The organism is Serratia inhibens (assembly GCF_003591175.1).
GTDB lineage: Bacteria > Pseudomonadota > Gammaproteobacteria > Enterobacterales > Enterobacteriaceae > Serratia > Serratia inhibens.
The window spans coordinates 286387-401729 of sequence record NZ_QYYG01000002.1 but is presented as its reverse complement, the minus strand read 5'-3'; the positions used below and the strand labels follow the sequence as shown (position 1 = coordinate 401729).

Here is a 115343-nt window from a genome sequence, read left to right as displayed (position 1 = left end):
ACAGCGGCACCGAGGGCATTGCCGGCGCGCAGCGGCTGGCACCGGGCGGTACACACTGGCTGGGCACCGACCAACTGGGGCGCGATTTGTACGCCCGCATGGTTTATGGCGCTTCGCAAACGCTGTCCGCCGCGCTGGTGGCGGTGGCGTTGGGCCTGTTGCTGGGCACCGCGCTCGGGCTGATTGCCGGTGCGGTGGGCGGCGTGGCGGACGATGCGGTCATGCGCCTGGTCGATGTGCTGCTGTCGATCCCCGGTCTGCTGTTGTCGCTAAGCGTGATTATCCTGCTGGGGTTTGGCACGGTGAATGCCGCCATCGCCGTCGGGATCACCTCGGTCGCCAACTTCGCCCGCCTGGCGCGCGCGGAGGTGGTGCGGGTGCGGCACAGCGATTACGTCGAAGCGGGCTATGGCAGCGGCGGCACCTTTTGGGCGGTGCTGTGGCGGCACATTCTGCCGAACTCGCTGACCTCGGTGATCGCCTTCTCGGCGCTGCAATTCGGCAGCGCCATTCTGGCGATCGCCACCCTGAGCTTCCTCGGCTACGGCACGCCACCGCCAACGCCGGAATGGGGGCTGTTGATCGCCGAAGGGCGCAACTACATTTCCACCGCCTGGTGGCTGACCACTTTCCCCGGTTTGGCGGTGGTGGCGGTGGTGCTGGCGGCTAACCGCATCAGCCGCGCACTGGCGAGGACGCATTGATGAGCATTCAAACCGCATTGCAACGCGCCGCCGCTACGCCGCTGCTGGAGCTGGACAAGGTTTCCATCGCCTATCAGGAGGCAACCGGCAGCCGCCGGGTGGTGCACGACGTCTCGTTCTCGATCCAACCGGGTGAGGTGGTAGCGCTGGTCGGTGAGTCCGGCTCGGGCAAAACCACCACCGCGCAGGCGATCATTGGCCTGCTGACGGAAAACGGCCGCCTGGAGCAGGGGGCAATCCGCCTCAACGGCACCGACATTGCCCATTGGTCGTCACGCCGACTGGATGCGGTGCGCGGCGCGCAAATCAGCCTGATCCCGCAAGACCCTTCCAGCTCGCTTAACCCGGTAAAAACCATCGGTGAGCAGGTGGCGGAGATCGTCAACATTCACCGCCGCTTGCCGCGCAAGCAGGTGCAGCGGCGGGTGCTGGAGCTGTTGACCCGGGTTGGCCTGACGCACCCGGAGCTGCGGGCGCGGCAGTATCCGCACGAGCTTTCCGGCGGCATGAAACAACGGGTGCTGATCGCTATCGCCATTGCGTTGCAGCCGGCGTTGATTATCGCCGATGAACCCACCAGCGCGCTGGACGTCACGGTGCAGAAACGCATTCTTGATTTGATTGACGAGCTGCGGCAGGAATTCGGTACGGCGGTATTACTGGTGACCCACGATCTGGCGGTGGCGGCGGAGCGCGCCGATCGGCTGCTGGTGTTCCGCCACGGCCGGGTGCAGGAGCAGGGCGTGACCGCCGAGGTGCTGCGCGCTCCCGCCAGCGACTATACCCGCCGGCTGTTTGCCGATGTGCCTTCGTTGGCCGGTGCCGCTGCGCCGCGGCTAAACCTTGGCACGCAAGCGCCGGCGATCCAGGTCAACGGGTTGGTGAAAGACTTTCGCCTGGCCGGCTCCGGCGGCAAAAGCTACCGTGCGCTGGATCAGGTGTCCTTCAGCGTGCAGAGCGGCACTACCCATGCGTTGGTGGGGGAATCCGGCTCCGGCAAGACCACGCTGGCGCGCTGCCTGCTCGGTTTTCAGCGGCCGGACGCCGGGCAAATCATTATCGACGGCACCGATTTCACCCGCCTGAAGGGGGAAGCGTTGCGTCAGTTCCGTCGCCGTATTCAGTTGGTGTACCAAAACCCCTTCGGTTCGCTCGATCCTTCGCAGACGCTGTATCAGGTCATTGAAGAGCCGTTGCTGAACTTCGAACCCCTGGGCAAAGCCGAGCGCTATCGCCGTGTGCGCGAGCTGTTTGAACGGGTGGCGTTGCCGGACGATTTGCTTGGTCGCAAGCCGCGCGAGCTGTCCGGCGGCCAACGCCAGCGGGTGGCCATCGCCCGCGCACTGGTGTTGCAGCCACGGGTACTGGTGCTGGACGAAGCCACTTCGGCGCTGGACGTGACGGTGCAGGCGCAGATCCTGCGCTTGTTGCAGGATTTGCAGCAAGCGTTGGGGCTGACCTATTTGTTTATCTCGCATGACCTGGCGACGGTGCGGCAGATTTCGCACAGCGTATCGGTGTTGCACCGTGGCCAGCAGGTGGACGGTGGCACGACCCGTGACCTGTTCGCCATGCCGGGCAGCGATTACACCCGTCAGCTGATTGAGGCCATTCCCGGCCGCCATTGGCATGCCGCACAGCCAAAGAGTGAGGACGCGTTCCATGAGCAGTAAGAGACTTGGTTTTTTCACCCGGTTGTTGGATCAGGGCAGCGCGCAACAGCGTTACCGGCTGGCGACCGAACAGATCGTGCATGCCGAACGGGCCGGATTTGATACCGCCTGGGTGGCGCAGCACCATTTCCATGAGGATGAGGGCGGCCTGCCTTCGCCGCTGGTGTTTCTGGCGCAGGTGGCGGCGCGCACCCGCCATATTCGGCTGGGTACCGGGGTTATCACGCTGCCGATGGAGTCGGCAATTCGCGTGGCGGAAGACACCGCGGTGCTGGATCTGCTGTCCGACGGCCGGCTGGAGATTGGCATTGCCGCCGGCGGCACCCCGTCCTCGTTCAGCGCCTTCGGGTTCGATGCCCAACAGCGCAACGCGGTGTTTGCCGACAACTTCAACACCCTGCTGCGGGCCTGGCGCGGCGAAGCGCTGGGCGGTGAGGATAACCGCTTGTATCCGGCAGCGCCGCAGTTGGCGCAGCGCGTCTGGCAAGCCACTTTCTCGGTGGAAGGCGGCGAGCGCGCAGGGCGGGCCGGTGATGGCCTGATGCTGTCGCGCACTCAACCGCGCCCGGCGGATGCGCCGGATTTGCCGCTGGACGCGTTGCAGAACCCGATTATCGACGCCTATCTGGCGGCGCTGCCGCCCGGCATCGCGCCGCGCATCATGGGTTCGCGCACGGCGTTCGTCACCGACCACAGCCAGCAGGCGCGGGACTTCGCCGCGCAGGGGCTTGGCCGGGGGCTGGAACGCCTGCGCGCCAGTGGCCACCGGCCGTCCGATGAATCACTCGACGGATTGATCCGCGCCTTTGACGTGCACCTGGGCACGCCGGAACAGGTGATTGCCTCGCTGCAAAAAGACAGCGCGCTGGCACGGGTGACCGATCTGGCGTTTCAGGTGCATTCGATCGACCCGCCGCACGCCCATGTGCTGCGCTCGATCGAGCTGATCGCCCGCCATGTTGCTCCGGAGCTGGGCTGGCAACGCCGCAACCCCGCTTCCATCTCCCACGAACATCCCGCTGAGGAAAAGGTATGACAGCCACATTGAACACTGAAGATCTGCTGGCGGCGCTGGCAGAGATCGCACCCGGTTCGGCCCTGGCGCAGGCCAGAGCGACGCGTCAGGCGGCGACAGACGCCATTCAGGCCAGCTATCTGGCGCTGTTTGCTCCCGCCGACGTCGGGGATTTCCCGCTGGCGCAGCGGCTGCTGATCGCGCAGCGCATCAGCGAATGGCAGGCCGGGCAACCATTGGCCGCACACTACGCGGCGTTGTTGCAACGGCAAGGTGGCGCACCGGCCGGCCCGCGTTGGCAGGCGGCGCTGGATCATGCCGAACGGCTGGCGTTCAAGCCCGCCAGCGCCGACGCACAGCATTTGCAGGTGTTGCGGCAGGCCGGTTGGTCGCTGGACGACATCGTCACCTTGTCGCAACTTATCGCTTTTGTCAGCTTCCAAAGCCGCCTGCTGACCGGTTACCGGCTGCTGGGCGATAAACCGGTTGAGGTGACCGGCACCCCGGTGAGGGCCGGCGCCTGGCGCACCGCACCTGCCACGTTGAGCGGCCGCCATGCGCCGCCGGCGTTTACCCGCCAGGAATTGGGGTGGGAGCCGTGGATCGCCGCCAAACCGCTGGCGGCGTTCGATGAGCCGGGCCAGGCGTTGTTGACGCGTTTCGGCCATAGCGATTCGGATTATTTCCGCCTGCTGGCGCGCAATCATCCGGTGCTGGAACAGCGCACGCTGGCGGACAGGGCGATTTTCTACACCCCCGGCGGGCTGGAGCGTAAAGATCGCGAACTGGCGGCGACGGTAGCCAGCAAGGTCAACGGCTGTATCTATTGCGCCTCGGTACACGCACGCAAGGCGGCGCAACTGTCGAAACAAACGGAAGAGGTGCAGCGTCTGCTGGAGGTTGCGCCGGGCGGCGTACTGAGTGAGGGGCAAGGGGAGCGCTGGCGGGCGCAGATTGATTTTGCCGCCGCGCTGTCCGCCACGCCGCCGCAGGCTAACGCTCAGCATCTGGCAGCACTGCGCGAGCAGGGGCTGGACGAACTGGCGCTGTTGGATCTGGTGCAGTCGACGGCGTTCTTTGCCTGGGCCAACCGGCTGATGCTGACGCTGGGCGAACCCTTCGACGACTAAGGCGGACGCCCGCCTTATATCGACCGCACCGCCACTCGCGCGCATGAACACAGACGGCAGTTTTGCCGTCTTATTATGGGTTTAATTTTGCCAAACCTGCGAGCTGCGCGGGGTGTCCATCCGGTAATCCGAATAGGGCCGCGTGAAAATCTCGCGGCCCAGATCGCGGGCGGCCAACAGCGGATTGCGCGGATCGCGGCTGATTTCGCCCCGGCTGTTGCCCGCGCCGTGCACCACCCCGACAAACTCGGAATGCGAGTAGCGGCTGAACTCCTGGATCTGATGCGCGATACCCATTGCGGCTCCGGGGTAGGTTTCTTCCGAGGCGACCGCCAGCCCGATGCGTTTGCCGCTCATGCGCTGATGCACCTGCTTCGCCTCCGGGTAGGCGTCGGCGTAATAGCTGAAAGAGCGATCGAAAAAGGCTTTGGTCTGCGCCGACATGCCGTACCAGTAAATGGGGGTGCAAAACACCGCCGCATCGGCCGGCAGAAAATGCTCCAGGAACAGTTCGCCATAGCGATCGGCCGGCGGTGGGCTGTGGCGCTCATCCGTCAGAAATCCGCCGATATAATCATCCAGAAAATGCAGGCTGGCCCCGGTACCCGCCTCGGCGGCACCCGCCATGACGGCTTGCGCCAAAGCGGCGCTGTTGCCGTCGCGGCGCGGGCTGCCGACCAGCACGATAAGGCGTTTGGGTTGATGAGTTGAATTCATGTGATTCTCCGTTTTCCGAGCGTGAAATTGTCAACCCCACTCTATGGGGAGCAAGGTGCAGGCGACAAATGACGCTTTCTCTGCCAGGATGAATTGAATTCATCTCTACGGATTGCTTACCATGTTTGCCACGCTTCCGGTTACCGCACTGCGTACCTTTGAATCCGCCGCCCGTTTGCGCAGTTTTAAACAGGCTGCGCTGGAACTGGCGGTTACGCCGACCGCAGTTTCGCACCAGATCAAGGCGCTGGAGCAGCAGTTGGGTTTTGCACTGTTCGACCGGGTGCCGCGCGGCGTGCGGCTGACGGAGAAAGGGGAGCGTTTGTTCGCCGGGGTACACACCGCGCTACTCGATGTGGCAAATACGCTGGATGCACTGCGGCCGGTGCCCAGTGCCGGCTCGCTGTGCGTTTCCGTTACCCATTCTTTCGCGGCGCTGTGGCTGGTGCCGCGCCTGGGCCGTTTTTATCAGGCCTATCCGCATTATCTGGTTCGTCTGGAGGCTTGCGCTGAGGTGATTGACCTGCAGCAGGACGCCAGCGTGGACATTGCAATACGCTACAGCAGCGCCAGCTACCCCCAGTTGCACCAGGCCGCGCGGATGGAAGAGCGTTTTGGCGTTTACGGCGCGCCGGGGTTGCCTGCCGCACAGTTGCAAACGCCTGCGCTGATCACCGTTCGCTGGCGCGATTCAACGCTGTATGAAAACGGCTGGCGTGACTGGTGCCAGGCCGCCGGGGTCGACTGGTGGCAGCGGCACACATCGCTGCGGGATTATGACGAAGAGCATTATGCCCTGCAGGCGGCGGTGGCCGGGCAGGGGATGGTGCTGGCCAGTTCGGTGATGGTGTCCGATCTGGTGCGTAACGGCCTGTTGGTGGCATACCGGCCGGATATCTGCGTGCCGGGCGCCGCTTATACCGCGCTTTGCGTGCCTGGGCGCGAACGACACCCGCCGGTGCGGGCGTTTCTGGGCTGGTTGCAGCAGGAATTGCGCTAGCGAATAAAGCACAAAATAAAAATTTTTCTGGTGTGGGGCGTGGGAATATTGGGTAAATTTGGTCTTCCATTCCCATGAGAGAGATGTCCATGAGCCAGCCAAGAACTTCTGATTACCCGATTGATGCGCAGTTTATTGAACGCTGGTCGCCGCGCGCGCTGGCCAATGATCCTATCGACGACGAAACCCTGCTGAGCTTCTTTGAAGCGGCGCGTTGGTCACCTTCGGCGTATAACATCCAGCCCTGGCGTTTCGCTTACAGCAAGCACGGCTCGGCCAGCTGGGACAACTATCTGGATTTCCTGATTGAGTTCAACCGCGGTTGGGCGCAGCACGCTTCGGCGCTGGTGGTGGTGATCTCCAAAACCACCAGCCTGAACGGCGAGAAGGAAGTCGCTAACCCGAGCCATGCGTTTGATGCCGGTGCCGCCTGGGCGAACCTGGCGTTGCAGGCGCACTTGAAAGGCTGGCTGACCCACTGCATGGGCGGCGTCCACCACGACAAAATCAAGGCGGCGCTGAACCTGCCGGATAACTATGTGGTGCACGGCATGGTGGCGATCGGCAAAGCGGGGGATAAATCCCTGTTGCCGGAGTTCCTGCAGCAAAAAGAGATCCCTTCAGGGCGCTTGCCGCTGGAGCAGACGGTGGTCGAAGGGCTGAACTTCACCCTGTAGTACCTGGAGTAATAGTGCCGTTTGACGTGGAAAAGCCCGCAGAGGATAACTCTGCGGGCTTTTTGTTTTATTCAGGCTTTGCTCATCACCACAACCAGGTAAATGCAGGTCTCGCCGCTCTCGTTTTTGAACACGCAGTCCGCCGGTGGGCCAAGTTCCAGGCAATCCCCTGCGGCCATTTCATGGCGATTTTCCCCTTCCTGGAACACCAGCTCGCCGGACAGCAGCCAGATTAACTGGCGTTTGAACGCGTAGACGGAGGCCGGCATCGGGATCTCCGCCCCGGCGGGCAGTTCGACGCGCACCAGATCGAGCGGAATGTCTGAGCGCGGGGATACATGACGGCGAACGTAACCGCTTTCGGGATCGACCCAAATCGGTTGATCCTCCCGGCGCAACAGCCGGCCTTCCTGCGTTTCCGCACGGGCAATCAGTTTGGACATGCTCAGGCCGAAGGCACCCGAGAGCCTGGCCAGCAGCATGGCGGTAGGGCTGCTGTCGCCGCGTTCAATTTTATGCACCATGGCCCGCGAAACGCCGGCCCGCTCGGCCAGATCGGACAAGGACCAATGGCGGGCTTCGCGTTCGATGCGGATACGTGCGCCGATGCGCTGATTTAGATTGTCTAATTTATTATTCATATCGTAGTATGATAGTGGACAGTCAACCAGGGGGTCAACATGCTTATCCGTAACGCGACTATAACCGATAGCGAAGGTATTGCCGCTATCTATAACGATGCCGTGCTTAACACCACGGCGATCTGGAATGAACTCACCGTCGATGCGGCGAACCGTGCGGCATGGATGGCGGAACGCCAGGCGGCGGGGTATCCGGTGCTGGTGGCCAACAATGAGGCGGGCGAGGTGATTGGCTATGCCTCGTTCGGCGACTGGCGGGCGTGGGACGGCTATCGTCACACCGTTGAACATTCGGTGTATGTGCGGCACGACAGCCGCGGCGGCGGGGTGGGGAAAACCCTGCTGACAGCCCTGATTGAACAGGCGAGAGTGATTGGCAAACATGTGATGGTGGCGGGCATCGAATCCGGCAATACCGCGTCGATACAACTGCACCTTAATCTGGGGTTCCAGAACGTGGGGCGGATGAGCGAAGTGGGCGCCAAATTCGGCAAATGGCTGGATTTGACCTTTTTGCAGTTGCAGCTTGATCACGAAAAATCACCACCGGCCCGCTAATCCTATGAATATCATGCTATTGCTGCTGGTGGCGGCAGGCGTCAGCCTGGTTGCCCAGAACCTGCTGATGGTGCGCATCAGCGAAAGCGCATCGACGATCCTGATCGCCCTGGTGATCAACTCCAGCGTCGGCCTGCTGCTGTTGATGGCGTTGCTGTTCGCCAAAAACGGCGCCAGCGCCCTGGCGGAGGTGACCGGCAACTTCAGGATCTGGATGCTGTTGCCCGGCCTGCTGGGATCGTTCTTTGTCTTTTCCGGCATTTTTGGCTACCAAAAGCTGGGGGCAGCGACCACTATTTCGGTGCTGGTCGCCAGCCAACTGGTGGCGGGGTTGGCGGTGGATATTTACAAGGCCGGGCCGGTGGCGCTGCGCGAAAATCTGCCTGCGCTACTCGGCGCCGTTTTGTTGGTGGTGGGTGCTTTTCTGGTGGCCAGAAGAAGTTTTTAAAACCGAGAAAAGCTCGCCGGAGTTTCTGCGTAAAGGCTTTCCGGCGCTTCATTGAGTTACCCGATAACAGTACGGAGTTCAGCGCATCACCTCACCCCGGACTGCGATCGGATTGCCTTGCCGCAGGTTGAGCCGTCGCTAACCTGCCAAGACAAGATGCCGGTTAAAAATCATAGACTAACGCCAGGCGATTCTGCCAGAAGCTTTTGTCTGACGTTGAGGTGGTTTGAACGCCGACGAAATCGGTCAGGCTAAGCCCTTTGAGCATGCCGTCGAAACGGTAGGTGCCATAAACCAGATATTCAGACTGATTGCTGCTGGAGGCTGCCGAACTGGCGGTTAAATCCATGAAGGAATAACGGCCGCCAACGGAGATGCTGTCGGTTGCCGTCCAGTTCAGGTCGGTTGAGTAGGCGTTGCCACTGCCCAGGTCCTGGGTACTGGTGAAAAACGGCTGCGCAAAGTAGGGGCCGGAAGAGGTATTGTGCGCGTAAGGGGTGACCAGCGCACCATTGCCATAGGCATTGTCGTGAGAGGCGATATGGTCGTAGTTCAGAGACCATTTCAGTGACGGCGTAAAGTTCATGGCGAACTGCACGCCGTAGCTGGTGCTGTTGACGTCACCCGCCAGCGCCTTGCCTTCGCTCAGGCCGCGAATGAACTGGACGCCGATTTTGGGCTGGTAAGGGGTTTCTGACCACGACAGGAAGCTGTCGGCATACACCATTTTGGTGTAATCGTCGTAATCCTGGTACCACAACTGGCCGTTAAGCTTTTTATTATCGAACGTGATGGCGCGCCCGCCGCCAATGCCCCACATGCCGTTAGTGCGGCCTTCGGCGCCGGTGTAGGCGGTGGTGTCGAGGAATCGGTCATTTCCCCATGGCTTGTAGCGAGTGATTTTGGTCGCGTGCACAAAATTGTCGCCGTCGCCGTAGTTTGCATCAATGCCACGGAACAGAATCGGGGTGATGCGCCAGTCGTAGTCGCCGATAAACGGGATATTAATGCGCTGGTCACCGGCGGTAATGCGGAAGTCCTGATAGTGCCAGCTTAGATAGGCCTCGCCGATGCCGGTCTGGTTCGGCCCCAGCTCGGTGACAAGGTGATCGTCATTGTGCGAGATCCCGCGCTGGAAGATGCCGCTGACGCCGAGGCTCAGGCCGTAATATTCTGCGGAGGCATAGTTAACGCTGCCGCCGTAGCTGAGAGTATCTTGCGAGTAGCCCGGAGAGAAATAAGCGTTATGCGTGGAATAATACAGAGTCCGCAGGCTGCCGTGCACCGAACCGCAAGTGAACATCTCGCTCAGTGAATCCGCCATGCCTGCGGCGCAGCCGGAAGCGGGCGGTGTCGCCGCCAGTGCGCTCTTCATAACCGGAGCCTGTGATACCACGAGTGCACCCAATGTCAGTGCAACCTTGAAGGGGGATCTTTTCATTCATCTCATCCTGTCGAAAAATCAGTGTTGGCCACCGGCAGCAAAGAACCGCCGATAATGTTTTGTCGGGTTACAGGCAAAGGGCTGCCGCCCCGCCGGTTAATCGGCAGGGGGCGCTCATCGTTATTTTTATCGGTCAGTCAATAAAAGAGGGTCGTTATCTAACGCCAGCGTGTCGCGAACGTCCCAGCCACGAAGCTTGCCGGGATTCATTAACCCATTGGGATCAAGGCATTGTTTGACGGAAACCACCTCGGGTTTAATCTCACCCTGCTTACCGTCTTCAATGTGAAAAACGTGCGGGTTATTTATTTTTACGTCATGGTCCCGGAATATTTGCATTATTTCATTCAGTCTTTCTGCGGTGGAATAACGGACTAATTGCAAACCGCTGGCGGTTATATTTCCATCATTGTCGCGCAGGAACTCGATATGCGAAATAACCTCATCACCGAACAGTGCGGCCATAGCGATAATTTGCCGGCGGTAATTCGCGGGATCAAACGCCGTCTGTAAATAGGTGAGGGAGCTGTCAACTTTCAGCGCGTGCAGCGTGGTGTGATTCCAACAATATTCCATCAGCGAAGCATTGGCCTCCCGCGCCTCATCGGCCGCCTGGCGCACCGCGCCGTGCCCCCGGTGCTTCATCAACAGGCCGGCGCACAGCCCTTCGCTTTCCTGTGCAATCACGCTGATGACCGCGTGCTGACTGGCCCGATAATGCCCGTTTAAATGACTAAAATAGCTCGGTATCGGGGCGGCTAGCAGCGCCAGCTGGCGTTTGACCAGGCCCGGAGAGCGGGCAAAGGCATTGGCATAATCCAGCGCGTCGGTAAAGTCGTCGAAGACATCCAGCCGCTCTACCCAGCGGTGCGTGGGCGCCAGCGCCAGCTCAACCTCGAGCACGATCCCGTTGCTGCCGTAAGCATGGTGCAGCAGTAGCGCCTGAGGGGCGGGAACCTCAAGAATGCGCGGCTCGGCTTCCATGGTCATCACTTTTATGCCGAGCACATTTCCCGGTGCGGCCAGTGGACCATAGTTGATCGAACCGATGCCGCCAAAGCCGCCGCCGTAAAGCCCGCCCAGGCTGGCCAGACGATAGGTCGACGGCATGCAGCGCAGCTCCCAGCCGGCAGGGCGAGTCACCGTTTCTATGTCTGCCAGGCGGATCCCCGCCTGCGCGCGCACCACGCCTTCACCCAGCTGTAGAACCTGGTTGAAGCCGGTCATGTCGACCAGGATACCGCCCTGCAGCGGCACCAATTGCCCGTAGTTGCCGGTTGCGCCACCGCGCAAGATCAGCGGCAGCCGGTGCTGAACGCAGGCTTTGACCAACACCTTCAGCTCTTCTTCGCTGCGCGGGCGCACTACCGCATCGGCCTGCTTATGTTCCAGTTGCTGTTTCAGCACCGGGCTGAACCAGTGAAAATCGCGCGAAAGGCGTTTGACCTTTGGCGCTTGCAAGGTCCACTCCAGATCGGGAAGCGCCTGCTGTATCAAGGCCAGCGCGCGCTTACGTTGTTCACTATCCATATTCTTCCTGCCCGCAAAAATGAATGATTTAATGAGACTGCACGGCTTCGCTTTCATGCCAGGCACTGAGGGCGCGGTGAGAGATCCACGACATCGCCCCGAACAGCGCAATGCCGGTCAGCGAAATTAACAGCAGGGCGGCGAACATCAGCGGAATGTCGAGCTGGTACCCCGCCTGCAATATCTGATAAGCCAGGCCGGTGTTATTGCCGCCGGCACCCGCCACAAACTCGGCCACCACGGCGCCGATCAACGACAGACCGCTGGAAATACGCAACGCGCCGAAAAAGTAGGGCAGCGCGGAAGGAATACGCAGGCGAACAAGAATTTGCAGGCGGCTGGCATGGCTCAGTTGGAAGTAGCTCAGCAGCCCCGGCGACACGCTGCGCAGCCCCTGCGTGGTATTGGAAATGATCGGGAATACCGCCATCAGCGTCGAGCAGACCACCAAAGAGAGCGTGGTGTCCTTGACCCAAATGATGATCAGCGGCGCGATGGCCACAATGGGCGTGACCTGCAGAAACACGATGTAGGGAAACAGCGCGGTTTCAACAAAGCGGTTTTGTACCAGCACAAACGCCACTGCCGCACCGATGACAATCGACAGCAAAAACGAAATCAGGGTAATTTTCAGCGTAAACAGCAGCGCCATCGTCAGCGAACCCAGATTGGTCCACAGACTTTGCAGCATCACCATCGGCGAAGGCACCAGAAACTGGGGGATATGGAAATAGCTGACCCAGCCCTGCCACAGCAAAACCGCCACAATCGCCACCAGTGTCGGGTAAAGGATCTTGCGAAACGTGGGATTATTGATCCACGGAGAAGATTTTTGAGTTTGCATACCGTTACTCCATACCTGATTGGCTGGCTTGCAGCAGGCTGTCCTGCAACTGCTTCGCATAACGTGAGAAAGCCGGGCTGACGCGGAAATCCTCGTTGCGCGGGAAGGGTTCGGTAATGGCGATATCTTCCACCACGCGCCCCGGCCGCGCCGCCATCATAATCACCCGCTGCGACAGAAATACCGCTTCATGAATCGAGTGGGTGACGAATACCACCGTCAACCCTTGCTCGCGCCACAGGCGCAGCAGATCGCTGTCGAGCTTGTTGCGGGTTATCTCGTCGAGGGCGCCGAAGGGTTCGTCCATCAACAAGAGTTTGGGACGCGTCACCAGCCCGCGCGCGATAGACACGCGCATTTGCATGCCGCCCGAAAGCTCGCGCGGCAGCACCTTGGCGAACTTGCCCAGGCCGACCAGCTCCAGCGCTTCGCTGACGCGGGTGTTGGCTTCGGCACGCGGCACGCCAGCCAGATCGAGCGGGAGACGAACGTTGCTGTGCACATTGCTCCAGGGCATCAACGTCGCTTCCTGAAACACGAAGGAGAGCGGCACCTGCGTTTTTTCGCGACTGTCGCGGCGCCACAGCACCAGCTTGCCGTCGCTGGGTTCGACCAGGCCGGCAACCATTTTCAGCAGCGTGCTTTTACCGCAACCCGACGGGCCCAGCAGGGTAACGAACTCACCCTGGTTAACGGTGAGATTGACCGGCAACAGCGCGCGGGTGCCGTTGCTGTAAATTTTCTCAGCCGACAGCACCTCGATGGCCGGTATCGCCGGGGGCGTGGGGGAGCGGACATCGCTCATCACGGTCAGTTTGGCGACGGCATTCATGGCATGACCTTCGCGTCTTTGATCATATCGAGGGTGTAAGTCTGCTCGAGCGGCACCTTGTCGGCATCAATCAGCTTGTTCTTCACCAGCATGTCCCAGGTCTTTTTCAGCCGAGGTTCGGTAATGATCCCGATGCCGCCGGTCTGCGCATCGCCGCCGGTCACCAACTGGTATTTCTTCATCTGCGCGATGCCAAACTCAATCTGATCGGCACCCATGCGTGGGTTGTCCTTGCGGATCAGCGCATTGCCTGCGGTAGGATCCTGCAAATAGTCTTTCCAACCCTGCATTGACGCTTTCACGAAGGCCGCCACCGCAGCCGGGCGTTTTTTGACCGTGTCGACCATGCAGATGATCGAATTGCCGTACGGCGGATAGCCCCAGTCGCTGAGCGGATAGACGTAGAAAGGCTTGCCGCCTTTCGCGACCGAGAAAGGTTCAGACGTGACGTAACCCTGCTGCACCAGATTATTGTCTGCCAGGAACGGTTGCACGCTGAAGGTATAAGGGCGGACCTTGGCGTCGGCCAGACCCAGCTCGCTCTTGGCCCACGGCCAGAAGGAGGTGTAAGCCTCGGTCGCGAGCAGGAAGGTTTTGTCCTTCAATACCTGCGGCTTATCAATCTTGTCATGGCTGATAAAGACCGTGGGCGAATGCTGGAACACCGTGGCGACCGTCATCGCGTGCACCCCGGCCTGCCAGGTTTCTAGCGCCTGGCCGTTGTCGCCGAGCGTGCAGTCAGCCTGGCCGGCGGCCATCAATTGCATCACGTTAACCTGTGGGCCGCCCATTTTGATGCTGACATCAAGGCCGGCATTTTTGTACAACCCCTTGGCTTGCGCCTCGTAAAAACCGCCGTGCTCCGCCTGGGCGTACCAGTTAGTGAGGAAGGTGAATTTCTCTTCTGCCATACCGGCAGTGGAAACCCCGGCCAGCAGCAGGACAAGCAGGGGGGACGTCGGTGTGCGCAGTGTTTTCATCGCGGCAGTTCCTTATTCGGAGGCAAAAGAAGACGGTGGCGTCAAAGTGGTTTGCACAAAGCCGTTCCAGTGGTGTTTTCCCCAGGTTGGTTCGCTGCGTATTGTCCATTCCATGAGGTGGATCTCCGTGATGGCTTGTGCCCAACTGGCCGCCAGGGAATCGAGAATGGCGTGCCCCTGTTCCGCGGTGGCCTCGGTCGGATCGCCTATCACGCCGCTGGGGCCAAAGTCGTAAGAGACCCAGGCGGCAGCGGGACGGCCGCCTGACAGCGTCGGGCAGGGAAACTCCGGCGGATAATTGGCGACCGCGTGTTCCATATGGACGCATTCAGGGGCCAGCGCCAGCATCACGGCGGTTTCGCTATGGCCGGCGTGCATCGCCATTTTTTGCTCCTGGGCGCTGAGGAACCGGTTTTCAACGTTTGGCACGCGGAACACATCGTGGGGGATCATGATCATGTCGCCGTGGCGCAGACGCATTTCGCGCGATGCCATCTGCAAAACCTGCGGCTGTCCGCCGTGGCCGTTAATCATCAACAGCTTACGGAACCCGGCGCGATACAGCGATTCGGCAATCTCAAGCAGCGTCTGCAACAAGGTGTCGCCGGTTAAGGTCAGCGTCCCCGGAAAATTCAGATGTTCGTCCGACTTGCCGTAGGTCACCGGTGGAATACCGTAAGCCGGGATATCTTTCGGCAGGCGAGCCAGCGCGTGGCCGGCGACGCCGGAAGAAATCACGCTGTCGACCGAGCAAGGCAGGTGCGGGCCGTGCTGTTCGATAGCACCGGTCGGCAACACGATAACGGTATTGGCTTTGTCAGGCAGGGCAGCAATCGCTGTCCAACTGAGGAAAGGCAGGAACCGCGCTGCGGGAATATAGCCGTTAATCATAGAGGGCCTCGTCGTCGGACATTATGGGGTTAAGCGGGATTGCGGTAGCCAGGCGGTGGCCTCAACTTCAATCAGTACCTCGGCGCTGGGTAGCATTTCACTGACTTGCACTACGGTAGATACCGGCGGTTGCCCGGGGTAAAACAGTTTTCTGACCTGGCTGTAATACGGAAAATGATCGAGGTTGCGGAAGTACTGCACCAGTTTGAACACATCGCTCATTTGGCCACCGGCCTCTTCAATGGTGTGGCGAATGCTCTCGAGCACATACCAGCTTTGAGCAAGAATCGGCCCTTGCTTGGCGTCGGTAGAGAACTCGCCGGTTTCGCCCAGCAGCCGCCGCGCTTCGGCGGGGATATCCTGAAAACCGCGCACGATAGTCGCGCTGTGCGGGTTGACGGGAATAATGCCGGAGAGAAAGATAAAATCGCCTGCGCGGCGCCAGGCGGCATATTTGGCGAGCGGTTTGCCCGCCCCGGCCTCAAGACTCATGGGATAACTCCTGATTCCACGTGCGTTGATAGATCAGTTTGCCGTGCCGGATAACCAGCCGAGCGGCGCTGTTTAAAGGCCAGGTAACGCTGTCGCTGCCGGGGAAGATGACCAGGTTGGCGGCACTGTTCACTGCCAGCGGTACGGCGGCGTTTGCAGCGCCGCTCAGCGCGGCGACGTTGCAGATAAGCTGCGACTGCCGGTCAAAAACGTCTTCCAGCTGAAGAGAGAACAGGCCGCAGCTCAGCGTATCAAGCGGGTCATAGCTGCCTGCCGGACAAAAGGCGTCCTGCACGTTGTCGCAGCCGAGCAGCACGGGAACGCCCGCCGCTTGCGCTTCTTTCACCAGGGTGATTCCGCGCCGGCGCGGCGTGCGGCCGACCACGGCGTCCTGCAACAGCAAATTGGTCATCGGCAGCGCGATCAGCGTGACGCGCCGCGCCGCCAGCATGGCCAGCACTTCCTGCGCCTGTTGTTCGCTGCCGCAGGCCAGTGCGCAGCCGTGGCTGCAGCAGATGTGGCCGCTAAAATCGTTTTCTGACAAATAGTGGGCCAGCCAGACCAACCCGTTGGCGGTGGCGGTCAGCTCTTCGTCGATATGCAAGTCCAGATCCAGATGCCAGTGCGATGCGCTACGCAGCAGGTTCGTCATCGCGGCCGGATCCCAGTTCGATGAGTGAATAAACCCACCCAGCAAGCAGCGTTCGCCGCTTTGCGCCACGGCGCGAGCAATGCTGTCCGCCGCAACTGCGTCGGCGAAAAAGCCCAGCGGCACCAGTGCCACCCGCTCCAGCGTTACGCCGGGGGATGCAATCTTTGCCAGTTCCAGCCAGGCGGCCGGCGGTGTGGGATCGAACCAGTCAATGTGGGTGCGTAAATGGGTAACGCCGTTGGCGGCCGCCCACGCCAGCCCTTGCTTTGCACGCTGGTGGAGGTCCTGAGCCGTCCAGTGTCGGCGATCTTGATGCAGGGTTTCTATTGCGGCCAGCAGGCCCGGCCGCGACGGGCGGCTGCGCCCAATCGTGAAGGTTTTGTCCAGATGCGCGTGGGGTTCAATCAGTCCCGGCAACGCCAATGCGCCGTGAACATCCCACAAGTCACCCTGTGGCGGCTGACTGGGCGTCAGCGACGATATTTTTCCTGCGTTAAAGCGCACATCCGCTGTCACCGGTTCGCCGGCCAACTGCGGCCACCCTTGGGGGAGTAGCCACGCCGGGAGGCGGACGTTGGCAATACCCTTCAGCGGCGAGGCGGGATTTGCGATGTTCATCTTGAGGCTCCGCGTTGACATTACAGATCGAGGACCAAAACCGGGCTTTTGGAACGCGAACAACACAGGGTAATTTGCGTGTTCTCGGCTCTTTCTTCTTCGGTAAGCACGCAGTCCCGGTGATCGGGAATACCGTCGATAACCTCGGTAATGCAGGAACCACAAATACCTTGTTCGCACGACAGCGTAATATCGACCCTGGCGCTCAATAATACTTCCGCAATGCTTTGGTTGGGGTTCACAAAATAACGCTTCCCGGTGGAATTCACCTCGATGTAAAAAACCCGATCGTCGGATAGGCTAATGGGCTGCGTATTGCTAAAACGCTCAAAAGATAATTGATCCGCTTGCCACTGATGTTTTTGCATGGCGTCCCGCAGGCATTCAATAAAACCGTCAGGCCCACAGGCCATAACCTGGGTTTCTTTGTCCGCCTGGCACAGGCTGACGGGGGTTTTCTGCCGCAGGGAATCGTTTGCGTCGCTGCAATGCACAAAAGTGTGCTTCGCCAGCGCAGGGGCGTTTAAACGGGGCAAAAATGCCGCTTGCCGGTGGTTGGAAACATAGTAATGCAGTTCAAATTCAATCTGTTGACTGGTAAGTTGCTCAGCCATCGCCAGCAGTGGGGTAATGCCGATACCGCCTGCCAGCAGCAGGTAACGCCGCGCGTCAGGCAACAAGAAATGATTGCGCGGCGCCGAGATGGTCAGGTTGTCGCCGGGCTTGACGTGGTGATGAATAAAATGCGAGCCGCCGGAGGAGGCCGCCGATAACTTGATGCAGATTTCATAATAGTCGCCGTTGCCGGTTTCGCTGCAAAGCGAATATTGCCGAGGGCCGATTTCGGGAATGAAAATGTCAATATGAGCACCGGGAGAATACGTCGGTAATGCGTGGCCCTGCTGCGCAATAAGCTGCAATGAAATATTCCCAAAACCATTTTTATCGATCGTCTTGACCGTAACAGGAATTAATTTGGCGTCTTTCATTATCGTTTACCGTATTTATCGGGATGAATAAGTCATAAAAAGGGTGTTTCAATCTATTGACCGCACAATCCGCCGTCGCAAAGCCAGTAAAGGCGACCCGGCCGCTTTTGAAGCGGTGAAACGATTGTTCCCGTTGCACTGAAAGCTACGTTATTGTTATAAAACTGTTGCGTCCAGCGCTTTGATTCGAACATCCCGTTGCATAAAAGAGAGCACCCCAGACTATGTTCGCATTCTCCCGTTTTCTGTTGTATTTCACCGAGGTCGCCCGGCAGGGGTCATTTCGCAAGGCGTCCGAAACCTTGCACGTTGCCGCATCGTCTATCGATCGGCAGATATTGCGGGTTGAAAAAGAGTTGGCGATGCCGTTGTTTGAACGCCACCCCACCGGGCTGCGGCTGACCGCTGCGGGAGAGCTGTTGTTGCATGCCGCCAACAACTGGAAGAAAGATTTTTACCGCGTCTGCGAGCAGCTCGACGACCTGCGCGGGTTGCGCCGAGGGCATGTGCGTATTGCGACTATCGATGCGATAAATCGGCACTTTTTTTCGGCGATGCTCAAAAAAGTGCATCAGGAATACCCGAACATCTCATTCACGCTGACGACGATGAACAATATCGATATCCAGCAGGCGCTGATATCGGGCGATGCCGACTTCGGGATTATGTTGAATCCGCAGAGTTCCAAAGAGCTGCAGGTACGGGCTTTTGCCGAAATCAATCTGGGGATTGTGGTGCCGAAAGGGCATCCGCTGGCGGGCCGGCGCGGCGTTCGTTTCAATCAATGCCTTGAATACCCGTTTATCATTCCCTCTGCGCCGCTGATGCTGTCCGAGCCGGTCGAGGCGTTGATCAACATTAACGGCGGCAGCGTCAATGAAGTGGCGGTATCGAACAACATTCATATGATCCGCTCTCTGATCAAAGAGAAAATCGGCATCGGCATTTTGTGCTGGCTGGATATCATGGATGAGGTGCTGGCCGATGAGTTGCTGTTTATCCCCCTCACCGATCCCCAGTTAAAATCTTTTACGCTGTCTCTGTGCGTCGCCCCTTCAAGGCAGCTCTCTTTAGCGGCGTCGATGATGCTTAAACAGCTGGAGATGCTGTTTAGCCAGATTCAGGCGCCGGGCAGCGAACCGAGTTAGTGCGCACTGATTTGGTGCTCTGTGCCCCTCTTTGAATCAAAGGTTGCAAGAGAAAGCTGGTTCGATGCATCGGCATGCCGCGGGGCCGGGCCTCGCTCAAGTTGGCATCGTTCTTGTATAGCTTAACCTGAGTAGAAGCGGTCAGCGCAGATGCGTGCGCGGGACATTGCTCAGCAACCATTTTGCGGTTCATTCAGGGCCGGATAGGGGGCTGAGCCGCTATTGCTTGCCCCTCTCGCCGGCGACGATAAGGAGAGGAGCAATGAAGATAACATTCCGCATTCCCCTGTCTTGCTGCGTGTTGAGCACGCTGATACTGGGGACGTTTTCTCAGGCGACCCGCGCCGACGATAAACTTGTTCTGTTGACTTCCTGGTACGCCCAGGCCGAGCAGGGCGGTTATTATCAGGCTCTGGCGACGGGGATTTACTCGCGTTACGGCCTGGACGTCAGCATTCAGTCCGGTGGCCCGCAGATCAACGGCATGCAGTTGCTGTTGTCCCGGCGCGCCGACGTGATCATCGGCTATGACCTCCAACTGCTGGAGGCGGTGCAGCGCGGTTTTCAGGCCAAAGCCATCGCCGCCCCCTTTCAGTTCGACCCGCAGGGTTTGCTGACTCACGCCTCGGTCACATCGCTCGACGGTCTTAAAGATAAAACCATTCTGGTTTCCAGCTCCGGCCAATCAACCTGGTGGCCGTGGCTGAAAGAGCGTTACCACCTGAACGATTCGCAGGTTCGCCCTTACACATTCAACATCCAACCCTTTGTGGCCGACGATAACGTGGCGCAGCAGGCTTATGTCAGCTCTGAAGTCTTTCAGGCGCAAAAAGCCGGGGTGAAATCCAACTTTTTCCTCTTCTCTGAACACGGCTATCCCCCTTATGGCGGCATTTTGATTACCCGCCCCGAACTGACCCAGAGCCGCAACGCCGCCATGGCCAGGTTCGTGCGCGCCTCAATGGAGGGTTGGGTGAGTTATCTGCAAAACCCGGCGCCCGGTAATGCATTGATTAAAAAAGACAACCCCAAAATGACCGATGACCTGTTGGCCTGGGGCGTCCAGCAAATCAAACAACACCACCTGATTGACGGCGGCGACGCCGCTACGCAAGGCTGGGGCACCATGACCGAAGCCCGCTGGCAGAAGACCCGCGATTTTATGGTTAACGCCAAATTGCTAAACGCGGACACCGACTGGAAGCAGGCTTATACCACCGAGTTCGTCGAGTCTATGCGGGTCAAACCCTGAGGAGCGTTGCGATGTCATCCCACTCATTACTGATTAAAAATGCGCACGCGATTCTGACCGGTTTGCCGGGTGAGGCGGCGCGCCACGCCGGGCCGGATATTCGCGTCCGGGAAGGCGTTATCGAGGCGATAGGCGCGTTGACCCGACAGCCTGATGAGCCGCTGATTGACGCTCGCGACTGCGTGGTCTATCCGGCCTGGGTCAATACTCATCACCATCTGTTTCAGTCGTTGCTCAAAGCGGAGCCTCTGGGGCTGAACAAAAGCCTTACCGAGTGGTTAAGCGCCACGCCTTACCGTTTTCGCGCCGCTTTTGATGAGCAGACGTTTCGGCTGTCGGTGCGTATTGGGCTGGTTGAGCTGCTGCGTTCGGGCTGCGCCAGCGTTGCCGACCATAACTACCTCTACTGGCCGGGAATGCCGTTCGATCCCTCCGAGATTGTGTTTAGCGAGGGGGAAGCCCTGGGCATGCGCATTGTGCTGTGCCGGGGAGGTGCGACGCAGGGGCGGGCGATTGAGCAAGATTTGCCGCAGGCGCTGCGCCCGGAAAACGTCGAACATTATCTGGCGGATATCGAACGTTTGGTCGGCCGCTATCACGACCCGCGCCCGGCGTCGTTGCGTCGCGTGGTGATGGCGCCGACAACGCTGCTGCATTCGGCGCCGGGGCCACAGCTGCGCGAGATGGCCGGGGTGGCGCGCCGTTTAGGCATTCGTCTGCACAGCCATCTGTCAGAAACGGTGGATTATCTGGATGCGGCGCGGGCCCGATTTGGCATGACGCCGGTACAGTATTGCGCCGAGCACGATTGGCTGGGCGACGACGTTTGGTTTGCGCATCTGGTCAAACTTTTGCCGCAGGAGATAACGATGCTGGGCCAGAGCCGCACCGGGATCGCGCACTGCCCGCAGAGTAACGGGCGTTTAGGCAGTGGTATCGCCGACTTGCCGGCATTGGAAAAAGCCGGGGTGCCCATTTCGTTGGGCGTCGACGGTGCCGCGTCGAACGAGGCGGCCGATATGCAGAGCGAGACGCATGCCGCATGGCTTTTGCAGCGCGCCAGAAAGGGAATGCAGGCTCAGCCGCGCTACGACGGCGGTACCTTCGAAGGTGGCGGCGACGCGGCGACCATCGAAGACGTGGTGCGTTGGGGCAGCAGGGGTGGGGCGCAGATCCTTGGCCTGCAGCAAAGCGGGGCTTTGCAGGTGGGCATGCTGGCGGATATCGCGATTTATCGGCTGGACGACCCGCGTTATTTCGGCCTGCATGATATGGCGGTGGGGCCGGTGGCCTGCGGCGGCCGGGCATCGCTCAAGGCGCTCATGATTAACGGCCGCGTTATCGTCGAAGACGACGTGATACCGGGCCTCGATTTGGCGCAGATGCGTCATCAGGCCATGTCCGCCGTCCGTACTTTGCAGCAACGCGTAGTCGGTTAATTCTATCGATTCAGAAGGAAAATTATTATGACGCAGTCAATTCAACCTCAAGGCTATGCCCTGCAAGAACTGGAAAAGGAAGCGCAAATGGGCGCGATGGGTGAAGAGACTTTTGCCCGCGAGGTTCGCTGCATTGACCTGTCGGACTTTGAGCGGCGCAAAAGCGAGATCGCCGATGAGCTTTGGCAGGCGGCGGTTGAAATCGGTTTCTTTCAGGTGAGCCACCACGGCATTGCGCTGAACGATATCCGCCAGGCATTCAGCATGACCGAGAGGTTCTTCTCGCTGCCCGAGGCGGTGAAAGCGCAGTATCCGCTGGCGCGAAACGCCGGTTGGGAAAATAAGTCCCAGGTGCGCCCTTCGACCAAAATGCCCGACCAGAAGGAGTCTTATCAGATAACTCGCCCGCTGATGGCGGCGCTGTGGCCGAGCGAGCAGGAACTGCCCGGGTTTAAAAACACGCTGTTGGCCTTTGAGTCTCAATGTTGGCAACTGGGGATGAAGCTGCTTTCATGCTTTGCGCTCAAACTCGGTTTCCCCGAGCACTTTTTCGAGCAGGCGCATAACCCCAACCGGCAAACTTACCAGAGCACCCTGCGCATGCTGCATTACTACGCCACTGAACAGTCGCAGCAGGGGATGTGGCGCGCCGGTGCCCATACCGACTTTGACTGCCTGACGCTGTTATTCCAACGCCCCGGTCAGGGCGGGCTGCAGGTTTGCCCGGGGAAAGATCGCGAAAGCCAGTTGTGGACCAGCATCGAACCGCGTGAAGAGGTGATTACCTGCAATATCGGTGACATGCTGATGCGCTGGAGTGACGACCAGTTACCCTCGAATTTCCACCGGGTAAGGAATCCGCTGCCCGGCGAGTATCAGGGCGCGCGCTACAGCCTGGCGTTTTTCTGCCAGGCCAATAAAGACGTCGTTATTCTGGGGCCACAGGCAAAGTACCCGGCGATTAGCGCCGAAGACTATCTGCAACAGCGTATTCAGGCCAATTTTGCGCAGGGATGAGGTTCTAACCTGCGCAACATTGCCATAGGAAAGGGGCCAGTCATGCCGAAATTCTGCTTCCGGGCGGGGCAGGATTTCGGGGGAATATTACAACTGCTGCACCAGCGCTTTCAGTTGCCTGACGAGGGCGCTCTCCGAACCTGCGGCGTCCGGTTTGCCGGTGGACTGCCGGATAACCAGGGTGGTCGGTAACAGGTCGTTAAACGCCTCTTGCGGCTGATTTTCCATGTTCAACAAATGGGTGACCGCACGTTTTCCTATCAGATCAAAGTCCTGCCTCACCGTGGTCAGGGCCGGGTGGAAATACTGGCTGTCGGGGGTATCGTCATAGCCAATCACGGACACATCCTGCGGTATGCGCTTGTTGAGTTGCCGCAAGGCGCTGATGACCCCTAACGCCATCTGGTCGCTGGCGACCAGCATCGCCGTGATATCCGGGTGCCGGCTGAATAATTCCACGGTTTTTACCCAGCCGCTGTTGGCGCTCCAGTCGCCGTACTCGGTATCTGTCTCCGCAATGCCCGCCTGATACAGGGTGTCGCGCCAACAGGCCAGACGCAGCCGTGCCGAAATGGAGCTTTCCGGGCCGGCCAGCAAGCCGAATTTCCGGTGCCCCAGCTCCAGAAGCAGGTTAACGCTGCTGGCGGTGCCGTCGCTGTGAAGAAAGCCAAGGTGACAGACCTCTGCGGCGGGCGGCACGTCCAGAAACAGTTGCCGTATGTCCGGGTTATCCCGCGCCAGGGTTTCCGCATCGGCTTTTTCCAGCGGCAGGCTCATGACCACGCTGTTGATCTTCTGCGCCCGAAACTCATTCAGCGCCGATTGCAGGACGTTCAGCTGCCCGGTTTTCAACATCGATATCGCCACCTGATACCCCACCGATTCCGCATGGTGCTTGAACGCTGAGGCGATTTGCGAAGGGGCATGCAGCGCAAGGGAAGTGGTGAGCAAGCCAAACGTCGGCAAGGTTTTGCCGGCCAGGATCTGTGCGGAGCGGTTAGGCACATAATTGAGCGTATTCATCGCGCCCAGCACGTTATTGCGCGTGCGTTCGGAGACGATATCCGGGTTGTTCAACACCCGTGACACGGTCTGCTGGGAGACTCCCGCCTGTTTTGCCACGTCTTCCAGCGTTGCCTGCCGTTTATTCATCCATTCAATCTCGCAATGAAAGTGCAGCGTTAAATAGTGCTACAGGTGAGGAACATGCAGAGCGCCGATACGCCGTGAATCCGTCCATGGAGGCTCGTATCGCGCGTCCATGCGCTCAACGGTCGGCTAACCCGCATGTTCCCCACCCGTCTCAAGTTTGGGTGTCGCGGTATTAAACGCCGTTATTTAGCCTGCAAGGCGCCGTCTTGTCTGAAAATGTATTAAAAAAACATTTAATGTCATGCGCAATACATTATAGGAAACAATCAACAAATAGCGTGATTGACCTCAAAGATAACCACCAAATTCATTGCCCGCCAATATGTATCTCGTATTTACTCGACTGAAAATGTATAGCGCTATACATCCCTATGACAGCAGGTAAGGATTGTTATGAAGCAGCCTCTTTATTCGGTAAACGATAACCCGCCGGACAGCGTTCTCCATCAGGTACTGGCCCGGCAGGACTGGCAGAACCCGGCCGTCACCCACCTCAACAGATTACCCGCCCACCCGCAATTTCGCAGTTGGCGTGCGGTGGAAGAGGCCTGGGATAACCGGCGCTCCGATCGGTGCGTTTCGCTGGATGGCGAATGGCAGTTTGTTTATCTGGCGCAGCCCGAAGCGGCGGACCCGCGCTGGTTAGTGGCGGATGGCCCGGATAGCCGGCCGGTAACTGTACCTTCCAACTGGCAGATGGACGGCTATGATGCGCCGATCTACACCAACGTCCGCTACCCGATCTCGACCGAACCGCCTTTTGTGCCGCAGGAGAACCCGACGGGGTGCTATTCGCGCGAGATTGACATCCCGGAAGCCTGGCTGAAGGCAGGCAAAACCCGAATCATCTTCAACGGGGTGAACTCGGCGTTCCACCTTTTTTGCAATGGGGTGTGGATTGGCTATTCACAGGACAGCCGCTTACCGGCCGAGTTCGATTTAACCGACGCGCTGCATGCCGGCGGCAACCGTATCTGCGCGATGGTGATGCGCTGGAGCTCGGGCACCTGGCTTGAGGATCAGGACATGTGGCGCATGAGCGGCATTTACCGCTCGGTGTCATTGCTGCACAAGCCGGACGCCCACCTTACCGATTTTCAACTGACCGCCGGGCTGGATACGGAGTATCGGCACGGCACCTTGCAGGCTTCGGTGCAGGTCGCAGCGGGGAAAGCCCAGCCGGCGGGGCTGCAGGTGGATTTATCCCTGTGGCGAGGCGATGAAAAAATCGCCGGCCAACGCAAGCCGCTGGGCACCGAGCCGATTGACGAGCGGGGGGCTTATGCCGATCGGGTGACCTTTGCGTTGCCGGTGCAGGCGCCGGATTTATGGAGCGCCGAGTTACCTCATTGTTATCGCGCCGTCATTGCGCTTTACGGCGCCGATGGTGAGCTGATTGAAGCCGAGGCGGCGGACACCGGTTTTCGCCGCGTAGAGATAACGGACGGATTGCTGAAAGTGAACGGCAAGCCGCTGCTGATCCGTGGCGTCAACCGGCATGAGCACCACCCGGAGCGCGGCCAGGCGATCAACGAAGAGGACATGATTCAGGATATTCTGCTGATGAAGCAGAACAACTTTAATGCCGTGCGCTGTTCGCATTACCCCAATAATCCGCGTTGGTACGAGCTGTGTGACCGCTACGGCCTTTACGTGGTGGATGAGGCCAATATCGAAACTCACGGCATGGTGCCGATGGCGCGGCTGAGTGACGATCCGAGCTGGTTCCCGGCTTACAGCGCCCGCGTGACCCGCATGGTGCAGTGTAACCGCAATCATCCTTCCATCATTATCTGGTCGCTGGGCAATGAGTCCGGGCATGGCAGTTTGCATGATGCGCTTTACCGCTGGATCAAAAGCAGTGATCCCACACGGCCGGTTCAGTACGAAGGCGGCGGGGCCAACAGCGCGGCAACGGATATCCTTTGCCCGATGTATGCCAGGGTGGATGACGATCAACTCATCCCCGGGGTGCCAAAATGGTCGATAAAAAAATGGGTCGGCATGCCGGGCGAAAACCGCCCGCTGATACTGTGCGAATACGCCCACGCGATGGGCAACAGCCTGGGGAATTTTGACGAGTACTGGCGGGCATTTCGTCAGTATCCGCGGCTTCAGGGCGGGTTTGTCTGGGACTGGGCCGATCAATCGCTGCTTAAAAACGATGAGAATGGCTCGCCCGCACCGGCCTATGGCGGCGACTTCAACGACACGCCCAATGACCGGCAGTTCTGCATGAACGGCCTGGTGTTTGCCGACCGCACGCCACACCCTTCGCTCCATGAAGCCAAACATGCGCAGCAGTTCTTCCAGTTTTCATTGGTGAGCCATGCGCCGCTCGAGGTGGCTGTCGGCAGTGAATATCTGTTCCGCCGTACCGACAATGAAACACTGCACTGGCGCATTGAACAGGATGGGCGCGAATGGCGCTCTGGCGAGGTGGCGTTGGACCTCCCGCCGCAGGGCAATGCCGTCGTCACCCTGGCGGAACGCATCGATTTGCCGGCGAATACCCGCAATGTCACTCTGATCCTTGAAGTTATCCAGCCGGAGGCTACCGCCTGGTCATCGGCCGGGCACCGCGTTGCATGGCAGCAATTCCGCTTGCCGACGGCGCTGGCGTTGCCGGATGCGCCAAAACCCGGCGTTCGCCCTGAACTGCAGATTGATGAAGACGCTTATCGGGTGCTGCATGGCGAACAGCAATGGTTTATCGACCGCAAGAGCGGTTTGTTGACGCAGTGGACGGTGGCGGGTGAAAACACACTGATTAGCCCGTTCACCGACCAGTTTGTTCGCGCGCCGCTGGATAACGACATTGGGGTCAGTGAAGTTGAACGATGCGACCCTAACGCCTGGGTGGAACGTTGGAAAAAAGCCGGGCTTTATGACATGGAGAGAGCCTGCGCCCAGTGCACGGCGGCGGCTTACGAAGACCGGGTGGAGATCCGCAGCACCTTCCATTACCGCTATGGCGATGAGGTGCTGATCGTCAGCCACTGGCAGATGACGATTGATGGCCACGGCGCGCTGAAGATCAACGTCGAAGGGGAGCGCGCAAGCCATTTGCCGCCACTGGCGCGTATCGGCATGGTTTTCCAGGCCACACCGGCTTCCGCAGAAGTCGAGTGGTTAGGGTTGGGGCCGCATGAGAACTACCCCGATCGCCAAAAAAGCGCCTGTTTCTCACGCTGGCGCCTGCCGTTGAGTGAGATGGCCACCCCGTACGTCTTCCCCACGGAAAATGGCTTGCGTTGCAACACCCATGAGCTCAATTGGGGAGCCTGGCGCGTCGACGGATTATTCCATTTCTCCATCATGCCTTACGGCAGCAAGCAGTTGATGGACGTCGATCATTGGCATCTGTTGCGCGCCGAACCCGGTATCTGGATCACCCTGGACGCGCAGCACATGGGCGTGGGGGGCGATGACTCCTGGACGCCGAGCGTGCATGAAGAGTGGTTGTTAAAGGAAACGCAGTGGCGTTATCAGGTCAGTATTAAGCATCAGTAAGCGTGGAGGGGGGAATCTTCCCCCCATTAAAAAATAATAATCCAGGTGACACTATGAAATTGACTCAGCTCTCGGCACAGGAACGGCATAACTTTATTTATTTTATGCTCTTCTTCTTTTTCTACTATTTCATCATGTCGGCGTATTTCCCTTTTTTCCCGATATGGCTTTCGGATGTCAATCACCTCACCAAAACTGAAACCGGGATGGTTTTTTCATTTATTGCCTTGTTTGCCATTATTTTTCAGGTGGCTTTCGGTTTAATCTCCGACAAGCTGGGCCTGCGCAAACATCTGCTGTGGGCGATTGTCATTCTTTTGATTTTATTCGCACCGTTCTTTATCTACGTGCTGGCGCCTTTGCTGCAATACAATATTTATGCCGGCGCGCTGGCGGGGGGCCTTTACCTGGGGTTTGTGTTCTCCGGCGGCGCGGGGGCTGTGGAAGCTTATATTGAACGCGTCAGCCGCACCAACCGTTTTGAATACGGCAAGGTTCGCGTTTCCGGCTGTGTGGGCTGGGCCATTTGCGCGTCGATAACCGGGCTGCTATTCAGCATTAACCCCAACATTACCTTCTGGATCGCCTCAGGGTTCGGGGTGGTGCTGGCCGTCTTGTTGATTGTATCCCGCCCGCAACCGAACCAGACGGCGCAGGTGATGGACAAGCTGGGGGCGAATCAGCGCGAGTTCTCGCTGGCCATGGCGCTGGAGCTGTTAAAAATGCCGCGCTTCTGGGCCTTCTTGTTATACGTGATTGGCGTCGCCAGTATTTACGACGTGTTCGACCAGCAATTCGCCAACTTTTTCAAAGGCTTCTTTTCATCGCCGCAAAGGGGCACCGAGATCTTCGGTTTCGTCACCACCGGCGGGGAGTTATTGAACGCCTGCATCATGTTCTGCGCCCCGTTTATCATTAACCGCATCGGCGCCAAAAATGCGCTGCTGGTGGCCGGTGCCATCATGTCGGTGAGGATTATCGGATCGTCCTTCGCCAGCAGCGGCATTGAAGTTATTGTGCTGAAAACGCTGCATATGTTTGAGCTGCCTTTCCTGCTGGTGGGCACCTTTAAATATATTTCCTCGGTGTTTGATCCCCGGGTGTCGGCAACCTTGTTCCTGATCGGTTTTAATTTGTCCAAACAGCTTTCGGGCGTGGTGCTTTCCGCCTGGGTGGGAAGAATGTATGACTCGGTGGGTTTCCATCAGGCCTATCTGATCCTTGGCTTGATCACCACCACCTTTACCGTCATTTCCTATTTCACGCTGACGGGGCGCGGCCTGCGTACACCGGTGGAGGCTGACACCGCCACGCCGTAACGCCTTATCGCCAACAATAGAGGGAGCCAGGGAACGGCCCCGACAAAAAGCCCGCTCAGGTTTACCCCGAGCGGGCTTTTTCTTCGGTCAGGCTAAAGGGGACGGAACGGCTTAGAACTCCACGCTCGCCTGTACCATCAGATTACGTGTTTCCCCTTCGCGCACGCGCAGATTGCCGCCGCTGGAGGTGTAGTAGTGCTCATTAAACAGGTTGTTCAGGTTCAGCTTCAACTGCGTTTTCTCGCCAAACAGGCGGTTGTTCCACGCGATGAAACTGTCGGCCACCACATAATTCGGCAGGGTGAAACTGTTCTCCGGATCGCCCGCCCGCGTGCCGACGTAGCGCGCGCCGCCACCGACACGGAAATCGCCCGGAATGCCGCTGATCACCAAATTATGGCTCAGGTAGAGCGCGCCTGAATGGCGTGGCGCATTCTGCAGACGGTTGCCGTTATTCGCGGAATTCTCGCCGTCGTCAATGATCTTGGCGTTGGTGTAGCTGTAATTGGCGCTCAGCTCCCAGTCCGGCAAGATCTCGCCATTCAGTTCGAATTCCGCACCGCGTGAGCGTGCTTTATTGATAGCGCGCGTTGTGCCGTTGATGCTGAGCGACATGTCGCGTTCGTCAATATTAAACAGTGCCACGCTGGCGAACAGGCGCGGCGAGACCTGCCACTTGCTGCCCATCTCCCAGGTGGTGCCCTGTTCAGGCTTGCCGACGTCACCGTCATCGTCGACGTTGGTGGACGGCGTAAAGGATTTGCTGACGCTGCCGTAAAGCGAGACATCCGGCGTCAGTTTATAAATCAGCCCAGCCTGCGGCAGGAACTTGTTGCCTTCGTCATCCAGCGTTTCCACCACCGGATTGAAGCCTTTGGAGGCGCGCTGCTCGTAATGCTGATAGCGCCCGCCCAACACGGCGATCCAGTCCGGCGTCAGCGAAATGCTGTCTTTGGCGTACACCGAACGGCTGTGAATGCGGTTCAGGTTATTGCTGTTGGCGACGTTTTCCGTGCTGCCGTTGGTCACGGGCGACAGGATGTCGTATTGCGGATCGTTGAGGTTAAAGCTGCTGTTGGCTTTGCCCTGGTATTGATGCGCACGATAGGTCTGGTTCATCTCATAATCGGTACCCAGAACGATATCGTGCGTCATGCCGAAGATGTTCTGCGAGCCGATCAGGTCCCAGGAGAGGTATTTGGTTTTATGGTTGAAGCCACGGTTGGCATCTGCGCGGCGCGTGACGGCGCCGGTGGTGGTGTTGATGCCGGTCACCCGGACTTCGTTGTTGTCGTAGCGGCGCTGGTTCCAGCCCAGCGTCAGGCGGGTGCTCCAGTCTTCGTTGAACTGCCAGCCATACTGGGCATTCAGCGTTTTGTTGTGGCCCCAGGCATGGTTGGCCTTGTCGTCCAGGCGGTTTTTATAGCCGATGTCGACCGGTTTGCCGTCGATAAAGGCGGTGCCGCGATCGTAAGGAATGTCGTAGCGATATTCGGAGTAGCTGATCAAGAAGTTGGCTTTTTCGCCGAACCATTGCAGCGACGGGGCGATCAGGGTGTGTTCGTCACTGCCGAAATTGCGCCAATAATCCTGATTTTGTTTCTCGGCAATCAGCCGGAAGGCAAAACCGTTACCGAGCGGGCCGGTGACATCTACCGTGCCTGCACCGCCGCCTTCGCTGGCGTAGCGGCCGCTGACCCGGGTGTGCCAGTCGTATTGCGGTTTTTTGCTGACGACGTTGATCACACCACCCGGATTTTGGATGCCGTACAGCAGCGAAGCCGAGCCTTTCAGCACTTCAACGCGTTCGGTGGTGGCATCGAAATTCAGCCCCTGGCTGCTGCGCACGCCGTCGCGGTAAATGGAGCCGTCCGAGTTGGAACCGAAACCGCGGCGCACAAAGCCATCTTCGGTACCCGCCAGCGTGTTGCCTTCGGCTACGCCGCTGACAAAACGCATCGCATCGGCCAGGCTTTCGGCCTGATAGTCTTCTAACTGCTGTTGGGTAACTACGCTGACGGATTGCGCTTCATTCAGCCTGGCGGTTGGCGTTTTGCCGGCAACGGAGCTGCTGCTGGCGCTGTAACCCTGTTCGTCTGCCGCTTGCCCGGTAACGGTGAGGGTATTGTCGTCCCATGCGGCATAGCTGGTGCCTGAGGTGAAAAACGCGGCGCCATAGATTGCGGCAAGAATGGCCGGATGGCAGCTGCGTTTAAAGTAAAACGATTTATTGTTATTCATCTAATTAAACCCGGTGTTAATGATGTTGTTATTTTCTTTTGCCAATAAAAACCCGGCTGTTTTTAAGTGAAACCGCCAGGGTAAGGGAAGTCTTTGTATCAATGTAATTGATAATCATTCAATCATAAGGCAATGTAGTAGTAAATATGAAAATTCAACCCGTCACTACAACAGCGTGCAAAAAGATGACGCGTTTTATGTGGGTGATTGTTTTCACTTAGTGATTTGTATTTAAAGTATTTTTCTTGATTTTTTGTTGCGATTTGGCGACGGTTTTCCGTCGGTAGGCCGCGATATGATTGTTTTAAAAGCCTGATAGCTACTACATTTAGCGCGAACGAAGAGGCCTTTGCAGCACGGCCTTGGGTCAATAAACCAATAAAAAACAAACGGATTGAGCAAACATATGGCGATAACGGGAAATGAAATAAAAAAACGTGTCGATGTTTTTGGCGAACGTTACCGCGCGCGTGCGGCGGCGCTTTCTCCACGATTACAGGCGGTGGTGCGCTACATCCATGAGCATCGCGAGTCCGTAATGGAAGCGAGCGCCATGGAGATTGCCGCAGCGACGGGCACCTCGGATGCCACCGTGGTGCGGGCGGTGCAGGCATTGGGTTTTGCCGGCTTGCGCGACATGAAAAGCACGCTGGAAGCCTGGTTCGGCACTGCGGTTAACTCCGAAGAAAAGATGAACGCTACCGTGAGCGATCTGGCCTGTGACATCAATTCCGGCATCGACTTCGTGTTGGGGGGGCATAAGCGCGCCTGCGACGTGTTATCTGAACCGCACAACCGCCAGGCCATCTCGCAAGCGGTGAGCTTGCTGATTGAGGCACGCCAGGTGGCGCTATTCGGCATTAATGCCTCGGGGATTTTGGCCGACTACAGCACCCGGCTGTTTAATCGCATCGGCATTCCTGCGGTATCGCTTAACCGCTCCGGCATTGCCCTCGCCGAACAGTTGATCACCCTCCAGCGCGGCGACGTGTTGATTATGATGGCGCAGAAGTCGGCGCACAGGGAAGGGAGGACAACTATTCGCGAAGCGAAGCGCCTCGGCATCCCGATTATTTTGCTGACCAACGCCAGCGACTCGTTTTTTGCCGGGGAAGCGCATGTCGTGATCAACGTTCCCCGCGGCGGCGAGAATGGCCGCTTACCGCTGCATGGCACCGTATTGGTGTGCCTGGAAATGCTGATCCTTTCCGTCGCTTCGGCCACCTCTGCACGCACTATGAAAACCATGAAACGCATTCAGGACTTAAATCGCGGGCTTAAAGGGGCGGGGAGGAAGTAGTGGGGGAAGCGCCTGGTCTCTGGCATCTGGTGGTGTAGTTTTAGGTGAGTGGGCGGAGGGCGTGGGGGAATGTTGTTGGGTAGGCAACTAGCTCGGCGCTTGGTGGTCAGGTACTGATTGTCGGGTTAGTGCCGGAGCGGACGTTGTAAATCTCACTTAGCGTTAACAGTTATGAATAGTTCACTAACGCACATATTTATTCGATTATGTGGTAAAAACTGATAAACCTATGCTAAGGGGCTTACATAATGATAATTTTTTGTTATATTTTTCTCTCACAGTGTAAATCTTGTTTTAAGAGTGTTAACACTATCTATTAATCTGGGGCTGTATGTTTTATTGGAAAATCACCAAAGCATTAAGCTTCAAAAAACGATGCTATAAACTCACACTATGTTAAGAGAATGTATGCAATTTAATGAATAAATTCTCATGAGCGTTTTTAGATAATTATTCACTCAAAGGAGTTAAAATGGATTATTACTACTCGGAAACATTAATGATTGATAAATACCCTGGGATTCATTTGCTTCAGGATCATATAGGAACAAACTATGGAGTTCCATGGGATGACTTCGGATATATCATTACGTTCAAAGTATATTATGTCAGAGATATTGATAAGATAAAAATTGGCAATATAAAAATGCTTTCCAAAGCAAATGAAAATACATCACTTTACTTTAAAGAATATGGTGAAGAAATTGAGATAAAAATTATTAATATTAATGGCGTACTGTCTGAAAATAAGTTGGTTTCGATTGGTGAAGATATAGACTATTATAAAAAGATAAACACACTATTTAAATCTGAGGAAATAGATTCCCTGCTAGAATCTTTATGTGATGCAGGGTATTTTCTCGGGAATCAAGGAGAATACTCTGAATGGGGTGGATATTCAGGTAGTTTAATGAGAGGAAGTTCTTCTGCTGCAATTTTGAAAAAAGGATATCAAATAGCACTGGGGAGATATAATCCTAAAACTAAATTTGACCTGAACATTGAAAGCCTCGGTGATAGTTTTGACCCTATTAATTTTAAATTTAACATGGATAGAAAGGTTGGGAAGTCAAATATCTGTCTTATAATCGGAAAGAATGGTGTTGGCAAAACCCATATATTGAAGAGAATAAGTGAAGTTATAACAGGTGTTACAGACGGTGAAGAGCACCCACCTTATTTTCACAAGTTAATAGTTATTGCGCACTCACCATTTGAAGACTTCTATACGGAAAATGAAATATTCAATAAGCTAACAGTAAAATATTCACGGCAAGGCTCTTTGGCTAACAAAAAAAGCTTGAAACGAAAACGTTTACATGTAAATGAATACTCTTATATAGGGTTTAGAAATCAGGATGGAATCTTTGACCCGGAATACCCAGTTTTAAAAAGCGTTGAATCAATTATTAAAATACTTAGTTATGATGAAGAAAACGGTTGGTGGAATGATAAAACGAGATTTCAACTTCTAAAAGAAACATTATCCATTTCAATAGAATTTGATTCAATATCGACACTGGATAATGGTGGTGAAGAAATTTGCATAAACGAAAAAACCAAAATCAATAGCATTAAAGAAAACATAAATTTAAAAAAAGGATTAATCTTTAAAAAAAACGGTGCCATAATCCCTCTAAGCTCAGGTCAGAAAATTTATACATATATGATTCCGGCAATAATATCTGAGCTTGAAGAAGAAAGTTTATTAATCCTCGATGAACCTGAGCTTTACTTACACCCTGAGCTTGAAGTTGGTTTGATAAACATGCTCAAGAACATTTTGGATGAAACAAAATCTTTTTCTATAATTGCCACTCATTCATCAATATTGACACGTGAAGTTGAAAGAGATGCAGTAACTATATTACGAAAAATTGAAGGGAACACTAAAGTATTTAGATCCTCAGTTGAAACATATGGGGAGTCAATTGATGTAATAGTCTCGGAAGTATTCGATGATGAATATGTAAGCAAGCCTTATCAAAAAGAGATTGATAAATATTTCATTCGCGATAGCTCATCTATTTCTGAAATTAAGGGGTATATCGGCAATGATGCATTAGCTTATGCACTTTCAAAATCAGATGATGACAAGATGTCTGTTGAGGATGAATAATGAAATACTTAGGCGAGCTCATGGAAAATCAGCCTTGCACATGGCTTGATGCGGCAAGAGGAAGTAAAAAAGAAAATGTTCAACAACTTGAACTTATAGCTGAAGAACTCTCTGAGAATTATAGCTCATATGATAACCTGATAGATTCTAGTAATGATGCGCTACCTGATAGTGCATTCCTACAACATTCTGATCTATTAATTGACTATTATGAAAAAGCACCAAAGGAATTAAACAAATTATTACTTGAAAGAAGAAATGAACACGAACTTTCCTTTTGCCCTTACTGCGGAAACCCAATGATTCCTGACACTTTAGATCATTTTATCCCTAAAGGAAAATGGCCTGAATTTTCTATTTTTCCTAATAATCTAGTACCTCAGTGTAGAGGTTGCGCTCCAGTAAAAGGCGAGCATTATTATTGCATTGAAAATAATTTAGCTATGTTTATACATCCTATTTATTTCAATTTTCTGGAGAATTTTCGTTTCTCAATGAATGTCTCATTAAATACTGAAAGCAATGATATATCTGTAGTGGTAAAGTTAAAAAGAATTATAGAAACTCAGGCTGATGACCAAAGGCGAGTGATTATTCATGCGGAAAAATTAAAAATTAAATCACGAATTATTCATTATTGCAAAAAGGAATTCCGGCAATGGAAGAGAAGATTGGCCAATGCAAAATTTGACGTGAGTACAGCATTAAAGCAACGTTTATCAGAGATTCCACAGCCAGACATTGGTAAAGATTGGCAGAGTGCATTTTATTCTGCCTTGTTACAAAATCAAGAGATTATTGATTACATGAATTCCTTGCATCCTGCAGAAAATTTGCATCAACAGTCCAATCATGCGGTAGATTTAGATTTTTGACTAATTTTTTTCATAGGCTTATGAACAGCATAGGCCTATGTGTAAGTATTTTAGCAAAGTGGCTCACTCTGTTTCAGAGATCGTCAGACAAGCTGATTAGTTACCCTTTAAAGCGAACTTCCGCTTCACGCCCTGAGACATTCGACAAGCTTTTTATGGCTTCAGTAAGGGCGACTGTCGCGCTTCGAGAGCCAGCAAATACTTTGCTTCATCGTACTGGGTTCTGGTCTTCCAGCAGCGGTAAATGATCCTTATCCATTTGAATGCCAGAGCCCGGATTGCAGATTGGTGAGATTTTCCTTTTTCTCGCAGTCCCTGATAATAAAGTCTGGCCCAGTATGATGAGGTAACCGTCTTGGCAGCCCATTCAACAAAGGTCTGCCTGACGAACTTGGCACACTGCCATCGCCAGTGAACCCAGGATTTCTGGGCGCTTCGTTCTGTCACCGGCGCAACACCTGCGTAGTTTTGAATTTCTTCAGCGCTGTTAAACCGGTCACGGTTATCACCCAGTGCAGCAAGCATCCGTGGGCCCATACACGGCCCCATGCCCGGAAGTGATTTGAACAGCCCCGCATCTGGCAATGTGTCAAACAGCGCTTCGATTCGTTCGTCATAGGTTTTGATGATTTCACTCACGACTTTAATTTGTGTCGCCAGTACTGTTGCCATCAAAGCATTAGCCTCTATAACACTCGGGTCTGTCGTCAATGGGATCGCGTTATCAATACTCGCAACACGCTGCTCGGTAAGGGCTATTGCGCGGCCACCTTTGGCATTCAGAAAGTTGCGGATCGTGTCGCGCCTGGCTCGTTTCAGTTGTTGCAAACTGGGCCACCGGATAATCAGCTCACACAATAGTAAGCTACCCCGATGTGAGAACCACTCCAGTGGCTGAGGATAATACTGTTTAAGCGTGTTGATTATCCGGTTCACAAAACGACGTTTATCTTCAACCAACTGACGACGTTGCTCAACCAGTTGCTGAAGTATCCAGGGAAACCTTTATCGATTACGACGCCGTGATGCAGGCGCCTATTCATCGCGTGTTCGCCGAGCCAGATACGCAGAAGCGCCGTGCGGCGATCCGAGAGATCTATGCCGAAAACGTCCTGGTTTACGAACCCGGCGTCGAAGCGAGCGGGTATGAAGGTATCGAACAGGTCGTCAACGAGGTGTTATCGCAGGCGCCTGCGGGCTTTGTTTTCGGCACCTTCGGGCCGGCGGTCGGGCACCACGGTATCGGCCGCCTGCGCTGGCACTTCGGGCCGCAAGAAGGGCCACCGGCGATAACCGGGCTTGATGTTGTCGAGATCCTCGACGGCAAGATCACCAAACTTTACGTGTTTATCGACCCCATGCCGGCCTAAGGCCCACGTCAATTGAAAGGTTGTCAGGGGCATCCTGCCATTGCGCGGATGGCTGGAAAGAAGGCGTTCAGTTAACCAAGCGAGGCGGTATCTGGCCATGGTGATATTTTCACCATGGCCATTTAAAAACAATTTAACGGCGTAAATGCAGATCCCTGCCGATACCAAATGAGAATCTCGGGTTTTTGTTTTAATGTGGTTTTCTATGCTGGATTTGTTTTTATAGGTGGTTATTAGTGCTGGGTTTTGTGCGGTGACTGGTTTTTTTATACAAAATTCAAAGGGTACAACGATTACAGTTGCCGTTAATTTTAATAGAAATTATTATCATTTGCATCTTGATTTCAAGAAAATAGAATAAATCATTCTAAGATTTACCCCAAATCCTGAGGATTTTCATTTTATGGGCGTTCGCAATTTAATCACCTTTTTAATGTTCATTGTTTTTTTAACCGGGTCCAGCATCGCTAATGCCGCCACCACCACCTTAACAGATGTTATGGGGCGGCAGGTTACGGTCGAGACGCCTGTAAAGCGGGCTATCTTAGGGTTTAACTTCGAAGATTACATGGCTGTGGGCGGGGAAGCCGCATTCGATCACGTAATAGGTATTTCGCGTGAAGCGTGGCGGGGAAAAGTACCTGCCAATTGGAATATGTATGTTAAACAGATGCCATCCCTTGCCCGTATCGCCGATATTGGTGAAGTCGATCTCCATAATATCTCGCTTGAAAATATCATATCGTTAAAACCTGACGTGGTTATTTTGGCTCAGTGGCAGTATGTCGCTTTAAAATATGAAGTGTCTCGCCTTGAAGCGTTGAAAATCCCGGTGGTTGTGATCGACTACAATGCTCAAACGGTAGAAAAGCATGTCAGCTCTACCAAAATATTTGGAATACTGACGGGGCAAGAAAAACGGGCGCAGGAACTCTCGGACCTTTATGCCAATAACATTGCAGATGTGCAACGCAGAGTGAATAGTTCAGGCCTGAAAAAACCCAAGGTTTATATTGAATTCGGGAATAAGGGGCCTGGCGAATATTCATTTACCTATGGCGAGAACATGTGGGGCGCGATGCTGAAACTCGCCGGCGCGGATAATATCGCCGCATCGCTTTTTGAGTGGTGGGGTGTCATTAATCCAGAGCAGGTTCTGGTTGCGATGCCAGATGCGATCTTTATCTCGGGCAGAGAAAACAACAAGGTTTCGTCGGCACTGTCAATGGGGGTTGGCGTTGATAAAAATATGGCCACTCAGCAGCTTATCGGTTTCTCTGCGCGTAATGGCTGGGCCTCGCTGCCGGCGATAAAAAACAAACAGCTCTTCGGTGTCTATCAAGGCGCATCCAGAACGCTTTCCGATTTCGCCATGATTCAGTTTATTGCCAAATCACTTTACCCAGAGCAGTTTAAAGATGTGGATCCGGTCAAGAATTACCTGGATTACTATGCTAAGTATCTGCCGGTGAAACCCGAAGGGACGTTCGCTATTTCTGCATGGCAGTGAATTTTAATCCGCTTTAAATAGCGGATTCAGACTGCTGACAAAGCCCGTTATTAGGGAGAGCGTGCCGAAGGGGTCGTAACGGCCTTGGCCGTCGGAGCGCCCCTCGGTGCGCTAGGCCCGGGTATCTCGGGTTCAAAGACAACTTTGTCATCAACCTTAATCCGCTTTAAATAGCGGATTTTACTGCCAGTCCCCCACTAAACGCGTCAATTCAAACGGTGGGGGCTTTATTACTGACGAACGGCATTTTGAATGGCATGCGATGGTGGCTTTGTCAGTGTCTTCACTTTCAAATGTAACCAGAGCATGAGGTCAGGGGAGGCTGTCGATCGGTGTCTAAAAGGTTGCCGTTGCCCAATAAGCGGCTATCATCTCTCATTTACGCCCTTGCCGCCTCTGAAAGGATTATCTGCCGCTATGCCCGTGAATTTTGATCTCAACGATCTTTATGCTTTTCGAGCGCTGGTTGAATACGGCAATTTTCGGCTTGCCGCAGAGTCCATCTGTCTTTCGCAGTCAGCATTGAGCCGCAGGATAGAGAAGCTGGAATCCGCGCTGGGCATCAAGTTGTTCGACAGAACCACCCGGCGCGTCACGCTGACGCTGTATGGGCAGACCTTTGCCGGGCGTTCAGACCAGCTACTGGCGAATGTCGAGTCGGTATTAGCGGATATCAATAAGGTCAGCCAGGATCGCGTGGGGTTGGTCACCGTCGCCACGGTGCCTTCGGCGGCCTACTATTTCATGCCCGACGTGATCCGCCGTTTCCAGGCCCGCTACCCACGGGTACGCGTCAAGCTTATCGATAGCAGTGCGGGTAACGTCATCGAAGCGGTTGCCAGCGGCCAGGCGGATTTCGGCATCTGTTTTGCGACCAGTCTGCAACCCAATATCGAATTTTTGCCGCTGGTGGGGGATGTCTACGTGGCTGCCTGCAGGCGCGATCATCCCATCGCCAGTAAAAAAAGCCTGACCTGGCGCGAGTTTTATCAGCAGGATTATGTGGGGTTGGACAAGACGTCCGGTAACCGCAATCTGCTCGACCAGATGCTGGAGCACATCATCCCTGAGCGCCCCAGCATCTGCGAAACCCGTCATGTGACGACCATGCTGGGCATGGTTGAAGCGGGTGTCGGCATTGCCGCCGTACCCGCCATGTCGATGCCGGCGTCAGAGCATTCGGTGTTGACTCAGCTGCCGCTGACCGACCCGGTGGTGAAGCGCACGGTTGGCCTGATCCGGCGCAGCGGGCGCATGCAGTCCTACGTTGCCGCCGAGTTGGAAAAGTTGATCACTGAACAGTATCGGGCTGTTTAACCGGCTGTTCAACTTTCACGGTTCTCATCCCGGTGGCGCGAATGGTGTTTTGCGCCTCGGTGGAAGACAGGAAATCCAGTAGCGCTTTGCCTTCCTGGCGGTGTTCCGCTTTGGCGACGACCGCGCCGGCAAAGCGGGTAATGTACTGCACATCCTCAGGCAGTTCGCCGATAAAGGTGACGCCCGGCACCGGCAGCAGTTCACTCACTTGCTGGAAACCTACCGCATATTTCCCTTTCGCCACTTCGGATGCCACCGGGGTGCGTTCAATCATATGCGCCTTCTCTTTCACCTGGTCTTCGATACCCAATTTTTTGAACAGCTGGCTGCTGACATAGCGGCCGCTGGCACTGTCCGAATAAGCAATGGATTGGGCATTCAGCAGGGTAGTGCGCAGATCGCTATCCTTTTGGATATTGGGTTTGGGGTCGCCTTGTTTGACCACCATGCCAATCGGCGAGTCGGCCAGCTCCACACGCGACCCCGGCTGGATCCAGTTATCCTTTTCCAGATTTTTCAGCGCATCGCCCACCATGATCACCACATCGGCCTTTTCTCCGCGAGCCAGGCGCGCGGGGATCGCCTGCGGTGTTTTACCCATGGAAGGGCCGGACACCAAAATGATGTGGTCGCCGCTCTTGGCTTCAAATTGCGGGGCCAGTTTTTCCAGTGCGGCTTTAAACCCGCCGGAGATCATGACGGTCACGTCTTTGGCCAGCGCTCCGGTGCTGACAGAGGAAAGCACCAGCGTGGCGAGGAGTGAACGATAAATTTTTTGCATGACGTAATCCCTGATTTAACGTGCAGTTTGGAGTGACAAGGTGCTGCGACGGTACAGATAAAGCGTCGCCAGTAATGCGCATACGGCAGCAAAACTCATCCAGTAGCCGGGTGAGGCCTTATCGCCGGTGTACTCAATCAGTGCGGTAGAAATAACCGGCGTAAACCCGCCGAAGACCGCAGTCGCCAGGCTGTAGGCCAGCGAGAAACCGGCAACCCGGACCTCCGTCGGCATGATCTCCGTTAACGCCGGGATCATGGCGCCGTTGTAGAGGCCGTAGAGGAAGGACAACCACAACAATACCGTCAGCATCATAGAGAAGCTGGGGGCTTCAGCAAGCAGGTTAAGTGCCGGATAGGCAGTGATCAGCGCCAGCAGCGCCATGGTCACCAGGACCGGCTTACGGCCGAAACGGTCCGACAGGGCGCCGCCTACCGGCAGCCAAAGGAAGTTGGAGATCGCGACCAGCAAGGTCACCAGCAGACTGTCGGAGGCGCTGAGCATCAGCACTTTTTTACCGAAGGTCGGCGCATAGACGGTGATCAGATAAAACGCGGTGGTGGTCATGGCGACCATCAGCATGCCGGCGATAACCACCTGCCAGTTCGCCAACAGGGTTTTGAACACGTCGCGCATCGCCAGGTGGTTGCGGCGGGCGGCGAACTCCTGAGTTTCTTCCAGTTTGCGGCGCAGGAAAAAGATGAAAGGCACAATCAGGCAGCCGAACAGGAAAGGCAGGCGCCAGCCCCACTCGCGAATGGCGCTTTCTTCCATGAAGGCATTCAGTGCGAAGCCCATCGCCGCAGCCACCATAATGGCCACTTGCTGGCTGCCGGACTGCCAACTGGTGTAAAAGCCTTTACGGCCTGGCGTGGCAATCTCGGCCAGGTAAACCGATACGCCGCCCAGCTCAGCACCCGCCGAGAAGCCTTGCAATAAACGGCCGGCCAGCACCAGCAACGGCGCCCAGAGCCCGATCGTCTGATAGGACGGGATGAGCACAATCAGGAAGGTCCCGGCGGCCATGATCGAGAGGGTCACGATCAGCCCCTTGCGTCTGCCGACTTTATCGATGTACGCGCCCAGCACGATTGCGCCGATAGGGCGCATCAGAAAGCCTGCGCCGAAGACTGCGAAGGTCATCATCAGCGAGGCAAATTCACTGCTGGCCGGGAAAAAGGTATGGGCGATGTAGGTGGCATAAAACCCGAACAGGAAAAAATCAAATTGCTCCAGAAAGTTGCCGGAGGTCACGCGTAATATCGCGCTGGTTCTTGCCCGAATCGTCATGGGTGCGTTAGGTGAATGCATCTTTATCTCCAGTTTGCTTTGGCGCTTTTACCGCGTCTGTTTCTGCAGACTGGACCATGAAAATAAAGTAAATAAGCGCAATAAACTCATGAACTGATGCGTTTGGCGCATCAATTATCGTTAACAATTGGCGGCGATAAGCTGTAACGGGCCATTAACAACATTGCCCTGTACTGCCTGGTTCGTTACAGGCTAAAAACTTCATGCGCGTTTTGTGACAGGGTTCATACAAGGCGAAGGGGCAGAAAAATGCTGAACGGGGTGCAAAAAGGAGGCGTTTGGGTTCTCCGCAGAGTAGCCCAGGATTGAGCTTCTTTCTTACGCAAAAAAGATGACCGTCCGTTGCGGGGTTTTTGTGGCGTGGTGTTTGGCTCGCTTCTGATCTGACGACCACAACGAATCTGCCGCGACCCCTTAATCGGCCCCAACAAAACTCGCGCTGATCGCAAACCTGGCCCTGAGGAAAAGGCTAGCGCAGCCGCGAGGGTGGCAGGCCAAAGCGCTGAGTGAATCGTTCAGCAAACCGCGAAACCGATTTGTAGCCGCAGGCATCAGCCACCTGCGCCATGTTCCAGCGGGTAGTTTGTATCAGCATCAGGCCGTGGTGCATGCGTATATCCACGAGCAGCTTCTCAAAGCTGCCCCCTTCCTCGCGTAAGCGTCTGCGCAGGGTGGATTCACTCATCGCCAGTGCTTCGCCGGCAGAGCGCGCGGTCCAGTCGGTTTCTGGTGAAACACGCAGCAGATGGCTTAAGCGCGGTAAAACGCCCTGTCGCCGGGGCAGAGCAAAATGAATGTTTTGTTCTGCCAGGACCAGCAGCAAGTCGAATATCCTCAAACGTATTCTTGCATCACTGAGATTCGACTGCGCCAGGTTTTTCAGCAACGTTTGCAACGACTCTCGCAGCGCGCCGTTAAGCGCCGTCGCGGTAAATTTCGGCTTCTTTCTGTCACCTGAGAGAGATAAATGGCTTTGCGAGAACTGATAAAAAGATTCCAGCACATCGGCACTGAAAGTCAGGAACAGCGATCGGAACGGGGAGCCGTTATCCGGAGGAAACTTGGTATAATCAGCAATGACGCCCTGATCTATAAAACCCACGCCGGCCGTATCAGCCAGGGTATGACTTTCTCCTGAGGTCAGAAATTCAATTCTCCCCGCCAGTACGATTAGCACCGTCGGTTCGAAGAAGCAAAATGAGGGTGTGCTTTGTCTCACCCTGAGCTGCGGATAAGCCACCGAAACCAGATTATCGCGGCTGAGACTGCTGCCATCATAGTCTGACCAGGAAAGAGATTCATTGCTCATGGCGTCTGGTTCATCCGGGACAATCAACCGGCTTTCTCTGGTCATTATTTACCTGTCGATGGCTCGTGGTGAGTTAAATCTTCACGTCCGGATTCAGGGTATAGATCCCTGTCAGCGTGGCTGTTGCCAGTACATTGCTGTTTTCCAGTGCCCGACGAACGTTAGCGCCAGTCAACTCTCCCTCTACGTTTAATGTCGGCATCGGAATAGCATATAACGTGAATATGTAATGATGAACCAATTCATCATTCCACGGCGGGCAGGGACCATCATAGCCATAATATGTTCCGGCCATTGACTCATCACCGGCAAACCACGCGGTGTAATCATTGATACCATGGATAAGACCGTCTGGTGCGGAAGGACCCTGCTTACCTCTGGCAGAAATGCCGCTGGACTGAGTGCCTTCAATAATTTCGCCCTGATCCGCCGGAATGTTCAACAGCGACCAGTGATAGAAATCTGCACGGGGCAGAGACGCCGGAACGGTTTTCCCCGGTTGATTGACATCTTCTGCGCTGGTTGGAACATCAGGATCGTGGCAAAGAAGCACCAGAGACTGTGTGCCTGCCGGCACATCTTCCCAGGCAAGATGTGGGTTGAGGTTGTCAGATAAACGAATGCGGTTTTCTGGATCATAAACGGCAAAACTGTTCTTGCCTGGGATAGCTTCACCGTCTTTAAAACTGTGGCTGTACAATTTCATGTTATTGCCTTATCAATTGCGGAAAACACGATTATACGACCATTGTACATCCTGAGATTTACTCATCCGGTCAAATTACTTCCTTAAGCTGTCATTCTGACTGGGTGTGTTGGGGCGGTTGAGCTCACAGCTCATCGCAGACCTGACGACCCTTCAGTCAGGCCTAGACGCGGTCGTATTGTGTTAAACAATGAAGAGCAGCTCAGCCCGGTTGGTGGTTTAGGGTATTTGGCGATTGATCAGATCGCCTAACCCCGGACTGAGTTTCCTTCAAATGCTCTGATATGTGGCGACGTTATTTGGCCAAGAGTTCTTTGCGGACGATTTCTGCGCCTGCACTTAACGCATCCAGCTTGCCTCTCGCGACTCCGCGAGGTAAAGGGATCATGCCGCAGTTAGTGCAAGGATAGAGCTTGTCGGCGTCTACAAACTGAAGCGCTTTACGAAGCGTCGCGGCGACTTCCTCCGGTGTTTCAATGGTATTGCTTGCCACGTCAATGGCCCCGACCATCACCTTTTTACCGCGAATGAGTTCCATCAGCTCCATGGGAACATGGGAGTTTTGACATTCCAGCGAGATGATATCGATATTGGATTTTTGCAGTTTTGGAAAAATCTCTTCATATTGCCGCCACTCTGTTCCCAGCGTCTTTTTCCAATCGGTATTGGCTTTGATGCCATAACCGTAGCAAATGTGTACAGCCGTTTCGCACTTAAGCCCTTCAATGGCTCTTTCTAACGTGGCAATGCCCCAATCGTTCACCTCATCAAAGAAAACATTAAAGGCGGGCTCATCAAACTGGATGATATCGACACCGGCAGCTTCTAATTCTTTGGCTTCTTCATTGAGAATTTTAGCGAATTCCCAGGCCAGCTTTTCGCGGCTTTTATAGTGGTTATCGTACAGCGTATCTATCATGGTCATCGGGCCTGGCAGGGCCCATTTAATCGGTTGGTCGGTTTGCTGGCGTAAAAATTTGGCATCTTCGACAAAAACCGATTTTTGGCGACTCACAGGACCCACGACTGTCGGTACGCTCGCATCATAGCGATTACGGATTTTAACGATCTCACGTTTCTCAAAATCAACGCCGTTGAGGTGCTCAATAAAGGTAGTGACAAAATGTTGGCGCGTTTGCTCGCCGTCACTGACAATATCGATACCTGCCTGCTGCTGATCTTCCAGGCACAAACGCAGGGCATCTTGTTTGCCGTCGATTAATTCCTGGTCTTGCAATTTCCAGGGTGACCAAAGTGTCTCAGGTTGTGCCAGCCAAGAGGGCTTAGGTAAGCTGCCGGCAGTTGAAGTCGGTAATAACTTTTTCATAATAGATGACCCTTTTTTTTGTTAATCAAGCAGCGTAGTTCGCAGACCATTGCTCAAGAATAGTTTGGTATGGCTTAATAAAGTTATCTTCAGTAAACTTTCCCTGCTCAATAGCCAACTGGCTACGTTCTTCTCGATCATAAAGGATTCGAGTCAAAGAATAATCCTGCTGATTCAAGCTTGGCTGATAGTATTGCCCTGCCGCAGAGTTAGCATTGTAAATCTCTGGGCGGTAAATCTTTTGGAAAGTCTCCATCGTGCTGATGGTACTGATAAGTTCAAGATTAGTGTAATCGCTGAGCAAGTCGCCATTAAAATAAAAAGCCAAAGGCGCAACACTGTTTTTCGGCATAAAGTAGCGAGCCTGTAACCCCATTTTATTGAAATATTCATCGGTCAATGAAGGTTCATCTTGCTGATATTCCACGCCCAATACAGGGTGCTCATTGCCCGTCCGGTAATAGGTGTTTTTACTTGAAACGCTTAGGCATATAACAGGCGGTTTATTAAAGTTATCTCTGTACGCATCTGAACTGACAAAATATTTAAATATATTGCCGTGTAAATCACCAAAATTATCTGGTGTGCTGAATTTTTGTTGGTTCTTATTGTGCGCTGACAGCAATACGCTAAAATCATAATCGCGCACATAAGAGGAGAAATTATTGCCAACAATACCTGCAATGCGTTCGTTGGTTTTTTTATCAACGATATGGGTTTTCAATATTTCAATCACTGGGAAGCTGTCGCCATTGCCTTCAATATTCATCTCGACAGAAATGATTTCAAGTTCGACAGAATAACGATCGCCTTTTGGGTTGTCCCAATGCGCCAGAGCATTGAAGCGATTGTCAATCATCGCTAACGTGTTGTGCAGGTTCTCCTGGCGGTTCTTTCCTCGGGCCAAATTAGCAAAGTTGGTCGTGATACGCGTATTTTCGGAAGGGTTATAATTTTCATCGAAAACGCTGCTCTTAAGAGTAAATGTAAAATCTTTATTCATAGTGTTCTGCACCCTGAGTTCTGACATGAAAACTGAATTTATTTGTTGATTTCCCAGAAGCTACTGGTTTTCTCTTTCGTCAGTCTTCATGTTGTCAATAAGTTAACAATGCATCTTTTATGCCAGAGCCATTGGATGAGTGAAAGCGACTTAATTTCATTACCACATGAGCCATCTTCATGATGTGACCGATCGTCATGTCCGGCCTTGCTGCAGAAGCCCCGACCCACAAGATTTACCTACTAATCCAGCCGGATGCTAGTAACGTCGGCTTCTCGCTCAGAGCCGATATGGAACCCTGCCAAGGTCAGGCAAGAGCCAGAAGCGGACACCACTAACATCCTGCAGTGTCGATCAAAGGATAGCCTGTCACCTCGGATGCACAGGCACCTGTTTACGCACTGCATTAGACAGAACCAACGACGTGGTCACTGAACCATGAACCGCCAGGGCATCGACGATGGCTTCCAAATCGGTCGGTTGAGAAAACACACAGCGTACGATGAAGCAGTCCTCTCCCGTGATCCTGTCAGCTTCTATCACCTCAGGGATATCTTTAAATAACGCCAGATATTGTTTTATGTATTGGTGGGTTGTGCGTACTCGCAGGATCGCCTGTAATCCCAGACCTACCTCTCGCAAATTGATGCGTGCGCCGTATCCTTCGATGACACCTGCGCTTTCGAGTTTTTTGACCCGTTCGCTCATCGCTGGTTGTGAAAGTCCAATGCATTTGCCCAGAGAGGCCAAACTCTGACGTGCGTTCGTTTGAAGTGCTTCCAAAATTTGGCGATCTTTGCTGTCAAGCTCCATGCTAATCCTTTGCTCAAAATGTAGATGAATCATCGGTTAATCGGGCTCTATTTCGATGATTTGCCATTCAGGAACGATGTGTCATTCGCCTACATTATGTGAACACCTATTTGGGAATCAAGACATGACATCTTCAATATTGCTTCTTCCGGGAATTGGCAACTCGGGCTCTGGACACTGGCAAACGCTATGGGCACAAACTGACGCGTCAATGACCCTCATTTCGGGACAAGACTGGGATCATCCGATTTGCGAAGAGTGGGTCGAAAATTTAGAAACTGCCGTCAGAAAGACCGGGCCAGACGTCATTTTGGTCGCTCATAGCCTTGGCTGCCTGCAGGTTGCGAACTGGGCACAATATAGCCGCACGGTTGTGAGAGGCGCTTTGCTGGTCGCGGTACCCGATCCCACACGCGATGTGTTTCCAGAAGAGGCGAAGGGGTTTGGTTTTCCCCGGAGTGACAAGCGTTTCGCATTTCCGAGCATGATGATTGCCAGTTCCAATGACCCTTATGCCGGTATCCATTACAGCCAGCGCTGTGCCGATGCCTGGGGCAGTAGCCTGGTCAATATCGGTGAGCGAGGGCATATCAACGCAGCCAGCGGACTCGGTGACTGGCCTCAGGGGCGATCATGGTTAAAAGAGCTTATTGCCATGTCCATGAGCGGCTCCTGACATCATTAAATCCACCGAAAGGCCCCTTAAACACCAAGAATTCACGCCACACCGGTTACGGAAAGCTAAATGAACAATTCATCCAACACGCCTGTCATATTTATCAATGGGTTAATCGATAACACTTAATTTCAAAACAAGTTTATCAGGTGCGCCGTAAAACCCCAGTCCTTCAGGGCGGGGATATGAGGCGCGGTTTTCCGACTAACAGGCAACGTCTTAATTGGCTCAGTTTTCGGGGCGGTTAAACCTCGCGTTTTTCCGCCCATTTCAGCATTGCATCGAGAGCAGGGCACAGCGCTTGCCCCCACTCAGTGAGCCGATATTCCACTTTCGGCGGCACCTGGGGATATACCTTCCGCGACACGATCCCGTCGGCTTCCAGCTGTCGCAGTTGTTGCGCCAGCATCTTCTGCGAAATGCCGGGGATCAGTTTTTCAAAATCGGAATAGCGCTGTACCTTCCCGTCGAACAGATGAAAAAGAATGATTAATTTCCAGCGGCCTTCCAGCAACCGCAGGACCTGCTCCACGCCGCTTGCGGCCGATTCCGGGCTATATAACTTACTCACAATTCAGTAGCTCACTTTTTCGTGCGTACTTGTCAATTTCACAGTCTATGTTGAAGATATCCGTACTGTAAATAACGGGAGTACAGAGCCATGTCATTATCGCTACCGCAGGCTATTTCTACCTATTTTTCGATCAGTAATGGTGCCGATATCGCCGGCGTTAAGCAGTGTTTTACCGCCGATGCCGTCGTGTTCGACGAAGGTAAAACCCATCAGGGGCACGCAGCGATCGAGGCATGGCAACGTGCCGCGCAGGCCACGTTTGACTACAGCGTTGAGCCGATTCAGGTTCTTGCCGAAGGCGACCGGGTGACGGTCACCTCGAATGTCGTTGGTAACTTTCCCGGCAGCCCGGTAGAGCTTAAGCATGCTTTCGGCCTGGTCGGCGACAAGATCAACACCCTGGAGATTTTCTGATGTCGTTGGATCTTGATTTCCAGGGTAAACGCGTGCTGGTTACCGCGGGCACCAAAGGCGTCGGTAAGGCGGTTGTCGGGCTGTTAAAACAGCAGGGTGCCAGGGTGCTAACCACTGCGCGCCACGCGCCCACGGAATGTATTGCGGACGTCTTCGTGGCGGCGGACCTGACCACGGTCAAAGGCTGTACCTCAGTAGCGGAAGCCGTTCAGGCGCATCTGGGAGGAGTCGACGTCATCGTCCATGTGGCGGGCGGTTCTACCGCACCCGGCGGTGGCTTTGCGGCGTTGGGCGAAGAGGAGTGGCAACAGGAACTCAATCTCAATCTGTTGCCTGCGGTACGCCTGGATCGTGCGCTGTTGCCAGGGATGCTGGCGCAGGGGAGCGGGGTGATCATTCACGTCACCTCTATCCAGCGTGAACTGCCGTTACCGGAATCGACCACCGGCTATGCGGCAGCTAAAGCGGCACTGTCAGCGTACAGCAAAAGCCTGTCGAAAGAGGTATCGCCGAAGGGGATTCGGGTGGTGCGCGTTGCGCCCGGCTGGATCGAAACCGAAGCTTCGGTGGCACTGGCGGAACGGCTGGCGCAGCAGGCGGGAACGGATTACGAAGGCGGCAAGCAGATCATTATGAATGCCCTCGGTGGCATTCCGCTGGGGCGTCCGTCAAAGCCCATTGAGGTGGCGAATCTTATTGCCTTCCTCGCGTCATCTTATGCTGCCACCATCACCGGTACCGAATATGTGATAGATGGCGGCACCATCCCGACGGTGTAACCCTGTACGGCTCATGCCGGGTAGCGAACAGGGTACCTGAAGATAGCTCTGCAACACCCCAGAATAAAGGGGGCAGAACCAGGAATTCAAAGCCGCGCAAGCGGCTTTTTTATGAAGTTTTAGGCGATTATCAGCATGGTTGCTGGGTGATACCAATCTCCTGTTCTCTTCTCCGCCAATGCTCGCTTATCGTATGCGCAGCTTGCCCGGCCTGCACGCTTTGGATCATGCCTACCGAGAGACTGCACGTCGCGGCGCCCCCGCGCGCAGTCCCGCCATAACGATGTCTATGAGCCAGGTTAGCTGCGGTTGCCACTCGTCATTAAAATCAAGCTGCCATATACCCGCAATGGCCAGGAAGAAGTCGTCAGTGGTAACCCCGATGTGGAGGGTTCCGGCTTCCTTATTTGCATCGAGTAGTCATTGAGCCGCAGCGATCACAGGGGCATGGCGTGCTTCACGGCGAGCACTCAAACGTACCATTTCAGCTGCAGCCAGGGCCGGTCCCATTGCGTCAAACGGTAGCATGGCGCTTCGGGGGGCTGGCGCCAGGTCATCGTTCAGGCTCTTAGCTGTGAAACGTCACAGACTCGCTAATATCGACGCGATCCATTTTCATGCGGTTACCTGGCGCACTTTCATCCGGATAGCCAAATGAGATGCCAAAGAGCATTTTCATGTCCTGGGGGATATTCAGGAACTGCCGTATGGGTTCAGCGTAGAAACCCAGGGAGGTCTGAGGAATACCACCGAGCCCGTGAGCAGCGAGTGACAGCAGCAGGGTCTGCCCGTACATGCCGATATCACCAGCTACCCTGACGTTATCACCAAAAGAAGGCATAAAAAGCAGGGCCACGTGTGGGGCATTGAAAAATGACAGGTTATAGCCTGAAGCCCGTTTACGGCCATCTATGTCACCGCGGGCAACGTCCAGTGCCTCGTAATACGCCTTGCCCTGTGCATTTTTACGCTCACCGTAGACCCCATAAAAATGGTTCATATCAAACGTAAAGTCTGGTGTCGTATCACTGGTCTGGTGTTTTTCGTGAAGCAAAACTGACAGCGCGGCAAGTTTCTGCCCAGACACAATATGTACGTTCCAGGGCTGTGTATTGCAGTTAGATGGCGCACGCTGCGCATCTTCCAGAACACGAGTAAGCGTGTCTTGCGGAACCGGCGTTGGCAGGAATCCGCGGTAAGAACGACGTGTGCGGACGGTTTCACTAAATGAAAGCACGCGACCGTCAAATTCGATGGATGTCAATTTGTTAGTCATGGGTATCTCTTTGAATGTGGGGAAGAGTTAAGCCGTCACTGCCCGGTTGCGCGCAATGATGACATCGTGCGTGAGTTGATCGCCGGCAGCCATGAACTCATTGATTAATACGTCCCGGTTCAGAGGCGCCCGAGCTTTATCTGCCGCCTGCAAGGCCAGGTTAAGCTCATCGGTTTTCAGCTCAGTGCAGTACGCCGGTGTGCCGGGTTGCTGCCGCCATGATTCGTTCAGGGGGCCAGCGTCAACGGCATCGAAGCCGGTCTGATTAACCAGCGCCAGCGTGACGGCTTTTGCGCTGGCGCTGTCGCCGGCAACCGGAATAGCGAAACGGGATTCAGAACCGTCGGCTACACCTTTCTCTGCCAGAGTGGCCGCCAGAACGGCATTCCAGGCTTTAATCAGAGGCCGTTTAAGCACTTCGCTGGCAAAGACGCTCTCCGGTTTTCCATTATTGATGTCGGCGATATCGCCATCGCGGAAGGGATAGTAATTAGAGGTATCGATGACAACCACGTTTTCAGGTACGCCAGTTAACAGCGCTGCCAATTCTGCATGTTTGTCAAACGGCGTGGAGAGGATGATGACGTCCACATCGTTAACCGCTTCCTGACGTTCAACCGCAATCGCACCCACCTCCTGAGCCAGATCCATAATCGTGTCCGGGCCTCTTGAGTTGGCCAGTTTGACCGCGTGGCCTTGGTTTGAAAGTTTACGCGCTAGCGTTGCGCCTATATTCCCGGCGCCAATGATGCCAATTTTCATTTAATACCTCTGTATCTGAGTCGTAGACGATTAACGGTTAGCCGGATGTGCAAAATCATTCAGAGTGTCACGAAGTTCTTCCAGCTTGGAATCCGATAACTGGCAGGCTGATTTGATGTTATCGGTGATGCGCCAGAGATCGTCCTGCAGCGCCTTGCCTTCATCCGTCAGGGTAATCAGCACCCGTCTTTCATCAGTGCGGTCACGCGTACGGCGGATCCGCCCGGCGGCCTCGAGACGCTTAAGTACCGGGGTGATGGTTCCTGTGTCCATGCCGAGTTTGCTTCCGAGATCGCCGACGGTGCGGGGCGTTTCATTAAATAACTCCAGCATCACCAGGTACTGAGGGAAGGTGAGCCCCAGCGGATCCAGAAAAGGTTTATGCATCCGGTTCATCCGGCTGGCCGCACCATAGAGTGCAAACGAAAGCTGTGTGCCGATTTCTCGGCGTGCCTGTGTTTTCATACCTGTCCAGTTATCTTGTTGTTGATTATCTAGTGCAACAGATAAAATGCTAAATCATTTTATCGGATAGGGGAAGTACGATCGCTGGTGAATTTGTGCGGTAGCCCTGATCCAGGGCTCGAAAAACGCCTATATCGTCACCCTCGTAGAACACCATTCCCGCTTTGTTATGCTGGCCAAAATCAGGGACAACAAGACCATAACTGTTATATCTACACTCATCAAACAAGCCCGGGGATTACTTGTTGAGCTTTATAAAACATTAACATGGGAGCGTGGGGCTGAAATGACCAGCCACACCCGATTTACTGTAGCGACAGACATTCAGATTTATTTCTGTGATCCCCAATCTCCCTGGCAACGTGGCTCAAATGAAAATACGAACAGATTGCTCAGACAATATTTTCCAAAAGGAACCAAGGTTCACAACCAGCAAAGACTTAACAGTGTTGCCAGGCAGCTCAACGAAAGGCCGAGAAAAACGCTAGACTATGAATCACCCGCAGAGCGGTTGCATCCATCGGTTGAACTCACAGCTCTTAGCCAGCGCTATGTGCGACCAGGACTTAACTACAAAGACTACCCTGTCGTGAGGAGCATGCAGTAATCCCGGCAAATAAGAACGCCTTTGCGCCTGATGTTTTTAACCAGATCCACGTATTGCAAATATCAATCAATACCAGGCTTAAAAAATAATGAAAAGGCGAGGCAATTATTGTTCAAACACCCCGGGATACTTCGGCGGTTTCACCACTATCCTGCATGTACGCTTTGATTGTTCTCTACTGAGAAACCGTGCGTCGCGGCGCCCCCGCGCGCAGTCCCGCCATAACGATGTCTATGAGCCAGGTTAGCTGCGGTTGCCACTCGTCATTAAAATCAAGCTGCCATATACCCGCAATGGCAAGGAAGAAGTCGTCAGTGGTAACCCCGGTGTGGAGGGTTCCGGCTTCCTTATTTGCATCGAGTAGCAATTGAGCCGCAGCGATCACAGGGGCATAGCCCGCTTTTTCCTGACAGTCCCGCGTGAGTGACACCTCGCGAATGGCATTTGCCAGGCCAGCTTTGGTTATCGCGTACTCGGCAAGGCGATTTATCCACTCCCGTAATGCCTGGTCGGGTGGGAGGGTCTGAAGCAAGTGCTCTGCAAACTTTGTGACCTGCAACATCTCATAGCGATAAACCTCCATCACTAATATTTCCCGTGACGGAAAGTGACGATAAAAAGTGGCTTGCCCTACGCCTGCCTTCTTAGCGATCGCGCTGAGTGGCACGTCTGCGGAAAGGGTCAACTCCTGAAGCGCAACCGACAGAATACGTTCGCGATTTTGCTGTGCGTCAGCGCGTGCGGGGCGCTCCATCTTTTGTTGCTGTGTCACCAGTCCTCCTGTCAAAAAGTTTAAAACTTGCTAAACGGACAGTTGTCCGTTAAGTTTGGTTTTAACGGATAGTTGTCCGTTTAGCATTCTACCTTTTTCACCAACCCGGAGAAACATATGAAAACCTCAGGTAATACGATCCTCATCACCGGTTCCACCTCGGGTATAGGGCTGGGCCTTGCGGTGCGCTTTCATCAGGCAGGCAATAAGGTCATTGTAGCAGGCCGACGCAAGGCTTTACTTGAGCAGATCACAATCGATTATCCCGGTATAGAGGCCATTGAACTCGACGTTGCCGATGCCAAGTCTATTATCCAGGCGAGCGAACTCGTGGCAGCACGTTACCCTGACCTGAACGTCGTCATCAACAACGCAGGCATAATGTTGAGCGAAAATGTTTTGGATCCGGATTCTGTGAAGATTGCGCAAGAGACTATAGAGATTAATCTTTTGGGCACTATCCGCATGACTTATGCGTTTTTGCCTCAACTCACTCAAAAGAACGATAGCGTCATCATCAACGTCAGCTCCTCATTAGCGTTTGTTCCGTTCCCGATAGCCATGACCTACAGCGCCACCAAGGCGGCTGTTCATGCTTTCACCGAAGGCTTGCGTGTTCAACTCGCCGACACTTCCGTACGCGTAATTGAGTTATCGCCCCCGGGTGTGCAAACCACGTTGTTTGGTCAGGAAAGTGACGAGCATGCCATGCCGCTGGAAGACTTCCTTAATGAGACGCTCGACCTTTTGCATGCAGAACCCACACCTAATGAAGTCATTGTTGAACGCGCCAAATTTTTACGCACTGCCGAGGCTACCGGTAACTACGACAACGCCCTTGAAATGCTTTCTGCGTGGAAGGCCCCGGACTGAGGGCGTTCGTCGCAAAGCGAATCGGCTGTGCGATACAGCGATAGCATGCTGTTCAATGGTATTGCCGGCCGGGCGGTTGGCGTATAGAGCCGTATTCGCTGGTAATTTCGTGCGCACATGGCGCACGAAATATTCCCAAAATATGCAGCAGTCATTGCTGCGAATGTCTGGATATACATCTCTTCCGGAATGATTCACTCAATACCTTCGGCAGACAACGCCAGCAGACCTTGTATATCGCGCGGCCGATTGCTGTAAATGCATCCTCACAATCTGGACATTCTCTTGTGTGCTCATCGAAATCTCTCCATTTCCCTTACATGGGATCGGGTTCGATCTCATCGGATACGTTGTTGATCTATTGGTGAAGATCCGGTGTCTGGTTCAGCCGATATCGACTTTCATGGCGATGTCCCAACTGCCGGCTCCATTCTTTGCCAGGCCAATCATCATCAGACCGAGCGACTCTAGCGTCTGGGCCACATCGTCCTTTGGAGCGCGAAGCACGATTCGAAGTCGTACGTGCTACACCGCAAGGAGTGGGTTGATCGATTAAGCCGAAACCCTGTGGAAGTGAGCGAAGAGGTGAAGGCGCGGGTTCGCAATGGCGGATGCATGTTTCCCGATGGCAAGCAATGAGCAAGACGGCAAGCGTGCCCTGTCACGCGCAGAACGGACAACGTGAAAACGACGCTGGGGCGCCTGCCATCAGGCTTTCGAGCCGAAACGCCAAGCTGAAGAACATGTCACTTTTCCCAAACGGAAAAGCAAAAACCCGCTCAGGTTTCCCTGAGCGGGCTTTTCTAATAATGCACTTCCGCCGCATGCCCGGTCTTGTCAGTCAGACCGGATAATACGGCCAATATCAGCGCAATAACTGAAAGCACCGCGCCAGCCCAGTTAGGTGATTGAAGGCCAAAGCCTGCGGTGATCACCACTCCGCCAAGCCATGCTCCCACGGCATTGCCAAGGTTGAAAAGGCCAATATTGACGGCTGCGGCCAGCGTCGGCGCACCTGCCGCTCGTGCTTTATCCATCACCAACTTCTGAATCGGCGATACTGTCGCAAATCCAAATGCTGCCATCAGGAAAATGCAGATTGCCGACATTATCTGGCTATGAGCAGTAAAATTAAATACCAGTAACACCACGGCCTGAGCAGCCAGCGTGATATAAAGCATTGGCATAAGGGCGCGGTCAGCATAGCGTCCGCCCAACTGATTACCCACAAAAAGCCCCAACCCGAAAAGCAGCATCAGCCAGGCGAGGCTGCTTTCGCTGTACCCGGCAAGCTCCGTCATCATCGGGGCGATATAAGTGATGGACGTGAAGAAAGCACCGGGGCCGAAAACGGTAATGCCCATTGCCAGCAGCACGTTAACGTTTCTGAAGGCGTTAAACTCATGTGCGAAGTCGTGATTCTGTGGGCGCGGCTGATGCGGAATTAGCATGCCGATACTGATCACTGTAATGACCCCAATTGCCGCTATGGCCATAAAGGCATCACGCCATGAAAGATGCTGCCCAACCCAGGTGCCGGCGGGTACGCCGATAAGGTTGGCTACCGTCAGCCCCATAAACATGAACGCAATGGCCCTTACGCGTTTAGATGGCGTAACCATATCCGCCGCGATGATCGAACCGATTCCAAAAAAGGCGCCGTGGGTCATGGATGTGATTATTCTGCCCATAATCGCCATGCCCAGCGTCGGGGCGAAGGCGGTAACGAGATTACCGGCTATAAACAGTAACATCAGAAAAACCAACATAGCCTTACGCGGCACCCTGGCCCCCAGAATAATAAGGGCGGGAGCACCAACGAAGACACCCAGTGCGTAGGCGGTAGCCAGATTACCGGCAACGGGAATAGTGATGTTGAAATCAGCGGCAATAACGGGAAGCAGGCCGGCGATGATGAATTCGGTTGTACCGATACCGAATGCACCTATCGCCAGCGCCCAGAGAGCGAATGGCATAACAAATATCCTGTCAGTAAAAGCGTGTTTTTACGTTTAAGCTGCTCTGGAATGTAAGCCGGCACCGGTAAAAGAGCCGGCTCACAAACCACAAGATCAGCAGTTCAGACAGGGTAGTTGTTTACTGAGAGGAGATAAACATCCCGAATATCGCCTCAATGTTGACAAAAATTCTACCTCAATGGGCCGAAATGTCCTTCTGCGGCTTTTCTGAGCAGTTCGTCAACAATAAGTCGGACTTTGGGAATGAGGTGCCTGGTACGGGGCCAGACCACGTTCAGTTCAACCGGTTCGGGAGTATGATCTGCCATCAACGTCACCAGAGTGCCTGCATCCAGGTGGCTGTTCACCATTGATTCCGGAAACTGCGCAATCCCCGCACCTGCCAGGCAGGCCATTAGCATGGCGTCGCCGTCGCTGATCTGATGTGCGGCGGCAGATGTGAAGCGTATTTCCCGTTCATCGGCTGGCCTGAACCGCCAGGCAAGAGGGGCTCCTCGCCTGTAGCCCATAATACAGCAGTGTTTTTTCAGCGTCTCGGTGTCGGTCGGTATCCCATGTTGCTCAAGGTAGGCGGGTGTTGCGCACAACAAAAGCCGCTGACGGCTCAGGCGACGGGCAATCAACTCATCTGTGCTCTGCAGCTCTCCCAGGCGCAGAACCAGATCAACGCCTTCCTCGACCGGGTCAATCAGCCGATCGTTAAAGGTCAGGGCCAGACGCAGGGCCGGAAAGCGACGCGTAATATCAAGCAGTACCGGCATCATAAGATTACGGCCAAATGAGGCCGGCATATCGATACGGACCGTGCCTGCCGGGTTGTCCTGACGCCTGCTGAGGGTGTTTTCGGCAGAATCGAGAATCTCAAGCGCCGACAAGCAACTCGTGAGATAAGCTTCTCCGTCACTGGTCAGGCTGAGTTTACGAGTGGAGCGATGAAACAGACGGGTTCCCAGTCGTTCCTCAAGCCGCGCCACGCTTTTGCCCACGGCAGATTTTGTAATGCCCAGCTGTTCGGCTGCTTCAGTAAAACTGTTCGATTTTGCCGTGATAACAAAATTGGTGATTCCCCTCAGGGATTCTGCTGTAAATCCGGTAGACATAAAGTTGGCTCACTGATGACCAAGAACAGGTTTATCGATGTCTAATTCTACACCAGGCTTAAGTCCGATGTTAATTAAGCACCGACAACCACCGGGAACCTCATGAGCTGTAAGTTCGCTTCTCGCTGTGAGTTCAACTGGTCGGCTTAGTGCCAGAAGCCGACATGACTAACTTGGTTACCGGAACAAATTTGAGTCTGTCAGAGATTCACCAATCGCACCAAAGCAAAAAGCCCGCTCAGGTTTCCCTGAGCGGGCTTCTCTAATATGGCTCCTCTGACTGGACTCGAACCAGTGACATACGGATTAACAGTCCGCCGTTCTACCGACTGAACTACAGAGGAATCGTGTGAACGGGGCGAATAATAGCGGCGTGGCCCGGGCTTGTAAAGCGTGAAAACGTCTCGCCGTTCCGTTTGCTGCAAGATTATTCAACCTGCTGCTTTTTATCGCTTTTATTGGTGCAGTGCTGCACAACGGCCCACGGCGCGCCGTGAGATGCCTTATGATGGTGCAAGCCTGCGTCACCGGGCGCCGGTTGTATGTTGGCGTCAGGTCGCGCAAATATCATTTTTTCTTATTTTTCCTTCGATTAGTTAGCGCTTTCTCTTATTCCGTTACGCTGGCCCGGATTTTGCAAATCTGTTGTCAACATGGCTTGGCCATACGCAGTTCAGCGGCTCGACGGAGGCAATATGAATCTCAGACGTCTAAAATATTTCGTGAAAATCGTCGATATCGGCAGCCTGACCCAGGCGGCGGAGGTGCTGCATATCGCGCAGCCTGCACTCAGCCAACAGGTGGCGACGCTGGAAGGGGAGCTGAAGCAACAATTGCTGATCCGCACCAAGCGCGGCGTGCTGCCCACCGAGGCCGGCAATATTCTCTATGCCCACGCCCAAACCATTCTGCGCCAGTGCGAACAGGCGCAAAGCGCGGTCATCGGCGCAGGCCAGGCGGTGAGCGGGCAGGTTTCCGTCGGGCTGGCGCCGGGCAGCATGGCTGCGCAACTGGCGCTGCCGTTGTTGCAGGCGGTGCGCGATCGTCATCCCGGGATTTTACTCAGCCTGAACGAAAACATCGGTTCGATGCTGGCCGGGCAGGTGGCGAGCCAGAGCCTGGATATGGCGGTGATCTACGGCGCTAAAATGCCCGACGGCCTGCAAGCCACGGCGCTGATGAAGGAAGATCTGTATCTGGTGGCGACGCGTGCGGTACCAAGCCCCGGTAACAGTGTCGATCTGTCGGACGTGGCGCGGCTGAATCTGTTCCTGCCGCGCGAAGGCGATGTGGTGCGCACGCAGGTCGACGAAGCGATGGCGCTGCGCAAACTGGCCGCCAACGTGATTGGCGAAATCGAATCCCCAAGTACGCTGAGCGCGGCCATCGCCAGCGGGCTGGGCGCGACCATTCTGCCGGAATCCGTGGCGCGGGCGATGATTGGCCCGGCCAAGGCGTGGATGGCGCGTATCGCCGCTCCGGCGCTGAGCGTGCCGCTTTCATTGTGCATTTCCAGCCAGCAATCGCTTTCCGCACCGGCGTTGGTGGTGAAGGATATCTTGCTGTCGATTGCCGTTGACCGCAGCCAGGAAAAACGCACGCTGGCGTTGGTGCAATAAAGGATTTAAAAAGGCCCACGCGCGGTGGGCCTGAAAGGCAGGTTAGCGGAACGGCGGCTCGTTGAAGGTGCGCAGCTTGCGCGAATGCAGCTTGTCGCCTTCGGCGCGCAACAGATCGATGGCGCAGATGCCGATCTGCAGATGTTCCGAGATCGCCCCCTCATAGAAGCGGTTGGCCTGGCCCGGCAGCTTGATCTCACCGTGCAGCGGCTTGTCGGAAACGCACAGCAGCGTGCCGTAAGGCACCCGGAAGCGGTAACCCTGCGCCGCGATGGTGGCGCTCTCCATATCCACCGCCACCGCGCGGCTGAGGTTAAAGCGCAGCGCCGAGGCGGAGTAGCGCAGCTCCCAGTTGCGATCGTCAGTGGTCACCACGGTGCCGGTACGCAGGCGCTGTTTCACTTCTTCGCCCGGCATGCCGCTGACCATTTTGGTGGCGTCATACAGTGCGCGCTGCACTTCGGCGATGCTCGGGATCGGGATATCCGGCGGCAGCACCGCATCCAGCACGTGATCGTCACGCAGGTAGGCGTGGGCCAGCACGTAATCGCCAATCGACTGACTTTCGCGCAGCCCGCCGCAGTGGCCAATCATCAGCCAGGCGCTGGGGCGCAGCACCGCCAGATGGTCGCAAATGGTTTTGGCGTTGGACGGGCCGACGCCGATGTTGATCAGCGTAATGCCCTGGCCGTTGCGCGAAATCAGGTGGTAGGCCGGCATCTGGTGGTTTTTCCAGGCCAGATCGGACACCGCCTGTTCCGGCGCGGTGGTTTCCGGCGTGATGTAGATGCCGCCGGCGCTGGACAGCGCAATATAAGGGCTGTCCGGGTTGGCTATCTCGGCGCAGGCCCAGCGGACAAATTCATCCACATAACGGGTGTAGTTGGTGAACAGCACGAAGGGCTGAAAATGCTCCACCGGGGTGCCGGTATAGTGCCGCAGCCGCGCCAGCGAGAAATCGGCCCGCAGCGCGTCGAAGTGCGACAGCGGAAAGGTGCTGGTGGCGTTGAACAGGCCGTCGGCGGTTTCATCGCCGATTTGCGCCAGCTCGGTGGTGGGGAAATGCTGCGCGAGGCTGGCGCTCATCGAGCGATCCAGCATCAGGTTCGAGCCGTCAATCACATACGGAAAAGGGATCTCCTGCTGCGAAGGCGCCACTTCGATATGGGCGGCGTAGTCGTGCTCCAGCATCGCCAGCTGCTCGGCCAAATAGCTGCGAAACAGCTGCGGGCGGGTAATGGTGGTGGTGTAGCGGCCGGTATGGGTAAAACGGCCGAAAGCGCGGGTTTTGCTCTGGCCGGATTTTTGCCCGTCCCAACTTACGCGCAGCTCTGGGTAGACGAACAGCCCAGCGGCGCGGGCTTGTATGTCGGGCACGCTGCCGTGACTGATAAAATCGCCCACTGCCTGGCGCAGCGCGGTAACCGAGGCGTCATACAGCGCTTCCAACTGGTCGATCGCCTGAGCGGGGGTGAGGCCGGTGCCGGATTGGTGACTACTCATTCTCTCTCCTGGGTTCTCCCTGCCTTGCGGCGGGGAAGCATGCAGATATCAATTCACCGCAACAGGTTAGCCGAAGATGAGCGCAAAAGCTTTGCCAAAATATCCCGGAGCTTTTTCAAACCGCAGCGGCAGGGCTACCGCTGCGGCGTTGCGATCAGGAGGCCGGCTCGGCCTGTTCCACTTTTAACGAAACCAGGCCAATGCCGCGTTTTTTCGGGGTAAAGCCGCCGCTGGCACCTTCCTGCGGCTCGGTCGGGGCAGGTGGCGTGATGCTGATGTTTTGCGCACCGGCGGGGTTGTTGAAGCGCAGGGTGACGGTGGTGTCCTGTTCGCCGAGCGACACGAACTGCTCTTCGTCGCCCACGCGTACCGAGATCGGCGCACCGACGTTTTTGCCGTAGGCGCGGGCGCGCAGCACCAGATCGAAGGTCGGCGGCAGCGGGGCGACATAGTCGATGTTGACCGCCGGCGCGAGGTTGGCGTCCGACCAGCGGCCCCAGTCCTCGACGCTGGAAACGCCGGTAATTGCTTTCACCTGCTGCGGCATGCCCGGCAGCATAAAGGCGATGGCGTCCGCCTGATATTTAACGGCGGCGTCGTCCACTTTCAGTTTGTCGACGGCGTTCTGGTAGGCGGCAACGCTGTCCGCGGCGGGATCGGTAAAGCTGACTTTGCCGCGGTAGTTGCCGCCCTTGGCCTGCACGATATGCGGCGGGGCGGCCAGATTGCCGGAGGCCACGCAGGTGTCGGTGCTCAGCGCCAGTTCGGGCGCCCACACCCGGCCAATCTCATAGCATTTATCTACCCAGACAAACTTTTCACCGGCACCCAGGCCGGCGAGCTGCTTTTTCAGCGGCGTGGAAAGATAGACGTTAAACATGGGTTCGATTTTATTGTCCGTCACCTTGAGGATAAACGGCACCTTGAAGCTGATGCCGGAGAAGGTGAAGCTGTTGCGCTGGGTATCCAGCTGGTAGTCGGAAATGCTGTTCGGGAAGCCCCATTGCTTCACCACCGCCGGTTTCCAACCGTTGATTTTTTCTTCGATATTCAGGAAGACGGTCGCCAGCGTAGGGCTGGACAGGCTGCTGCGGCCGAGGCCGATATAGTTGTCGCCGCCCATCACGTCCAGCACAGTGGCGCCGTTGTCCAGCGTGCTGCGCTTTTCGTTATGCTGTGCGCTTTGTGGCTGCCTGCCGTCGATAATAAAGAACAGGTTGCGGCGTTTTTGTTTGGTCAGAATGTCGTAGGCGGTGTTGTTCATCGCCAGATGATCGGAAGACACCACGATCACGGTGTTTTTGAAATACGCCGACCCTTTGATTTTGTCGATCAGGGCCGCGATATGCTGCTGGCTACAGGCCACCGCGCTCAGCGAACGGTTCTCTTTGTTCTGCCAACGGTAGGATTTTTTACTGCAACCGGCGGAGATAAAGCCATCCGGATGGTGGGTGTCCACGGTCAGCGCAAACAGCGAGAACTTCTTGTTCTGCTGCGACAGTTCGACGAACTTGTCGAAAACCACGTCCAGCACGGTATCGTCGTACCAGCCCCAGTCATTCTTGTAACCCGGATCGCGGACCTGCTCGCGCAATTCCTTGTAGCCGTAGGCGTGGTCAAAACCGTGCGATTTCAGGAAGGTGTCTTTGCCGGCGAAGGCCAGTTCGGCACCCTGATAGAAATAATTGTCGTAGCCGGCGGCTTTCAGCACGTCGCCCAGGCAGACGTTTTCCGGGTAAAAGGTGGAAACGGCGCTGGAGGCGTTGCCGTCGAACGGGGCGAATAGCGGGATGCCGCACTGCGAAGCCACCATGCCGGCAATGGTATAGCCGGTGCCCGGCAACTGCTGGGTATTGCTGAAGTCGATGCCGTGTTCACGGTGCCGATTCAGCTCGTCGGCGAGATCGGGGAAGATTTCCGGGTCGAAATAGGTGCGCTCAAGGCTTTCGGCATAGATGTACACCAGGTTCGGCGCTTTGCCTTGCAGGCTCTTTTTCGGCGCTTTGTAGTAGGTGTAAAAATCGGCGGTATCGCCGGTAATCTGGCTTCTGAGCAGCAGCGAAATATCCTGAAAAGCCGGGGTGGTGCCGACGGAAAACAGCGCCAGCAGCACGGCGATCACGCTGTAAACCACGCTGCTGCTTTTCGCTTTGTGCCGCACCAGGCTCCAGGCCAGCACGGCGAAAATCAGCGCCAGCACCGCCAGCAGGCCGATAAACGGCAGCACGTATTTGCTGACGCCGGCCCCTTTCATGCTGCTGGTGAGGGTGTAGATCACCGCATCGGTGATGCCGTCGCCGGTAAAATAGTTACTGGCGATCAGAATAACGTTGAGAACCAGATAGCTGCCCAGCAGGATCAGCAAAATGGAAAGCCACCAGCGGTTGGCGGCGGCCTTGTTCCGGTAGATAAAGATTGAGGCTAAAAAAAGTGCGAACGAGACTAATGCTGAAACCATCCACCGTACCCTGTCTGATTAAAAAGAAAATCTTAACTGCCCTGGCAAAGGCTGCCGATCCTGCCGCAGCGCGAAAGAGGAAGGGTATAGCGCATTGAACGCGCCAGGGTCAATGCGCGTTTGCGCAACGGGGTGGCAGCCAGGCGTGAATGAACAATTTTGTGACAATATTGTGACCATAGTCACTACTGAGAGGCGGAAAGCGCTGAAATATTGCTCGCCGGGCATTTGGCTCTAACATTAATGAATGGCGCTGATTGCAGACCGGCGAGGCGCATTAACCCGTTCAGGAGTAAACATGCATAGCATTTCCGCCACCGTGCTCGATGATTTGGCGCCGCATGGCGTACTGCGCGCGGCGATCAATTTAGGCAACCCGGTGCTGGCGCAATGGGGGCCGGAAGGGCAGCCGCAAGGCGTGTCGGTCACGCTGGCCGGCGCGTTGGCGCAGGAGCTGGGCGTGGCGCTGGAGCTGGTGACTTATGATGCGGCGGGCAAGGTTTTCGCCGCGCTGGAAACCGCCGCCTGGGATGTCGCCTTTATGGCCATCGAACCGGTGCGTGCGGAACAAATCGCCTTCAGTGCGCCTTACGTCATCATTGAAGGCACCTATCTGGTGGCGCAGGAGGCGGCTTATCGGCAGGTCGCCGAGCTCGACAGGCCTGGCATACGCATTGCGGTGGGCCAGGGCGCGGCCTATGACCTGTACCTGTCGCGCACCTTGAAGCAGGCGCAGTTGGTGCGTGCGGAGACCTCTCCCGCAGCGATAAGCTTATTCTTCGAGCAGGGATTGGACGCCGCAGCGGGCGTGCGTCAACCGCTGCTTGCCGCCGCTGCGGCGAACCCGGGCTACCGGGTGCTGGATGGGCATTTTACCGCGATTCACCAGGCGATGGCGGTGCCGCGCGGTAAAGAGCAGGGAGCGGCCTATGTGCGCTGTTTTGTGGAAAGGTGCAAGGCCAGCGGGTTGGTGCAGCAGGCGCTCAAACGCAGCGGGCAGGGCGATGTGGCGGTGGCGCCTGCGGCGTGAGGCGGTTGCAACGGGCTTTTGTTAAGGGTAGGGGCGCTGGATACAGCGCCCTTGCGGATAACCCTTAATGCAGTTCCACGGCGTATTGTTCCACCGGGGTGATTTTCTTGATCAGCTTATTGTCGAACAGGAATTGCTCGTAAGCCTGGTAGCGCACGGTGTCCAGCCTGGCCGGATCGGTGGCGAACAGCGGCAAGCTCGCCTGCCACGCCTGCTTGTTCAGTTCGGTGTTCAGCTCCGGGTGGGTTTTGGCGAACGCCAGCCAGGTTTCCTGTGGGTGAGCCTGCAGGTAATCGTTGCCTTTTTTCAGCGCGGCGAGGAATTTCCTGATCTTCGGCTCGGCTACCGCGTCGCGGTTGGCGACGATGATCAGTTCGTCATAGGCCGGTACGCCGTAGTCCTCGACGTTGAACACCACCGGATTTTTCCCCTGCAGTTTCAGCTCCAGCGCTTCAATGTTGCGATAGCCGCCGATCACTGCGTCGACCTGGCCCGCCAGCAGGGCGCTGGTCAGTTGGAAATTGACGTTAATCAGCTTCATGTCGTTCGGGTCGAGATGTGCATGTTTGGCCATGGTTGCCAGCGTGGCCTGCTCGATGCCGCTGACGGAATAGCCGATTTTCTTGCCCTTGAGATCCGCCGGTGAGGTGATGCTTTTGTCCAGCGTCATCAGGGTATTGAGCGGCGAATTAATCAGGGTGCCCACGCGCACCAGCGGCAGGCCCTGATCGGCGAAGAAGTGCAGTTGCGGCTGATAGGTGATGGCGAGGTCGGCCTGTTTTGCCGCCACCAGGCGCGGCGGCAGCGCCGGATCGGAAGGGGGCACAATCTTGACCTCGAGGCCTTCAGCCTTGAAGGCGCCAATCTGCTTGGCCACCATGATCGGCGCGTGGTCGGGATTGATATACCAGTCGAGCACCAGCGTCAGTTTTTCGGCGGCGGCAGCGTTGCCGGCCAGAGCGGCGCTGAGCATCAGCCCGCAGAAGGTTTGCTTGATCATTTCTTACCCCAGTCGTTAAAAGGTTATCAGTTGGAGACAATGTTATCTTCACGCTCGAGATACCCGGGCCTAGCGCACCGAGGGGCGCTCCGACGGCCAAGGCCGTTACGACCCCTTCGGCACGCTCTCCCTAATAATGGGCTTTGTCGGTCGTTAAAAAGTTATCAGTCGTTTTCCGGCGCCCAGTCGATCAGGCGCAGCAGCAGCGCATCCACCGCCATCCACAGCAAGACGGTCATCAGCACCAAAATAAACAGCGCGGCAAAGCAGACGTCGGTCTGCATGCGCGCGTTAGCGTTCAGCATCACGTAGCCCAATCCCTCCGCCGAACCGACCCATTCGCCGATAATGGCGCCGATGGGCGCGACGGCGGTGGCCATGCGCAACCCGGAGCCAAAGGCCGGCAGCGCCGCCATCAGCCGCACATGGCGCAGTTGCGCCCAGGGGGAAGCTCTCATGGTGCGGGCCAGATCGAGATAATCGTTATTGACCCGGCGCAGCCCATCAAAGAACGCGGAGGTGACCGGGAAGAAGATCACCAGCACCGCCATCGCCACTTTGGCGCTCATGCCGAAGCCGAACCACAGCACCAGCAGCGGCGCCAGTGCAAACACCGGTATCGCCTGACTGGTCAGCACCAGCGGCATCAGCCAGCGTTGCAGCCGGGGTGAATAGATCATGCACAGCGCCAGCGCGGCGCCGAGCAACACCCCAATCCCCAGCCCGCAGGCAATCTCCGAGGCGGTGATCAGCGTGTGATAAGCGAGATAGGCGCGCCCGTTCCACAGCGCCTGCGCCACCGCAGAGGGCGAGGGCAGCAAAAAGGCGGGAATATCGCCCAGTGTGATGAGCCACCACAGCAGCAGCAAACCGGCGAACACCGTCAGGCTGCGGCGCACCCGCGACAGGCGGTTTTCAATGGGCGGCTTCATTCGGCGGCCCTTATCAGTTGCTGCAACAGCTCGCCCTGGCTTTTCAGCAGATGGGGATCGTCCGGCGCACGCGGCGGCAGGCCGCTGATGACATGCGTATCGTCAATGCCGGCGGGGTAGCGGGAAAGCACCAGCAGGCGATGGCTCAGGCGGCAGGCTTCCATCGGATCATGGGTAATCAACAGTACGGTATGCTGCGCCAGCAGCTCGGCCGCCAGGGTTTGGATCATGGCGCGGGTGATGGCGTCCAGCGCCGAGAAGGGTTCGTCCATCAGCACAATCGGCTGGCGTTCATACAGCGTGCGCGCGATGGCGGCGCGCTGGCGCATGCCACCGGACAACGCTGAGGGCAGAGCTTTGGCGTAACCGCTCAGCCCCACGCGTTCGAGCAGATGTCCGGCCCATTCCCGGTCGGCTTTTTCACCGCGCAGCCGCGCACCGAGGCTGATATTTTCGGCGACGGTCAGCCACGGATAGAGCAGGTCTTTTTGCCCCATATAGGCGATGCGGCCGGCTATCGGCAGGCCATCGCTGCCGGTCACTTCACCGGCGGTGGGCTGCATCAGCCCGGCGATAATCTTCAGCAGGCTGGTTTTGCCCGCGCCGCTGGCGCCGAGCAGGGCGACAACGCTGCCGCCGGCAATATCGAAACTCAGCCGATCGAAAATCACCTGTCGGCCAAAGCGCAGGCTGAGATCCCGCACCTGAATGCCGGGCGGCGTGATGCGCTCACTCATGAGGCGTTCAGCCCCATCTGCCAGAAGGCGGACTCCAGCCGGGTGGCGGTGGTGAAAATCCCCGCAAGCTCGGCAAAGCGGCTTTCTGCGCCACGCTGGTGGCCTACGGTTTCCAGCAGATCGAGGGCCGCTTGCACGCCGGCCAGATAGTTTTTATCGCCATAGTTGCGGATCCACGAGGCGTAAGGATTGCCCGCCATCACCGTCGCCGGGTCGTCAAGCAGGCGCAGGCCAATCTCGGCATAGCCTGCGACGCAAGGCATCAGCGCCGCCAGCAGATCCAGCGCATCGCCGGAGTGGCCGATATCGAGCACATAGCGGGTGTAGTTCAGGGTTTCCGCCGCCTCGGGTTCGGCGGCAATCTCGGGTTCGCCCAGCCCCCAACCGGCGCAGTAAGCCAGATGTAAAGGCAGCTCGGCGACGATGGCATTGAGCGAAGCGGTGGCCGCGCGCATCTCCGGCAGCGTGCGCAGCTTGCTCACCAGCAGGGCGTAGGCGCGGGCGAAGTGGATCAGGAACAGATAATCCTGGGTCAGATAGCGGCGGAACGCGGATTCAGGCAGCGTGCCGGCGGCCAGTTGCTGAATAAAAGGATGAGCAACGTAGTCCTGCCAGTCCGCGCCTGCCTGTTGGCGCAGCCGCCCGTAAAGACCGTTATCGAAAAGGGGAGTAAACATGGGACCTCCAAAAGTGAGTGGAGATCCGGGCGCGCTGAGGTATGAACAGGCAATGACCGAGAGAGTGATTGCCGACCCGTCCCTTCGCTGGCATGACCCAGATCAGGTTCAAAGGGTTCGGCTTGCGCCATCTCAGCCCGTAACAGGACACCCCTCGGAGGAGCCTGTTATACGATATTTGCTTTTTGATTACAATGCTCGGGCGAGGAGGATCGGCGGGGGCGACAATCGGTTCGTTTAGTGCGGTCCGCGACGATTTTTCTGGCACCGGCGGCGGCATTTTTGCACTGTAATCCGGTAACGTTGACTCTGAGGAACACTCCCCATGAAGAAGATCGGCTTTCTCTCTTTTGGCCACTGGACGCCTTCGGCACAGTCCGGTACCCGTTCGGCGGCGGATGCGCTGCTGCAATCCATCGATCTTGCGGTCGCCGCAGAGGAGCTCGGGGCGGACGGTGCCTATTTCCGCGTGCATCACTTCGCCCGCCAGCTCAGTTCCCCGTTCCCGCTGTTGGCCGCCGTCGGCGCCAAAACCCAACGCATTGAGATCGGCACCGGCGTGATTGATATGCGCTATGAAAACCCGCTTTATATGGTGGAAGACGCCGGAGCCGCCGATCTGATTTCAGGCGGGCGGCTGCAACTCGGTATCAGCCGCGGCTCGCCCGAGCAGGTTATCGAAGGTTGGCGCTATTTTGGCTATACGCCGGCAGAAGGCGAGACCGAGGCCGATATGGCCCGTCGCCACACCGAGGTGTTGCTCGACGCGCTGCGCGGTGAGGGTTTTGCCGAGCCGAACCCGCAGCCGATGTTCCCCAATCCGCCGGGGCTGCTGCGTATCGAACCTTTCTCCGCCGGCCTGCGCGACCGCATCTGGTGGGGCGCCAGCTCCGACGCCACCGCGGTGTGGGCGGCAAAACTGGGGATGAACCTGCAAAGCTCGACGCTGAAAAACGACGAAACCGGCGAACCCTTCCACATTCAGCAGGCCAACCAGATCCGCGCTTACCGCGCCGCCTGGAAGGAAGCGGGCCACCCGCGCGAGCCGCGCGTGTCGGTCAGCCGCAGCATCTTTGCGCTGATGAACCAGCAGGACCGCAGCTACTTCGGCGGCAGCGGCAAGGAAGGCGATCAGGTCGGGTATATCGACCAGCAAACCCGGGCGATTTTCGGCCGCAGCTACGCCGCCGAGCCGGAAGAGCTGATCAAACAGCTGGCGCAGGACGAAGCCATTGCCGAAGCGGACACCTTGCTGTTAACCGTGCCTAACCAGTTGGGCGTCGATTACAACGCGCACGTGATTGAGTCGATCCTCACCCATGTCGCCCCGGCGTTGGGGTGGCGTTGATGTCTCAAAAATAAAAGGAAACCGGCCATGTCTCGTATTTTCATTACCGGCTCGGCGGACGGGTTGGGGCGCGCGGCGGCGGCAACCCTGCTGGGCGAAGGGCATCAGGTGATCGTTCACGCGCGTGAGCCGGGCCGGCTCCACGGCGTACGCGATTTGCTGGACCGCGGCGCGCTGGCGGTCACCGGCGATTTGTCTGATCTGCAGCAGACCCGAGAGGTGGCCGAGCAGGTGAACCGCATCGGGCGTCCGGATGCGGTTATTCACAATGCCGGCGTTTTCACCGGGCCGCAGGTGCTGGCGGTCAACGTGATCGCGCCTTATCTGTTGACGGCACTTATCGCTCGCCCGGCGCGGTTGGTGTATTTGAGCAGCGGCATGCATTTTGACGGCCGTGCCGCGTTGGAAAAGGTGGACTGGCGCGGGCACACCGCCGTCTCTTATTCGGACAGCAAACTGTTTGTGACGGCGCTCGCCGCCGCCGTGGCCCGCCGCTGGCCGGGCGTGGTCAGTAGCGCGGTCGATCCCGGCTGGGTGCCGACCAAAATGGGTGGGGAAAACGCACCCGACGATCTTCGCCTGGGGCACCTGACGCAGGAGTGGCTGGTGACCAGCGCAGATGCGCAGGCCGGCGTTTCCGGCGGTTATTGGCATCACCAGCGCCGTCTGGAGCCGCATGCCGCCGCGCGCGATCCGGCTTTTCAGGATGCGTTGCTGGCGGAGCTTGAACGCGTTACGGGCGTAGCGCTGGCGATGTCCTGAGCGGAAAAACGGTGTCAGCCGGGGTGGCATGGAATGTGCGTTATTGACTTATTTTGCTCAATTTGTATTTTAAGGCCATGCATACATTCCTGATTATCGTCCCCGAAGGGGGCATGCTGTTTGAGTCGGCGGGTATCGCCGACATCCTGATGCAAGCCAACCGCTTGCGGCCCAACGACGCTCCGCTTTATCGGATCGAGGTCGCCACCACGCAATCTCATCGGGTGGTGCATGGGTCGTCCGGGTTGAATTTGCTGGCCGATCATCGCCTTGCCGATCTCGACCCTGAACAGGAACGTGACACTGTCATTGTCACCGGAAAGGGGGCGACCGAGGAAGAAGGCGCGTTTGTCGCAGGCTGGCTCCGCCGCGCCGCGCCCAATGCACGCCGCATCGCTTCCGTTTGCGGCGGGGCCTTGCTGCTTGCCGAGGCCGGTTTGCTCGAAGGACGCCGGGCGACGACGCACTGGCGCTTGCTGGATACCCTGCAATCTCGTTACCCGAAGGTAAAGGTCGAAAACGGGCCGATCTACGTTCAGGACGGGCCGGTCTGGACCTCCGGCGGCGTCAGCTCCGGTTTCGACCTCACCCTGGCGCTGGTTGAAGACGATTACGGTTTTATTCAGGCGCGCGAAGTGGCGCAAGATCTGGTGATGTTTCTCCGTCGCCCCGGCGGCCAGTTGCAGTTCAGCCGCTATCCGTTGAATCAGGCCAAAACGCCAGGCCCGATCCGCGATCTCCAGTCCTGGATCCTGGAAAACCTGGACGGCGATCTTTCCGTTGAGAAACTGGCCGAAAGGGTCGCCATGAGCCCGCGAAACTTTACGCGCGTTTTCACCCGCGAGACCGGCATCTCCCCCGCCAAATTCGTCGAAGAAGGGCGTTTGCATACCGCCAGGCAGCGTCTGGAGCAGAGTACGGAAGGCATTGAGCATATCGCCGTGACCACCGGCTTCGGCAATGGCCTCAACCTGCGGCGCGTGTTCGAAAGAAACCTGCAGCTGACGCCAACCGAGTACCGCGATCGTTTCCACTCCCGCAATTTGGCGTAAATTGATCTGTAAACGTCATTTACGCCAAGAGTCTCTCCCGGCTAGATTGGCAGACAGAGACAATAACGAAGGGGTAGATCATGGTCAAAGTAGGCATTAACGGTTTCGGCAGAATCGGGCGCAATGTTTTACGCGCGGCGTTAGGGCGCAGTGACTTTCAGGTTGTCGCGATCAACGATTTGACCGACAGCAAAACCCTGGCGCATCTGCTGAAATACGACTCGCTGTCAGGCACCTTGGCCGCCAGCGTCGAGGCCGGTGAAAACCAGCTGCTGCTGGATGGCAGACCGATTCATGTTTTCTCTGAAAGAGATCCGGGCGCAATTCCGTGGAACAGCGTCGGCGTCGACATCGTGATCGAAGCGACGGGCTTCTTTACCGACAAAAGCCAGGCCGAAGTGCACATCACGAAAGGCGGAGCCAAACGCGTTATCATCTCGGCGCCGGCAAAAAACGACGACATCACCATAGTAATGGGCGTTAACCATCAGGATTACGATCCGGCCAGGCATCGGGTGGTAAGTAACGGCAGTTGCACCACCAACGGGCTGGCGCCTGCCGCGCAGGTGTTGCATCACACCTTCGGCATTGAATACGGCCTGATGAACACCACCCACGCCTACACCAATAGCCAGGCGCTGCACGATCAGCCGGAAAAAGATTTACGCGGCGCACGGGCCGCCGCTCAGTCGATTGTGCCTTACTCCAGCGGCGCGGCCAAAGCGCTCGGCAAGGTGATCCCGGAGCTGGATGGCCGCCTGACCGGCTACTCGCTGCGGGTGCCGGTACCGGTGGTATCTATCGTTGATTTAACGGTGACGTTGAAACGCGAAGCGACGATCGACGAAATCAATGCGGCCTTCCGCCAGGCGGCGGAGTCGGGGCCGCTCAAGGGGATCCTTGGCTACAGCGACGAACCTTTGGTGTCTAGCGATTATAAAGGCGACCCGCGTTCGTCCATTATCGACGGGTTGTCTACCCTGGTCATCGGCGGCAAGCTGGTCAAGATCCTCGCCTGGTACGACAACGAATGGGGTTTCTCCAACCGCCTGGTCGATCTCGCGCTGCTGATGGAAAAACGCGGATTGTAGCCGGTTGCCGGAGCAGGGGCGCAGCATGTTGCGCCGCCATGTCAAACGCCAGAAAATCGTCCCCTTTGGGGACGATTTTTTTCAGCGCAGCATCATAACCGCGCGATACGCATTAACTCGTCTTTGGCCCCAGGGGCCACCGCCAGCACCGGAGCACCGCGCAACAACTGTTCCCCCTGTGCGTTAAACGGATGTGTCCAACCGCCGGCCTCGTTCACCAGGCAATAACCCGCCAGACAGTCCCAGGCGTGCATATAAGGTTCGTAATAGCCGACCAGCCGCCCGGCAGCCACCCATGCCAGCATCATGGCGCCGGAACCGTTGCGGAAGAAATTACCGCCGACCGCCGTGATCTCGGCGGCGATTTCACCGACGCGCTCAGGTGCCACGTAGCTGTTGGCGCCAAATCCGGTGATGTGGTTTTGCAAGGTGCGCGCCGGATCCACATGCAGCGCTTTGCCATTGAGCGTGGCGCCCGCGCCTTGTGCGGCAACGAAGCATTCCTGTTGGCAGGGCGCCATGATCACGCCGATTACCGGCTCGCCCTGATAAATGACGGCAATGGACACGCACCAGTTGGGCATGCCGTTGACGAAGGGGCTGGTGCCGTCAATAGGATCGACCACCCAGTTATAACCCGAGCCGCCGGGCTGCAGGCCGAACTCTTCGCCGAGAAAACCGTCGTCCGGGAACCCCAGGGCGATCTGCCCGCGGATCAGCAGCTCGACTTCACGGTCGGCGATCGACACCACATCCTGCGCATCGCGTTTGGTTTCAATCACCAGGCTTTCGCGACGGTTGAAATAGTCCAGCGCCTTGGCTCCCGCCTCGCGCGCCACCCGTTCGGCCAGCGCCAGACGCTGGGAGATTTGTTCGTTCATAGCAGATCCTTAATGTTGCGGGCCGTCACTGGGCAATCAGCGCCAGCCCCTGAGGTTTGAAATCAATGGCCACGCGCGTGGCCGGCGCCAGTTGGCGTTCCATTTGCACATCGACGATAAACAGGGCGCCGAGGTCGGTCTTCACTTCATACTCGATATGGTCACCGAGCCAGGTGCTGTGGGTCACCTCGCCGTTCAATGCGCCGGCCTGCTCCGCATGCAGAGTAATGAATTGCGGCCGCACGGACAGTTGCGCGGCGCCGGGGCGCGCTTTGGCACCCGGCACCCGATACTGACGGCTGCCGAGACTGATCAGCGCCTCGCCGCCGTCCACCCGTTCAATGTCGCAGGGCAGGATATTGGCCTCGCCCATAAAGTCGGCGATAAATACCGATGCGGGCGAGTGATAAAGCTCTTGCGGCGCACCCTGTTGGGCAATATGCCCTTCTTTCATGACGATAATCTTATCGGACACCGCCAGCGCCTCTTCCTGATCGTGGGTCACGTACACCGCAGTGAACCCTAGGCGCTGTTGCAAATCGCGGATCTCGGTGCGTACGCGGCGCCGCAGTCGCTCGTCAAGATTGGATAAGGGCTCATCGAGCAGCAGTACCTGCGGTTCCAGTACCAGCGCGCGCGCCACCGCGATGCGCTGCTGCTGGCCGCCGGACAGCTCGGCGGGCAGGCGCTTGCCCATATTTTCCAGCCCGACCAGCTTCAGCCCTTCGTGCGCCCGATCCTGCGCCTCTTTGCGCGACAGCTTGCTGGCGAGCAGGCCGTACATGACGTTGTCCAGCGCGTTCATATGGGGGAACAACGCATAGGATTGAAACACCATCGCCACGTCGCGCTCGTTGGCGGGCAGATGGGTCACCTCTTTGCCGCCGATAAGGATGCGCCCGGTGGTCGGGTGCTCCAGGCCGGCCAGCAGGCGCAGGGTGGTGGTTTTGCCGCAGCCCGAGGGGCCGAGCAGCGTCACCAGCGTGCCTGGTTCGACGGTAAGCGAGAGGCCGGGCAGGGCGGTGAAATCGGCAAACTGTTTGGTGACGTTTTCAAACACCACCGAGCCGGAACGAATGGCAGTCATACGGCAGTCTCCTGTTGTAAGGCCGGCGGCGATGCTACCGGCGGTGTGGCGATACGGGATACGCGGCGCAGGCGACGTTCGCCGACCAGCAGCTGGAAAGTGAGGATCACCGCCAGCATCACCACGATAAGCACCGAAGAGTAGGCGATAGCCACGCCGTATTCCCCGTTTTCGACCAGCCCGACGATGTAGGAGGTGGCCATGTTGTACTGGGCGCTGACCAGAAAAATCACCGCGCTGATGGAGGTAATCGCCCGCACGAAGGCATAGACCAGGGCTGCGCTGATGGCGGGTTTCAACAGCGGTAAAATCACTTTGCGCAGAGTGCGGAAGCTGCCGGCGCGCAGCGTCAGCGACGCCTCATCCAGGCTGCGGTCCAGTTGGCTCATGGCGGCGATGCCCCCGCGCACGCCAACCGGCATGTTGCGGAACACAAAGCAGGCAACCAGGATCAGGGCGGTGCCGGTGATTTCCAGCGGCGGCAGGTTATAAGCCATGATGTAACTGACGCCGATCACCGTGCCGGGGATGGCAAAGCTGAGCATCAACATAAACTCGAAGGTCTGGCGGCCGGCAAACTTCTGCCGGACGATCAGCCAGGCGGTGAGCAGGCCGACGATGGCCGTGAGCGGTGCGGCGATCAGCGCGATTTCCAGGGTGGTCCAGAACGAGTTCCAGGCGACGCCGGTCCAGAGGATTTGGCCGCCGCTCCATTGGAAGCCGAATGCTCGGGTGTAATGCGCCAGGGTCAGGCTGTTGTCCAACCCCCACGACTGAACAAAACCGCCGATTAAAATCATGCCGTAAACCACCAGCGTGAACAGGCCCCAGGGGATCACCAGCCCGTAGACGCCATAGCGCAGCCCGCGCGGCAGGCCGCAGTGCATGCCGGAATCGCCTTTGCCGGTCACGGTGGCGAAGCTTTTGCCTGCCAGCCACAGGCGCTGCAACACAAAAGCGCTGAGGGTAAAGCACAGCAGGATGATCGCCAGCACTGCCGCGCGGCTCGGATCGTTTTGCGCCCCCACCACCGAGAAGAAGATCTCGGTCGAGAGCACGCCGTGGCTGCCGCCGAGCACCATAGGGTTGCCGAAATCCGCCATGCTTTCGATAAAGCTGATCAGGAAAGCATTGGCCAGACCGGGTGCCATCAGCGGCAGCGAAACGTAACGGAAGGTGCGCCAGCGGTTGGCGCGCAGCGTTTGCGAGGCTTCTTCCAGCGAAGGGCTGACGCCTTCCACCACGCCAATCAGCACCAAAAAGGCGATGGGGGTAAAAGAAAGCACCTGGGCAATCCAGATCCCGGTCAGGCCATACAGCCAACGCCCCGGCTCGATGCCGAACAGGGTGGAAAGCAGCTCGGTGACGATGCCGGAACGGCCAAACAGCAGCATCAGCGCCAGGCCGATGACGAACGGCGGCGTGATGATCGGCAGCACGCTGAGCAGGCGCAGCCCTTTTTTGAACGGCAGCGGCGTGCGGGTAGCGGCCAGCGCAAAGGCCAGGCCGAGCAGCGTCGATCCGCCGGCGGTCATCAGCGCCAGCCACAGGGTGCGCCAGGCGGTGCCGCAACTGCCGCCGTTCAGGCAACCGAGGCTCCAGATCGCCGGATCCTGCATATTGGCGATCAGGCCGTCCGGTTTAAACGCGCCGTCTGCGTCCTGCACCGAGGCGACAAACATGCTCAGTACCGGATAAAGCACGAAGGTGGTGACCAACGCGACCAGCAGCACAATCGAGGACACCACAAAGGCGTCGCCCTTCAGCACGCCGCGCTCGGCCAGCCCAAAAGAGAACAGCAGCAAAAACGCGGTGAGCAATGCAATAGCGCCGGCGCCAAAGGCGGGTTGGCCGTCGCCGAGCGCGCCAAACAGCTGCTCGCTCCATTGCCAGTTCCAGCCGCCGTAACCGATGGCGTGGCCTTCAAACAGCAGGAAGATTATGCCGGTGGCGGCGACAGACATCAGTAACTGCGAGCGCAGCCGGCCCACCTGCAGCAGGCGGCCCAGCGAACACACCAGCAGCAACAGCAGCGCGATAGCCAGCCACGGGCGTTGAAAAACCAGGATTTGCCACAGCGCGGGGGCGCTTTCGCGATCCCGCCACAGCGTATTTAGCCAACTGAAGTCGAAGAATCCGGCTTCCTGGCTGTACCAGGGCAGCAGCATCAATGCGAGCGCGCCCAGCACAAGAGCCACGTCTACGCGGCGGTTTTGAGCATTCATCGTAACCTCGATCGTTCATGATTCCTTCTCTGCATGCCGGGTGGGCGCGGCCTGCCACGCCCGGTTTACCGGTAATTGCAGAAAGTGCGAGAGGGAATGGACGGGAATTACTGCGCGCTGGCGCCGATCTCTTTATCCCAGCGGCTGAGCAGCTCTTTGCGTTTTTCCGTGGCGCCGTAGGTTTTAAAGTCGTAGTCGATCAGTTTGATGTTCTCGAAGCGCGGCGCATACTCGGAGATCGCCGCTTCGCGGTTTGACGGCAGTTGGAAGGATTTGGCGTCTTTCATGTGCGACTGAGCTTCGGCGCCGAGCGCCCAGTCGTACCACAGTTTGGCATTGGCGAGGTTACGCGCGCCTTTGACAATCGACATTGAACCGATTTCAAACCCGGTGCCCTCGCAGGGCGCTATGGCCTTCACCGGAAAACCATCGACCTGCATCGCCACCGCATCGTGCATAAAGACGATGCCTACCGTCGTTTCGCCGCGGGCCGCCGCTTTAACCGGTGCGGAACCCGATTTGGTGTACTGCGAAATATTGGCGTTGAGTTTTTTCAGGTAATCGAAGGCCTTGTCTTCCCCCATGATTTGCACCAGCGTGGCGAGGGTGTTGTAGGCGGTGCCGGAGGAGTTCGGGTTGGCCATCTGGATCTCGCCCTTGTAAGCCGGATCCAGCAGATCGGCCCAGCAGGCGGGGACTTTGAGTTTTTTCTCCGCCAGCAGCTTGGTGTTGTAGCCCCAGCCCAGCGCACCGGCGTAGACGCCCACGGTGCGGTAGTCGGCACTCTCCGCCTGCTTGCGCGCCCAGTCGTGCTGTTGGTCAAGCAGCGGCGATTTATAGGGCTGGGTCAAACCTTCGTTGGCGGCCTGCATATGAGGATCGCCGGTGCCTGCCCACCAAATATCGGTGCGCGGGTTACGCGCTTCGGTGCGGATGCGTGCATAGGCTTCCCCGGCGGACAAACGCACCATACTTACGTTGACATCCGGGTGCTGTTTCTCGAAAAGCGTGGTCATTTGTTCGCAGACCACGACATCGGCGGAACAGATCATATTCAGTTTTCCGGCGGCGTGGGCCGGCAGGGCCGAGAGCGCGGAGCCGGCGGTGAGGACCGCCATCAGGGTGACTCGATGCATGGTGTTCTCCTGGTTTTGTGTAGGGTGGCGATACGTTGTCGCCATTTTTTTTGCACGTGTGTGCAAATAACTAGAGGATAAAAATTGTGCTGTCAATTGCGATATAGAACAATTCAACCTATTCGTCACAAAAATGAAACAAATTTTCTGCAATAAATTTGCACAGCTTTGCAAAGTGCGGCAAACTTTCCCGGAGCGCATAACGGATGGATGTAACCATGGCGGTAGACAAGGCAATGATCAGTGCCAAAGACGTAGCGGAGTTGGCCGGGGTATCCCGATCGGCGGTGTCGCGCACCTATACGCCCGGGGCCAGCGTCTCGGCGGCGACCCGCGAAAGGGTGATGCGGGCGGCGGAACAGTTGGGATACCACGTTAATCATTTGGCGCGGGGATTGGTGCGCAATCGCAGCGGCATTGTTTGCCTGATCGTGTCCGAGCTGGCGACGCCTTACCGGGCCAGCCTGGTGCGCTTGCTGACCCAGCATTTGCAGGAGGCGGGAAAAATCGCCATGTTGATTAACACCGATCGTTCGGACGACAGCGTATCTCAGGCGTTGCAGCAGGCGATTAACTTTCGCGCCGATGCCTCTTTTGTGCTCTCCGGCATGCCGGACAGCGCCATCGCCCGCCTGTGCCACCGGCACGGCCAGCGGCTGGTGTTGATTAACCGTAATGACGCGCTGCCGGGTTCGCTCAGCATCAACCTGGATAACGAAGAGGCGGCCGGCAAGGTGGTGATGGCGTTTGCCCGCGCCGGGTGCCGGCGGATCGCCTTTGCCAACTCGCTGGCGGGCACGCCAAGCCTGATGGCGCGCGAGCGCGGTTTTCTCCGGGCGGCGGAAGCGGCGGGGCTGGCGGTGAGCGTCGAGCGTTTTGGCACCACGTCGTATGAGAGCGGGCAAATTCTGGCGCACCGCCTGTTAACCCGCCGGGAGCGGCCCGATGCGGTGTTCTGCGTCACCGATCTGCTGGCTTGCGGTTTTATGGATGAGGCGCGCCATCGTTTTGCGCTGCGTATTCCAGAGGATCTTTGCGTTGCCGGGTACGATGATATTCCGCAGGCGGCGTGGTCATCCTACAACCTCACTACCTTTACCCAACCGGTGGAGCAGTTCGCCCGGGATGCGGTGGCGTGGCTGGTGGCGAAAGAGGAGAACGAAGAGATTATGGCGCCCGCGCTGGGGCAGGAAATACCGGGCGAAACGCGGATGTATCATGCCGACTTTATTTGGCGCGGCACCATTCGCGGCGGCTGAGAGCGGCGCGCCGGCATGGGGCGATGATGCCCCGCCAGCCAGCTCGGTTCAGCCGGATCGCCACGCAGGTCTCTTTTGAACAAATAAAACGGCTGCATGGCAGCCGCACTATGTTCTGAGTAAGCTGAAATATTCCGCTATGGGCTCCCTTCAGGCCAGAGCTCTCACGGGTTCAATCACCACTTTTCCAGGGGGATTAAGGCTGACAACAAAAAGCCGCCGATGTGACATTCACTTTAGGAAAAGTGGATAACATTTTGAAAAATATATAATTATCAGGCTATGTTTTGGCGCGGTTTTCATGCCACTGACCAACCTATGAACCTTAAGCTTTTTCTTGGCTCATCACCTTGCCTTCAGTCTCGTGGGGAATTGATTTAATAACCAAATCGAAGCGGTAATCAGTGCTTTTTACAAGTTCGAGATCTTTTGGAAAGATTTCTTGGTAAGTTGTAGCATGCAGTGAGTTTGTAGTGCTGTCATATGAAAAATAGGCAGCCCCTTGAATGACCGGAACGTTGGTAGCTTCGTCAAAAATAACTATATCTGCAACGTATTTTTGGCCATCTTTCTTAATTAACCCAACAATTTCATAATCATGACCAGAATGGATACGAACAGGATTGGCTATTGTATACGTTCTAATAAATGCATAGTAAGGTTTATTATTACCCGAGTTATTAATTACTTTAATTGCTAATAACTCAGAGTCTTTAGGTGAAACAACAAACTTAGACAATCCCTGGATGCTTGAAATATCATTCTGCGTCGACTCCCACACTCGGTGTATCTGACCCGACTGAGTATCGTTATAATGTTTCCAGGCATAAACTTTAACCAGCTCTCCAACGTCTACCGATAGAAAATTATCATTTAATCCTGACGGGAGAGTATAGGCTACCTCTCGCTCTTGATAAGAGTAACTCTCACCGGAAAGGTTTTTTTGTTTGTAAAAAACTGCTTCGCTATTTTTTGCACTCATGGCCTATTTCCTTATTTGAGCATTGGTTTGATGGATTGATATTAACCTAAGTAAACTATTTGTCATTTCCTGCCAGAATAGAATATCTGTCTTAAGCGTCAGGGGATCCCTGAGTAATAGAGTTGCGCATGTTTTGATTGTATGGAAAATAAAAGTGTCCATTTTAATTTTATGATGATTTTTAATTTTACGTGTTCTTTATGATTATGCGCTAACATATATAAAAGTAAATAAATCCTTAAGATTAATTATTAATGGTTATTGTTTTTTATTTATTTGCTCGCTGCGAATAGTGGTATCTGACGTCTACGGAACAAGTTCTGCACCTTGCCGGGGCAGCCTGGCGAAAGGGCATTATTGCGTTATTTTTTCACCTTACCGGTGGGGCACAGGTCATCGTCAGTCCGTCTGGTCCTGTTCGGCAAATTGCCGCAACGCGGAAGGGTCGATGACGGTGATGGCGCGATAGCCTATTTCAACCCAGCCTGCCTCGACAAAGCGTTGAAGCGCATTGTTGACCTGTTTCCGGGAGGTATTGGTGATGATGCTGAGATTTTCTTGCGATACGGACATGGGCGCGGTAGTCGACCAGGACATGCGATGCAGCGCGGAGGCGATTCTGGCGCTGACATTCTTTTTCTGCAGGCTGTGCACAATTTTCAGCAGCGAATCGGACGCGATAATCGAAATAACACCGAACGCGCGAATATAGCTCGGATCCGCGAGCGCCATCTGCTCCATGGTTTTCAGCGGGACGTGCATCAACCAGGTTTCACTTTTCACCGCCAACTCTATCCGCCGAGGTTGCCCCGTCATGAAGCAGTCTTCGCCCGTCCACCCACCCGGCACGGCAATGTGGATCAGGCGCGGTGTCGAATCGAGCGGGGCGGTGTTCACGATCACCGTCCCCGCGACAAGCCCATAGATACCGCCTGCGGGGTCGCCAGGACGAAAGATGACTTGCCCCGGTTCGAACTTCAGGAGTTGTGCCTTTTGCAGCAAACCTTCCCTGAAATTTTCGGGCATCTGCGCCAGCCAACCGCGTTCGCAGATGATGCGTTCGGCGTTTGCACGGGTCATGTATTTCACTTTTCTCACCCAACAGTGTCATTTGACACAATTTTATATAAGAAAAATCTGTATTAAAAGTGGCGCGGAGAAAATAGCGATGGATAACAGGGATAAAGCCATCTCCCGGCGTGGCGTTCGCCCGATAGGGGCTGGGGGCTCGTTCGGCAATGCAGGCTTCCGCCTAGACCCCTCCACATTTAAGCCACAGGATGATCAGGTCCTGCAACCTGGTGCAGCCGCGAAAATTACAGGTATAATCCTGCAAATTATTCAACGGATATCAGAAACGAAGATGACAAAACTCACCTTGCAAGAGCAGATGCTAAAAGCGGGTTTAGTGACCAGCAAAAAAGTGGCCAAAGTCCAAAAAACGGCTAAAAAATCACGAGTGCAGGCGCGTGAGGCAAGAGAGGCTGTGGAAGAAAATAAAAAAGCACAGCTTGAACGTGATAAACAGCTAAGCGAGCAGCAAAAACAAGCGGCTTTATCTAAAGAGTATAAAGCTCAGGTGAAGCAGCTGATTGAAATGAACAGAATCGACATTTCAAAAGGCGATATTGGTTTTAACTTCACCGATAATAATTTAATCAAAAAAATCATGGTGGATAAGCTTACCCAAGCTCAGCTGATTAGTGGCCGTCTCGCCATTGCTCGTTTGGTTGTCGATAACGGTAGCCGGAGTGAATACGCGATTATCCCCGCGAGCGTAGCCGATAAAATTGCGCAGCGAGATGCGAACAGTATCGTATTAAACAGTGCGCTTAGTCAGGAAGAGCAGGATGAAGAAGATCCGTATGCCGATTTTAAAGTGCCCGATGATTTGATGTGGTAATTGACGCTTTGCCGAGGCCGGGTTTTACGATTTACCTCATCTGATTAAGCGTTTCCGGATGCGCTTTGGCGCCACGCCGGGGCGTTTTCGCGACGGTATCGTCATAGCGCTTTCGTTTTCAGAACGGGCTGGCATTACGGGCCTTGATCCGCTCTTCGCCAATGGGATGAACGAAGTGCAGCTCACTGGCGTGCAACATCAGCCGCGGAGTCCGTTCGGTGCCTGGCAACAGGCGGCCGCCATACAGATCGCAGCCCAAAATAGGGTGGCCCAACAGCTGGCAATGGATGCGGAGTTGATGAGTGCGCCCGGTTTCCGGGGTTAGCTGTACCCGCGTCAATGGCAGTAACGTCCCGTCTTCCAACTCGTGATAAAAGCGCTCAACGACCCGATAGCTGGAGCGCGCGGGCTTGCCGTGGATGGCGCAAATCGACATCAGCGGGAACAGCGCCGGGTCTTTGGCAATCGCTGCGTCTATCACCCCTTCGTCGTCGTTCAGATGCCCGCAGAGCAGCGCGCTGTACACTTTGGTCACAGTGCGCTGGCTGAATTGTTGGCAGAGGGCGGCATTTATAGCCTTATTGCGGGCGATCACCATCAGCCCGGAAGTACCGAAATCCAGGCGGTGGACCAGGGTGCAGCCAGGGTATATCTGTACCAGCCGATGATGCACCGAATCCAGATTTTGCGGATTTTTCCCCGAGAGGCTGAGCAGCCCGGCGGGTTTATTGATCAGTACCAGGTGATCGTCCTGATAGAGATCCTCGATCTTGTCATGGCACGGCGGGGCAATAAAGGTATCGATAATCCTGGACATCAGGCTACCCGGCTGAAGAGTGGGAGCGGATGATAACGAATTTTAAACCGACTGGCTAATCCACGCTTGCCGATCTTCGCGAACTTTGCTTAGGTTAATCGTCGCCGATACTCTGATGATGGGTTAATCGAATCAGGAGAACGCAAGATGTCTGACCATCCTACAATTGCTCTTATTGGTCCGGGTGCTATCGGGACCACCATCGCCGCGGTACTGCATGAAGTTGGCCGAACGCCAGTTCTTTGCGGGCGAACCGCGCATCCTCAGTTGATTTTACGTCGCGATGAGGAGGAAGTCGTGGTGCCAGGCCCGGTATTGACCGACCCGGCGGCTATCAGCCACCCGTTCGATCTGGTTTTTGTCGCGGTAAAAACCACCCAGGTAGCTGACAGCGCCAACTGGCTGGCCGCGCTGTGCGATGAGCACACCCTAGTATGCGCACTGCAAAATGGCGTCGAGCAGGAAAGCCTGCTGGAACCCTACGTCAACGGCGCAAAGGTGCTGCCTTCGGTAGTGTGGTTCCCGGCACAGCGCGAGCCGGATGCCTCGGTCTGGCTGCGTGCCAAACCGCGCCTTACGCTGCCGGATGTACCCGAAGCAAAAGCAATAGCCGATGTGCTCAAAGGCACAGGCTGCGCGGTTGAGCTGTCAACCGACTTTATCTCCATCGCCTGGCGCAAACTGCTGCAGAATGCGGTCGCCGGTTTGATGGTGCTGGCTAATCGCCGTGCCGGGATGTTCGCGCGCGGGGATATCACTGGGCTGGCTCTGGCTTATTTGCGCGAGTGTCTGACCGTAGCGCGTACAAAGGGGGCGTTACTGAGCGATAAGGTTCCGCAGGAGATCCTTGACGGTTTTCATCGTGCCCCTGCGGATTTAGGCACCTCGATTCTCGCCGACCGCCAGGCCAACCGCCCACTGGAGTGGGATATCCGCAACGGCGTGGTACAGCGTTATGGGCACTCACTGGGTATTCCTACGCCCATCAGCGATGTGTTGGTACCGCTGTTGGCGGCAGGCAGTGAGGGGCCGGGGTGAAACCGTTAACGGCAGGGGATTTGTAAGGCAGCGACGGCCGGAATCGCCGCAAGTGTGCTCGATAAATCCAGTCCATTAAAACGACTGAAACAGTGCCCGTCTGTAAGATGCGCCGGTATATGTGCATTTCGTTTTCGATGGTGTTGCCGTGGGCAGTTTCGTGCCGGAAGCGGACGTTGCAAACCTCTCCGGGTTTAAATCAATGGGGGGCGGGTTACTTATCTTGAGCCTGTAATACGCGATATCTAAACTTCTTATAAAACCGCTAAAGGAGATGAGAGCACCTATGCGAACCCCTGATTATCCTTCCGGAGACGCCGAAAAATGGGCACAGGTCGATGCCTGGTTTACTGAAAAGCTTGCGCCTGAAGGGCCCGATTTAAAATACACTCTTGCCAATAACGCAGATCATGGATTGCCCGCACACGATGTTTCCGCCTTACAAGGCAAGATGCTGGCGCTTTTCATCAAAATGACACGCGCCTCCCGCGTTCTTGAAATAGGAACGCTCGGAGGTTACAGCACGATCTGGATGGCTAAAGCTTTACCGCACTATGGGAGCGTAACGACCATTGAGTTTAATGAACATCATGCAAAGGTTGCCCGCCAAAATATAGACAATGCAGGACTGACTGAACGTGTTGAGCTTCATACTGGTGCCGCCCTTGATGTGTTACCCATGCTTAAAGCACCCTTTGACCTTATTTTTATTGATGCCGATAAAGCTAATAACCCTCGCTATCTGGAGTGGGCAATAAAGTTGTCGAAGCAAGGTACTGTAATCATAGGTGATAATACGGTTCGTGGCGGAGGAGTGATTGATTCTGAGACTCAGGATCCTAACGTGCAGGGACTAAGACATTTTATTCAGATGATTTCAGAAGACGAACGGCTTGAGGCTACGGCAATACAGACTGTCGGTGAGAAGGGATGGGATGGTTTTGTCATGGCTATAGTTAACTGTCCATCCTGCTAAAACTGAACCAAGTTGCCGCCAGACGGTTTTTTACCCCCTGTGCCGGGCTACTTGCGTAGCCGGCATGACGTTGTCGGAATCAAAAATATTAATTGGTGAGGAAGTGAAAGCCTAAAGCATGGCGTTGATAAAGCATCATCCTTGGTCAAGTTAACTATCCAAATGTGGTTGCAGTAAGGCTTCGAACCACGAATGAAAAACAGCCAGGCGTCGGGAACGTTGGCGACGATGCGGATAAATAAGAGATATCGGCATTGGGGCGGCGCGATAGTCTGACATGACCTCAATCAGTTCCCCTGAGTTCAGAAGGTGCTGAACATCGAAGCGGGGGATCTGTATCAGCCCAAGGCCAGCCAGGCAGCAAGCGATATAACTTTCAGCATTGTTCACTGCAACCTGGCTGGGTATATGGAGACTATGTGTGTGGCCATTATTTGACTCATATTCCCATGGTAACTCTTTACCGGTTTTGGATGAGGTGTAACCGATGGCCCAATGCCCTTGGGTGAGATCGCTCGGTTGGGATGGTAGCCCGTTTTCACTGAGATAAGCAGGGCTGGCGCAATTGATCAGAGCGATATGGCCGAGAGCGCGGACGACCAAACTGCTGTCGTGCAACGCGCCCACACGGATGGCGCAATCCACACCTTCCTGCACCAAATCGATAGCCCTGTCCGCCGATCCGAGAACCAGCTGTAATTGCGGGTGGCGACGCAATAATCCTGGCAGCGCCGGGGCAATCAATCGGCGAGCAATGCGGCTTGGGACATCAATAGTCAGCTTGCCGGAAACCTGGCATTGGCTGAGCTGAAATGACTGGTCGATGTCTTCCACTTCGGCCAGCAAGGGGCGCAGGCGTTCGAGCAACTGTTCGCCGTCGGCCGTCAGTCGCACCTGACGAGTTGTACGGTGTAGTAGCCTTACGCCCAGCTGCGATTCTAATTGCTGGATGGCGGCGGAAACCGAGGCGCGCGGTATATCGAGTGCATTGGCGGCTCGGACAAAGCTTCCCATTTCTGCTACCTGCACGAATACGCGATATTGGTTGAACCTGTCCATCTTTATATCTCGTTGTTATTTTTTGGAAAATGCAAATTCGCTATTTTCTATCAGTCTCTGGGAGGGGCGGGATTTGCAGAATATAACTCATCCTTTTTTCAGTATGAAATTCAGCTAGTGCGGTGCCGCTAACCTGCGAATCCGCCTGCATCGAGAAAGACCTGCTCTTGTGCTGTGGTTTCGCGTAGCAGCAGTCGATTACGATGCGGAAAACGCCCAAAACGTCGAATAATATCGCGGTGTCCTTCAGCATGGGAGCGTTCAACCGCGCCCAACTGAGCGTTTAGCGTGACAGAAAGATCCTGATCAGCCAGCGTTTCAGAGTGGGCAAACGGAAGGCAAAAGAACAGGCGCAGAGCAGGTTCGACAGTATTCATATATCCCTTCTTGATGGCTATGAGTGCAAAATGCCGCGCCAGTCCATCCGTCGCATACATGTGGCTGGTATTACGAAAGGCATTTCGAGGAAACTGATCGAGTAAAATCACCAGTGCCAGCGCGCCTTCAGGTGTGTTTACCCAATCGTCATGTTCACGTCTGGCCGCAGCCAAATGCAGGGCCCAAAAGCGTTCGCGGAAATTTCCGTCAAAAGCCGGGTCTTTGTTAAACCACTGGCTGGGGCCGACTTGCCGCCAAAACGTCACGACATCACTCGCTCGTTGTACCACTTTGGCGGGGACATTGTTGTGCTGACATAACGTTGTCGGCATAGGGACTAATCCTTCTTCGCTTTAATTACCGCATTGCCCTGAATCATCGATTTACCGGCATAAATGCCACCAGAGATTTCCATGGCCAGGCGATCGGTATCTTTACGACGTAATTCAGCCACCAAATCGGCTGCATCCTCAGGCGAAGAACCCAGTGTCAGCAGAGCCTCGTGCCCAAAAGCCATGGCGGATTCGAAAGTAACCCGGACCTGGTAATCCACATTCGCCTTGATTAATTCAATCGCATGTTCTCGATCATGTGCGCGCGCCAGTACCCGGGCGTGAGGGAAATGCGTTTTGGCATGCTCGACAATCATCGTGGTTGCCCGAGGATCGTCGATGCATATCAGAATGGCCCGGGCGTGATGGGCTCCGGCGGCATGCAGGACATCCGCGCGCTCGCCATCACCATAGTACACTTTGAAACCGAATTCCTCTGCGTCGCGCGCGACCTGCGGTTGGCGATCAATGATGGCAATATCCGCGCCCATGGCCAGTACATGTTGGCTCACGATCTGCCCAAAACGGCCGAACCCGATGATGAGGACCGAGTTGGATAATGACTCCGGCCGTTGGGCTCCTGCCAATGAGTCGCCGGGAACGGCGCGCCAACGTCGATGCAGAAGTACTGCAAGCGGTGTCAGGGCCATCGACAGTACGACGATGGCGGTCATGTTGGCATTGACCTCTGTGGGTAATGCGCGGTTGGCCAATGCAGCGGCGAAGAGCACAAAGGCGAATTCTCCCCCCTGAGCCATCAGCACGGCGCGCTCCAGCGCGTCGGCATGTGAACTCTTCGTCAGTCGCGCCACGCCATAAATGCACAGACCTTTAATCAACATCATCGCCAGAACGCCTGAGATAATGAGGGGCCAATTACGCGCGACGACCGCCAGATCCAATGACATCCCGACACCGAGAAAGAACAGCCCCAACAGCAGACCCCGGAAGGGATCAATATCGGCCTCTAACTGATGACGAAAGGTGGATTCAGACAGCAGTACACCGGCCAGAAATGCGCCCATGGCCATGGACAAACCGCCTAACTGCATGAGCAGCGCCGCGCCGAGCACAACCAATAATGCGGCGGCAGTCATCACTTCCCGTGCTTTGGCATTGGCCAATATACGAAACAGCGGATTCAACAGCCAGATGCCGGCGGCGAACAGAGTGGCCAGCGCGCCTGCAGCGATAGCGATGTTCATCCAGATTGTGTTGGGCGGCGATGAGGATGAGCCGGCCGGCGCGAGGAATGCGACCAACGCCAGCAGGGGCACGATCAGCAGGTCCTCGAACAGCAGTACAGCGACAATTTTTTGTCCGCGAGGCGTAGCGCTATCACCGCGTTCCCCCAAAAGCTGCATAACGATCGCGGTAGACGTGAGGACGAAGCCCATCCCGCAGATGAAGGAGACGGCCAATGAAAAACCGAAGATGAGTCCTATGCCGCTAAGCAGCAAGCCGCAAGTCAGTACTTGCAGGCTACCCAGGCCAAAAATGTCACGCCGCATGTTCCATAAATGGGACGGGCGCATTTCCAGGCCAATGATAAAGAGAAACATCACGACGCCAAGTTCAGCCGTATGCAGGATCGTTTGGGGATCATTAAAAAGGCCCAGCCCGAAGGGGCCGATAACCAGGCCTGCAGCCAGGTAGCCGAGCACGGAACCCAGGCCCAGACGTTTGAATAAGGGTACGGCCACTACGGCTGCACCAAGCAATGTTACGACCTGGAGCAGATCGCCGGCGCTGCCGTTTGCTAACGCTTCAGACACGGGAATACTGCCAGAATGCAATGCCGGCCACGATAGCGGGCACGGCAAAAACCAGCAACAAGATGGGCAACTCCGCGCGCAGGCTGTAGCCTGCGTGCACAACCCCCACCCACATATTGATCACCGATATTGCCAACCAGGCTGGCACGAAGCATTTGGCTGCCAGCGCCATACCTGCGGCGCTGGCTCCCCAAAGCCAGCCGAACAGGACAAATATGCCTAAAAGAAGCAGGCCACCACCAATAACCATGAGTACATGCATTCCATTTTCTCCTTTCTCATTTACGGGGTTCAAACCCAACGGACCGTTCGTTGTGCCTATTCATGGCTTAACGTTCGTCGAGTGCTTCCAGTACCAATTCGGCGGTGATTGCGCTGCTGTATTGTTGCTGGCCTGTGATTAGCCGGCCGTCGCGAATAGCGAAGGGTTCGTTGGCCGCACGGCGCAGGAATTGGGTGTTCGGTAGCGCGGCGGCTTCGCTCTCGATCGTATATTCGTTGAGCGTCATGCCGAAGGTTCGGTTGATTTGCTCTTCTTCCTCATTGGTAAAACCCGTCCACTTTTTGCCCTCGGCCAGCAGCCGTCCATTGGACAGGCGTGTCCACAGCAGTAGCGCAGAACCGTGGCAGATCAGTGTGACGATCTTGCCCTTCTCGTAGAAATCGGCGATCAGCTTGTGTAACGCCTGGTCATCCTTGAAAGTCAGCAGCGGGCCGCCGCCGCCGGCGACCCAGACTGCATCGTAATCGGCGACATTCAGGGTGCTGATGGGCAGTGTGTTCTTCAGCATCTCCCCGAACGTGGCGTGGTGCACGAAACCCAGGCTGATGAGATCGTTGGCATAGGCACCGTCTGGCGTACGTGGGTCGCTGTGTATATCGAACATCACCTCGCCGCCTTTTGGAGAGGCAAGATCCACTCGATGACCGGCTTCGATGAACATAAGGAAGGCGCGGGTCATCTCTTCAGCGAAGAAACCGACCGGGAAGCCTTTGAGTTGAGCGGTGTTGGAGACGATAGAAAGAATGCGGCTCGGTGTGTGCTTCTTGCCCAAGCGGGTTTCGACTTTCAGATCGGATATCGACATGATGATCCCTTTGGGTGGGTTTAACGGCGGTGGCGGTCATTATCTAAATAAACGGTCATCCGCAACGTTAATGCGGTGACCGTCGGTATAGCTGAGATTATTTAGTGGTGTAACCACCGTTGATGAGAATGGTTTGACCAGTGATCCACCACCCGTCGCTCACCAGATGGCGAATGAAAGGCACCACGTCTTCGATATCGGTCAGGCCGGTTTGGCTGAAAGGCGAAAGCGCTGCTGCGGTTTTGTGATACGCCACAGCATCGGCACCTTCTGCAGGGTAAAAGAAGGGCGTATCCATTGGACCTGGTCCCACTGCGGTCACCGAAATACCGCGTTCGCCGAACTCCTTGGAGGCCGCCCGGGTGAAATGCTCTACCGGGGCTTTGGTGCCTGCGTAGGCGGCGTAGAAGGGGGTATAAGCGCCAAGGAGCGAGGTGACTATCGTACAGATTTTACCGTTGTCGTTGAGGTTTTTACCCGCCTCTTTGAGGAAAAAGAAAGCGGTTTTTGAGTTGACCGATGTCATCTCGTCGTATTCTGTTTCGCTGATCTCTGCCATTGGCTTTTTGAGCACTTTGCCGACGGTGTTGATAGCGATATCCGGTTTACCAATGGCGGCGATGGTATCGGCAAAGAGTTTCTCGACGGCATCCGCGGTCGTCAGATCGGCCTGCAATGCCACCGCCCGCGCGCCAGCGGCTTCGATAGCGGCCAGGGTTTCATCGGCATCCGCTTTTGAGGATGCGCTGTTATAGTGAATGGCAATGGCCTTCGCGCCTTGAGCGGCCAAATCGCGGGCGATCAAACCGCCGAGGTTTTTGGCGCCGCCAGCAATGAGGACGGTTTTGCCTTTGATAGAATGGTCTGCCATGAAACTCTCCTTGGATAGGTATTAGAAAGTTGAGTCTAGACTTTCCTATTGCAAAGATAAGTAGTGATAATCTGAATAAACAATCCAGAAAAACGAACCAATCCCTAAGGAATTCATTTCATTCTCAGTGTTTCTTCATGACAGTTTTAATGTTTACAAGATGATGCTGGGTTTTTATGTACCTGAAATACAATAATAAAGATGGATTTATTAAGTATCTTTACGAGGGCTAATAACTAAAGTCAGTTTTGCCTTCAGGTTTTTATTAGGGATCTGGACTTTTCCAATTCATTGACTACAGTTCCGAATGGACAAGTGGAAACTATAAAACAGAGTTGATTGGTTTATCTTTAACAGCAATTATCCATAGATCAATACCCTTTGGGGTAGGGATATGATAAATAAAATCAGTCCATTAGCTATATATACAAACATTGCGCTATGTCAGACTAATGCTTATCTGGCTTGTTATCGGAAAACTATCAGGGCAACGGGGTAAGGGGGGCTTCAGTGGCGATTCTGATGAGGGTTATTCCCTGAGACGCTGCCGGAGTAAGGGCAAGTGAAGTAAAGTGGACGCTTCTCAATGCATCATCAATAACGATGATGCCTTATCTTGATTATCACTCGTTTTCGGGTTCACCGAAAAGGAGACGGTAAAGGAAATGTATACTATGAATTATCCCTTGGGTTTTGGTCTGGCACTGTTAACACTGTCTGTTTCTTCTTTTGCCTTCGCGCAGGAGGAGCCCAGTTTTGACTGTGCAAAAGCAAGGACGCATGTCGAAAAAGTGCTTTGTTCTGGCGGTAACTCTGGAATGGGGGATTTAGACAACACCATGGCCAACCTTTATAAGGCAGTCAGTCAATCACCCGGTGTCGATGTCGTTGCATTGAAAACGAGTCAGCAGGCCTGGCTTGCGAAACGAAATAAATGCAAAGGTTCGGACGATAAAGTGGCGAGTTGTCTCTACGATAGCTATCGGGCCCGCTATATCGAGCTCAGTGCCAGTTATGATCACCAACACCTGACGGGGATTTTCTCTAATAAGTCAGGCTTTATCGACAGCGTGTTATTCCCCGACGGAAAACTGGCCGTTAACATAGCCACAGATGTAGGTGAGCCTTCCTATGATTCTTGCTCGGTGACTTTTGTTGCGCCACTGAAAGGTGCGTCCGTTCAGCATACGTTTACTGCTGAAGAGACCGGGGGGGATGAGAAATGTACCGTAAACATGAATGTCACAGGCTCTCAAATAAACGTCTCTTCTGCAGGGTGCCGAGCTTTCTGCGGAAATTCCGCATCTTTTGATGGTACGTATAAAAAATAAGAAAGGTATCGCATTTATCAATGTCACTGCGATTACTTACCGGTTTAGCCATTATTATTATTTGATTTATATCGCAATCGCTTTATTTGGTGCCGGTGATGTTCCTGAGGATATATGGAGTATCAATGGTATGCGGTGAAGGCTTACATTTGACGATGATTGCTGTGGCTACGGCATTTCCAATATAAATGGCCACTGTGGTTGTGAAAGGGATACAACCACAGTGTTATAGTTAATGGATTAATCATGTATTGAGTATAACCGTGTAATGATATCGTTTCTTATTTTATAGTGGTGGTTGTCTGCCCTATTGATAAAATCAACAGGTACACCAAGTGAGTTTAAATTAAATTTCAAGGTATGCATTACTTGACAAAGGCGAGCGCTTGATGATTGCAAACCATATGTGTCCCACACATTGAAAAGCAAATCGTCGATTTTTATCAGGTCGCCTTCGCAACTGTTTAGCAGGTGTTTTAGTAATCTGGATAATGTTTTTCTCATGTAAATGCATGAGATTTTTTTTGTTCCTTTATCCACTGGAATGCATATTAATCTATCATTTTTAAAATCAAAAAAAACATTATCCGTTATGAGGCATAGATGTATTGTTAGCTTGGGCGATTTATGGTTTGTTTCATTTTTTATATTTCTTCCATATCCTGTGAGCTCATCTTTTCTTTTCATGGATTAACCCTCTAGAATGGCTAAATATATAAATAACTCTAATCATTTTGTGTTTGTTATTTATTTTTTCTTTTAAATGGCTTGGTGCGTCCATTGGTTTTTATACAGGTGAAAGATGTTTTATTTCTTTTGATGTGGAGTTTTGAAGAAATTAATAGGGTACTCAGCTGGCACTAGTTCTCCTCTTATGTCTATCAGAAGATTAAGTCTAGACACTTACTCCCGAAAAATAAGCCCCGAAACGCTGAATAGACTATCCAGAAAATCTATCCAATATATTCTATGTGATTTTAGTGGACTCATAGTTCACAAGTGGAGTTTGTTTTATTGGCTCGTTGAAGGTGATTCTGTATGAGACTTTTAAGCGATGAGGATCAATATTTGTGCAAGTATTCCGCTTAAATGAACCGGAAACGTTGAAGGTTTTTCAGAAGGTTTAAGACTGCGGATTATCGTGTCGTTAAGCGACATTTGGAGATCATTCCATAATCGAACCGACATGACCTCACAGCGGACCACCAATCCCCCCGATGCGGAGGGAAAACAGAAGATACACCAGGATGAGATTACAGCTTAATGGGGTGCGATAAGACCGCAGAATAGCAAAAAACCCGCTTAAGTTTCCTTAAGCGGGCTTCTCTAATATGGCTCCTCTGACTGGACTCGAACCAGTGACATACGGATTAACAGTCCGCCGTTCTACCGACTGAACTACAGAGGAATCGTGTGAACGGGGCGCATCATATCCAGCCACCCAGAGTGTGTCAACGCTAAATTCGTCGATTCGGTTCGACTGCTCAGTATGCGAGCAATACGCGGTCGGTTATGGTGTTTCTGCGCCGCTTTCGGCTTGCCAACGCTGTAAGCGCGCCAAGGTATCTTGTTTATAGAAACGGCAAAAATGCTGATATAACACCGGAAAACGCTGGGCCAGCAGTTCGGGCGCGCTGAAAAAATACTCCGACAGCACGGCAAAACACTCGGCCGGATCGGTGGCGGCATAGGCGTCCATACTGGCGGCCTCTTCGCCGACCATGTCGATCTCGTCTTGCAGGTTTTCCATTGCGGCGTGCAGATCATGCTCCCAGGCGGCAATATCGCGCAGCGGGATCGGCGGTATCCCGGTGGCGCTGCCGCCGTTGCGCATATCCAGCTTGTGCACTGCCTCGTGGATCACCAGGTTAAAGCCGGAGAGATCGAAAGAATCCTGCACGTCCTGCCAGTTGAGCACAATCGGCCCCTGTTCCCAGCTCTGTCCGGACTGCACCACCGGTCCGGTATGCACCAGGCCGATGTCGTCCTGCCATTCATCCTCCACCACGAACGGCGAAGGGTAGAGCAGGATCTCATTGAAGCCGTCCAGGCATTCCGCCCCCAACTCGAGCACCGGCAGGGCGAACAGCAGGGCGATACGCGCCTGCATTTGCGACGTGAGCTCAAGCCCCTGCAGCGGGACGATGCGCTTTTGCTGCAAAATCTGCCCGGCAACGACGATCAGGCGCTGTTGTTCCTGCTCATCCAGCGGAGAGAGCAGGGGGATTGCCAGCGCGTCCTGCCACTGGGCAAGCGTTTCCGCTTGTGGTTGTTGCGTTTTCCACGGCCATTTAATCATCGCGTTGCTCGTAAAGTGGTCACTTGAACGTTCGGCTGGAGGCTAACTCTGTAAAAATGCCGCAAAAAGGGGCATGATGACAAGCACTATCAGGAGAGATGCCGGAGCGGCTGAACGGACCAGTCTCGAAAACTGGAGTAGGGGCAACTCTACCGGGGGTTCAAATCCCCCTCTCTCCGCCATTATTCAATCACTTACAGCAGATTTTATCTGTGATCCACGCCTCACATACCCCATTGTGAAAATATAACTACCGTGAACAACCTTTCTCTGATCCCCGGCCTTATCGGCTTATCGGCTTAACGCCTTATGACTTCATTTGGCTTGAACAAAACCGCTTCTTTTTATCCTGAATGAAAATGTCCAGGCGATGACAAGGAAGGCGCACTGGAACAGAAAAAAGGGGGCGAGCCATTGGTTATTGAGATAAACGTAATAGCCGTTGTGGATGACGTCAACGGTGATGAGGGCCAATGTGGCCGGCAGCCCAACCTTTGGGTTGACGATCAGAAAATACGCCACCAGCGGATCCAGCAGGGTCAGGCTACCCCAAAAAAGGCGGCTGGCCAGGAGAGCCTGCTCACCGTAACCATAGTCCCAGAGAAAACCGAACTTCACGCCGGCGATAACATGATTGATAGTCGCCATGATTAAGCACAGTGCCAGAAAGCACCGCATTAAGGTGGCGTTTAGCATGGGTTTGATGTTCTTGATGTGTTAACTCTTTTCATTGAGCCTCCTTGGCTTTCGGTCATCAGCGCCGTCATTCGACATTCTCTGAGGTATACAGAATAAAATCGACCTTGCCGTCTGCGTAAGTAGGGGGCTGGATGCCCTGTTCGAGGTGCCGTAACATCAGGTCGATCGCCAGTTGGGCGTGCTGGCGGGTATTCTGGTCCAACGTTAACGCCAGCCCACCTTTTGCCAATTGCTCGCGCGTCGTGGCATAACGTTCATGGGTGATCCAGCAACACTCCCCGTAGCGGCGATGACGCGCCAACGCTTCGCCGACCTGCGTGTTCCCCAAACCGGTATTGTAAATGCCTGCCAGGTTGCCGTTTTGGCTGAGCGACTTTTCCAGCAGGCGCGTGATCGTTGCGCGATCTTCTTGCCCAGCCAAGGGCTCACGCAGCTGCAATTGCGGAAAGTGTTGCGCCAGCACCTCACGGAATCCCTGAATACGCAAGCGGTGGGCACTGTAATCCGTGCGCCCGCTGAGTATCAACACTTCTCCAGTCCGTTGCACCATACGGCCCATCATCATCCCGGCAGTGCGCCCCGCTTGTAACTGGTTTATTCCGACATGGCACAATCGGGCGGCACCGGGAAGATCGGTGGCTAAGGTAATCACGGGAATATTTCTTTCCCGGCATCGCTCCAGTGCATCGTATATCACCGGATGTTCATTGCCGAAGACGATCAGCGCGTGCCTTTTTTTACTGCCGTTGACGATGAGTTGCGCCAGTTTTTCCGGCCGGGACTCCGGGACAAAGGTTCGATGCAGCGTCAGGCGGCGATAGCCCAGTACATCGGCAACGTGCGCAAAATCCTGCGCCAGTTGCTGAAAAAAGAAGGAGTCATTGGCGCTGAGGAAAACTTCGATTTGCCACGGGAAACGATGCTCCTCCGGTAGAATTCGCCGCAGCCCGGCCTCACGCGCAGCCTGAAGCACTTTACGGGTCGTCGCCGGAGATACGCCCCCTCGCTCGTTTAATACACGATCCACAGTGGCGACGCCCACGCCAATCTGCTTAGCCAGCGTTTCAAGCGAAATGCTCTTCATCGTCTCTCTCTGAATGATGGATATCCATCAAAATGGATGTTTAGTCAGTGTAGTTATCACAGGTATTTTGACAACGTCTAATAGCGTTTTCTGGAGAGAAAAGAATGGCTAAACAACGTTTTGCTTTACTCGGTAGTGGATTCATCGGGCAGGTTCATGCTGCCAGTATTGCGCGGCATCCAGGAACGGAGCTGGCGATGGTGGCGGATATCGATCACGGCCGCGCCGAGGCGTTGGCAAGCCAATACGGCGCTCGCGCGGTGGCGGTTGCGCACGCGATTAACAGCGATGCCATTGATGCCGTTTTGATTGCCAGCGCTACGCCGTCGCATGCGGAATTGTTGGAAGCCGCAGCCCGCGCCGGCAAAGCGGTTTACTGCGAAAAACCCATTGACCTGTCTTTGTCCCGCGCCCGTGAGGTGGTGGAAAAAGTCTTGCCGTTAAACGTACCCATAACGGTGGGATTCAACCGCCGTTTCGATCAAAGCCATCAACAGTTGCGACGCCAGGTGGAACAAGGCGTGATCGGTAACCTTGAGCTGATACAGATGGTATGCCGAGCCTCTGAAATGCCGCCAGTCAGTTATCTGCGTAGTTCAGGCGGGCAGATGCGTGACCAGGCGATCCACTTCTTTGACCTGTTGCGTTTTCTCACTGCGGATGAAGTTCACACTGTCGCTGCGATGGGCGCCGCGCTGGCACTGCCGGAGATAGCCGAATTTGGCGATGTCGATACCTCCGTTCTGATGATGAGAATGAGGTCGGGAGCCTTGGCGCAACTGGATAACACTCGGCGTACCGGTCACGGCTATGACGAGCGAATTAATCTGATGGGGCCGGAAGGCGTGCTGGAGTCAGGCAGCCAGTCGCCGCAGGGCGCTACACTCTGGCGCGGTAACCAGCGCATTCAACCGGGGCTGTGGGGAGACTGGTTCAGCAGGGTGCAAGATACCTATTACAGGCATCTGGACGCCTTTGTTCGCCATCTGGCTGGTGAGTCCGTGCCCGATCTGCCGGGGCTACTGGATGGCCTGCAAGCGCAAGCCATCGCCGAAGCCGCAGTGACTTCATTGCAAACCGGGCAGTTTGTCGCTGTGGAGCAATTGGCGTAATCCTTAGGGTAGCCCCCATTGGTGGGGCTACCGGCTCAACGTTCCTCGTTGAAAACCACACCCATCTGACGTCTCACTTCATCCATGGCTTTTAACGTGGTCAGAACCTGGCTTAGCGGACGGATTGTCGAGTCATTTACCCCCTGGCCGACGCACCAGGCAAAATGTTCCGCTTGATGGAACAGCTGTGTGTAACGGGTGAGCGGCTCTTCCCAATGCAGCGTTTTTCCGCCCTGGCTGGCGGTCAATGAAAAGTGGCCCGGTGCATAGAATTGCCCATCGATGGTGAGGGTTGCATCCCGTCCCGCCACGACAGCGCCGCCCGGAGTGTTACTGAATAGCGTGGTATTCAGTACACTGTGCAGCCCGTTGTCATGGGTGAACAGCATTGAGGTTTGACCATTGATCCCGCCCGGTGCCGGCTCACCCCGCGCAATAATATCCTGGGGAGCACCGCCTATCAGGACGCTGAATGAGACCAGATAACTGCCGAGGTCCATCATTGGGCCACCGGCCAAGTCCGCGTTAAAAATACGGTGGTCGGGGGTGAAAAACTCACCGTGGTCGGCCAGTAACGTGTGTACATCGCCTAATACGCCATCTTCCAGCAATTGACGGATGACATCATATTTGGGTAGGTAATCACACCACATCGCCTCCATCGCCAGTTTGCCGTGCAACTGTGCCAGCTCTTGCAGCGCAACCCCCTCGCGGGCGTTAAGCGCGAAGGGCTTTTCGATCAGAACATGCTTGTCCGCTCTCAGTACCTGACAACCATCCGGGAAATGATGGTTATGCGGCGTAGCGACATAGATGGCATCCAGATCATCGCGAGCAAGCATGTCATTCACATCGCCATATGCCGAGGGAATACCCCAGGTTGCAGCGAAGCGATCCGCCTTTTCCTGTGAACGGGAAGCGACGGCCAGTATCCGTTGCCGGCTCTGCTCTTTCAGCGATTTCACAAAACGTTCTGCGATCCAACCGGGGCCAATAATCCCCCATCGTAGTGACGGAATGGAGGCTACTGGTTGGTTGCGAGGTGTGGGCAAGACAGAGGGAAACATGGTGGCTCCTTAATCTTTTATCACGTCAATCCAGGAATGATTAACCATTGAAGTCTCAATGGCGGACAGGATGCGTTGGTTTTCCAGACCGAAAGCGAAGTTGGGATAACAGTCGCCGTCACTGCAAATCCCCTGGACCAAATCATGTACTTCGATAACTTTCACATCGAAATAGCCCAGACCGCCGCCGCCAAAGTCGAAACCAAAGAAGCCGGAGTAGGAGGGGATTTGGCTACCGGCATACAACGTCTTGAAACCACGATCGTGCTGGTGATCGTTAAAACGGTAAACCTGCAGTTCGTTGAAGCGCTCACCGTCCATGTAAAGGGTCCCTTCAGTGCCCGAAACTTCCCAATAGACGCCAAAAATGCGCCCGGCAGCAATGCGCGATGCTTCAATCACGCCGGAGGCACCGCTGTCAAAATTCACCAGACACTGTATCTGATCGTCATTTTCCACTTCGCGCCATTCTGCGCCGCTGTCGACTTTACTGGCATAGCCGGCATCAGCCTGCGGCACCGGTCGTTTGGTCATGAAGGTTTGAGCATTGGCTGTCACCTGACGGATCCCGCCCATCAGGAATTGCGCTACGGAGAGCGTGTGTGCACCCAGATCGCCCAGAGCGCCGCTGCCACCCAGCGTTTTCGAGCAACGCCAGGACCAGGGCAGTAGGGGATCGTTGTAAAATCCCTGGTCAAAGGTGCCACGGAAACGAACGGGGGTACCTATGTCACCGCGTTCAATAATCTGTTTGGCCAACAGCGCGGCGGGCGTTTTTATGTTGTTAAAGGCCACCATGGTTTTCACTCCGGCTTGCGTAGCCGCAGTGGTCATTTCACGCGCTTGTTGCTCGTTTACTGCCAGGGGTTTTTCACAATAAACGTGCTTACCTGCCGCAATCGCCGCCATTGCCATTTCATAATGCAGATGGTTGGGGGAGGTGATATCGACGATGTCCACGTGCGGATCGTTCACCAACTCACGCCAATCGCCATAAGCCTTCTCGGCGCCAAATTTGGCGGCATTGGCCTCTGCCATCGTCTGGTTTTGATCGGCCAGCGCATAGAGATACGGACGTTTTGGTAGATTGTGATAGAACATCGCTGCGCGGCGATATGCGTCGGCATGCGCCTGCCCCATGAAACCAGAGCCAATCAGACCAATGTTTAACCGGTTGTTCATCGCGCGTCTCCTTTGAGGGGCGTATCGACAGGAAAATGTTCGCTCACCCATTTGAATGCCCGGCTGGCCGTCGCCAGCGGTGGTGCGGTCGCGGGATCCTGCTCGGCCTCTACAATTAACCAGCCTTGATAGCCGGCTGATGCGACGAAACGGATCAAAGGGGCATAGTCGATGCCGCCATCCCCCGGCACGGTAAACAACCCTGCGCGTACAGCATCATTGAAGCTGAGATCTTCGCCGTAGAGCCGCTGAAGCACGTGCGGACGCACATCTTTCAAATGAATATGGCAGATACGATGGCCGTATTTTTCCAATACCGATGCCATGTCGACCCCCGCAGCAAAGGCATGACCGGAATCAAATACCAGCCCCACGTTATCCTGTGTCTGCGCAAGAAATGCCTGCACTTCATCGTCATGTTCTACCAGCATCATCAGATGGTGGTGGTAGGCCAGTTTCAGGCCAAAATCGCGCAGCAATACGTCCGCGAAAGCATTCAGTTTGTTGCAATATGCCGTCAGGTCGATGCGGCTGAGTGCGGGTGACAACGAGATGGGTTCATCAAGAGGGGATTCGCCTGGTAGTTGGCCACATTCGCCGTAGACCATGACGTTGGCCCCCAATTGCTGCAGAAGTTGTGCGTGTGGGCGCACGGCCTCGAGTTCTTCCTCCAGGCCACGTTCGGCCAGAAAACCGCTATGCCAGCCGGAGGCGAGTTGCAGACCCGCAGCGCCAAGCAGGGGGGATAATTCATGTGCGTCGCGCGGAAATTTGCGGCCCAGTTCGATACCCTGATAGCCCGCCTGCGCTGCTTGTTGCAGGCATGTCGTCAGAGGAATATCGCCACCGAGATCGTCTAATACATCATTAGTCCAGCACAGTGGGCTAACGCCCAGTTTAAGGTGGGAAAACGCCATTGCTGCTCTCCTTGTCGTCGTGATGGCGTCACTATAATCAGCCACCTGAGGAGAGGGGTATGGGATTATTGATGGAATTCCATCAGCCTTGGTATCGGCAATTTTTACGAAAAAGGCGGCCATCATGGGCACGGCGGTTACGCGGCTTTCAATCAGCGATAAAACCCACATCTCACCCGTCGCGTAGTTTTCAACGCTCTCTTGCAAAAAATTCTTTGCAGGATAACGATCTGTCATTCATCCTTTGAAATGTTGTTTCACTTTTATCTGAGTCCATCTTGAATTTATATGCCGCCCTGCGCCAGCGTGTGGAAAAAACGCCCTGGTATGCCAAACGAAAAAGCTACCGCGTGCTGTTCTGGCGTGAGATCACGCCGCTGGCGGTACCGATCTTTATGGAAAACGCCTGCGTCTTGCTGATGGGGGTGCTAAGTACCTTCCTGGTGAGCTGGATCGGTAAGGAAGCGATGGCCGGCGTGGGGCTGGCGGACAGCTTCAATATGGTGATTATCGCTTTCTTCGCCGCAGTGGATCTGGGCACCACGGTGGTGGTGGCCTTCAGCCTCGGCAAGCGGGATCGCAAAAGAGCGCGGTCGGCGGCGCGGCAGTCGTTGGTGTTGATGACTTTGGTCGCCCTGATATTGGCGGTGGGCATCCATCTGGCGGGCGAGCAGATTATTGACGTGATCGCCGGCGCCGCCACGCCGGAGGTCAAGGCGCTGGCGCTTTCTTATCTGCAAACCACGGTGTGGAGCTATCCGGCCGCCGCCATTGCGCTGATCGGTAGCGGCGCGCTGCGCGGGGCGGGCAATACCAAGATCCCGCTGCTGATCAACGGCGGCATGAATATCCTTAACATCATCATCAGCAGCATTCTGATTTACGGCATGCTGGGCTGGCATGGGCTGGGCTTTGTCGGTGCCGGGCTGGGGCTGACCATTTCCCGCTATATCGGTGCCATCGCCATTATTTACGTGCTGATGATTGGGTTTAACCCGGCGCTGCACATCACGCTGAAAAGTTACTTTACGCCGTTAAAACTGAACATCCTCTGGGAAGTGCTGGGGATCGGCATCCCCGCCAGCATCGAATCGGTGTTGTTCAACGGCGGTAAATTGCTGACCCAGATGTTTGTCGCCGGCATGGGGACCAACGTCATTGCCGGTAATTTTATCGCCTTTTCCATCGCCTCGTTAATTAACCTGCCGGGCAACGCTTTGGGTTCTGCATCGACCATTATCGTGGGAAAACGCCTGGGAAAAGGGCAGATAGCCCAGGCGGAGCGGCAACTGCGCCACGTTTTCTGGCTGGCGACGATTGGGCTGACGGTGATCGCCTGGGGAACGGCGCCGCTGGCCGGGATGTTCGCCTCGTTTTATAGCCAACAGGACGACGTTAAAGAGGTGGTGAAAGTGCTTATCTGGCTGAACGCCGCCTTTATGCCGATCTGGGCCGCCTCCTGGGTGCTGCCCGCCGGGTTGAAAGGCGCGCGCGACGCCCGCTTTGCCATGTGGGTGTCGATGCTGGGCATGTGGGGCTGCCGTGTGGTGGCCGGTTACACGCTGGGCATTGTGCTGGGGATGGGCGTGGTCGGCGTTTGGCTCGGCATGTTTATGGATTGGGCGGTGCGCGGCGCGCTCTTCTACTGGCGTATGGTCAGTGGGCGCTGGCTGTGGAAATACCCGCGTATAAAACAGGCAGAGGTTACGGGGAAAACAATCACCCGCGCCAAGCGAACGGGGGGCTGAAGGTGACGTGCCAGGCTAGGGTGCCCGGACGTTTTCTTGCCGCCACTTGGCCGGCGATACGCCGTGTACCTGCTTGAAGGCTTTGGAAAAGTGCAGTTGGTTTTCATAACCGACCGAAATGCCCACCACCTTGATCGCCGCATGGCCATTGCTCAGCAGGCTGACGGCGATACTCATGCGAAAATTAAGCAAATACTCCTTGGGGCCGATGCCGTAGGCATTTTTGAACAGCCGGCACAGGTAGCTGCGGTTGATATTGCAGTAGGCGGCCAGGCTCTCAATCGTCAAATGTTCATGGTAGCGGTTTTCAATTTGTTTGACCGCTTTACGCAGATGCTGCGCCTTGTCATCCGGATGTGCAGCCGTGCCCTGCAGCCTGTTGCCGATCAGCGCAGAAAAGAACAGGTAACTCAGCCCGAGTACCTTCAGCCGGTGCTTATCGCCGTGGGCAACGATCTGCCGCAGGTAGCCCAGGGTGCTGGCGTTATCGTCCCGCCGAGTGGGCCGATAAATCGGGAATTGACGGCTCAGATGGCATTCTTCGAAAATCTTGCCGGCGATAAGCCCATCGACCTCCAGCCAGATATAGTGCCAGGGATCCCGTTTATCGGCGCAGTAGGTGGTCACGTCGTGCGGGTGGATCAGAAAACCTTCGCCTGCCACGACGGGAAACGAACCGTATTCGCTGTGCAGCACGCCGGTCCCGCTTATCACATAATGAAATAGATAGTGCTGGCGTACGGCGGGGCCAAAACTGTGCCCCTTATCACAATTCTCCTCCCCGTACTGGTACAGGTTCAACTCAATATTGTCGGTGCGATTGAGGGTGAAACTCTTGTGCATCCGTCATGGCCTCCGTTTTATGCCCACTGTATCAGCGTAGTTGCGGCAGAGTCGCCCGAATACGGCCAGATCCCGACCTGGCTCACACTTTTTGCGGTGCGTCATTTTTCGCCATAACAAGGTCACATTCATCCATATCTCGTACGGGCGTTGCAGAGTAATTTCAGCTTATCGACAACGGCAGCAGCGGAGAAATACGATGATTAAAGTGACATTTATGGGCGCAGGCAGCACCATCTTCGCCAAGAACGTACTCGGCGACATCATGGCGACGCCGGCATTGAAAGAAGTGGATATTGCGTTGTATGACATCGACAGCGCCCGTCTCAATGAATCTTTCGCCATGCTGAGCAATATCAACCGCAATACCAATGCGGGCAGGGCGAAAATCACCCCTTACCTTGGCGTAGAGAACCGCCGCGCGGCCTTGAAAAACGCCAATTACGTGGTGAATGCCATTCAGGTCGGTGGCTACGATCCTTGCACCATTACCGATTTCACCATTGCCCGCAAATACGGTTTGCAGCAGACGATTGCCGATACGCTGGGGATTGGCGGTATCTTCCGCGCGCTGCGCACCATTCCGGTGTTGTTTGATTTCGCCCGGGATATCGAAGCGGTCTGCCCGGATGCCTGGTTGCTTAACTATACCAACCCGATGGCGGCAATAACCGGCGCCATGCTGCGCCATACCGAAGTGAAAACGGTGGGGTTGTGCCACAGCGTTCAGGTTTGCGCCGAGACGCTGCTGAAAAGCGTGGATATGCCGACCGACGATGTGCAGTTCCACATCGCGGGCATTAATCATATGGCCTGGCTGCTGGACGTTCGCCGACACGGCGAAGACTTGTACCCGGAAATCAAGCGCCGCGCCAGTGCCTTGCAGGGCAAGCATGATGACATGGTGCGCCATGAAATCATGAAAACATTCGGCTATTACGTGACCGAATCTTCAGAGCACAATGCCGAGTACATGCCTTACTGGATCAAACGCAATTATCCGGAGCTGATTGAGCGATTCAATATTCCGCTGGACGAATACCCGCGCCGGTGTATTGAGCAGATTGAACAGTGGCAGCAACAGAAAGTGGCGCTGACCCATGACGCCAGCCTGACCCACTGCCGCACCCATGAATATGCTTCTTACATCATCGAAGCGATGGAAACCGATCGGCCCTACAAGATTGGCGGCAACGTGCTCAACACCGGTTTGATCACCAACCTGCCTGCGGAGGCCTGTGTCGAAGTGCCTTGCCTGGTGGATGGGCAGGGGATCACGCCATGCTACGTCGGCAACTTGCCGGAGCAACTGGCGGCGCTGAATCGCACCAATATCAATACCCAACTGTTGACCATCGAAGCGGCGGTCACGCACAAACGCGAGGCGATCTACCATGCGGCGCTGCTGGATCCGCACACCTCCGCCGAACTTTCGATTGATGACATCCGCAAGCTGTGCGACGAACTGATCGAAGCGCACGGCAACTGGCTTCCCGCCTACCATTAATCGCCGAATTCCCCCTATACCTCCTCAAAACGCACAAGGCGCGGGGTTTCCCGCGCCGTTAAAAATGGGATGGTGAGTCATGTTTTATTTGAAAAACAAGAACTTTTGGATCTTCGGTGCCTTCTGTTTTTTCTATTTCTTTATCATGGGCGCGGTGCTGCCGTTCTTTCCGATCTGGCTGCACGACGTCAATCATCTCGATCAGCAGCAAACCGGGCTGGTGTTCGCCAGCATGGCGTTATTCGCCCTGGTGTTCCAGCCGATTTTTGGCTTCGTCACCGACAAGTTTGGCCTGAAGAAACACCTGCTGTGGATGATTATCTTCCTGCTGCTGTTTCTGGCGCCGCTGTTTATCTATGTGTTCTCGCCGCTGCTGCAAAGCAACTTTTTGCTGGGCGCGCTGTTGTGCGGCATTTATCTCGGTTTGGTGTGCAGCGGCGGTTCGCCGGCGATTGAAGCCTATATCGAGAAGGTGAGCCGCCGCAGCCAGTTCGAATATGGCCGCGCCCGGCTGTTTGGTTGTATCGGCTGGGCGATCTGCGCCTCGATCGTCGGCTATATGTTTACCATTAACAATCAATTCGCATTTTGGCTGGCCTCCAGTTTCGCGCTGGTGCTGGCGGGGTTGCTTTATCTGTTCAAGCCGGAAGAGAACAGCACGCTGGCGGTGGCGGACGGCTTGGCGCTGAACCACAAGCCGATCAAGCTGAAAGCGGCGCTGGGGCTGTTGAAAATGCGCAAATTCTGGTGTCTGGTGATGTATATCGTCGGGGTGGCCTGCGTGTACGACGTGTTCGACCAGCAGTTCGCCAACTTCTTCACCTCGTTTTTCCGCGATCGGCATGCCGGTACCCAGGCGTTTGGCTATGTGACCACGCTGGGCGAATTTCTTAACGCGTTTATCATGTTCTTTGCGCCGTTGATCATCAACCGCATCGGCGGCAAGAATGCGCTGCTGATTGCCGGGGTGATTATGTCGGCGCGGATCATCGGTTCGTCGCAGGCAGACTCGGTGACAGCGGTGATTTTCCTCAAGACCCTGCATATGTTCGAAGTGCCGTTCCTGCTGGTGGGCATCTTCAAATACATCACCACTCAGTTTAACGTTAATCTCTCCGCGTCGATTTACCTGTGGGGCTTTTGTTTCTTCAAGCAACTGTCGGCCATCGGCATGTCCTATGCGGCGGGGATGATGTATGTCAATTACGGCTTCAAAACCTCTTACCTGATCCTTGGCTGCATCGCGTTGCTGTTTACCCTGATCTCGGCCTTTGCCCTGAGCGGCAAGGCGCGGATTGTTACCGGGCAATCCTCTGATGCCTTATCTATATCGAATGTGTAGTTTATATTTCAACGCTGGTTTCTTCATAGAGTCACTATTTTTATATACCGCATGTGGAGCATTCGTTAACCACATCAATAGACAGTTATGTAAATAAGCCAGGTTGCGAATTATTCCATACATATAAGTATAAAATCATTCAGGCTGTATTTATAGCCAAACATCTTTAAGGCTAGCGGGGGTGTTTGTTAAGTGAACAGAGTTCATGTAAAATTGCGCGCAGTGGCTGAATGCCAAACAGGAGGCGTTATGATCAAAGAAGCTAAAAAAATTGACTCTGAGAAAGCAATGGTCGCCGCGAAACGCTCCCTGGATTTCTGGGCATCCCTTGACGGTAGAAAACTTGCCAAAGTGGGTCTGACAGAAAAAGAAATGGACATAGTGGGGCCGAGGAAGAAAGCAACGTCGGCCAGAACTGCATAATTCACTGCATTCTTGTCAATGTCTAAGCTCCCAAACCAATTTATCGACCGCAGACAAAACCTTCATCGATTTCTTTTGTAGTAGGTTTTGTCACCCGTCTGAAGGCTCCCATTGGGAGCCTTTTTTATGGGGAGACGAAACGCCAACTTCAGGCGGATGTCGTTAAGGGGTCGGCAAGCCGGTACACCCTGGCATTCCAGTAGCTGTTGCCTGACTGGCTGTGAAGCTTCCAGCCGGCCGTTTTCAATTTATTGGCAATCAGGCTGTTCATTACGCCATGCCCCAACAGCAGTACCGCCCCCTGAGCCGCTGCGAGATCGGCCAGTTTGCCGCTGGCGGCCGCGGCGCGTTTTTTGGCTGACGACAAGGATTCGACATTTTTCGCGTAGCCGCACAGCCACAGAAGACGAAAAATCACCACCCAATGCAAGGGGCGCAAACGTAACAGCGGTACGGATAAAACCGGCAGTTCGGCTTCGCAGAACAGGGCGTCGCTCTCGTGGGGTTGCAGGCCCAGCAAGGCAAGTGAAGCCAAGGCCCTTGGCAGGGTACTGGCGACGACATACCGGGGTTGCGCAGACAGCGTCCTGGCGTTTTCGGGCGGCGTATCGACGATGCCCGCAAGATTGTATTGATCGATCCAGGCACGCATCTCGCGGGCGCGCTGAAGTTTGTCGGTATCGATGTTCGGCTGACCATGACGCAGTAGAATGATGTCCATTTATCGCCCTCCCTTCGGCGGCGCATTATGGCACAGCGCCGATGATGCCGGCAGCGGTTTGCACTGTCTGACGCACCGGATGCTAATCAGTTGATGCGAAGGAAGATGCGGGGGAGATGAGGGCAGTGCGAAAGGGGAATAGAGCACGCCGGATGGCGTGCTCCAGGATAGGACTCTCTTGGGCGATTATTTCTCGTCCGGCAGAGCGTAAGCGACGATGTAGTCGCCCAGCTTGGTGCCGAAGGAGCCATGCCCGCCTGCGGAAATCACCACGAACTGCTTGCCGTTAACCTCATAGGTCATTGGCGTTGCCTGTCCACCGGCCGGCAGACGCGCTTCCCACAGTTTGTCGCCGTTGGTTACGCTGAAGGCGCGCAGGTAGTTGTCCGCGGTTGCGCCAATGAAGAACACGTTACCGGCGGTAGAAACCGGCCCGCCCAACATCGGCATGCCCATCTTGAACGGCAGCGGCAACGGAGAGCTGTCGCGCACGGTACCGATGCGTTTTTTCCACACGATGTCGTTGGTTTTCAGGTCTACAGCGGAAATATAACCCCATGCCGGCTGTTTGCAAGGCAGGCCAAACGGCGACAGGAACGGGTTCAGGGTAACGCCGAACGGTACGCCATACTGTGGCTGCACGCCGGCTTCGGTGCCGCTGCCGCCTTTGTCGCCGGCTGGCGGTTCAATCGGGTTGCCCGGGCCGCGTGGGATCAGTTTGGAAACGAACGGCAGCGCGATCGGGTTGGCGATGGCGATTTGACGGTCGGTGTCGACAGACAGGCCGCCCCATTCGAACATGCCGAGGTTACCCGGGAACACCAGCGTGCCCTGCTCGGAAGGCGGGGTGAAGGTACCTTCGTAACGCAGGCTGTGGAACATCACCCGGCAGACCAGTTGGTCATAGATGGTAGCGCCCCACATATCCGCGCCGGTCAGTTTTTTCTCCGGACGGAAAGTCAGTTCGGAGAACGGCTGGGTAGGTGACAAGCGGTCGCCCTTGGCCGGGCCTTGCGGGACCGGTTTTTCTGGCGCCGGTACCACCAGCTCGCCGTTGGTGCGGTTCAGCACGAAGATATTGCCGGTTTTGGTCGGCACATAAATTACCGGAACCTTGTTGCCGCTCTTGTCGGTGATATCCGCCAGAGTAGGCTGAGCCGGCACGTCCATATCCCACAGGTCATGGTGCACGGTCTGATAGAACCAGGCCAGCTTGCCGGTGGACGCATTCAGCGCCAGCAGGCCGCTGGCATAACGCTCCATTTCCGGCGTGCGGTCGCCGCCCCAGATATCCGGGGTGGTCACACCCATCGGCAGATAGACAATGTCCAGTTTGGCGTCATAGGCGGCTGGCGCCCAGGAGTTCGGTGAGTTCGGCGTGAAATGATGCTCGTCCGCCGGGATGGCGTTCGGATCTTTGGCGCCCGGATCAAAAGCCCACAGCAGCTTGCCGCTGTTGACGTCAAACCCGCGGATCACGCCCGAAGGCTCACGGTTGGAGTAGTTATCGGTAACCGCACCGGCAACGACAATCACCTTATCGGTGATCACCGGCGGCGACGTTGGCTCATAGTGGCCTGGGGTCGCATACGGCATATTGCTTTGCAGATTCAACTCGCCGTTATTGGCGAAATCGGCGCATGGCTTGCCGGTTTCCGCATCCAGAGCAAACAGACGGCCGTCATTCACCGGCAGGATAATGCGGCGTGCGCACAGTGCCGGAGAGGCATCGGCCGTTGCACCGGCCGCTGCGGTGGTTTCATGGTAAGAGACACCACGGCAGGTGATGTGCTGGAAGGTCGGGTTGTATTTCAACTGAGGGTCGAACTTCCACTTCTCTTTACCGGTGGCGGCATCCAGCGCGAACAGTTTCTGGTGAGGCGTACACAGATAAAGCGTGTCGCGGATTTTAATCGGGGTGACTTCGTTGGTGATTTCACCCGGATCGTTGGCGGTTTTCAGGTCGCCGGTCTGGAAGGTCCAGGCTTCCTTGAGTTGGCCAACGTTTTTGTCATTGATTTGGCTCAGCGGGGAATAGCGAGTGCCTTCCTGCGTGCGGCCATAAGCCGGCCAGTCGGCGGCAGACGCGTCGGTTTCGGCTTTGACCTGCGCCGGTTCAAGAGTGCCGTGGATCTCTTGCGGATCGTTAAACACCGCATAGGCCAGAACGCCTACGGTGAACACCAGCACAAGGCTTAACGCAGCGTACGCCAGCTTGCCGTTGGCGATAAGCCGACGATAGATAAAGGGCAGCACCAGCCACAGGCCGAAGAAGAAGGTGACGTCCAGACGCGGCGTCAGCGCCCAGAAATCCGGGCCGACTTCCCACAGCGCCCAGACCGTGGTACCGAGCAGAAAAATGGCGTAGACCAACAGCGCGGTGGCGCGGCGGCGGAACAGCAACCAGGCCGTGACCAGCAAGACCGCGCCGGCGATGATGTAGTACAACGAACCGCCGAGCTTCGCCAACCAGATGCCCCCGGCCAGCAGATAGAGCCCGCTCAACACGGCGAACAGCGCCGTTATGATGACGAGCGGCGACAATGACGCTTTATTTTGCATAGTATTATCCTTACCAAAAATGAAAAGTCCCCGATTTAGAGATTAAGCCAAATCAAAAAAAACACTCGGTTTCTCCTTAAAAAACCAGGGTGACGCAACCCTGTCCCGCGTTTTTGCCTCAGGGCGTATTGCCTTCTCCAAAGGGGGCGCTGCCACAGGTGATAGCCTTGGTTGCCGCCCGGTCTTGGTTTTATCATTGGTCAACCGATCATTGTTACCGGTAACGGTGCGAGAGTATCCGGATGCTTCCCGCGGGTGTCAATGCCCCGATGTAAATGCGCTGTTACAGGAAGGAAAGGTAAAACATGTCGGGTTGTCGGATATTGGCGCAGAAACCCTGGATAGTCCCGATCCCAGGCACCACCAAACTTCATCGCCTTACCGAGAACCTGGGTGCGGCGGAGGTAGCGCTGGCGGCGGGTGAACTGAGCAGTATCGAAGAGGCGCTTACCGCCATTGAAGTGCAGGGCGCGCGTTATCCTGCGCATCTGCAAAAAAACGTCGGGCGTTGATCTCATTCCGCCTGCCACCGTTGTCGGCAGGCGGTTTACCGGCGATCAGCGCTGATAACGCAACGCCTCGACAAACAGGGCGAAGGCGGTGGTGTGCTGCTTGCGGCTGGGGTAATAGAGATAATAGCCGGGAAAAAGCGGGCACCATTCATCGAGAACACTCACTAAACGGCCATCGGCCAGCTCGTCGGTGACGGTATCCTCCGGCACAAAGGCGATGCCGAAGCCGAGCAGCGCCGCATCAATGCGTTGGCGCAGGCTGTTGAAGATCAATTGGCCCTCTACGCGCACTTTTATCTCACGGCCGTCTTTTGCAAACTCCCAGGCGTAGAGCCCGCCCATCGTGGGTAAGCGCATATTGATGCAGCGGTGGTTTTGCAACTCCTGTGGCGTGTTCGGGATGCCGAATCGCTCGAAATAAGCGGGTGAAGCGACCGGCACCATGCGCATGTCCGGCGCTATTCGTACGGCGATCATGTCTTTGGCCACCTGTTCGCCCAAACGAATACCGGCATCAAAGCGGCCGGCGACAATGTCGGTCAAGGTGTTATCGACCGTGATTTCGACATTGATGTCCGGATAGTCGGCCAGAAATGATCTCAGTATCGGCCAGAGCACCGAGTCGACGGCATGTTCCCCGGCGGTGATGCGGATGTTGCCCGCCGGCCGTTCACGCATTTCGCTTAAGGCATCCAGCTCGCTTTCGATTTCCGCAAAACGCGGGCCGATACTGTTGACCAGCCTTTCGCCGGCTTCGGTAGGGGCAACGCTGCGCGTGGTGCGGGTCAATAACCGCAGCTCGAGCCGCTCTTCCAGGCCCCTGATGGCATGGCTTAATGCCGATTGGGATACGCCGAGCTTGGCCGCCGCTTTGGTGAAGCTGCGTTCACGTGCCACGACAAGGAACGAAATCAAATCGTTAAAGTTTTCTTTTAACACGCGGCACCTTCACTCAGGCGGGGTCGATAGCGACATTCTATACGCTTGTTCGGGCCATCACACCCGTTCACTCATGAATCAAGCTCATAGGTCCTTGCGTATTTTGCTATCTAGTCCCGGTAGCGGCGCGGCGTTATCTTTCTCTTGCGCACCATCTTAACGGGAACACCCGGTGAAATTACTCTTAGCGTCTACCCTTATCTGGTCCATGTCAGCACCGGCAGCCATTGCCGAAACGGAGGAAAAAATGAAAATTCAACGCAGCGGTTCCCTGCCATCCCGACCGGGTCCCGAGGATTACTTTACCGGCAAAGTGCGGATCGATGCGCCTTTTGCCGGCACTGAACCGGCCCGCGTGGGCGGCGCCACCGTGACCTTCGAACCCGGTGCCCGCACCGCCTGGCATACCCACCCGCTGGGCCAGACGTTGATCGTCACTCAGGGGCGCGGCTGGATACAGGTGTGGGGCGATCCGATCCAGGAGATGAATCAGGGCGATATCGTTTGGATCCCCGAAGGTGTCAAGCATTGGCACGGCGCCACCCCGGAAACCGCCATGACCCACATCGCCATTGCCGAATCCCTCAACGGCAGCCCGGTTGACTGGATGGAGAAGGTCAGCGACGAGCAATACCGGCAATAGGAGCGCGGGGGATTGCCTGCGTGCTGAAGCGATAAACGCCCGTTTAACGGCGCTTAGGCATTGTCAGCTTGCTCGCAAAAACGCAGGCAATTACCGAAGGGATCGGTGAGGTTCAACTGTTTTCCCCAGTCAAGGGTTTCAACCCCCGGACGGGCGTAACGGTACTGTTTCGCCATTAGCTCCCGCTGCAGGGCATCGATATCACGGGTCGGAATAAACACCGCTGAGCCGGGCGTAGCGTCGCCGTAATGCTCGCTGAGATGCAGGGTCAGACCGGAGCGCGATATCTGGGCATAAAGCGGCAGGTCTTCGCTAAAGCGGTGCTCCCAATCCAGCGTGAAACCGAGAAAATCCAGATAAAACTCTTTGGCTTTTTCAACCGAGAAGATACGGATAATGGGAATGGCGGCGGAGAATTCCATGTGAGAGTCCTTGTAAACCCCCGGACGGGTGCTCCAAAGTAGCAGAAACGGCGGCAGATTAGCCAGCGTTCGGCCCCCTTGCGGGGGCCGGTGACAGATTCAGATATCCAGCCCGCCCAGGCACAGATATTTGATCTCGAGATAATCTTCGATGCCGTACTTCGACCCTTCGCGCCCCAGGCCGGAGCTTTTAACCCCGCCAAAGGGCGCGACTTCGGTGGAGATCAGCCCTTCATTGATGCCGACAATGCCGTATTCCAGCGCTTCGGCCACGCGCATCACCCGGCCGATATCGCGGCTGTAGAAATACGAGGCCAGGCCGAACGGCGTGTCGTTCGCCAACTCGATGGCTTCGGCTTCGTGCTCAAAACGGATCAAGGGCGCCACCGGGCCAAAGGTTTCCTCATGGAAGATTTTGGCCTGCCTCGGGACGTCGGTCAGGATGGTCGGCGTAAAGAAGTTATTGCCCAGCGCATGGGGCAGGCCGCCCAGCAGCACCGAGGCACCGCGCTTCACTGCATCGGCGATATGCTCGCTGACTTTTTCCACCGCCTCCCGGTTAATCAAGGGGCCGATAGTGACGCCCTCGTCCATGCCATTGCCTACTTTCAGCTTCGCTACTGCCGCTTTCAGCTTTTCCGCAAAAGCGTCGTAGACGCCTTCCTGCACCAGAAAACGGTTGGTACACACGCAGGTCTGGCCGGCATTACGGTATTTTGAGGCTACTGCCCCGGCGACGGCAGCGTCCAGGTCGGCATCGTCAAACACGATAAAGGGCGCATTGCCCCCCAGTTCCATGCTGGTTTTTTTGATGGTGGGCGCACACTGGGCCAGCAACTGTGCGCCCACCTCGGTGCTGCCGGTAAAGGAGAGCTTGCGTACGTCCGGGTTAGCGGTCAGTTCACCGCCGATCGCTTTGCTGGGCCCGGTAATCACGTTACAGACGCCCGCCGGTAACCCGGCGCGTTCGGCCAGCACTGCAATCGCCAGCGCCGAGAACGGGGTCTGGCTGGCGGGGCGGATCACCCCGGTGCAGCCTGCGGCCCAACCGGGGCCGGCCTTGCGGGTGATCATCGCAGCCGGGAAATTCCACGGCGTAATGGCGGCAAATACCCCGATGGGCTCTTTTTGCACGATAATGCGCCGGCCGGGCAGGTTTTGCGGAATGGTGTCGCCGTAAACGCGTTTTCCCTCTTCGGCGAACCACTCGATAAACGAAGCCGCATAGGCAATCTCACCGCGGCTTTCGGCCAGGGGTTTGCCCTGTTCTGCGGTCATGATGCGCGCCAGATCGTCCTGGTGTTCCATCATCAGTTCGAACAGGCGGCGCAGCTTGCCTGCACGCTCTTTGGCGGTCAGCGCGCGCCAGGCCGGCTGGGCTTTTTTGGCGGCGGCTATCGCCTGCGCGGTTTCTTCGGCGCCAAAGGCCGGTACCTGGCCGACCAACTCGCCGGTGGCCGGGTTATGGATCTTGATGGTCTGGCCGCCTTTGGCTTGCAGCCATTGCCCATCGATGTAGTTTGCTTCGCGAAACAGCGCGGGATCGTTGAGGGTGGCGGAGAAGGTCGTGCTCATCGGTTATCTTCCTTTTCAGAATTCCAAACACTGTGGTCTGTCCCAAATATTCCTCTTTACCCTAGCAAACTTTTTCGCATCCATTTGCTGCCATGCGCACCTTCTGTACAAAAAACACTCGTCGCCGGGACGATACTGAACTCAGTAAGCATATGACCCTTTTCGAGATAACAAAAAGGAGTGTGCAGAATGGTAAATTCAGTGAGTCGGCACCTTGCGGCCTACAGTAGCGACATGGATTTTCTCGCTTCCAGCATTGCGCTGATGGAGTGGCAGGGGCGCGAAATTGATGCCGGCAAGGTGGCCGGCAATATGTCGGAATCGCAAAGCCGTTTGTTTTTTGAGCGCTTGAGTTATTTTCGGCAGCTCTATCAGGCCGCCTCGATGGCGGAACACAGCCTATAAGTCCTTATTGAACCCGACCCCGCCAACGCGGGGTTTTTTATGACCTTTACCCTTGCCACACCCCGGTGTTCAGCGTGGCCGGGGAGTATTCCAGGTTGCGGCCTCGCCAGGGCAGAGCCTGCGGGAAGCGCCATGCACTGCGCATATCAAATCGCCAGTAACGTTCAGCCCCCTCCACCCCGTGATCGATATCCGCTTGCCAGAGGATCTGCGTTTCCCCTTGCAGATGCAAAATATCGCCGCTGTCGAAATCGATAAACAGCAGTGCCGCCCGGGGTTGGGCCAGCAGATTACCCAGCGTGTTCATATAGCGGTTGCCACGGAAGTCCGGGATCCACAGGCTGTTGTCCGCCAGATGGATAAACCCCGGTTTGCCGCCACGGTGCGACATATCCACACCGCCCTGCGCCAGCTCTGTGTGGGCGCAACTGGCGACGAAAAAGGTGTCCGCCCGGCGGATCAGCGCCTGTGCCGCAGCATCCAGCGCCGGGAGATATTCAATCGGCGCCGGCGTGCCGGCTACCGGGTAAAGCTCGCGCCGTTGGATATATTGCGGGCAGTTGCCAAAGCTTTGCCGGACCTCGATTTCAATGCGGTTCTTGTCGGTGCGGCCAATCACGCCGTTGGCCCGATTGCGCCTGCGGTTGCTGAAATCCAGCCCCAGCGCGCCAACCAGTTTGCCGCTTTGCAATGCGGCCTGCGCCGGATCGTCGTTGCGGCGCGGCGCACTGATACGCAGGTGGGTGTCATCCGGCGTGCGCAAGAAGCCGGGCGGACCGCTGAACAGCGTGGCCACTGGCCAGCCCTGATCGTCCAGCGTGGCGACGAACAGGTAAGGCAACGCGGCGAAGAACTCGCGGTGTTGCTCGGGCATGGCGGCATAAATACCAGCGCCCACGCGATCAAAACCGGCCAATGCCTGGGCACGCACTTCGTCGGGGTGGAACAGCGGCTGTGTCATCAGCGTTATCTCCCGGTGGGTTCCGGCAGCGCCGGCATGGCGAAGAAACCGGGCAACGCGGCGATGCGAGCCGCCCAACGCCGGATGGCCGGATAAGGCGCCAGCGAGATGCCGCCTTCCGGCGCTACCGCCACGTAACTGTAGCAGGCCAAATCACCGATGGTGGCGTGTTCCGTCGCCAGGAACTCACGTTCCGCCAGATGCTGTTCCATCTGCGACAGGAAGCGCGCCGCGATCGCCAGCGCAGCCTGGTAATCCTCCGGTGCAGAAAATTGGGCGATTAGCCTGCTGGAGGCTGGGCCGTAGCGCACTTCTCCGGCGGCTTTGGACAACCATACCTGCACCTGCGCCGAAGCCTGCGGCGTTTCCGGTAGCCAGTGGCTGCCCGGCGCGTAGCGTTTGGCCAGATACACCAAAATGGCGTTGCTGTCGGCGAGTGCCAAATCGCCGTCCACCAGCACCGGGATTTGGCCAAGCGGATTGAGGCGGCGGAAAGCCTCGCTCTGGCGCACGCCGGCGGGGGCTTCGATAAATTCGTAGGGCAGGTCAAGCATGCGCAGCAGTAACGCCACGCGATGAACGTGGCCGGAAAGCGGGGTACCGTACAGTTTGAGAGTTTGCATGATGAGGCTCCTGAATAATTTTTATCAGCATACTCTTGCCGACGGTGAGTGGAATCCGGCAATGTAGAAATTGATAATTTCACATTTTGGAAGAATCTATGGATCGGTTGGACGAGCTGGCTATCTTTGTGGCGGTGATTCAGCACGGCAGCCTGGCGGCGGCCGGGCGCAAACTGCGGCGTTCCGCGCCTGCGATCACCCGTGCGATTGCCTCGCTGGAGCAGCGCTTCGGCGCTCGCTTGGTGGAGCGTACTACCCGGCGGCTGGCGCCGACCGAGGCGGGTTTGCGGCTGGCGGAGCGTGCGCGCCTGCTGTTGCATGACTATGACTCGGCGGTGCTGGACACGGCGGACAGCCAGCTCTCTGGCCTGTTGCGCGTCACCTCGCCGGTGCAGTTCGGGCGCAAACACGTAGCGCCGCTGGTGATGGCGTTTCTTGACCGTTATCCGCAGATGCAAATTGAAATGGTGCTCAACGATCGCAACCTGGATTTGATCGACGAGGGGCTGGATGTGGCGGTGCGCATTGGTCATCAGCAGGATTCTTCCCGGGTGGCGCGCCGGCTGGGGCAGGTGTCGCGGGTCACGGTCGCCAGCCCGGATTATCTGGCGCGGCGCGGTGAACCGCAACACCCGTCGCAGTTGACCGATCACGATACCATTGTCGGTACCCAACGCGCGTCGCTGCGCGAATGGCGTTTTGGCCCGCAGGAAAATGGCGAGCGGGTGCGGCTGACGCCCCGGCTGTTGATCAACGAGGTGGAAACCCAACTGCTGGCGGTGCGGGCGGGCAAGGGCATCGCCCGATTATTGTCGTATCAGGTGGCGGACGATCTGGCGGCGGGCACGCTGGTGCGCTTGCTGCCGGCATATGAACCCTTGCCGATGCCGGTGCAACTGGTGGCGCAGAACGTGCAGCGCATGCCGCTGAAGGTGCGCACCTTCTGGGACTACGCCTGGCAAGAATTAAGCAGGTTGGCGCAAATTCAGCCGGTATAAACCGGCGAATCAATACCGATAAGTTTCACTGGTTAAACTTATTTGGCACAAAAATAAGATTTATTTTACCGCGCACGCATTGCTGCGGTTCCCTTCTTGACAATATTTTTGCCGATGCTAATAGTTAACGCATATCTTAAATAATATACCCGTCGCCTTTCAAGCCGCAGCGTTGTTGGCTGCACTCGCTCATCCCAGTTACTTACCTAAGTAAGCGCCTGGAAATGAGCGAGCTGGCCGCCTAGCTGCAACTTGAAATTCATAGGGTATGAATAAAGAATAATATATGAAACTTATCCCGGGAAGTTACGATAACGGTTCGACGGTAGACAATGAAGACGAGATCTTGCACTCATTTCAAACTCGCAGTCAGGCCGTTTATCAGCAAGTACGCAGCGAGCTTAATATTGCCTATGGTTATTCAGAACGGGAAGTTTTCGACTGGTTATATTCTGATGCGCCTTCTAAAGGAACATTA

104 protein-coding genes, 3 tRNA genes, 3 pseudogenes and 1 riboswitch (2 of these 111 only partly in view) are annotated in these 115343 nt (G+C 55.7%); of the genes and pseudogenes, 47 read left to right on the top strand and 63 right to left on the bottom strand.

What is annotated here, in order from left to right; translation table 11 throughout:
- The 4 genes in view from D4100_RS10955 to D4100_RS10940 are tightly spaced (each overlapping or abutting the next) and all read left to right on the top strand, a layout consistent with a single transcriptional unit that may run on beyond the window.
- Positions 1-704 carry the 3' portion of an ABC transporter permease gene (locus D4100_RS10955; RefSeq protein ID WP_119804349.1) on the top strand. The gene continues 187 nt to the left of window position 1, outside the view, so only the last 704 of its 891 coding nucleotides appear in the window; its start codon lies off the left edge, out of view; the stop codon is at positions 702-704.
- Positions 704-2377, top strand: coding sequence for a dipeptide ABC transporter ATP-binding protein (locus D4100_RS10950; protein WP_119804348.1), 1674 nt, complete (start codon positions 704-706; stop codon positions 2375-2377). Before D4100_RS10955 ends, D4100_RS10950 begins: the two co-directional genes overlap by 1 nt.
- Positions 2367-3413 (top strand): putative FMN-dependent luciferase-like monooxygenase, encoded by a 1047-nt coding sequence (locus D4100_RS10945; RefSeq protein ID WP_006319800.1) that lies wholly within the window; start codon positions 2367-2369, stop codon positions 3411-3413. The genes D4100_RS10950 and D4100_RS10945 overlap by 11 nt, the downstream gene beginning before the upstream one ends.
- Positions 3410-4522 carry an alkylhydroperoxidase domain protein gene (locus tag D4100_RS10940; protein WP_119804347.1) on the top strand — a complete coding sequence of 371 codons (1113 nt, stop codon included), beginning with the start codon at positions 3410-3412 and terminating at the stop codon, positions 4520-4522. The genes D4100_RS10945 and D4100_RS10940 overlap by 4 nt, the downstream gene beginning before the upstream one ends.
- Positions 4523-4603: 81 nt before the next feature.
- On the opposite strand, the gene D4100_RS10935 is transcribed toward D4100_RS10940, so the two are convergent.
- A complete protein-coding gene (locus D4100_RS10935) occupies positions 4604-5239 on the bottom strand; it encodes a flavodoxin family protein (RefSeq protein ID WP_119804346.1) in 636 nt (211 codons plus the stop codon).
- Positions 5240-5360: 121 nt separating this feature from the next.
- Here D4100_RS10935 and D4100_RS10930 point away from each other — a divergent pair, with 121 nt between their 5' ends.
- The gene (locus tag D4100_RS10930; protein WP_065506368.1) at positions 5361-6239 is read left to right on the top strand and encodes a LysR substrate-binding domain-containing protein; all 879 of its coding nucleotides are present in this window, start codon (positions 5361-5363) and stop codon (positions 6237-6239) included.
- An 89-nt stretch (positions 6240-6328) separates the two neighbouring features.
- Complete coding sequence (locus D4100_RS10925; protein WP_119804345.1) at positions 6329-6916, top strand: nitroreductase family protein; 588 nt, start codon at positions 6329-6331, stop codon at positions 6914-6916.
- 71 nt (positions 6917-6987) lie between these two features.
- Here D4100_RS10925 and D4100_RS10920 read toward each other — a convergent pair whose 3' ends face one another.
- A complete protein-coding gene (locus D4100_RS10920; protein WP_065506366.1) occupies positions 6988-7557 on the bottom strand; it encodes a helix-turn-helix domain-containing protein in 570 nt (189 codons plus the stop codon).
- 39 nt (positions 7558-7596) lie between these two features.
- On the opposite strand from D4100_RS10920, the gene D4100_RS10915 reads away from it, so the two are divergent.
- Both D4100_RS10915 and D4100_RS10910 read left to right on the top strand, forming a co-directional pair.
- Positions 7597-8115, top strand: coding sequence for a GNAT family N-acetyltransferase (locus D4100_RS10915; protein WP_065506365.1), 519 nt, complete (start codon positions 7597-7599; stop codon positions 8113-8115).
- A 4-nt stretch (positions 8116-8119) separates the two neighbouring features.
- Complete coding sequence (locus D4100_RS10910; RefSeq protein ID WP_065506364.1) at positions 8120-8563, top strand: DMT family transporter; 444 nt, start codon at positions 8120-8122, stop codon at positions 8561-8563.
- A 163-nt stretch (positions 8564-8726) separates the two neighbouring features.
- Here the strand turns inward: D4100_RS10910 and D4100_RS10905 are convergent, their stop codons facing one another.
- The 9 genes from D4100_RS10905 to D4100_RS10865 all read right to left on the bottom strand — a co-directional run bounded on the left by D4100_RS10905 (position 8727) and on the right by D4100_RS10865 (position 17835).
- Positions 8727-10004 carry an OprD family porin gene (locus D4100_RS10905; RefSeq protein ID WP_119804344.1) on the bottom strand — a complete coding sequence of 426 codons (1278 nt, stop codon included), beginning with the start codon at positions 10002-10004 and terminating at the stop codon, positions 8727-8729.
- Between the two features lie 129 nt (positions 10005-10133).
- Complete coding sequence (locus D4100_RS10900; protein WP_119804343.1) at positions 10134-11537, bottom strand: FAD-binding oxidoreductase; 1404 nt, start codon at positions 11535-11537, stop codon at positions 10134-10136.
- 28 nt (positions 11538-11565) lie between these two features.
- The gene (locus D4100_RS10895; RefSeq protein ID WP_119804342.1) at positions 11566-12381 is read right to left on the bottom strand and encodes an ABC transporter permease; all 816 of its coding nucleotides are present in this window, start codon (positions 12379-12381) and stop codon (positions 11566-11568) included.
- A 4-nt stretch (positions 12382-12385) separates the two neighbouring features.
- The gene (locus D4100_RS10890; RefSeq protein ID WP_119804341.1) at positions 12386-13213 is read right to left on the bottom strand and encodes an ABC transporter ATP-binding protein; all 828 of its coding nucleotides are present in this window, start codon (positions 13211-13213) and stop codon (positions 12386-12388) included.
- Entirely contained in the window at positions 13210-14124 is a 915-nt protein-coding gene (locus tag D4100_RS10885; RefSeq protein ID WP_244941664.1) for an ABC transporter substrate-binding protein, read from the bottom strand. Before D4100_RS10885 ends, D4100_RS10890 begins: the two co-directional genes overlap by 4 nt.
- 81 nt (positions 14125-14205) lie before the next feature.
- Entirely contained in the window at positions 14206-15084 is an 879-nt protein-coding gene (locus D4100_RS10880; protein ID WP_119804339.1) for a creatininase family protein, read from the bottom strand.
- Positions 15085-15105: 21 nt separating this feature from the next.
- Positions 15106-15576: a RidA family protein gene (locus tag D4100_RS10875; protein WP_119804338.1), complete on the bottom strand. Its 471-nt coding sequence runs from the start codon at positions 15574-15576 to the stop codon at positions 15106-15108.
- Entirely contained in the window at positions 15566-16846 is a 1281-nt protein-coding gene (locus D4100_RS10870; RefSeq protein ID WP_119804337.1) for an amidohydrolase family protein, read from the bottom strand. Before D4100_RS10870 ends, D4100_RS10875 begins: the two co-directional genes overlap by 11 nt.
- A gap of 20 nt (positions 16847-16866) precedes the next feature.
- Positions 16867-17835, bottom strand: a complete 969-nt coding sequence (locus D4100_RS10865) for a PDR/VanB family oxidoreductase (protein ID WP_119804336.1) — start codon at positions 17833-17835, stop codon at positions 16867-16869.
- A gap of 224 nt (positions 17836-18059) precedes the next feature.
- Here D4100_RS10865 and D4100_RS10860 point away from each other — a divergent pair, with 224 nt between their 5' ends.
- The 4 genes from D4100_RS10860 to D4100_RS10845 all read left to right on the top strand — a co-directional run bounded on the left by D4100_RS10860 (position 18060) and on the right by D4100_RS10845 (position 22691).
- Entirely contained in the window at positions 18060-18983 is a 924-nt protein-coding gene (locus D4100_RS10860) for a LysR family transcriptional regulator (protein WP_119804335.1), read from the top strand.
- Between the two features lie 262 nt (positions 18984-19245).
- Positions 19246-20235, top strand: coding sequence for an ABC transporter substrate-binding protein (locus D4100_RS10855; RefSeq protein ID WP_119804334.1), 990 nt, complete (start codon positions 19246-19248; stop codon positions 20233-20235).
- Between the two features lie 11 nt (positions 20236-20246).
- Positions 20247-21674: an amidohydrolase family protein gene (locus D4100_RS10850; RefSeq protein ID WP_119804333.1), complete on the top strand. Its 1428-nt coding sequence runs from the start codon at positions 20247-20249 to the stop codon at positions 21672-21674.
- A 27-nt stretch (positions 21675-21701) separates the two neighbouring features.
- Positions 21702-22691, top strand: a complete 990-nt coding sequence (locus D4100_RS10845) for an isopenicillin N synthase family dioxygenase (RefSeq protein ID WP_119804332.1) — start codon at positions 21702-21704, stop codon at positions 22689-22691.
- Positions 22692-22778: 87 nt separating this feature from the next.
- Here D4100_RS10845 and D4100_RS10840 read toward each other — a convergent pair whose 3' ends face one another.
- Entirely contained in the window at positions 22779-23843 is a 1065-nt protein-coding gene (locus D4100_RS10840; RefSeq protein WP_119804331.1) for a LacI family DNA-binding transcriptional regulator, read from the bottom strand.
- Between the two features lie 393 nt (positions 23844-24236).
- Here D4100_RS10840 and D4100_RS10835 point away from each other — a divergent pair, with 393 nt between their 5' ends.
- Both D4100_RS10835 and D4100_RS10830 read left to right on the top strand, forming a co-directional pair.
- Positions 24237-27356 carry a beta-galactosidase gene (locus tag D4100_RS10835; RefSeq protein WP_119804330.1) on the top strand — a complete coding sequence of 1040 codons (3120 nt, stop codon included), beginning with the start codon at positions 24237-24239 and terminating at the stop codon, positions 27354-27356.
- A gap of 53 nt (positions 27357-27409) precedes the next feature.
- The gene (locus D4100_RS10830) at positions 27410-28675 is read left to right on the top strand and encodes an MFS transporter (RefSeq protein WP_119804329.1); all 1266 of its coding nucleotides are present in this window, start codon (positions 27410-27412) and stop codon (positions 28673-28675) included.
- A gap of 111 nt (positions 28676-28786) precedes the next feature.
- Here the strand turns inward: D4100_RS10830 and D4100_RS10825 are convergent, their stop codons facing one another.
- Positions 28787-30916, bottom strand: coding sequence for a TonB-dependent siderophore receptor (locus D4100_RS10825; RefSeq protein WP_119804328.1), 2130 nt, complete (start codon positions 30914-30916; stop codon positions 28787-28789).
- Between the two features lie 412 nt (positions 30917-31328).
- Between D4100_RS10825 and D4100_RS10820 the strand changes: the two genes are divergently transcribed.
- The 3 genes from D4100_RS10820 to D4100_RS10810 all read left to right on the top strand — a co-directional run bounded on the left by D4100_RS10820 (position 31329) and on the right by D4100_RS10810 (position 35210).
- Positions 31329-32216, top strand: coding sequence for a MurR/RpiR family transcriptional regulator (locus D4100_RS10820; protein WP_119804503.1), 888 nt, complete (start codon positions 31329-31331; stop codon positions 32214-32216).
- Positions 32217-32688: 472 nt separating this feature from the next.
- The gene (locus D4100_RS10815; RefSeq protein WP_119804327.1) at positions 32689-34335 is read left to right on the top strand and encodes an AAA family ATPase; all 1647 of its coding nucleotides are present in this window, start codon (positions 32689-32691) and stop codon (positions 34333-34335) included.
- Positions 34335-35210: an HNH endonuclease gene (locus D4100_RS10810; RefSeq protein WP_119804326.1), complete on the top strand. Its 876-nt coding sequence runs from the start codon at positions 34335-34337 to the stop codon at positions 35208-35210. Before D4100_RS10815 ends, D4100_RS10810 begins: the two co-directional genes overlap by 1 nt.
- 153 nt (positions 35211-35363) lie before the next feature.
- Here the strand turns inward: D4100_RS10810 and D4100_RS10805 are convergent.
- Positions 35364-36200: pseudogene (locus tag D4100_RS10805) on the bottom strand (transposase); the annotation flags it as partial.
- A 35-nt stretch (positions 36201-36235) separates the two neighbouring features.
- On the opposite strand from D4100_RS10805, the gene D4100_RS10800 reads away from it, so the two are divergent.
- The 3 genes from D4100_RS10800 to psrA all read left to right on the top strand — a co-directional run bounded on the left by D4100_RS10800 (position 36236) and on the right by psrA (position 39407).
- Positions 36236-36580, top strand: a complete 345-nt coding sequence (locus D4100_RS10800) for a nuclear transport factor 2-like protein (protein WP_119804325.1) — start codon at positions 36236-36238, stop codon at positions 36578-36580.
- A gap of 403 nt (positions 36581-36983) precedes the next feature.
- The gene (locus D4100_RS10795) at positions 36984-38090 is read left to right on the top strand and encodes an ABC transporter substrate-binding protein (protein ID WP_119804324.1); all 1107 of its coding nucleotides are present in this window, start codon (positions 36984-36986) and stop codon (positions 38088-38090) included.
- A 417-nt stretch (positions 38091-38507) separates the two neighbouring features.
- A complete protein-coding gene (gene psrA / locus D4100_RS10790) occupies positions 38508-39407 on the top strand; it encodes an L-proline-binding transcription factor PsrA (RefSeq protein WP_119804323.1) in 900 nt (299 codons plus the stop codon).
- Here psrA and D4100_RS10785 read toward each other — a convergent pair.
- The 7 genes from D4100_RS10785 to D4100_RS10755 form a co-directional block, all read right to left on the bottom strand.
- The gene (locus D4100_RS10785; protein WP_119804322.1) at positions 39382-40188 is read right to left on the bottom strand and encodes a substrate-binding domain-containing protein; all 807 of its coding nucleotides are present in this window, start codon (positions 40186-40188) and stop codon (positions 39382-39384) included. The genes psrA and D4100_RS10785 overlap by 26 nt on opposite strands.
- A gap of 15 nt (positions 40189-40203) precedes the next feature.
- Positions 40204-41499, bottom strand: a complete 1296-nt coding sequence (tcuC, locus tag D4100_RS10780) for an MFS transporter (RefSeq protein WP_065506347.1) — start codon at positions 41497-41499, stop codon at positions 40204-40206.
- Positions 41500-41968: 469 nt separating this feature from the next.
- Positions 41969-42853 (bottom strand): AraC family transcriptional regulator, encoded by an 885-nt coding sequence (locus D4100_RS10775; RefSeq protein ID WP_119804321.1) that lies wholly within the window; start codon positions 42851-42853, stop codon positions 41969-41971.
- A gap of 28 nt (positions 42854-42881) precedes the next feature.
- Complete coding sequence (locus D4100_RS10770) at positions 42882-43514, bottom strand: YbhB/YbcL family Raf kinase inhibitor-like protein (protein ID WP_119804320.1); 633 nt, start codon at positions 43512-43514, stop codon at positions 42882-42884.
- Between the two features lie 295 nt (positions 43515-43809).
- Positions 43810-44841, bottom strand: coding sequence for a methionine synthase (locus tag D4100_RS10765; protein WP_006326418.1), 1032 nt, complete (start codon positions 44839-44841; stop codon positions 43810-43812).
- Between the two features lie 25 nt (positions 44842-44866).
- Positions 44867-45844, bottom strand: a complete 978-nt coding sequence (locus D4100_RS10760; RefSeq protein WP_119804319.1) for a DUF1852 domain-containing protein — start codon at positions 45842-45844, stop codon at positions 44867-44869.
- Between the two features lie 369 nt (positions 45845-46213).
- Complete coding sequence (locus D4100_RS10755; protein WP_119804318.1) at positions 46214-46657, bottom strand: Lrp/AsnC family transcriptional regulator; 444 nt, start codon at positions 46655-46657, stop codon at positions 46214-46216.
- Positions 46658-46781: 124 nt separating this feature from the next.
- Between D4100_RS10755 and D4100_RS10750 the strand changes: the two genes are divergently transcribed.
- Positions 46782-47333 (top strand): RBBP9/YdeN family alpha/beta hydrolase, encoded by a 552-nt coding sequence (locus D4100_RS10750; protein ID WP_119804317.1) that lies wholly within the window; start codon positions 46782-46784, stop codon positions 47331-47333.
- A gap of 244 nt (positions 47334-47577) precedes the next feature.
- On the opposite strand, the gene D4100_RS10745 is transcribed toward D4100_RS10750, so the two are convergent.
- A complete protein-coding gene (locus tag D4100_RS10745; RefSeq protein WP_119804316.1) occupies positions 47578-47904 on the bottom strand; it encodes a winged helix-turn-helix transcriptional regulator in 327 nt (108 codons plus the stop codon).
- A gap of 90 nt (positions 47905-47994) precedes the next feature.
- Between D4100_RS10745 and D4100_RS10740 the strand changes: the two genes are divergently transcribed.
- Together D4100_RS10740 and D4100_RS10735 are read left to right on the top strand one after the other, a co-directional pair.
- Entirely contained in the window at positions 47995-48321 is a 327-nt protein-coding gene (locus D4100_RS10740; RefSeq protein ID WP_119804315.1) for a nuclear transport factor 2 family protein, read from the top strand.
- On the top strand, positions 48321-49100 hold the full coding sequence (locus D4100_RS10735) for an SDR family oxidoreductase (RefSeq protein ID WP_119804314.1): 780 nt from the start codon (positions 48321-48323) through the stop codon (positions 49098-49100). Before D4100_RS10740 ends, D4100_RS10735 begins: the two co-directional genes overlap by 1 nt.
- 568 nt (positions 49101-49668) lie before the next feature.
- Here D4100_RS10735 and D4100_RS10725 read toward each other — a convergent pair.
- The 3 genes from D4100_RS10725 to D4100_RS10715 are packed head-to-tail and all read right to left on the bottom strand — an operon-like array spanning position 49669 to position 51603.
- Positions 49669-50376, bottom strand: a complete 708-nt coding sequence (locus tag D4100_RS10725) for a nitroreductase (protein WP_119804313.1) — start codon at positions 50374-50376, stop codon at positions 49669-49671.
- A 27-nt stretch (positions 50377-50403) separates the two neighbouring features.
- Positions 50404-51138, bottom strand: coding sequence for an NADPH-dependent F420 reductase (locus D4100_RS10720; RefSeq protein ID WP_119804312.1), 735 nt, complete (start codon positions 51136-51138; stop codon positions 50404-50406).
- A gap of 30 nt (positions 51139-51168) precedes the next feature.
- On the bottom strand, positions 51169-51603 hold the full coding sequence (locus D4100_RS10715; protein ID WP_172458732.1) for a MarR family winged helix-turn-helix transcriptional regulator: 435 nt from the start codon (positions 51601-51603) through the stop codon (positions 51169-51171).
- A 106-nt stretch (positions 51604-51709) separates the two neighbouring features.
- Here D4100_RS10715 and D4100_RS10710 point away from each other — a divergent pair.
- Positions 51710-52129 (top strand): annotated as a pseudogene (locus tag D4100_RS10710) (IS30 family transposase); the annotation flags it as partial.
- 256 nt (positions 52130-52385) lie between these two features.
- Here D4100_RS10710 and D4100_RS10705 read toward each other — a convergent pair.
- Positions 52386-52982: a TetR/AcrR family transcriptional regulator gene (locus D4100_RS10705; protein WP_013813643.1), complete on the bottom strand. Its 597-nt coding sequence runs from the start codon at positions 52980-52982 to the stop codon at positions 52386-52388.
- 117 nt (positions 52983-53099) lie between these two features.
- Here D4100_RS10705 and D4100_RS10700 point away from each other — a divergent pair, with 117 nt between their 5' ends.
- Positions 53100-53855 (top strand): SDR family oxidoreductase, encoded by a 756-nt coding sequence (locus tag D4100_RS10700; protein WP_119804311.1) that lies wholly within the window; start codon positions 53100-53102, stop codon positions 53853-53855.
- Positions 53856-54658: 803 nt separating this feature from the next.
- Here the strand turns inward: D4100_RS10700 and D4100_RS10685 are convergent.
- From D4100_RS10685 to D4100_RS10675, 3 genes are all read right to left on the bottom strand, one after another.
- Positions 54659-55831, bottom strand: coding sequence for an MFS transporter (locus D4100_RS10685; protein WP_065506339.1), 1173 nt, complete (start codon positions 55829-55831; stop codon positions 54659-54661).
- Between the two features lie 173 nt (positions 55832-56004).
- Complete coding sequence (locus tag D4100_RS10680; protein WP_119804310.1) at positions 56005-56934, bottom strand: LysR family transcriptional regulator; 930 nt, start codon at positions 56932-56934, stop codon at positions 56005-56007.
- 268 nt (positions 56935-57202) lie between these two features.
- Positions 57203-57278 (bottom strand) — tRNA-Asn (locus D4100_RS10675).
- A 351-nt stretch (positions 57279-57629) separates the two neighbouring features.
- On the opposite strand from D4100_RS10675, the gene nac reads away from it, so the two are divergent.
- On the top strand, positions 57630-58553 hold the full coding sequence (gene nac, locus D4100_RS10670; RefSeq protein ID WP_065506337.1) for a nitrogen assimilation transcriptional regulator NAC: 924 nt from the start codon (positions 57630-57632) through the stop codon (positions 58551-58553).
- Between the two features lie 42 nt (positions 58554-58595).
- On the opposite strand, the gene D4100_RS10665 is transcribed toward nac, so the two are convergent.
- Both D4100_RS10665 and opgB read right to left on the bottom strand, forming a co-directional pair.
- A complete protein-coding gene (locus tag D4100_RS10665; RefSeq protein ID WP_119804309.1) occupies positions 58596-60056 on the bottom strand; it encodes an AMP nucleosidase in 1461 nt (486 codons plus the stop codon).
- Between the two features lie 154 nt (positions 60057-60210).
- Entirely contained in the window at positions 60211-62514 is a 2304-nt protein-coding gene (gene opgB / locus D4100_RS10660) for a phosphatidylglycerol--membrane-oligosaccharide glycerophosphotransferase (RefSeq protein ID WP_119804308.1), read from the bottom strand.
- Between the two features lie 298 nt (positions 62515-62812).
- On the opposite strand from opgB, the gene D4100_RS10655 reads away from it, so the two are divergent.
- Positions 62813-63544 (top strand): ABC transporter substrate-binding protein, encoded by a 732-nt coding sequence (locus tag D4100_RS10655; protein ID WP_119804307.1) that lies wholly within the window; start codon positions 62813-62815, stop codon positions 63542-63544.
- Positions 63545-63608: 64 nt separating this feature from the next.
- Here the strand turns inward: D4100_RS10655 and D4100_RS10650 are convergent, their stop codons facing one another.
- The 4 genes from D4100_RS10650 to D4100_RS10635 form a co-directional block, all read right to left on the bottom strand.
- The gene (locus tag D4100_RS10650) at positions 63609-64544 is read right to left on the bottom strand and encodes an ABC transporter substrate-binding protein (RefSeq protein ID WP_119804306.1); all 936 of its coding nucleotides are present in this window, start codon (positions 64542-64544) and stop codon (positions 63609-63611) included.
- A 164-nt stretch (positions 64545-64708) separates the two neighbouring features.
- Positions 64709-65476 (bottom strand): ABC transporter permease, encoded by a 768-nt coding sequence (locus D4100_RS10645; RefSeq protein ID WP_119804305.1) that lies wholly within the window; start codon positions 65474-65476, stop codon positions 64709-64711.
- Positions 65473-66213: an ABC transporter ATP-binding protein gene (locus D4100_RS10640; protein WP_119804304.1), complete on the bottom strand. Its 741-nt coding sequence runs from the start codon at positions 66211-66213 to the stop codon at positions 65473-65475. The genes D4100_RS10645 and D4100_RS10640 overlap by 4 nt, the downstream gene beginning before the upstream one ends.
- Complete coding sequence (locus tag D4100_RS10635; protein ID WP_119804303.1) at positions 66210-66890, bottom strand: TenA family protein; 681 nt, start codon at positions 66888-66890, stop codon at positions 66210-66212. Before D4100_RS10635 ends, D4100_RS10640 begins: the two co-directional genes overlap by 4 nt.
- A gap of 62 nt (positions 66891-66952) precedes the next feature.
- Positions 66953-67055, bottom strand: a riboswitch (TPP riboswitch).
- 160 nt (positions 67056-67215) lie between these two features.
- On the opposite strand from D4100_RS10635, the gene D4100_RS10630 reads away from it, so the two are divergent.
- The 4 genes from D4100_RS10630 to gap all read left to right on the top strand — a co-directional run bounded on the left by D4100_RS10630 (position 67216) and on the right by gap (position 71143).
- Positions 67216-68238 carry an LLM class flavin-dependent oxidoreductase gene (locus D4100_RS10630; RefSeq protein WP_119804302.1) on the top strand — a complete coding sequence of 341 codons (1023 nt, stop codon included), beginning with the start codon at positions 67216-67218 and terminating at the stop codon, positions 68236-68238.
- A 27-nt stretch (positions 68239-68265) separates the two neighbouring features.
- Complete coding sequence (locus D4100_RS10625) at positions 68266-69000, top strand: SDR family NAD(P)-dependent oxidoreductase (RefSeq protein ID WP_006319354.1); 735 nt, start codon at positions 68266-68268, stop codon at positions 68998-69000.
- 77 nt (positions 69001-69077) lie between these two features.
- Positions 69078-70052, top strand: coding sequence for a GlxA family transcriptional regulator (locus tag D4100_RS10620; RefSeq protein WP_006319353.1), 975 nt, complete (start codon positions 69078-69080; stop codon positions 70050-70052).
- A gap of 80 nt (positions 70053-70132) precedes the next feature.
- Complete coding sequence (gene gap / locus D4100_RS10615) at positions 70133-71143, top strand: type I glyceraldehyde-3-phosphate dehydrogenase (protein WP_006319352.1); 1011 nt, start codon at positions 70133-70135, stop codon at positions 71141-71143.
- Between the two features lie 92 nt (positions 71144-71235).
- On the opposite strand, the gene D4100_RS10610 is transcribed toward gap, so the two are convergent.
- The 4 genes from D4100_RS10610 to D4100_RS10595 all read right to left on the bottom strand — a co-directional run bounded on the left by D4100_RS10610 (position 71236) and on the right by D4100_RS10595 (position 76472).
- Positions 71236-72024 carry an inositol monophosphatase family protein gene (locus D4100_RS10610; protein WP_119804301.1) on the bottom strand — a complete coding sequence of 263 codons (789 nt, stop codon included), beginning with the start codon at positions 72022-72024 and terminating at the stop codon, positions 71236-71238.
- A 25-nt stretch (positions 72025-72049) separates the two neighbouring features.
- The gene (locus tag D4100_RS10605; RefSeq protein WP_119804300.1) at positions 72050-73111 is read right to left on the bottom strand and encodes an ABC transporter ATP-binding protein; all 1062 of its coding nucleotides are present in this window, start codon (positions 73109-73111) and stop codon (positions 72050-72052) included.
- Complete coding sequence (locus D4100_RS10600) at positions 73108-75336, bottom strand: ABC transporter permease (protein ID WP_119804299.1); 2229 nt, start codon at positions 75334-75336, stop codon at positions 73108-73110. Before D4100_RS10600 ends, D4100_RS10605 begins: the two co-directional genes overlap by 4 nt.
- A 107-nt stretch (positions 75337-75443) precedes the next feature.
- Entirely contained in the window at positions 75444-76472 is a 1029-nt protein-coding gene (locus tag D4100_RS10595; RefSeq protein WP_006319344.1) for an ABC transporter substrate-binding protein, read from the bottom strand.
- 206 nt (positions 76473-76678) lie between these two features.
- Here D4100_RS10595 and D4100_RS10590 point away from each other — a divergent pair, with 206 nt between their 5' ends.
- Positions 76679-77731: a LacI family DNA-binding transcriptional regulator gene (locus tag D4100_RS10590; RefSeq protein WP_119804298.1), complete on the top strand. Its 1053-nt coding sequence runs from the start codon at positions 76679-76681 to the stop codon at positions 77729-77731.
- Positions 77732-78056: 325 nt separating this feature from the next.
- On the opposite strand, the gene D4100_RS10585 is transcribed toward D4100_RS10590, so the two are convergent.
- Positions 78057-78713, bottom strand: a complete 657-nt coding sequence (locus tag D4100_RS10585) for a beta/gamma crystallin domain-containing protein (RefSeq protein ID WP_119804297.1) — start codon at positions 78711-78713, stop codon at positions 78057-78059.
- 399 nt (positions 78714-79112) lie between these two features.
- Entirely contained in the window at positions 79113-79793 is a 681-nt protein-coding gene (locus D4100_RS10580; RefSeq protein ID WP_006319341.1) for a Crp/Fnr family transcriptional regulator, read from the bottom strand.
- A 283-nt stretch (positions 79794-80076) separates the two neighbouring features.
- Between D4100_RS10580 and D4100_RS10575 the strand changes: the two genes are divergently transcribed.
- The gene (locus D4100_RS10575; protein WP_119804501.1) at positions 80077-80616 is read left to right on the top strand and encodes a DUF2058 domain-containing protein; all 540 of its coding nucleotides are present in this window, start codon (positions 80077-80079) and stop codon (positions 80614-80616) included.
- A gap of 118 nt (positions 80617-80734) precedes the next feature.
- Here the strand turns inward: D4100_RS10575 and D4100_RS10570 are convergent, their stop codons facing one another.
- Complete coding sequence (locus tag D4100_RS10570) at positions 80735-81433, bottom strand: RluA family pseudouridine synthase (RefSeq protein ID WP_006319338.1); 699 nt, start codon at positions 81431-81433, stop codon at positions 80735-80737.
- Between the two features lie 147 nt (positions 81434-81580).
- Here D4100_RS10570 and D4100_RS10565 point away from each other — a divergent pair, with 147 nt between their 5' ends.
- Together D4100_RS10565 and D4100_RS10560 are read left to right on the top strand one after the other, a co-directional pair.
- Positions 81581-82471 (top strand): oxidoreductase, encoded by an 891-nt coding sequence (locus D4100_RS10565; RefSeq protein WP_119804296.1) that lies wholly within the window; start codon positions 81581-81583, stop codon positions 82469-82471.
- 286 nt (positions 82472-82757) lie between these two features.
- Positions 82758-83447 carry an O-methyltransferase gene (locus D4100_RS10560; protein ID WP_119804295.1) on the top strand — a complete coding sequence of 230 codons (690 nt, stop codon included), beginning with the start codon at positions 82758-82760 and terminating at the stop codon, positions 83445-83447.
- 150 nt (positions 83448-83597) lie between these two features.
- Here D4100_RS10560 and D4100_RS10555 read toward each other — a convergent pair whose 3' ends face one another.
- From D4100_RS10555 to D4100_RS10530, 6 genes are all read right to left on the bottom strand, one after another.
- On the bottom strand, positions 83598-84506 hold the full coding sequence (locus D4100_RS10555; protein ID WP_006319332.1) for a LysR family transcriptional regulator: 909 nt from the start codon (positions 84504-84506) through the stop codon (positions 83598-83600).
- 128 nt (positions 84507-84634) lie between these two features.
- The gene (locus D4100_RS10550; RefSeq protein ID WP_119804294.1) at positions 84635-85216 is read right to left on the bottom strand and encodes a DUF924 family protein; all 582 of its coding nucleotides are present in this window, start codon (positions 85214-85216) and stop codon (positions 84635-84637) included.
- A 5-nt stretch (positions 85217-85221) separates the two neighbouring features.
- The gene (locus tag D4100_RS10545; RefSeq protein WP_119804293.1) at positions 85222-86991 is read right to left on the bottom strand and encodes a monovalent cation:proton antiporter-2 (CPA2) family protein; all 1770 of its coding nucleotides are present in this window, start codon (positions 86989-86991) and stop codon (positions 85222-85224) included.
- Positions 86984-87253, bottom strand: coding sequence for a hypothetical protein (locus D4100_RS10540; protein WP_006319326.1), 270 nt, complete (start codon positions 87251-87253; stop codon positions 86984-86986). The genes D4100_RS10545 and D4100_RS10540 overlap by 8 nt, the downstream gene beginning before the upstream one ends.
- A 67-nt stretch (positions 87254-87320) precedes the next feature.
- Positions 87321-88079, bottom strand: coding sequence for a type 1 glutamine amidotransferase domain-containing protein (locus D4100_RS10535; RefSeq protein WP_006319324.1), 759 nt, complete (start codon positions 88077-88079; stop codon positions 87321-87323).
- A 97-nt stretch (positions 88080-88176) separates the two neighbouring features.
- A complete protein-coding gene (locus tag D4100_RS10530; RefSeq protein ID WP_119804292.1) occupies positions 88177-88950 on the bottom strand; it encodes an SDR family oxidoreductase in 774 nt (257 codons plus the stop codon).
- A gap of 674 nt (positions 88951-89624) precedes the next feature.
- Here D4100_RS10530 and D4100_RS10525 point away from each other — a divergent pair.
- Positions 89625-90281: a lysozyme inhibitor LprI family protein gene (locus D4100_RS10525; protein WP_006319320.1), complete on the top strand. Its 657-nt coding sequence runs from the start codon at positions 89625-89627 to the stop codon at positions 90279-90281.
- A 1332-nt stretch (positions 90282-91613) separates the two neighbouring features.
- Here D4100_RS10525 and D4100_RS10520 read toward each other — a convergent pair.
- Together D4100_RS10520 and mtfA are read right to left on the bottom strand one after the other, a co-directional pair.
- A tRNA-Asn gene (locus tag D4100_RS10520) sits at positions 91614-91689 on the bottom strand.
- Between the two features lie 102 nt (positions 91690-91791).
- Complete coding sequence (gene mtfA, locus D4100_RS10515) at positions 91792-92580, bottom strand: DgsA anti-repressor MtfA (RefSeq protein ID WP_006319318.1); 789 nt, start codon at positions 92578-92580, stop codon at positions 91792-91794.
- A 92-nt stretch (positions 92581-92672) separates the two neighbouring features.
- Here mtfA and D4100_RS10510 point away from each other — a divergent pair.
- Positions 92673-92762: transfer RNA gene (locus D4100_RS10510), tRNA-Ser, on the top strand.
- 133 nt (positions 92763-92895) lie between these two features.
- Here D4100_RS10510 and D4100_RS10505 read toward each other — a convergent pair.
- Both D4100_RS10505 and D4100_RS10500 read right to left on the bottom strand, forming a co-directional pair.
- Positions 92896-93228: a hypothetical protein gene (locus D4100_RS10505; RefSeq protein ID WP_244941658.1), complete on the bottom strand. Its 333-nt coding sequence runs from the start codon at positions 93226-93228 to the stop codon at positions 92896-92898.
- Between the two features lie 115 nt (positions 93229-93343).
- On the bottom strand, positions 93344-94363 hold the full coding sequence (locus D4100_RS10500; RefSeq protein ID WP_006319313.1) for a LacI family DNA-binding transcriptional regulator: 1020 nt from the start codon (positions 94361-94363) through the stop codon (positions 93344-93346).
- Positions 94364-94467: 104 nt separating this feature from the next.
- On the opposite strand from D4100_RS10500, the gene D4100_RS10495 reads away from it, so the two are divergent.
- The gene (locus D4100_RS10495) at positions 94468-95475 is read left to right on the top strand and encodes a Gfo/Idh/MocA family oxidoreductase (protein WP_119804290.1); all 1008 of its coding nucleotides are present in this window, start codon (positions 94468-94470) and stop codon (positions 95473-95475) included.
- A gap of 35 nt (positions 95476-95510) precedes the next feature.
- Here D4100_RS10495 and D4100_RS10490 read toward each other — a convergent pair whose 3' ends face one another.
- Genes D4100_RS10490 through iolE form a run of 3 tightly spaced genes read right to left on the bottom strand, consistent with a single transcriptional unit; the run spans position 95511 to position 98641 of the window.
- Entirely contained in the window at positions 95511-96542 is a 1032-nt protein-coding gene (locus D4100_RS10490) for a Gfo/Idh/MocA family protein (RefSeq protein ID WP_119804289.1), read from the bottom strand.
- A 9-nt stretch (positions 96543-96551) separates the two neighbouring features.
- Positions 96552-97724 (bottom strand): Gfo/Idh/MocA family protein, encoded by a 1173-nt coding sequence (locus D4100_RS10485; protein ID WP_119804288.1) that lies wholly within the window; start codon positions 97722-97724, stop codon positions 96552-96554.
- Positions 97721-98641, bottom strand: a complete 921-nt coding sequence (gene iolE / locus D4100_RS10480) for a myo-inosose-2 dehydratase (protein WP_119804287.1) — start codon at positions 98639-98641, stop codon at positions 97721-97723. Before iolE ends, D4100_RS10485 begins: the two co-directional genes overlap by 4 nt.
- Before the next feature lie 278 nt (positions 98642-98919).
- Here iolE and D4100_RS10475 point away from each other — a divergent pair, with 278 nt between their 5' ends.
- Entirely contained in the window at positions 98920-100389 is a 1470-nt protein-coding gene (locus tag D4100_RS10475) for an EmmdR/YeeO family multidrug/toxin efflux MATE transporter (RefSeq protein ID WP_119804286.1), read from the top strand.
- A gap of 15 nt (positions 100390-100404) precedes the next feature.
- Here the strand turns inward: D4100_RS10475 and D4100_RS10470 are convergent, their stop codons facing one another.
- Positions 100405-101232 (bottom strand): AraC family transcriptional regulator, encoded by an 828-nt coding sequence (locus D4100_RS10470; protein ID WP_119804285.1) that lies wholly within the window; start codon positions 101230-101232, stop codon positions 100405-100407.
- A 199-nt stretch (positions 101233-101431) separates the two neighbouring features.
- Here D4100_RS10470 and melA point away from each other — a divergent pair, with 199 nt between their 5' ends.
- The 3 genes from melA to D4100_RS25790 all read left to right on the top strand — a co-directional run bounded on the left by melA (position 101432) and on the right by D4100_RS25790 (position 104504).
- Positions 101432-102739 carry an alpha-glucosidase/alpha-galactosidase gene (gene melA, locus D4100_RS10465; protein ID WP_119804284.1) on the top strand — a complete coding sequence of 436 codons (1308 nt, stop codon included), beginning with the start codon at positions 101432-101434 and terminating at the stop codon, positions 102737-102739.
- A 79-nt stretch (positions 102740-102818) separates the two neighbouring features.
- Entirely contained in the window at positions 102819-104081 is a 1263-nt protein-coding gene (locus D4100_RS10460) for an MFS transporter (protein ID WP_119804283.1), read from the top strand.
- A gap of 249 nt (positions 104082-104330) precedes the next feature.
- The gene (locus D4100_RS25790) at positions 104331-104504 is read left to right on the top strand and encodes a hypothetical protein (RefSeq protein WP_006319304.1); all 174 of its coding nucleotides are present in this window, start codon (positions 104331-104333) and stop codon (positions 104502-104504) included.
- A 148-nt stretch (positions 104505-104652) separates the two neighbouring features.
- Here the strand turns inward: D4100_RS25790 and D4100_RS10455 are convergent, their stop codons facing one another.
- Both D4100_RS10455 and D4100_RS10450 read right to left on the bottom strand, forming a co-directional pair.
- On the bottom strand, positions 104653-105225 hold the full coding sequence (locus tag D4100_RS10455) for a phosphoglycerate mutase (protein ID WP_119804282.1): 573 nt from the start codon (positions 105223-105225) through the stop codon (positions 104653-104655).
- Between the two features lie 186 nt (positions 105226-105411).
- Positions 105412-107787 carry a glucose/quinate/shikimate family membrane-bound PQQ-dependent dehydrogenase gene (locus D4100_RS10450; RefSeq protein ID WP_119804281.1) on the bottom strand — a complete coding sequence of 792 codons (2376 nt, stop codon included), beginning with the start codon at positions 107785-107787 and terminating at the stop codon, positions 105412-105414.
- A gap of 320 nt (positions 107788-108107) precedes the next feature.
- Between D4100_RS10450 and D4100_RS10445 the strand changes: the two are divergent.
- Positions 108108-108299: pseudogene (locus D4100_RS10445) on the top strand (aldo/keto reductase); the annotation flags it as partial.
- A 45-nt stretch (positions 108300-108344) separates the two neighbouring features.
- Here the strand turns inward: D4100_RS10445 and D4100_RS10440 are convergent.
- Complete coding sequence (locus D4100_RS10440) at positions 108345-109238, bottom strand: LysR family transcriptional regulator (protein WP_119804280.1); 894 nt, start codon at positions 109236-109238, stop codon at positions 108345-108347.
- 247 nt (positions 109239-109485) lie between these two features.
- Between D4100_RS10440 and D4100_RS10435 the strand changes: the two genes are divergently transcribed.
- Entirely contained in the window at positions 109486-109881 is a 396-nt protein-coding gene (locus D4100_RS10435) for a (R)-mandelonitrile lyase (RefSeq protein ID WP_006319298.1), read from the top strand.
- 53 nt (positions 109882-109934) lie between these two features.
- Here the strand turns inward: D4100_RS10435 and D4100_RS10430 are convergent, their stop codons facing one another.
- Together D4100_RS10430 and gabD are read right to left on the bottom strand one after the other, a co-directional pair.
- A complete protein-coding gene (locus D4100_RS10430) occupies positions 109935-110303 on the bottom strand; it encodes a glyoxalase superfamily protein (RefSeq protein WP_006319297.1) in 369 nt (122 codons plus the stop codon).
- Between the two features lie 99 nt (positions 110304-110402).
- Positions 110403-111878, bottom strand: coding sequence for an NADP-dependent succinate-semialdehyde dehydrogenase (gene gabD, locus D4100_RS10425; RefSeq protein WP_119804279.1), 1476 nt, complete (start codon positions 111876-111878; stop codon positions 110403-110405).
- A 189-nt stretch (positions 111879-112067) separates the two neighbouring features.
- Between gabD and D4100_RS10420 the strand changes: the two genes are divergently transcribed.
- Positions 112068-112283 carry a glycogen synthase gene (locus tag D4100_RS10420; protein ID WP_006319295.1) on the top strand — a complete coding sequence of 72 codons (216 nt, stop codon included), beginning with the start codon at positions 112068-112070 and terminating at the stop codon, positions 112281-112283.
- 46 nt (positions 112284-112329) lie between these two features.
- On the opposite strand, the gene D4100_RS10415 is transcribed toward D4100_RS10420, so the two are convergent.
- Positions 112330-113244 carry a pyridoxamine 5'-phosphate oxidase family protein gene (locus tag D4100_RS10415; protein WP_006319294.1) on the bottom strand — a complete coding sequence of 305 codons (915 nt, stop codon included), beginning with the start codon at positions 113242-113244 and terminating at the stop codon, positions 112330-112332.
- Positions 113245-113249: 5 nt separating this feature from the next.
- Positions 113250-113867, bottom strand: coding sequence for a glutathione S-transferase family protein (locus D4100_RS10410; protein ID WP_006319293.1), 618 nt, complete (start codon positions 113865-113867; stop codon positions 113250-113252).
- 98 nt (positions 113868-113965) lie between these two features.
- Here D4100_RS10410 and D4100_RS10405 point away from each other — a divergent pair, with 98 nt between their 5' ends.
- Positions 113966-114865, top strand: coding sequence for a LysR family transcriptional regulator (locus tag D4100_RS10405; RefSeq protein WP_119804278.1), 900 nt, complete (start codon positions 113966-113968; stop codon positions 114863-114865).
- A gap of 286 nt (positions 114866-115151) precedes the next feature.
- Positions 115152-115343 carry the beginning of an alpha/beta hydrolase gene (locus D4100_RS10400; protein ID WP_119804277.1) on the top strand. Its footprint extends 603 nt past the window's final position, so only the first 192 of its 795 coding nucleotides appear in the window; the start codon lies at positions 115152-115154; its stop codon lies beyond the right edge, outside the window.

Bases quoted from the DNA above. Each gene is read 5' to 3' on its own strand.
- D4100_RS10950 (WP_119804348.1), top strand. From the start codon at position 704: ATGAGCATTCAAACCGCATTGCAACGCGCCGCCGCTACGCCGCTGCTG.
- D4100_RS10945 (WP_006319800.1), top strand. From the start codon at position 2,367: ATGAGCAGTAAGAGACTTGGTTTTTTCACCCGGTTGTTGGATCAGGGC.
- D4100_RS10940 (WP_119804347.1), top strand. From the start codon at position 3,410: ATGACAGCCACATTGAACACTGAAGATCTGCTGGCGGCGCTGGCAGAG.
- D4100_RS10935 (WP_119804346.1), bottom strand. From the start codon at position 5,239: ATGAATTCAACTCATCAACCCAAACGCCTTATCGTGCTGGTCGGCAGC.
- D4100_RS10930 (WP_065506368.1), top strand. From the start codon at position 5,361: ATGTTTGCCACGCTTCCGGTTACCGCACTGCGTACCTTTGAATCCGCC.
- D4100_RS10925 (WP_119804345.1), top strand. From the start codon at position 6,329: ATGAGCCAGCCAAGAACTTCTGATTACCCGATTGATGCGCAGTTTATT.
- D4100_RS10920 (WP_065506366.1), bottom strand. From the start codon at position 7,557: ATGAATAATAAATTAGACAATCTAAATCAGCGCATCGGCGCACGTATC.
- D4100_RS10915 (WP_065506365.1), top strand. From the start codon at position 7,597: ATGCTTATCCGTAACGCGACTATAACCGATAGCGAAGGTATTGCCGCT.
- D4100_RS10910 (WP_065506364.1), top strand. From the start codon at position 8,120: ATGAATATCATGCTATTGCTGCTGGTGGCGGCAGGCGTCAGCCTGGTT.
- D4100_RS10905 (WP_119804344.1), bottom strand. From the start codon at position 10,004: ATGAAAAGATCCCCCTTCAAGGTTGCACTGACATTGGGTGCACTCGTG.
- D4100_RS10900 (WP_119804343.1), bottom strand. From the start codon at position 11,537: ATGGATAGTGAACAACGTAAGCGCGCGCTGGCCTTGATACAGCAGGCG.
- D4100_RS10895 (WP_119804342.1), bottom strand. From the start codon at position 12,381: ATGCAAACTCAAAAATCTTCTCCGTGGATCAATAATCCCACGTTTCGC.
- D4100_RS10890 (WP_119804341.1), bottom strand. From the start codon at position 13,213: ATGAATGCCGTCGCCAAACTGACCGTGATGAGCGATGTCCGCTCCCCC.
- D4100_RS10885 (WP_244941664.1), bottom strand. From the start codon at position 14,124: ATGGCAGAAGAGAAATTCACCTTCCTCACTAACTGGTACGCCCAGGCG.
- D4100_RS10880 (WP_119804339.1), bottom strand. From the start codon at position 15,084: ATGATTAACGGCTATATTCCCGCAGCGCGGTTCCTGCCTTTCCTCAGT.
- D4100_RS10875 (WP_119804338.1), bottom strand. From the start codon at position 15,576: ATGAGTCTTGAGGCCGGGGCGGGCAAACCGCTCGCCAAATATGCCGCC.
- D4100_RS10870 (WP_119804337.1), bottom strand. From the start codon at position 16,846: ATGAACATCGCAAATCCCGCCTCGCCGCTGAAGGGTATTGCCAACGTC.
- D4100_RS10865 (WP_119804336.1), bottom strand. From the start codon at position 17,835: ATGAAAGACGCCAAATTAATTCCTGTTACGGTCAAGACGATCGATAAA.
- D4100_RS10860 (WP_119804335.1), top strand. From the start codon at position 18,060: ATGTTCGCATTCTCCCGTTTTCTGTTGTATTTCACCGAGGTCGCCCGG.
- D4100_RS10855 (WP_119804334.1), top strand. From the start codon at position 19,246: ATGAAGATAACATTCCGCATTCCCCTGTCTTGCTGCGTGTTGAGCACG.
- D4100_RS10850 (WP_119804333.1), top strand. From the start codon at position 20,247: ATGTCATCCCACTCATTACTGATTAAAAATGCGCACGCGATTCTGACC.
- D4100_RS10845 (WP_119804332.1), top strand. From the start codon at position 21,702: ATGACGCAGTCAATTCAACCTCAAGGCTATGCCCTGCAAGAACTGGAA.
- D4100_RS10840 (WP_119804331.1), bottom strand. From the start codon at position 23,843: ATGAATAAACGGCAGGCAACGCTGGAAGACGTGGCAAAACAGGCGGGA.
- D4100_RS10835 (WP_119804330.1), top strand. From the start codon at position 24,237: ATGAAGCAGCCTCTTTATTCGGTAAACGATAACCCGCCGGACAGCGTT.
- D4100_RS10830 (WP_119804329.1), top strand. From the start codon at position 27,410: ATGAAATTGACTCAGCTCTCGGCACAGGAACGGCATAACTTTATTTAT.
- D4100_RS10825 (WP_119804328.1), bottom strand. From the start codon at position 30,916: ATGAATAACAATAAATCGTTTTACTTTAAACGCAGCTGCCATCCGGCC.
- D4100_RS10815 (WP_119804327.1), top strand. From the start codon at position 32,689: ATGGATTATTACTACTCGGAAACATTAATGATTGATAAATACCCTGGG.
- D4100_RS10810 (WP_119804326.1), top strand. From the start codon at position 34,335: ATGAAATACTTAGGCGAGCTCATGGAAAATCAGCCTTGCACATGGCTT.
- D4100_RS10800 (WP_119804325.1), top strand. From the start codon at position 36,236: ATGCAGGCGCCTATTCATCGCGTGTTCGCCGAGCCAGATACGCAGAAG.
- D4100_RS10795 (WP_119804324.1), top strand. From the start codon at position 36,984: ATGGGCGTTCGCAATTTAATCACCTTTTTAATGTTCATTGTTTTTTTA.
- psrA (WP_119804323.1), top strand. From the start codon at position 38,508: ATGCCCGTGAATTTTGATCTCAACGATCTTTATGCTTTTCGAGCGCTG.
- D4100_RS10785 (WP_119804322.1), bottom strand. From the start codon at position 40,188: ATGCAAAAAATTTATCGTTCACTCCTCGCCACGCTGGTGCTTTCCTCT.
- tcuC (WP_065506347.1), bottom strand. From the start codon at position 41,499: ATGCATTCACCTAACGCACCCATGACGATTCGGGCAAGAACCAGCGCG.
- D4100_RS10775 (WP_119804321.1), bottom strand. From the start codon at position 42,853: ATGACCAGAGAAAGCCGGTTGATTGTCCCGGATGAACCAGACGCCATG.
- D4100_RS10770 (WP_119804320.1), bottom strand. From the start codon at position 43,514: ATGAAATTGTACAGCCACAGTTTTAAAGACGGTGAAGCTATCCCAGGC.
- D4100_RS10765 (WP_006326418.1), bottom strand. From the start codon at position 44,841: ATGAAAAAGTTATTACCGACTTCAACTGCCGGCAGCTTACCTAAGCCC.
- D4100_RS10760 (WP_119804319.1), bottom strand. From the start codon at position 45,844: ATGAATAAAGATTTTACATTTACTCTTAAGAGCAGCGTTTTCGATGAA.
- D4100_RS10755 (WP_119804318.1), bottom strand. From the start codon at position 46,657: ATGGAGCTTGACAGCAAAGATCGCCAAATTTTGGAAGCACTTCAAACG.
- D4100_RS10750 (WP_119804317.1), top strand. From the start codon at position 46,782: ATGACATCTTCAATATTGCTTCTTCCGGGAATTGGCAACTCGGGCTCT.
- D4100_RS10740 (WP_119804315.1), top strand. From the start codon at position 47,995: ATGTCATTATCGCTACCGCAGGCTATTTCTACCTATTTTTCGATCAGT.
- D4100_RS10735 (WP_119804314.1), top strand. From the start codon at position 48,321: ATGTCGTTGGATCTTGATTTCCAGGGTAAACGCGTGCTGGTTACCGCG.
- D4100_RS10725 (WP_119804313.1), bottom strand. From the start codon at position 50,376: ATGACTAACAAATTGACATCCATCGAATTTGACGGTCGCGTGCTTTCA.
- D4100_RS10720 (WP_119804312.1), bottom strand. From the start codon at position 51,138: ATGAAAATTGGCATCATTGGCGCCGGGAATATAGGCGCAACGCTAGCG.
- D4100_RS10715 (WP_172458732.1), bottom strand. From the start codon at position 51,603: ATGAAAACACAGGCACGCCGAGAAATCGGCACACAGCTTTCGTTTGCA.
- D4100_RS10700 (WP_119804311.1), top strand. From the start codon at position 53,100: ATGAAAACCTCAGGTAATACGATCCTCATCACCGGTTCCACCTCGGGT.
- D4100_RS10685 (WP_065506339.1), bottom strand. From the start codon at position 55,831: ATGCCATTCGCTCTCTGGGCGCTGGCGATAGGTGCATTCGGTATCGGT.
- D4100_RS10680 (WP_119804310.1), bottom strand. From the start codon at position 56,934: ATGTCTACCGGATTTACAGCAGAATCCCTGAGGGGAATCACCAATTTT.
- nac (WP_065506337.1), top strand. From the start codon at position 57,630: ATGAATCTCAGACGTCTAAAATATTTCGTGAAAATCGTCGATATCGGC.
- D4100_RS10665 (WP_119804309.1), bottom strand. From the start codon at position 60,056: ATGAGTAGTCACCAATCCGGCACCGGCCTCACCCCCGCTCAGGCGATC.
- opgB (WP_119804308.1), bottom strand. From the start codon at position 62,514: ATGGTTTCAGCATTAGTCTCGTTCGCACTTTTTTTAGCCTCAATCTTT.
- D4100_RS10655 (WP_119804307.1), top strand. From the start codon at position 62,813: ATGCATAGCATTTCCGCCACCGTGCTCGATGATTTGGCGCCGCATGGC.
- D4100_RS10650 (WP_119804306.1), bottom strand. From the start codon at position 64,544: ATGATCAAGCAAACCTTCTGCGGGCTGATGCTCAGCGCCGCTCTGGCC.
- D4100_RS10645 (WP_119804305.1), bottom strand. From the start codon at position 65,476: ATGAAGCCGCCCATTGAAAACCGCCTGTCGCGGGTGCGCCGCAGCCTG.
- D4100_RS10640 (WP_119804304.1), bottom strand. From the start codon at position 66,213: ATGAGTGAGCGCATCACGCCGCCCGGCATTCAGGTGCGGGATCTCAGC.
- D4100_RS10635 (WP_119804303.1), bottom strand. From the start codon at position 66,890: ATGTTTACTCCCCTTTTCGATAACGGTCTTTACGGGCGGCTGCGCCAA.
- D4100_RS10630 (WP_119804302.1), top strand. From the start codon at position 67,216: ATGAAGAAGATCGGCTTTCTCTCTTTTGGCCACTGGACGCCTTCGGCA.
- D4100_RS10625 (WP_006319354.1), top strand. From the start codon at position 68,266: ATGTCTCGTATTTTCATTACCGGCTCGGCGGACGGGTTGGGGCGCGCG.
- D4100_RS10620 (WP_006319353.1), top strand. From the start codon at position 69,078: ATGCATACATTCCTGATTATCGTCCCCGAAGGGGGCATGCTGTTTGAG.
- gap (WP_006319352.1), top strand. From the start codon at position 70,133: ATGGTCAAAGTAGGCATTAACGGTTTCGGCAGAATCGGGCGCAATGTT.
- D4100_RS10610 (WP_119804301.1), bottom strand. From the start codon at position 72,024: ATGAACGAACAAATCTCCCAGCGTCTGGCGCTGGCCGAACGGGTGGCG.
- D4100_RS10605 (WP_119804300.1), bottom strand. From the start codon at position 73,111: ATGACTGCCATTCGTTCCGGCTCGGTGGTGTTTGAAAACGTCACCAAA.
- D4100_RS10600 (WP_119804299.1), bottom strand. From the start codon at position 75,336: ATGAATGCTCAAAACCGCCGCGTAGACGTGGCTCTTGTGCTGGGCGCG.
- D4100_RS10595 (WP_006319344.1), bottom strand. From the start codon at position 76,472: ATGCATCGAGTCACCCTGATGGCGGTCCTCACCGCCGGCTCCGCGCTC.
- D4100_RS10590 (WP_119804298.1), top strand. From the start codon at position 76,679: ATGGATGTAACCATGGCGGTAGACAAGGCAATGATCAGTGCCAAAGAC.
- D4100_RS10585 (WP_119804297.1), bottom strand. From the start codon at position 78,713: ATGAGTGCAAAAAATAGCGAAGCAGTTTTTTACAAACAAAAAAACCTT.
- D4100_RS10580 (WP_006319341.1), bottom strand. From the start codon at position 79,793: ATGACCCGTGCAAACGCCGAACGCATCATCTGCGAACGCGGTTGGCTG.
- D4100_RS10575 (WP_119804501.1), top strand. From the start codon at position 80,077: ATGACAAAACTCACCTTGCAAGAGCAGATGCTAAAAGCGGGTTTAGTG.
- D4100_RS10570 (WP_006319338.1), bottom strand. From the start codon at position 81,433: ATGTCCAGGATTATCGATACCTTTATTGCCCCGCCGTGCCATGACAAG.
- D4100_RS10565 (WP_119804296.1), top strand. From the start codon at position 81,581: ATGTCTGACCATCCTACAATTGCTCTTATTGGTCCGGGTGCTATCGGG.
- D4100_RS10560 (WP_119804295.1), top strand. From the start codon at position 82,758: ATGCGAACCCCTGATTATCCTTCCGGAGACGCCGAAAAATGGGCACAG.
- D4100_RS10555 (WP_006319332.1), bottom strand. From the start codon at position 84,506: ATGGACAGGTTCAACCAATATCGCGTATTCGTGCAGGTAGCAGAAATG.
- D4100_RS10550 (WP_119804294.1), bottom strand. From the start codon at position 85,216: ATGCCGACAACGTTATGTCAGCACAACAATGTCCCCGCCAAAGTGGTA.
- D4100_RS10540 (WP_006319326.1), bottom strand. From the start codon at position 87,253: ATGCATGTACTCATGGTTATTGGTGGTGGCCTGCTTCTTTTAGGCATA.
- D4100_RS10535 (WP_006319324.1), bottom strand. From the start codon at position 88,079: ATGTCGATATCCGATCTGAAAGTCGAAACCCGCTTGGGCAAGAAGCAC.
- D4100_RS10530 (WP_119804292.1), bottom strand. From the start codon at position 88,950: ATGGCAGACCATTCTATCAAAGGCAAAACCGTCCTCATTGCTGGCGGC.
- D4100_RS10525 (WP_006319320.1), top strand. From the start codon at position 89,625: ATGAATTATCCCTTGGGTTTTGGTCTGGCACTGTTAACACTGTCTGTT.
- mtfA (WP_006319318.1), bottom strand. From the start codon at position 92,580: ATGATTAAATGGCCGTGGAAAACGCAACAACCACAAGCGGAAACGCTT.
- D4100_RS10505 (WP_244941658.1), bottom strand. From the start codon at position 93,228: ATGGCGACTATCAATCATGTTATCGCCGGCGTGAAGTTCGGTTTTCTC.
- D4100_RS10500 (WP_006319313.1), bottom strand. From the start codon at position 94,363: ATGAAGAGCATTTCGCTTGAAACGCTGGCTAAGCAGATTGGCGTGGGC.
- D4100_RS10495 (WP_119804290.1), top strand. From the start codon at position 94,468: ATGGCTAAACAACGTTTTGCTTTACTCGGTAGTGGATTCATCGGGCAG.
- D4100_RS10490 (WP_119804289.1), bottom strand. From the start codon at position 96,542: ATGTTTCCCTCTGTCTTGCCCACACCTCGCAACCAACCAGTAGCCTCC.
- D4100_RS10485 (WP_119804288.1), bottom strand. From the start codon at position 97,724: ATGAACAACCGGTTAAACATTGGTCTGATTGGCTCTGGTTTCATGGGG.
- iolE (WP_119804287.1), bottom strand. From the start codon at position 98,641: ATGGCGTTTTCCCACCTTAAACTGGGCGTTAGCCCACTGTGCTGGACT.
- D4100_RS10470 (WP_119804285.1), bottom strand. From the start codon at position 101,232: ATGCACAAGAGTTTCACCCTCAATCGCACCGACAATATTGAGTTGAAC.
- melA (WP_119804284.1), top strand. From the start codon at position 101,432: ATGATTAAAGTGACATTTATGGGCGCAGGCAGCACCATCTTCGCCAAG.
- D4100_RS10460 (WP_119804283.1), top strand. From the start codon at position 102,819: ATGTTTTATTTGAAAAACAAGAACTTTTGGATCTTCGGTGCCTTCTGT.
- D4100_RS25790 (WP_006319304.1), top strand. From the start codon at position 104,331: ATGATCAAAGAAGCTAAAAAAATTGACTCTGAGAAAGCAATGGTCGCC.
- D4100_RS10455 (WP_119804282.1), bottom strand. From the start codon at position 105,225: ATGGACATCATTCTACTGCGTCATGGTCAGCCGAACATCGATACCGAC.
- D4100_RS10450 (WP_119804281.1), bottom strand. From the start codon at position 107,787: ATGCAAAATAAAGCGTCATTGTCGCCGCTCGTCATCATAACGGCGCTG.
- D4100_RS10435 (WP_006319298.1), top strand. From the start codon at position 109,486: ATGAAAATTCAACGCAGCGGTTCCCTGCCATCCCGACCGGGTCCCGAG.
- D4100_RS10430 (WP_006319297.1), bottom strand. From the start codon at position 110,303: ATGGAATTCTCCGCCGCCATTCCCATTATCCGTATCTTCTCGGTTGAA.
- gabD (WP_119804279.1), bottom strand. From the start codon at position 111,878: ATGAGCACGACCTTCTCCGCCACCCTCAACGATCCCGCGCTGTTTCGC.
- D4100_RS10420 (WP_006319295.1), top strand. From the start codon at position 112,068: ATGGTAAATTCAGTGAGTCGGCACCTTGCGGCCTACAGTAGCGACATG.
- D4100_RS10415 (WP_006319294.1), bottom strand. From the start codon at position 113,244: ATGACACAGCCGCTGTTCCACCCCGACGAAGTGCGTGCCCAGGCATTG.
- D4100_RS10410 (WP_006319293.1), bottom strand. From the start codon at position 113,867: ATGCAAACTCTCAAACTGTACGGTACCCCGCTTTCCGGCCACGTTCAT.
- D4100_RS10405 (WP_119804278.1), top strand. From the start codon at position 113,966: ATGGATCGGTTGGACGAGCTGGCTATCTTTGTGGCGGTGATTCAGCAC.